Consider the following 107,258-nt stretch of genomic DNA (forward strand, 5'->3'; position numbering starts at 1 on the left):
AAAGCGCATCGAACCACTCCACGTTGTAGGTGGCCAGGCGCATGGCTCAGGCCCTGCGCTCGCTGATCTCTTCCCAGGCGCGGTTGATGTCCTGCATCCGCCGCTCGGCGAGCCGGATCGCCTCCTCGGGCACGCCACGTGCGACCATCCGGTCCGGATGCGTCTCGCGCACGAGCGCGCGCCAGGCCGCGCGCGCCTCCTCGCGCGAGGCGTCGGGCGCGAGACCCAGAACGGCGTAGGGGTCGCGCATGCCGTCCTCGGGCACGAAGCGCGCGCGCAGCGCCGCGAACTGCGGCCCGGAGAGCCCGAAGATCTGCGCCACACGCCGCAGGAACCGGTCCTCGCCCGGGTGATAGGCCCCGTCGGCCAGCGCGATGTGAAAGAGCCCCTCCATCAGGTCGCACAGCGTGGCGATCTCGTCGCCGAACATGTTGCGGATGCGCTGCGCGTAGTGTTCGTAGCCCGCCACGTCCTGCCGGGCGAGATTGAACACGCGCGCCGCCTCGCGCTCATCCTCCCGGGCGATCTGGAACACCTCCCGGAACGCGGCGACCTCGTCGCGCGTGCCCTGACCGTCGGCCTTGGCCATCTTCGCGCCGAGCGCGATCACGGCGATGGTGAACCCCACGCTGCGATCCGGCGGCGTCTTCAGCCGGTCGAAGACGTCGGCGAGGCTCTCCCCCTGACGGAGCGCCTTCAGCGCGTCGGAGATGCGGTTCCAGATGGACATGAGCGATCCTAACGCGGGCGCGCGACGGTGTCAGGCGGATCCGTGAAGGCGTTTCCGCATCAGCACGAGATCGTGCCAGCGCCCGAACTTCCAGCCCACTTCGGGCAGCACCGCGACATGCTCGAAGCCGAGCGCGGCGTGGAAGGCCACGCCGTCGGGGTTGGCCCCGCTGATCCCGGCCCAGAGGCTGCACATGCCGGCCGCCCGCGCATGGGTTTCCAGCGCGGTCATGAGCGCGCGGCCCGCGCCGCGGCCCCGCGCCATGGGCGCGAGCATGATCGAGTGCTCCATCGTGCGGGCGTAGCCCGGCCCGTTGCGAAACTGGAAATAGGTTGCGAAACCGAGCAGCGCGCCCGCTTCCTCGGCCACGACGAAGGCGCCGCCACGCGCCGCGATATCGGCGGCGATCCGGGCCTCCGTCTTCTCCTCGGTGGTGAAGGTTATGGCCGTGTCGCGGATCACCGCGTTCCAGATCGCCGCGACGGGCGCGGCATCCCCGACCCTTGCCGCACGCACGATCATGCCAGCTGCCGCACCCCGCGCGGCGTGTCGATCCGCGCCCGAAGCCCGGGCCGCCCTTCCCGGAACGCGATGCGCGGGTCGTCGAGATGGGGCGCGAGCCGCGCGGCGAGCGCCTCGGCCTCCGGGTGGCACAGATGGAGCGCGCGAAGCCCGCACCCGCTTTCGGCGAGGCGATCCGCCGCGCGCGGCCCCTGCCATTCAATGAGCGCCGGGAAGAGGCCATCCCATGCCGCAAGCCCGTTCTCCGGCACGGCCATGCGCCAGCGCAGGTCGCCGCGGGCCAGGTCCACCGCCTGCCCCGCCTCGGGCAGCGCGGCCAGCGCCGCGTCGAGGTCCGCGACCCGGCAGATCCACGCCTGAAGCCGGGCCGGGCCATGGAACCCGTCCAGGCCGAACCAGCGGGGGCGGGCCGGCGGCGGCGCCTCGGGGTCCCCGGCGATCGCCTCGAGGTATTCCGCGGGCCCGAGCGACAGCAGACGGTTCCACGTCGCGAAGCTCGCGTGCCGCCCGCCGCCCGAAAGCGGCGCGCCAAGCGCCGCTTCCACATGCGCCGCGGCCGCGCCGAGCGTCTCGCCCGCCACCGCGAGATGGTCGAATTCGAGCGTCACCATCATGTCCCCCATGGCCCCGGCCCGCCGGCACCCGCGCGGGCGCGGATGCCCCGCCGCTTCGGCGCGTCAGGCCGCCTCGCCGTTGCGCGCCTTGCGGATCAGGTCCAGGATGTCCTTCGCCGCATCGGGGATGTTGGTGCCCGGCCCGAAGATGGCCTTCACGCCCGACGTCCTGAGGAACTCGTAGTCCTGCTGCGGGATCACCCCGCCGCAGATCACCAGCACATCGCCCGCGCCCTTCTCGCGCAGCGCGTCCACGAGTTGCGGCGCGAGCGTCCGGTGGCCCGCCGCCTGGGACGACACGCCCACGACATGCACGTCGTTGTCGATCGCGTCCTGGGCGGCCTCCTCGGGGGTCTGGAACAGCGGCCCCACATCCACGTCGAAGCCGATGTCGGCGAAGGCCGTGGCGATCACCTTCGCGCCCCGGTCATGTCCGTCCTGCCCCATCTTGACCACGAGCATGCGCGGGCGGCGGCCCTCCTCGTCGGCGAAATCCTCGACCGCCTTCTGGATCGCCGCGAAGCCCTCGTCGCCCTCGTAGGCCTTTCCGTAGACGCCCGCCAGCGTCTTCACCTCGGCCCGGTGGCGGCCGAACACCTTCTCCATCGCCATGCTGATCTCTCCCACGGTGGCCCGGGCGCGCGCGGCCTCCACCGCCGCGCCGAGCAGGTTGCCGCCCTCGCCGGCCGCGCGCTCGACCTCGGCCAGCGCCGCGTCGCAGGCAGCCTGGTCGCGCGCGGCGCGCACCGTCTCCAGCCGCGCGATCTGGCTTTCGCGCACCTTCGCGTTGTCGATGGCGAGGATGTCCAGATCCTCCTCGTGCGGCAGCCGGTACTTGTTGACCCCGACCACGACCTGCTCGCCCCGGTCGATCATCGCCTGCCGGGTGGCCGCGGTCTCCTCGATGCGCAGCTTGGGCATGCCGGAGATCACCGCCTCCGTCATGCCGCCCATGTCGTCGATCTCCGCGATGATCGCGCGGGCCTTCTCGGCGAGATCGTGGGTCAGCTTCTCGACGTAATAGGAACCCGCCAGCGGATCGACGACATTGGTGACGCCCGTCTCCTCCTGCAGGATGAGCTGCGTGTTCCGCGCGATCCGGGCCGAGAACTCGGTGGGCAGGGCCATCGCCTCGTCGAGCGCGTTGGTGTGCAGCGACTGCGTCCCGCCGAGGACGGCCGAAAGCGCCTCGTAGGCGGTGCGCACGACGTTGTTGTAGGGGTCCTGCTCGGCCAGGCTCACGCCCGAGGTCTGGCAGTGGGTGCGCAGCATCTTGGAGCGCGGGTCCTGCGCGCCCAGCTCCTCCATGATCCCGTGCCAGAGCAGCCGCGCGGCGCGCAGCTTGGCGATCTCCATGAAGAAGTTCGTCCCGATCGCAAAGAAGAACGACAGCCGCGGCGCGAAGCGGTCGATGTCCATCCCGCGCGCCATCGCCGCCTTCACGTATTCCTTGCCGTCGGCGAGCGTGAAGGCCAGCTCCTGCACGAGGTTCGCGCCGGCCTCCTGCATGTGGTAGCCGGAAATCGAGATCGAGTTGAAGCGCGGCATCTCGTTCATCGTGTACTCGATGATGTCGGCCACGATGCGCATGGAGGGCTCGGGCGGATACACGTAGGTGTTCCGCACCATGAACTCCTTCAGGATGTCGTTCTGGATCGTGCCCGAGAGCACGGAGCGGTCGTGACCCTGTTCCTCGCCGGTGACGATGAAGTTGGCCAGCGTCGGGATCACCGCGCCGTTCATCGTCATCGAGACCGACACCTTGTCGAGAGGGATACCGTCGAAGAGGATCTTCATGTCCTCCACGCTGTCGATCGCCACACCCGCCTTGCCGACATCGCCGACCACGCGCGGGTGATCGCTGTCATAGCCGCGATGGGTGGCGAGGTCGAAGGCGACCGAGACGCCCTGCTGCCCCGCGGCCAGCGCCTTGCGGTAGAAGGCGTTCGAGTCCTCCGCGGTGGAGAAGCCCGCGTATTGCCGGATCGTCCAGGGGCGGCCGGCATACATCGTGGCCCGGGGGCCGCGCACGAAGGGCTCGAAGCCGGGCATCGCGCCCAGATGGTCCAGCCCCTCGAGATCCTGCTCGGTGTAGACCGGCTCGACCGCGATGCCCTCGAGCGTGTCCCAGGTCAGATCCGAAAGCGGCCGGCCCTTCAGCTCCTTCTCGGCGAGCGCGCGCCAGGCGTCCTTCTTGCTGGTCATGTCGTGGTCCTCATCTTTCGCGGCGCGCCGGAGCGCCCGGTTCTTTCGGGGAAAAAATCGCCCGTGCGTCACTAGGGGGTTTCGCAATTTCTCGAGCGCCGACTATATCTCCGGCGACAGGAGTGACCATGACCCGAATAGCCGCCATCATCCTCGCCGCGCTCGCGGCGCATCCCGTGACAGCGCAGCAGGCCGACGCCGCGCAGTCCGAAACCGCCGTAGAAACGGCGGAAGCCTCGATCATCCGCGACGGCACCGACCTGACGCTCGAGGAATTTCTCTGGGTGGCCCGCCCCGTCGTCGTGTTCGCCGACAGCCCGAACGATCCGCGCTTCGTCCAGCAGATGGAGGAGATCCGCGCCCGAGAGGAGGCGCTGGCATACCGCGACGTCGTGGTGCTTACCGATACCGATCCGTCCGCGCGCTCGGCGCTGCGCCGGGAACTGCGCCCGCGCGGCTTCATGCTGGCGATCATCGGCAAGGACGGCACGCTGATCACGCGCAAGCCGTTGCCGTGGGATGTGCGCGAGATCACCGCCTCCATCGACAAGCTGCCGCTCCGCCAGCAGGAAGTCCGCGAGCAGGGCGCGGCCGGCGGGACGCGTCGGGGCTGCGCGGCGGGCTCACTCGACCTCCATGATCACGTCGTCCACGGCGAGGCTGTCGCCCGCCGCGGCGTTGATCTTCGCGACCACCGCCTTGCGCTCGGCGCGCAGGATGTTCTCCATCTTCATGGCCTCGACGGTGCAGAGCGCCTGGCCTTCCTGGACCTCCTGCCCCACCTCCACGTCGACCTTCATGATCAGTCCAGGCATGGGACAGAGCAGCATGCGGGAGGTGTCGGGCGGCGCCTTCTCGGGCATGCGCCGCGCAAGCTCGGCCTGCCGCGGGGTGCGCACATGCACCTTGAGGTCGGCGCCGCGGAGCCGAAGCCGGTAGCCGCCCGAGATCTTGGCCACCTTCATCACCAGGGGCGCGCCGTCCACCGTCATCTCGGCAAGCGGGTCGCCCGGCGTCCAGCCGCCCGAGACGCGATGCGCCTGCCCGTCGGTGAAGCTGACCGTCGCGCCCTCCCGGTCGGCCTCCACGCGCGCGGCGTAATCCGCGCCCTGCAGCGTCACCACCCAGTCGGCGCCCACCTTGCGCTCGTGGTTGTCCATCCGTCCCGAGATGCGGGTGCGCCGGATCTCTGCCACGCGGTACATCGCGGCGGCGGCCGCGGCGACGCGGCGCAGCTGGTCCTCGGGCAAGTGCACGCCGGCGAAGCCGTCGGGCCATTCCTCGGCGATGAAGGCCGTCGTCATCTCGCCCGCCACGAATTTCGGATGATCCATCACCGCCGAGAGGAAGGGCAGATTGTGGCCGATCCCCTCGACCTCGAAGGCGTCGAGCGCGTTGCGCATCCCCTCGATCGCCTCGAGGCGCCTGTGCCCCCAGGTGCAGAGCTTGGCGATCATCGGGTCGTAGAACATCGAGATCTCGCCGCCCTCGAACACGCCGGTGTCGTTGCGCACCACGGCGCCTTCCACGGCAAGCTCGGCGGGCGGGCGGTAGCGGGTCAGCCGCCCGATCGAAGGCAGGAAGTTGCGGTAGGGATCTTCCGCGTAAAGCCGGCTTTCGATGGCCCAGCCATTGAGCCTGACATCCGACTGCGCGATCTTCAGCGGCTCTCCGGCCGCGACGCGGATCATCTGCTCCACGAGGTCGATCCCGGTGATGAGCTCGGTGACCGGGTGCTCCACCTGCAGGCGCGTGTTCATCTCGAGGAAGTAGAAGTTCTTCTGCCCGTCCACGATGAACTCGACCGTGCCGGCGGAGGTGTAGCCCACCGCCTGGGCAAGCGCGACCGCCTGCTCGCCCATCTTCCGGCGCGTCTCCTCGTCGAGGAAGGGCGAGGGCGCCTCCTCGATCACCTTCTGGTTGCGGCGCTGGATCGAGCACTCGCGCTCGCCCAGGTAGATGCAGTTGCCGTGCTGGTCGGCGAGAACCTGGATCTCGATGTGGCGCGGCTGGGTGACGAACTTCTCGATGAAGATCCGGTCGTCGCCGAATGAGCTGGCCGCCTCGTTCCTGGAGGACTGGAAGCCCTCGCGTGCCTCCTCGTCCGTCCAGGCGATGCGCATGCCCTTGCCGCCGCCGCCGGCGCTGGCCTTGATCATCACCGGGTAGCCGATGTCGGAAGAGATACGCACCGCCTCCTCGGCATCCTCGATGAGGCCCATGTATCCCGGCACCGTGTTCACGTCGGCCTCCTGGGCGATCTTCTTCGAGGTGATCTTGTCGCCCATCGCCTCGATCGCGCCCTTGGGCGGGCCGATGAACGCCACGCCCGCCTGCGCCAGCGCGTCGGCGAATTTCGGGTTCTCGGACAGGAAGCCGTAGCCCGGATGCACCGCCTCGGCGCCGGTCGCGCGGATCGCCTCCATGATCCTGTCGATCACGATGTAGGACTGGTTGGCCGGCGGCGGGCCGATATGCACGGCCTCGTCGGCCATTTCCACGTGCAGCGCGTTCTTGTCCGCGTCCGAATAGACCGCGACCGTCGCGATGCCCATCTCGCGGGCCGTCTTGATGACCCGGCAGGCGATCTCACCCCGGTTCGCGATCAGGATCTTCTTGAACATGCGCTATCCCTTCCGGTCTTTCATGGCCGGCGCCCGGGCGCCGGTATCGCTGAACGCAAAAAGGACCACCGGGGCGGCGGCGGCCCCGCTGGTCCCGGTATCGATTGGACGGGTCGCGGCGTGGCCGCGCCCGGTGTCAGCAGCGCTCTGGGAAGCGCTGGCAATAGGCGACGGAGCCGGCCGCACCGATCGCGGCGCCGGTGAGCGCCTCGCCGAAGAGCACTTCGCCGGCGACGGCGCCGCCCGCGGCGCCAGTGACGCCCTGTTCGAGCGGGGTGTCGCCGCACGCGGCCACGAGGGCGACGCCTGCAAGGGCCATGGCCCGGAACGCATTTCGCATGTGTTCGCTTCCTTATCGTTGACTGCTACGCGCGCCATTGATGCCCCAACGGCACGCCCGCGTGCAAGACTTTGCCGGCGCGCCGCGCCGCGCTCGGCAGCTTCCCGCGCGTCGGGAAAAAATCCGGGCGGCCGCTCCGGGGGGAGAGCGGTCCGCCCGTCAGGGGAAGGGTAGCCCGGGCCCGCGGCCGCGTTCCGCGACGCAAGCGTTTCCCGTGCAGATTGCATAGATCCGCCGAACGCCGCGCACCGCAAGCGCGATGTTCCGGTGCGGCAACATTCGGCCGCAACCCGCCGAGATCGGGACCGGATGCGCGGGATCATGCCCATGGGTTGTCCTCGAACGCCTCGGGGAAGGCGCGTCGCGCCGCCGTCTCATCAAGCACGAGCCGCGCGTCGTAATCGGCCGGATCGAAAGGATCGTCGGCGGGAAGCACTTCTCGGCCGAAAAGCCAGCTGAGACGACCGGCATCGAGGTTGCCGCGCGGAAAGGGCGTGTCGCCGAAATGATGCCACAGCGCGGCGACGAAGGCCGTGTCGGCGCGGCGGTCGGCCGGCCTGCGGTCCGCGTGGCGTTCGCGGCGGATGATCGCGGTGGCGCCCTTCGGGTTCGCCCGCCGGATGGTGAACTGGTAATCGGTGCCGGGCAGCCGGCCGGGAAAGCCCCGGTGCTTCAGCATGGCCGCCCCCGCGTCGGGGCGGCCATGCCGCGTGCGAGCGTGGCGTCAGGTGCCGGCGCCCGTCTGCTGGTTGTTCTGGTTCTGATTTTCGTTCTGGTTCCGGTTCTGGTTCTGGCCGGGCGCGGTACCGGGGGTTTCGGGCGTCTCCGGTGTCCGGGTTCCGTTACCGTTACCCGGCTGGCCGGGCGTGCGCTGGCCCACGGGGATGCAGACGATCTGACCGCTCGCGGTGCTCGAAACGGCGTATCCGTCCGGGCAGCTCGCGCCGCCGAACTTGTCGAATGTCGGTTGAACGTAGACGGGCTGGGGCGCGGCTTGCTGCTGCTGCTGTCCGCAGGCGGCGAGGCCGGCACAGAGCGCGGCGGTAACGATGAGGGACCTGATATGAGCCATTTGACATCCTCCGGAATGGCGATGAGCGAAGTACCGCACGGCTTCGCTTGCGCACAGAAAGGATGCTCAGCCCGCCGTGGCGGTGAAGGCGGGACGGACCCATGGGCCCGTCCCGAAGCCGGCTTACTTGTACTTGCCGGTGCTGGTCGGTTCCTGCGTGATCGGCTCGGGCTCGACCACGATGAACTCTTCCTGCTGCTGCTGCTGGCCGCAGGCCGCGATGACGGCGGTGAAGCCGAAAAGTGCGCACAGCTTGACGATCTTGGCCATTTGTTACTCCTGTTTACGTTTATAGCGCGCCGACGCACCAACTTGTCCGCCGAACACGCCGGAGAGGCACGGGTCACCTCCGGGCAACCTTGGTGCAAATTACGGCAATCCATGAAGGAATCATATGCCGCATGCGCGATGCGCCGGGGTTGTGGCCCGAATGTCGCATCCGCGTCCGAAAAGCCGCGAAAAACCACCAGATCTTGAGGGCACATCAAAAAGCCTCCCAGATGCAGCGATCTTCGGCGACCGTGTAGGACTCGAAGAATTGCGCCACGCTGGCATCCCGCGCGCCGAATTCCACGAGCTTTTCCGACAGGCTGACGACCACCCTGGGACGCTCCGGCCCGGCGTCGCGCAGATCCGGCACGGCGACCGACTCGCACAGATGCGCCATGTCGGCCATGCGGGTTTCGAAGTCGAGCGTCGCGGCCTTCGGGGCCAGGAAACGGTATCGCAGGACCGGCCCCTCGGCCATCATCTCCTCGATGATCTCGATCCGCGTGACCGGCTGGCCCGAGGGCACCGGCACGGTGCCCTCCGCGGCCGCGACGCCCGCCGCCGCGATCATCAAGAGCGCCGGGCGCATCACCGGGCCGGCCCATACGCGGTCCATCGCGCCCGGCGCACCGGGCAGGCGAGCAGCTCGGCAAGCCGCGCCTCGACGCTGGCACGGGGAAGCGGGCCATCCACCCGGCCGCCCGCGACGACCCGAAGCCCCTGCCCCTCCGGCGCGATCTCGACGCTCGGCGCGAAGCCGCGCAGCCGGCGCAGGGCCCGCCAGACGTCCTGGCGCACCGCGCGCGCCAGGCGCGGGGCCGAGACGCGGGGCATCCGGCAGCTGGCCGCTACATCCCAGCGCACGGGCAGGCGCCGCGCCAGCACGAAGCGATCGCCCTCGAAGGCGCCGTGCCAGCCCGCGCGGCTCATCGGGCGCCCCCCGGCACGGCCGGGCGCCGCAGGCCATCGCGGGCGGGGGTCTTCGAAGCGGCAAGACGCATCGGAACGCTCAAAGCGGAATGTTGTCGTGCTTCTTCCAGGGCGTTTCCACCTTCTTGTTGCGCAGGCTCGCGAAGGCGCGGGCGACGCGCATCCGGGTGGAGCGGGGCTGGATCACCTCGTCGATGAAGCCGCGCTCGGCCGCCACGAAGGGGTTGGCGAAGCGGTCCTCGTAATCCTGGGTGCGCCGGGCGATCTTGTCGGGGTCGCCGAGTTCGGAGCGGTAGAGGATCTCCACCGCGCCCTTGGCGCCCATCACCGCGACCTCGGAGGTGGGCCAGGCGTAGTTGAAATCGCCGCGCAGGTGCTTCGACGCCATGACGACGTAGGCACCGCCATAGGCCTTGCGGGTGATCACGGTGACCTTGGGCACCGTCGCCTGCCCATAGGCGAAGAGAAGCTTCGCGCCATGCTTGATGATGCCGTCGTATTCCTGCTTGGTTCCCGGCAGGAAGCCCGGCACGTCCACGAAGGTCAGAAGCGGGATCTCGAAGGCGTCGCAGAAGCGCACGAAGCGCGCGGCCTTGCGCGCCGAGTCGATGTCGAGGCAGCCGGCCAGCACCATCGGCTGGTTCGCCACCACGCCGACCGTCCGCCCCTCCAGCCGGATGAAACCCGTGATGATGTTCTTCGCGAAATCCTCCTGGATCTCATAGAAATCCGCCTCGTCCGCGACCTTCAGGATCAGCTCCTTCATGTCGTAGGGCGTGTTGGCGTTTTCCGGCACCAGCGTGTCGAGCGAGGGCTCCACGCGCTTGGGATCGTCGAAGAAGGGCCTGACGGGCGTCCCGGCGCGGTTGTTGAGCGGCAGGAAATCCACGAGCCGCCGAACCTCCGCCAGCGCCTCCACGTCGTTCTCGAAGGCGCCGTCGGCGACCGAGGATTTCCGCGTGTGGGTGGTCGCGCCGCCCAGTTCCTCCGCCGTGACATGCTCGTTCGTCACCGTCTTGACCACGTCGGGGCCGGTCACGAACATGTAGGAGGAATCCTTCACCATGAAGATGAAGTCGGTCATGGCCGGCGAATAGACCGCCCCGCCCGCGCAGGGGCCCATGATGACGCTGATCTGCGGGATGACGCCCGAGGCGAGGATGTTGCGGTCGAAGACGTCGCCGTATCCCGCGAGGCTGTCCACGCCCTCCTGGATGCGTGCGCCGCCCGAATCCTTGATGCCGATGACGGGCGCGCCGTTCTGGATCGCCATGTCCATGATCTTCACGATCTTCATGGCATGGGTCGCGGACAGCGAGCCGCCCAGCACGGTGAAGTCCTGCGCGAAGACATAGACCTGGCGGCCGTTGACCGTGCCCCAGCCCGTGACGACGCCGTCGCCGTAGGGCTTGGAATCCTCCATTCCGAAATCCGTGCAGCGATGCGTGACGAACATGTCGAACTCTTCGAAGCTGCCCTCGTCGAGCAGCAGTTCGATACGCTCGCGGGCCGTCAGCTTGCCCTTGGCATGCTGGTTGTCGATCCGCGCCTGGCCTCCACCGAGACGCGCCTCGCCGCGGCGGGTCTCGAGTTCCTGCAGGATGTCCTTCATCACGCCTCCCCTTCGTGCCGGTTCGGCAGACCTTAACGATGGGCCGCCCGGCGAAAAAGGAAAAACGGGCAAATTTGCAAAGCCACGCAAAGGGCTGTGCGCAAACATGCAAATCGGCAAAGAGCGCGACCCCCGGCAGTCGGGCGATGGACATTCATGCGGCGCGGGCCTAACCGGTATGGCATGCCCGCCCTTCCCGAGGTCCGGTTCCTGTCCCGGACGACGCCACCACACCTCTTCACGCTCATCACGCTGACCGGCATGTCCGCGATGGCGATGAACGTGTTTCTGCCCAGCCTGCCCTCCATGGCCGAGCATTTCCGCACCTCCTCCGCGGTGATCGGGCTTTCGGTCGGCCTCTACCTCGCGGTCAGCGCGGTGATCCAGGTGCTGGTGGGGCCGATCGCGGACAATCTGGGCCGGCGCCCGGTGGTGCTCGCGGGCCTCGCCATCTTCTGCGTCGCCACGCTGGGCTGCATCTGGGCGCCCAACGCGACCGTCTTCCTGGTCTTCCGGATGATCCAGGCCAGCGCCGCCGTCGGCATGGTTCTCGGCCGCGCCGTGGTGCGCGACATGGTCCCGGCAGAGCGCGCCGGCTCCATGATCGCCTTCGTGACCATGGGCATGGCGGTGGTGCCGATGATCAGCCCCGCGATCGGCGGCTTCCTCGACGCGGCCTTCGGCTGGCAGGCGAATTTCTGGCTGCTCTTCTGGATGGGCGCGGCCGTGCTGGCGCTGGTCTGGCTCGACCTCGGCGAGACCGGCCAGCGCGGCGAGATCAGCCTCGCCGCGCAGTTCCGCCAATACCCCGAGCTTCTGCGAGCGCCGCGCTTCTGGGGCTACAGCGTCGCCTCGGCGCTCGGTTCGGGCGCCTTTTTCGCCTATCTCGGCGGCGGTCCCTTCGTGGGCACCGAGGTCTACGGCCTCAGCCCGCAGGAACTCGGCCTCTACTTCGGCGCCCCGGCGGTGGGCTACTTCCTGGGCAATTTCCTGTCGGGCGTGGCCTCGGTGCGCTTCGGGATCAACGCCATGGTGCTCTGGGGCACGGCCTGCGTCACGCTGGGATGCGCGGCCTCGCTGGCGGTCGTGCTCGCCGGGGCGTCCTCGGCGGCCAGCTTCTTCGGCTTCATGTTCTTCGTGGGTCTCGGCAACGGGATGTCGATCCCCAACGCCACGGCGGGAATGCTGTCGGTGCGCCCGCATCTCGCGGGCTCGGCCAGCGGCCTGGGCGGCGCGATCATGATCGGCGGCGGCGCGGCGCTTTCCGCGCTGGCTGGCCTCGCCCTCGGCCCCGGCTCCAGCGCGGCGCCGCTTCTGGTCATCATGGGCGGCTCGGCGGCGCTCGGCGTCGCCGCAATCCTCTACGTCATCCGCCGCGAGCGACAGCTCGGGATCTGATCGGGGTTGGCAGGACGGCTTTGCAAAGCTATCGCTGGGAAACGCGAAGCTGCAAATCCTCCCGCGCCGCCACGAGTCGCCGCCCATGCCGCCCAGAAAGCTTTTCGCAGGCGCGAAACTGCGCGAGATCCGCACCCGGATGGATCTCACCCAGAAAGCGTTCGCCGCGAAACTCGGCGTGTCGCTGCCCTATCTCAACCAGATGGAGAACAACAATCGCCCGCTTTCCACCACGGTGGTGCTGGCGCTGGCCGAGGAATTCGGCTTCGACGTAACCGAACTCGGCTCGGGCGAAGCCGAGCGGCTGGTCTCGGACATGCGCGAGGCGCTGGCCGATCCGGTCTTCGCCGATCCGCCGCCGGTGGCCGATCTCCGCCTCGCGGCGTCGAACGCACCCGCCCTCGCCCGCACCTTCCTCGGGCTTCACCGCGCCTATCGCGAGGTGCATGAGCGCCTCGCCTCCCTCGACGAGGCGCTGGGGCGCGAGGATGCGCGCGTCCGGCCCTCGCCCTGGGAGGAAGTGCGCGACTTCTTCCACTATTGCGACAACTACATCGACGCGGTGGACCGCGCCGCCGAGCGGTTCGCGGGCGGCGACGCGATGGCCGGACCCGCGCGCGCCGAGGCGCGGCTGGCGGAGGCCGGCGTGACCGTCACGCGCGAGGACACCGACGGGTTGCGGCAGTACGATGCCGCAACGAAGCGGCTGGTGCTGTCGTCGCGCGCCGCGCCCGAGACGCAGACGTTCCAGATGCTTCTTCAGCTGGCGCTGCTCACGCAGAGCCCCTTGCTGGAGGCGACACTCGATCTTGCGCGCTTCCGCACGGGCGAGGCCCGCGACATCGCCAAGATCGGGCTCGCCAACTACTTCGCCGGCGCCGCGATGATGCCCTATGGCGCCTTCCTCGCGACCGCCCAGCGGACGCGCCACGATCTCGAGCTCCTCGCGCATCGCTTCGGCGCCTCGATCGAGCAGGTGGCGCACCGCCTCGCCACGCTTCAGCGTCCCGGCGCGAAGGGAATCCCGTTCTTCTTCGTGCGCGTCGATCAGGCCGGCACGATCACCAAGCGCCATTCGGCCACCCGACTTCAGTTCGCGCGCTTCGGCGGCGCCTGCCCGCTCTGGAACGTGCACCGCGCCTTCGAGACGCCGGGGCGTTTCCTGCGCCAGCTCGCCGAGACGCCGGACGGCGTGCGCTACATCTCGCTCGCGCGCGACGTCTCGAAGCCGGGCGGGCGCTTCGGCGCGCCGACGCGCCGCTTCGCCATCGCGCTGGGTTGCGAGGTGGCGCATGCGGGCGCGCTCGTCTACGCCGACGATCTCGACGTGGAGAACGCCCGTGCCTTCGAGCCCATCGGCATCTCCTGCCGGATCTGCGAGCGCACGGAGTGCCACCAGCGCGCGGTTCCCCCGCTCGAGCGGCGGCTGCGCGTGGACCCCGACCGGCGCGGCGTCCTGCCCTATCACGTGGAGTGAGACGTCAGCGGTCGGGCAAGGCGGCATCGGCCGGAGCGCCATATTGCCGCCAGAAACGCCTGCCATTGTGGCGGCATGAACAGTCAGGCCGAAATTCCGGGCGCGGGCGATCCGAGCCCGCTGCGCCAATGGGGCGCCTGGGCCGTGCTGGCCGGCGTGGCGGGCCTCGTGCTCGTCTTCGTCCAGATCGTTGGCCCCACCCTCGAGCCCACGCCATCGGTGGGCGCGCAGATCGGCGAGATCGCGGGAGAGATCAGGCGATCCGCCTGGCGCTCCTTTTTCGGCCTGTCCGCGCCCGAGCCGGAGCCATCTGCCGTCACGGCATGGGCCGCACTCGCCATCGCGGCACCGCTTCTGGGTATCGCAGCACTCGTCCTGGCCGCGATTTCGGCCATCGCGCGCGAGAATCGGCGCTATGCGGCCTACGGCGCCAGCCTCGGCGCCGCCGCGATCACCTTCCAGTTCATCTGGCTGGTGGCGCTTCTGATCGCCTGCGTCGTGCTGCTCGTCGCGATCATCGAGAACATGGGCGACATCTTCGGCATCTGAGCGGTCGCGGGTCAGCGCCGCCATCGCAGGTCCTCCCCGCGACGACGCGCCGGCAGGCAGGCGTCAGGCCTCGGTTCCGGCCTTCAGGTAGGCGTAGATCTCGTCCTTGAGCCCCGCGCGCTCCTTGCGCAGCTGCATCTCGGCCAGTTCTTCCACCGGTTCCACATTGGTCTCGGCGCGGTGCACCTGCCGGTTGAGGTCGTGATAGCGGTCGGCAAGCTTGGCGAAATGCGCGTCCGACTGCTTGAGCGCGCTGATCTTCTCTGCGAATTCCGGAAATTCTTCGTGCAGCTCGTGCGGCGTATGGGACATCTCTTGCGTCTCCTCCTTGTCCTTGGGCTGGCGGCCAGCCTAGGCACGGGGACCTCGTCCAGCCTTGACCTCGATCAAGCGCGCAGGAGCTATCGCATGGCCCGTCGCCAGCCCGCGGCGCGCGCCTCCTGCTCCGAGCAGAACCAGCGCTCTCCACGGCGCTCGCTGATGCGGGTGGCCGCGTAGTCGCGCTGACCGGGGACGTGGTAGATCCGCTCGCCGTCGCCGGCGATGTTGCCCTTGATGCGGCAGCGTGCGGAGCCCGCCTCGGGTCGGGGCGGAGTGGCGCGCCTGTGGGCTTCCGGCGGCACGAAGCGGCTGGCGTGGAGGCCCCGCCCCGCGCGCGCCGCCTCGCGCTCTGCGGGGACGTAGTCGCGCGAGTAGCGCCGGTAGGCGACCGCCACGCCCTCGGCGACGAGCATCGCCCCGATATCCCGGCCGCCCATGTCGCAGCGCGCCACGATCCGGCCATACCGGTCCTGGTCGCGCTCTGCGCAGACGGCGCGCCGGCCCTCGAGGCGCGCGCGCGCCTCGCGCGACGCCCAGGCGCCGTACGCCCACTCTCGCCCGTCGGCGCGGCGGCAGGTCTGGTCGTGCTCGGGGGCGTCGATCCCGTGCAGCCGCACCGTCGCCCCGTCCACGCGGAGCGTGTCCGCGTCGATCACCTGAACGATGCCCGCGGGCCCGGCCGAGGCCCGGAAGCCCGGGACCGCGCCGGCAAGAGCGACGAGGGCCAGAACAAGAATGGAACGAATTCTTAACATTCCGTTAATCTCGCGGGACAAGCCCGCGGGATCAAGCGGTTGTCGCGACCATGCTTAACGCTGCGCGGTGCGCCAGCCGGGATGGATCCATGGGGCGCGGTTGTCGCGCGGCAGCGGATCGCGCCCGAGCACATGATCGGCCATCTTCTCGCCCACGAGAATCGACGGAGCGTTGGTGTTGCCGTTCGTGATCCGCGGAAAGACCGAGCTGTCAGCCACCCGAAGCGCGTCCACCCCGATCACCCGTCCCTCGGGATCGACCACCGCGCCGGGATCGTCGCGGCGCCCCATCCGTGCCGTGCCGCAAGGGTGATAGGCGCTTTCGACATGCTCGCGGATGAACCCGTCGAGCGCGTCGTCGCTCTGCGCCGCCGCGCCCGGCTGGATCTCGTGGCGGACGAAGGGCGCGAAGGCGGGCTGGGCGAAGATTTCGCGGGTCAGGCGGATGCAGGTGCGGAAATCCGCCCAGTCCTGCGGTTCGCTCATGTAGTTGAAGAGGATGCGCGGCGGCGTCTCGGGGTCGGCGCCCTGCAGCGTGACCGACCCGCGCGCGGCCGAGCGCATCGGCCCGACATGGGCCTGAAAGCCGTGCCCCTCGGCCGCCGCCTGACCATCGTAGCGCACTGCGATGGGCAGGAAGTGGTACTGGATGTCGGGGTATTCCACCCCCGCGCGCGAGCGGATGAAGGCCGCGCTCTCGAACTGGTTCGAGGCGCCCGGGCCCCTGCGCGTGAAAAGCCAGCGCGCGCCCACCCACGCCTTGCCCGGCAGGTTCCAGTAGGAATAAAGGCTCACCGGCCGGCTGGCCGCCATCTGGATATAGAGTTCCAGATGGTCCTGAAGGTTGGCGCCCACCCCGGGCCGGTCCGCGACCACCCCGATCCCGTGCTCGGCGAGATGCGCCGCCGGACCGATCCCGGAAAGCATCAGCAATTTCGGCGTGTTGATCGAAGAGGCGGCGAGGATCACCTCGCGGCGGGCGCGGATCACGTCCACGCGGCCGCCGCGTGACACCTCCACGCCGGTGGCGCGGCCCTCCTCGATGACCACGCGGCGGGCGAAGGCGCGCACCAGATCGCAGCCGTCGCGCCGCAGGGCGGGCTTCAGGTAGGCGTTGGCCGCCGACCAGCGCTGCCCGCGCCAGATCGTGGCCTCCATCGCGCCGAAGCCTTCCTGCTTCTCGCCGTTGTAATCCTGGGTGGTCTCGTAGCCCGCCTGCCGGCCGGCCTCGACGAAGGCGCGGGTGAGCGGGTTGTCGCGCCGCCCGCGGCTGACGTGCAGCGGGCCGTCCGTCCCGCGCCAGTCCGGATCGCCGCCATGGCCGCCGTCGTGCCAGGTTTCCATCCGGCGGAAATAGGGAAGAACATCGGCATAGGACCAGCCCTGCGCGCCGGTCTCGGCCCAGTGGTCGTAATCGCGCGCATGGCCGCGGACATAGACCATGCCGTTGATCGAGGAGGACCCCCCGACCACCTTGCCCCGCGGGCAGGCGAGGCGTCGCCCGCCCAGATGCGGCTCGGGTTCGGTCCGGTAGCCCCAGTCATAGCGCGCCATGTTCATCGGAAAGCTGAGCGCGCCCGGCATCTGGATCAGAGGCCCGGCATCCGTGCCGCCATGCTCGATCACGAGCACCGAGGCGCCCGCCTCCGCCAGCCGCCACGCCATGGCACAGCCGGCGCTGCCCGCCCCCACGATGACGAAATCCGCTTCCATTATCTCCACCTCGATCGCGTGTCCCGGCCCCGCGCGGCGGCGCGGGTGGGCGGGCGGGGCGGCGCCGCGCGGGGCCGCCCGTTCAGTAGGGCGCCTCCACGTCGCCCATCCGCACGAAGACCGACTTCAGCTGCGAGTAGTGCTCGATCGCGGCACGCGAGTTCTCGCGCCCGACCCCCGACGCCTTCGTGCCGCCGAAGGGCACTTCGACCGGCGCGTCGTTGTAGGAGTTTATGTAGCACGACCCGGCCCGCAGCCGTCCGATCACCCGGTGCGCGCGGGCGAGATCGCGGGTGAACACGCCCGCCGAGAGGCCGTATTCCGTCGCGTTGGCGCGGCGGATCGCCTCCTCCTCCCCATCGAAATCGAGCACGCTCAGCACCGGCCCGAAGATCTCTTCCCGGGCGATGGTCATGTCGTCGGTGACGTCGGCGAAGACCGTGGGCTCGATCCAGAAGCCCGGGCGGTTGGGCCGGCCGCCGCCATGGACGAGCCGCGCGCCCTCCTCCTGCCCCTTGGCGATGTAGCCCTGCACGATCTCGCGCTGCCGCGCGCTCACCATCGGGCCGAAATTCGTGGCCTCGTCGAGCGGGTCGCCCATCGCGATCCCCTCCAGCCGCTCGGTGAGCCGGTCGAGGAAGCGCTCCTTGATGCCGCGCTCCACGAAGACCCGCGTGCCGTTCGAGCAGACCTGCCCCGTCGAGTAGAAATTGCCGAGGATCGCACCGCCCACCGCGTTCTCGAGATCGGCGTCCGAGAAGACCAGAAGCGGCGACTTGCCGCCGAGCTCCATGGTGACGTGGCGTATCCCCACCGCCGCCGCCTGGTAGACCTTGCGCCCCGTGGGCACCGAGCCGGTGAGCGAGACCTTGGCCACGCGCGGATCGGTGACGAGCGCGTGCCCCACCTCGCCCGCCCCCTGCACGACGTTGAAGACGCCTTCGGGCAGGCCGGCCTCCAGAAGGATCTCGGCGACCTTCAGGGCGCAAAGCGGCGTCGTCTCGGAGGGCTTGAACACCATCGCGTTGCCGCAGGCGAGCGCCGGCGCGGCCTTCCAGCAGGCGATCTGCGTGGGGTAGTTCCAGGCCCCGATCCCGACGCAGAGCCCGAGCGGCTCGCGCACGGTGTAGGCCCAGTCCTGACCGAGCGGGATGTGCTCGCCCGTGAGCGCGCCGGCGAGCCCGCCGAAATATTCCAGCGCGTCGGCGCCCGAGGTCGCGTCGGCCACCAGCGTCTCCTGCAACGGTTTTCCGGTGTCGAGCGTCTCGAGCTCGGAGAGTTCGCGGTTGCGCTCGCGCATGATGTCGGCGGCGCGGCGCAGCACGCGGCCCCGCTCCACGCCGGGGCGCGCCGCCCAGTCCTCCTGCGCGGCGCGGGCGGAGGCGAGCGCGGCCTCCACCACGTCCGGCGTCGCGGCGTGCACGCGCGCGATCTCCTCGCCGGTGGCGGGGTAGATCACCGGGATCGGGTCGCCCGCGGCGTCCTCCACCGGGCGCCCGGCGATGAAATGGCTGGCTTTCGGGCGGGGATCGACGGTCATCGTGTCGCCTCCTTTTCGCGTCGGGCGCCGCGCGCTGCGGCCTCGAGATGTGGGGACAGGCAGTCGAGCACGAGCCCGGCGGCGGCCTGGGCGTCGGGCGCGCCGTGCCCGAGACCTTCGCGCAGATAGACCCCGTCCACCAGCGCGGCAGCGGTCTCGGCCAGCCGCTCCGCATCGTCGCCCGCAAGCGGGCGGAGCGCGTGGCGCAGGTTCGCGCGCAGTCGCGCCTGGTAGACCGTCAGGAGCCGGCGCGCGTCGGCGTTGCGCTGGGCGAGCACGTAGAAGTTCAGCCAGGCAGAGATCACCTCGGCGCGGAAGTTCTCTCCCGCGAAGCTCGCGCGCACGATCGCCTCCAGCCGGGCGTGCGGGCCGTCGGCCATCGCCAGGGCGCCGCGCACGCACGCGCCATAGAGCGCGAGGACATGGCGCATCGCCGCGAGGAAGATCTGTTCCTTGCCGCCGAAATAGTGATGCGCGAGCGCGCTCGACATGCCGGCGCGGCGCGCGATCTGCGCCACGGTCACGTCAAGCGTTCCGGCCTGCCCGATCTCGTCGATCGTGGCCTCCACAAGCGCGGCACGGCGGATCGGCTCCATTCCCGTCTTCGGCATCCCATGTCCCGCGTTGACTCGAGGCCGGGCTCGCCCGACTGTTGCATCCGAAGGCTAGATGGTTTTTTATTGATGCGTCAATCAAGAAAAACCGAACCGACAAGGGAGACCCGACATGACCTTCAGGACCACCCTCTCCACCCTCGCGCTCTCGGCCGCCGCGCTGCCGGCGCTCGCGGAGTGCGAAACGGTCACGTTCTCGGACGTGGGCTGGACCGACATCACCGCGACCACCGCCGCCACCACCGCGGTCCTCGACGCGCTGGGCTACGACACCGAGACCAAGGTGCTGTCCGTTCCGGTGACCTACGTCTCGCTTTCCAACGGGGATGTGGACGTTTTTCTGGGCAACTGGATGCCCACGATGGAAAACGATATCGCACCCTACCGCGAGGACGGCACCGTGGACACGGTGCGCGCCAACCTCGAGGGCGCGAAATACACGCTGGCCACCAACGCGCACGGCGCTGAACTCGGCATCACGAGTTTCGCCGACATAGCCGCCCATGCCGATGCGCTCGACGAGAGCATCTACGGCATCGAGCCGGGCAATGACGGCAACCGCCTGATCCTCGACATGATCGAAAGCGACGCCTTCGGCCTCTCGGGCTTCGACGTGGTCGAAAGCTCCGAGCAGGGCATGCTCGCGCAGGTGGCCCGCGCCACGCGGTCGGGCGATCCGATCGTGTTTCTCGGTTGGGAGCCGCACCCGATGAACGCGAATTTCGACCTCACCTACCTTACGGGCGGCGACGACTGGTTCGGCCCCGATCTCGGCGGCGCCACCGTCTACACCAATGTCAGGGCGGGTTTCGTGGAGGAGTGCCCCAACCTGGGCGCGTTCCTGCAAAATCTCGAATTCTCGCTCGCCATGGAGAACGAGATCATGGGCGCGATCCTGGACGATGGCGCCGACCCGCGCGAGGCCGCCGTGGCGTGGATGCAACGGAACCCCGAGACCGTCATGGGCTGGCTCGAGGGCGTCACCGCCCGTGACGGCTCGGACGCGGCCGCCGCGGTCTCCCAGGAGCTCGGCCTGCACTGAACGCGGCGCGGCGCGGCGCCGCGAGGCGCCGCGCCCCCGGCCCAAGGGGAGAGGTCGGCAGGGGCGGCGGTGCGATCCGTATCGGGCCGCGCGCACACGCGCCCCGGCCGCCAGAACAGGCCCGACAGGACAGGGAAACACGGCATATGGAGTGGCTCACCGAGCGCAAGATCCCGGTCGGCGATGTCGCCGGGACCATGTTCGACTGGCTTCAGGTCAATGGCGCATGGTTCTTCGACGGGCTCGCCGGCGCCATGGAGGCGCTCATCGACGCGATCCTCTGGGTGCTGGAGACGCCGCACCCCCTGATCGTCGTGGCCGCCTTCACCGCGCTGACCTTCGCGTTGCAGCGCACATGGAAGGCGCCGCTCTTCACCTTCCTCGGCTTCCTCTTCATCCTCAACCAGGGCTACTGGGAGGAAACGCTGGAAAGCATCACGCTCGTCGCCTCGGCCTGCGTGGTCTGCATGGGGGTGGGCGTTCCCGTCGGCATCGCGGCCGCGCATCGCCCGGGCTTCTACGCGTGGCTCCGGCCGGTGCTCGATTTGATGCAGACGCTGCCCCCCTTCGTCTACCTCATCCCGGCAATCGTCTTCTTCGGCATCGGGATGGTTCCCGGCCTCATCGCCACGGTGATCTTCGTGCTGCCCGCGCCGATCCGGCTGACCCATCTCGGTATCTCGTCCACACCCACGGCGCTTCTGGAGGCCGCGCGCGCCTTCGGCGCGACCGACGGGCAGACGCTCTGGAAGGTGGAACTGCCCTACGCGCTGCCGCAGATCATGACCGGGCTCAACCAGACCATCATGCTCTCGCTCTCCATGGTGGTTATCGCGGCGCTGGTGGGCGCGGACGGGCTCGGCGTGCCGGTGGTGCGCGCGCTCAACCAGGTCAACACCTCGCTCGGCTTCGAGTCGGGCTTCGTCATCGTGGTCGTGGCCATCATCCTCGACCGCATGCTCCGGGTGGAACGCAAATGACCGCCGCGGTCGAGTTCGACAATGTGTCCATCGTGTTCGGCGAGGCGCCCGGGCGCGCCCTGCCGCTGATGGACGAGGGCCGGACCCGCGCCGAGGTGCAGGCGGCCACGGGACAGGTGCTCGGCGTGCACGACTGCACGCTCGAGGTCGAAACCGGCGAGATCGTCGTGCTGATGGGGCTGTCGGGCTCGGGCAAGTCCACGCTGTTGCGGGCGGTCAACGGGCTCAACCCCGTGGCGCGCGGCCAAGTGCGGGTGAACGACGGCGAGCACATGGTGGACGTGACCCACGCCGACGCGGCGACGCTGCGCCGGATGCGCCAGCGCCACGTCGCGATGGTGTTCCAGCAGTTCGGCCTCCTGCCCTGGCGGACGGTGGCCGAGAACGTGGGGCTCGGGCTCGAGCTTGCGGGGGTTTCCAGGGCGGAACGGCGCGAGCGGGTCGCCGCGCAACTCGAGCTCGTCGGCCTTTCGGACTGGGCCGACCGCAAGGTGGGCGAGCTTTCGGGCGGCATGCAGCAGCGCGTGGGCCTCGCCCGCGCCTTCGCGACGGATGCGCCGATCCTGCTGATGGACGAACCCTTCTCCGCGCTCGACCCGCTCATCCGCACGCGGCTTCAGGACGAGCTTCTGGAGTTGCAGGAGCGCCTGCGCCGCACCATCGTCTTCGTCTCCCACGATCTCGACGAGGCGTTCAAGATCGGCAATCGCATCGCCATCATGGAGGGCGGGCGGATCGTCCAGTGCGGCACGCCGCAGCAGATCTTCACCGATCCCGCCACCGACTACGTGGCCGAGTTCGTGGCCCACATGAACCCGCTCGGCGTTCTGACCGCCCGCGACGTGATGGAACCGGCGACCGGCCACATGCCGGAGATCACCGTCTCCCCTGGCGCCACAATCCACGAGGTCATGGAGGCCGCGCAAGGCCACGAGACGCCGGTCGGGGTCATGGAGGATGGCCGTCTCGTCGGGCGGATCACCCGGAACGGCATCCTCTCCCGCCTGATCGACCCGCGCGGCGCCTGAGCCGCGCCGCGCTCAGAGCTTGGTGGCCGGCGCCGGCGGCGTGATGGAGCGGCGTTTCAGCACCGCCTCGCGCCAGGAGATGAAGACCACCGAGCCCACGATCACGAGCCCGCCCAGGATCACGAAGGGATCGACCGGTTCGCCGAAGACGACCGCGCCCAGCGTCACCGCCCAGACGAGCTGAAGGAAGGTGACCGGCTGGGTCACGGTGATCGGGGCCGCGCGGAAGGCCAGCGTCATGGTGAAGTGCCCCGCCGTGGCGAAGAAGGCCACGCCCAGAAGCACCGCGAGGTCATGCATGCTGGGCGGCACCCAGACGGCGAGCGCCACCGGGGCGAGCCCCGACGTCACCCAGAAGGACAGCATCGCCACCACCACCGCCGGGCTCGCCGCGTCCGACAGCGCCTTGGCAAGAAGGTAGGACCCGCCGAAGATCACCGCCGTGCCCAGCATGGCGAGGTGGCCCGGATCGAGGTCGCGAAAGCCCGGCCGCAGGATCAGCAGCGCGCCCATCAGCGCGACGACCACCGCCGCCACCCGCCGGACCGCCAGCCTTTCGCCAAGGAAAATCGCCGCGCCCAGCGTGACGTAGACCGGCGAGAGGTAGTTCATCGCCGTGACCTCGGCGATGGGAATGCGCGTCATCGCGTAGAACCACAGGATCACGCCCAGCGCATGGAGAAGCCCCCGCGCGGCGAAAAGCCCGCGCTCGCGCCGCGTCGGCCGCGCGCGCAGGAGCGGGCGCAGCATCGGCAGCACGAAAACGAGGCCCAGCAGATAGCGCAGGAAGGCCGACTGCGCCGCGGGGATGCCGTCGCCCAGGTATTTCACGAGCGCGATGACCGCCACGAAGCAGAGGCCTGTCAGAAGCATCCAGAGGACACCCGCGACGGGGCGCGGTTCAGGAAGGGGTGCGGGCGTTGCCATGCCGCGCAAGGGACCGCAAAGCGCGGGCGGGGGCAAGGCCCCGCTGCCCGCGCCCCGAGGCCGATCAGGAGGCGAGTTGCTCCATCACCTCGTCGGAGGCATCGAAGTTGGTGGTGACGCGTTGCACGTCGTCGTCGTCCTCGAGGGCGTCGACGAGCTTCATCAGCTTCTGCATCCCCTCGAGGTCGAGTTCCGTGGTGGTGGCGGGTTTCCAGACAAGGCGCGTGGTCTCCGACTCGCCAAGGTTCTCCTCGAGCGCCGAGGCGACGTCGTTGAGGTCGGTGTCCACGCACCAGATCACGTGCCCGTCACCCGAGCTTTCCACGTCCTCGGCGCCCGCCTCGATCGCGGCTTCCAGCACCGCTTCGGCGTCGCCCACGGAGGCCGGGTAGACGATCTCGCCCTTGCGCTCGAACATGAACCCGACCGAGCCCGTCTCGCCCAGGTTGCCGCCGTGCTTGCCGAAGGTCGCCCGCACGTTCGAGGCGGTGCGGTTGCGGTTGTCGGTCATCGCCTCGACGATCACCGCCACGCCGCCCGGGCCGTAGCCCTCGTAGCGGATCTCCTCGTAGGCGTCGCCCTCGCCGCCCGCGGCCTTCTTGATCGCGCGCTCGATGTTGTCCTTGGGCATGGAACTCGCCTTCGCGTCCTTGATCGCGAGGCGCAGCCGCGGGTTCTTGTCGGGATCGGGGTCGCCCATCTTGGCGGCGACGGTGATCTCCTTGGAGAGCTTGGAGAAGAGCTTGGAGCGTGCCGCATCCTGGCGCCCCTTGCGGTGCTGGATGTTGGCCCATTTGGAATGGCCGGCCATGAAGGGACCTCTGATCTGTGTCTCGTCTGACAACTGCCCGCGTCTATAGGCAATGCGCCGGGCCGGAGCAATCCCGCCGCTCGGCGCACGCGAAAGCGGCGCGGCACCTTCCGCCCCGGCGTGGCGGTGGCTATGGTCGCGGCCATGACGTTCGAGCAGACCATCCTCTTCGCGCTCTTCGGCGCGGTGTTCGCACTGCTGGTCTGGGGGCGCTGGCGCTACGACATCGTGGCCTTCTCGGCGCTGCTGGCGGGCGTCGCGCTGGGTGTCGTTCCCGAGGACGCGGCGTTCGCGGGCTTCGGCCACCCGGCGGTGGTGATCGTCGCGCTGGTCCTCATCGTCTCGGCGGGGCTCGTCCGGTCGGGCGCGGTGCATCTTCTGACCCGGACCGTGACCGACAGCGCACGCGGCGTTCAGGGGCATATCGCCGTGATGGGCGGGATCGGCGCCGCGCTCTCGGGTTTCATCAACAACGTGGCGGCGCTGGCGCTCCTGATGCCGGTGGACGTGACGACCGCGCGCAAGGCGGGCCGGCCGCCCGGCCGGACCCTGATGCCGCTGTCCTTCGCCACGATCCTCGGCGGCATGGTCACGCTGATCGGAACCCCGCCCAACATCATCATCGCGGGCATCCGCGAAGAGAGCCTCGGCGCGCCTTTCGGCATGTTCGACTTCGCGCCCGTGGGCGTGGCGACCGCGGTGGCGGGCCTGGCCTTCGTGGCCCTGGTGGGCTGGCGCCTGATCCCGGCGCGCGGCGACGTCGCCGAGCATGTCGAGAAGGTCACCGAATACGTCGCCGAACTGACCGTGCCCGACGACAGCGAGGTGATCGGCAAGCGCGTGCGGGAACTCTACGCCACGGCGGAGGAGACCGATGTCGCGATCATCGGCCTGATCCGGGACGACAAGCGGCGCTACGGCACCTCGGCCAACACGAAACTGCAAGCGGGCGACGCGCTGGTGCTGGAGGCCACGCCCGCCGCGCTCGAGGAGTTCCGCAGCGCGCTCTCGCTCGGCTTCGCGGACAAGGGGCACGAAGACAAGCTCAAGGCGGAGGGATCGGGCCTGACCCTGATCGAGGTCGTGGTGCCCGAAGGCGCACGGATCGCGGGAAAGACCGTGCACTCCGTCGGGCTTCTCTGGCGCCAGCACACGGTTCTCATGGGCATCTCGCGGCAGGGCCGGCGCATCACCGAACAGATGCGGCGCACCAAGGTGCGGCCGGGCGACATCCTGCTTCTGCTCGCGCCGAAGGAAAGCGCGACGACCGTCGTGGAGTGGCTTGGAGTGCTGCCCCTGGCCGACCGCGGCCTCACGGTGACGCAGAACACCAAGACCTGGGCGGCCATCGGGCTCTTCGCCGCGGCGGTGGCGGCGGCGAGCGTGGGGCTCGTCTACCTGCCCATCGGCCTCGGCATCGTCGTGGTCGGATACGTTCTGCTCGGCATCCTCCCCGCGCGCGAGCTTTACGACCACGTGGAATGGCCGGTGCTGGTGCTTCTGGGCAGCATGATCGCCCTTGGCGGCGCGCTCGACGCGGCGGGCGGCACGCGGCTCATCGCGGAAAACCTCACGAGCCTCACCGCGGGCTGGCCGGTCTGGGCCGTTCTGGCCGCGCTCATGGTGGTGACGATGACGCTCTCGGACGTGCTGAACAACACCGCGACGGCGGTCGTGGCCGCGCCCGTGGCGATCGAGATGGCCCGCGCGCTCGGCGTGTCGCCCGATGCGTTCCTGATGGCGGTGGCGGTGGGCGCGTCCTGCGCCTTCCTCACCCCCATCGGGCACAAGAACAACACGCTGATCCTGGGCCCGGGCGGCTATCGCTTCGGCGACTACTGGCAGATGGGCCTGCCGCTCGAGGTGATCGTGGTGGCCGTCGCGGTGCCGGTCATCCTGCTGGTCTGGGTCTGAGCGGGATTGCCGGGGCGTGCCCCGCACCCTAGGCTCCCGGCCGAACGGACATCGCCCACACCACATGGCCCGGCGCGGGGCACGGGCGAGGCCGCGCTGCCGGCGGCCCTACCCGTCGCCGCGCGGCCGCGTGGGCGTTTCTGCCCGAAGACACATCGAAACGAAGGACGTCGTCCCATGGCCCAGATCTTGCTCACTCCCGCGACGCGCCCTCACGGGCCCGACGGCGCCGCATGACCTCGAGCGACTACGCCAAGGGGCTGGCGATCACGCTTGCGGGCGTGATCGTCATATCGCCCGACACCCTCCTCATCCGGCTGATCGACGCCGGGGCCTGGACGCAGACCTTCTGGCGCGGCACGCTGTCGGGCGCGCTGATCCTCGGCGTCTACCTCGCCCTGACCGGCGCGCGCGGACTGCGCAGCCTCCTGCGCGCCGGCCCCACCGGGCTGGGGATCGCGGTGGCCTACGGCATCGGCAACATCGCCTTCGTCTATTCCGCGACGAACACGCTCGTCGCCAACACGCTCTTCATCCTGTCCACCTCGCCCGTCTTCGCGGCCCTCATCGCCCGCTTCGTGCTGGGCGAGACGGTGGGCCGGCGCACCTGGATCACCATCGCCGCGACACTGGCCGGCATCGCCGTGATCGCGGCGGGCAGCGCGAAGGGCGGCGGCGCGACCGGGTCGCTTGCCGGCGACGCGGCGGCGCTCGTCGCGGCGGTCTGCCTCGCGGTCGTCTTCTCTCTCGCACGCGCCACGCGGAGTTCGGGCAGCGCGGTGCCGTTCACCGGGCTCGGCGCGCTCGCCGCGGGGCTTTTCGCGGGGCTCGTGGCGCCGGGCGTGGCCGTCCCCGCGCCCGACCGGATCTGGATGGCGGCCATGGGCCTTTTCGTGGTGCCGGTGGCTTTCGCCTGCCTCGCCACGGGCCCGCGCTACCTGCCCGCGGCGGATGTGAGCCTGATCATGCTGCTCGAGGCCATTCTCGGGCCCCTGCTCGTCTGGGCGGTCGTCGACGAGGCGCCTGGACCCTGGACACTCGCGGGCGGGGCGATGGTTCTCGGCGCGCTCGCCATCAGCAACTGGATCGGGCTGCGCCGGTCACGCCGGCTCAGAGCGGCCAGATCAGCGGGATGAGCGCCGAGGCGAGCATCCCCATGGTCAGGTTGAGCGGGATGCCCACCTTCAGGAAATCGGTGAAGCGATAGCCGCCCGGGCCGTAGACCATGGTGTTGGTCTGGTAGCCGATGGGCGTTGCGAAGCTGGCCGAGGCCGCGACCATCCCCGCCACGACGAGCGGGCGCGGGTCCACGCCCATCGCCTCGGCCAGGCCGATGGCGATCGGGGTCACCACCACCGCAACCGCGTTGTTGGAGACGAGCTCGGTCAGCACCGATGTCAGCAGGTAGACCGCCCAGACCACCAGCGGCGCGGGCAGGCCGTGAAGCCAGGGCGCCGCGGTCTCCACGATCAGCGCGACGGCGCCGGACGACTCCAGCGCCGCGCCGACCGCCAGCATCGAGAAGATCAGCGCCAGAAGCCGCCCGTCAACGAAGGAGAACGCCTCGTCCGCGTCGATGCAGCGCGTCAGCAGCACGAGCGCGACCGCCACGATCGCCAGCATGAGGATCGGCGCAAGACCGAACGCGGCAAGCGCCACGATACCGATCAGCGCCGCCACCGCGAGCGGCGCATGTCCGCGCCGGAAGGCGCGCGCCGAGGGGTGCGAGACATCGACGAGCCCCATGTCCTGCGCCAGCCGGTTGATGTCCTCGGGCGCCCCTTCCAGAAGAAGCGTGTCGCCCACCCGCACCACCAGGTCGTCGATCTTGCGGCCGATGTTCTGGTTCCTGCGGTGCACGGCGAGCGGGTAGACCCCGTAGCGCCGGCGCAGGCGCAGGTCGCCCAGCCGCCGACCGACCATGCGGGCGCCCGGGGTGATCAGCACCTCCACCGTCGTCGTCTCCTTGGCCGAGATCTGGTCGACGCGCCTGAGCGACTTGTTGTTCTGAAGGCTCAGAAGCTCGGTCATCTGGGTGCGCAGCACCACCCGGTCGCCGACCTGAAGCGTGACGCCCTCGAGATCGCGGCGCAGCGACTCGTCGCCCCGGATCACGTCGACGAGCCGCACGCCCTCGCGCTTGAAGAGCTGCACGCCGAGCACCTCGCGGCCGATCAGGTTCGATTCGGGCGGGATCACCGCCTCGGTGAAGAACTTCATCCGCGATCTGTCCGACAGCAGGTCGGCCAGGCTGCCGCGCTCGGGCAGCAGGCGCACTCCGAAGAGGCGAAGATAGATCATTCCCCACGTCACCAGCGCAAGGCCCAGCGGCGTGACCTCGAAGATGGTGAAGGGCGCAAGCCCCTGCGAGCGCGCGACCCCGTCCACCAGAAGGTTCGTCGAGGTGCCGATCAGCGTGAGCGTGCCGCCGAGGATGGCCGCGTAGGAGAGCGGGATCAGTAGCTTCGAGACCGGCAGCCCCATCGACCGGGCGAGTTGGACGAAGACCGGGATCATCACGACGACCACGGGCGTGTTCGACACCACCGCCGAGGCGGCGATCACGAAGGCCAGCAGCAGCGCGAGCGCGAGGCGCGGGCGGGTGGTGGCCTGCGCGGCGGCGAGCGACGTGAAGGCGTCGAGCGCGCCGGTGCGCACGAGGGCCCCCATGACGATGAACATCGCCGCGATGGTCCAGGGCGCGGGGTTCGAAAGAACGGCGAGCCCCGCGTCGTAGGGCAGGATGCCCGTGACGAGCAGGAAAGCCGCGCCGCCCAGCGCCACCACTTCGGTCGGGTAGACCTCGCGCACGAACAGCACGAACATCACGCCCACCGTGGCAAGCGCCACCGCCGCTTCGACGGACGGGCTGAGGTGCAGAAATTCGATCAATGACGGTCCCCGGCCGGCCTCAGGCGCGGCGGCCAGTCTGCTCCACCGGCAGCACCGGGGCAAGAGCCGCGCCGCGGGAGCGCGGCTGCACCAGAAAGAGGCCCACCATCATCAGCGCGAGCGCGCCCCAGACCCATCCCGAATAGCTTTCGCCCAGAATGAGCTTGGCCCAGATGATGCCCCAGAGCGTGACGAGATAGCTGACCTGCGCCGCGAAGACGGCCCCGGCGCGGCCCACCATCCACACATAGCCCGCGTAGACCCCGGCATGCACGACCGCGATCCCCGCCACGGCCAGGTCCCGCAGCTCCCAGGGCGGGCGCGGATCGATCCACTGGCCCGACCCGACGGCGAGCGGCAAGGCCAGCGCGCAGCCGATCACCGACGCGCCGAACAGCGTCTGGATGGCGTCCAGCCCCTCGGTGCCCCACCGGGCGACGTAATTGCCCTCGAGCGCGTAGAAGAAGGGCGCGACCAGCGCCACCGGCACCCAGAGGATCATCGCCGGATCGGGCAGGCTCGTCTCGGGCGCGACGAGAAGGACGACGCCGAGAAGCCCGGCGGAAAGCCCGGCGAGGCGCAGCCAGGACACGCGGTCGATCCCAAGCGCGAGGGCGACGGGAAAGGCGAACATCGGCACCAGCGAGATCAGGATCGAGATCACCCCCGCCGGCAGGTGCCCCGCGGCCTGGTAGCTCGCCGAGTTGGGCAGGATCGTCCCGATCAGCGCGACGAGCGCGTAAAGCCTCAGGTGGCGCGGCCCGAGCGGCAGCCGCCGCCCCCGCGCGAGGCAGAGCGCGCCCAGCGCCACGGCACCGATCGCGAGCTGCCAGAAGATCATCCCGAAATGCCGGTAGCCGCCCGTCACCGCGATCTTGGCCAGCGGCTGCGTCAGCCCCCACCCTGCCCCGAGAACGACCAGCGCGAGGACGAGGCCCACCCGCTCGGACATGGTCACGGGTGCGCCTCCGCGAGCCGCCCGCCGAGGCGCACCGCCGCGACGCGGGTGGCCGCGCCGGTCCGGTCGTTGGTCTCGACATAGGTGCCGCAGAGCGTGGCCTCCCCCTCGGCCGGCACGAACCGGCCCTTGCCCATGCCGGTGACGAAACGGCGCAGGGGCTCGGCGCGGTCCATGCCGATCACCGAGTTGTAGTCGCCGCACATGCCCGCGTCGGACTGGAAGGCGGTTCCGCCGGGCAGGATCTGGGCGTCGGCCGTGGGGACATGCGTGTGGCTTCCGACCACGAGGCTCGCGCGACCGTCGCAGAAATGGCCCATGCCCATCTTTTCCGACGTGGCCTCGCAATGGATATCCACGATCGCCGCCTGCACCATGCCGCCGCGCGGATGGGCGCGCAGCGTCGCGTCCACGGCCGAGAACGGGTCGTCGAAGGCGCGGTTCATGAACACCCGCCCGAGCGCCTGCGCGACGAGCACCTTCCGCCCGCCCCGCGCGGCGAAGACGCCCTGCCCGCGCCCCGGCGCGGTCTTGGCGTAGTTCAGCGGGCGGATGATGCGCGGCTCGGTCTCGATGAACCGAAGCATGTCCTTCTGGTCGAAGGCATGGTCGCCCAACGTGACCACGTCCGCCCCGGCATCGAGGAAGAGCTTCGCATGCGCGCCCGTGAGGCCCATGCCGTGGCTCGCGTTCTCGCCGTTCACCACGACGAAATCCAGCCGCCAGTCCTCGCGCAGCTTCGGCAGCCGCGCGGTCACCGCCTCCCGGCCGGCGCGGCCGACGACGTCTCCCAGGTAAAGCATCTTCATGCGTGTTGGGCCTAGGGCGGCATGGGCCGCTCGGCAAGGGCGAAACGCGGGTTTCAGACCTCGATGAGGCCCGCCTCGGTCACCACGAGGTCGAGCGGCTGGTCGGTCTCCTCCAGCGGCAGCGCCTCTGCCTCCTGCGCGGCGAAGGCGAAGCCCACCGCCAGCGTCGGCCGCGCCGCACGCAGGCGCGCGAGCGTCCGGTCGTAGAAACCGCCCCCGTAGCCCAGCCGCCCGCCCTTCCGGTCGAATGCCACCAGCGGCACGATCACGATACGGGGCTCGATCAGCTCCTCGTCCTGCGGCACCTCGGCGCCGAAGGGGCCCGGCACGAGCACGCAGCCCGGTCGCCAGCGCGAGAACACCAGCGGCCTCCCGGGGCCGCGGATCACCGGGACGCCGACCGGGCCATGGGCCGCGGCCTCGGCCATGGCGGGGCGCGGGTCTATCTCGGTCCGGATGGGCAGGTAGCCCGAGACGGCAACGCCCCGGTGACCGGCGAGAAAGGCCGAGAGATGCGCCGCCGCGTCCGGGCCCTGCGCCTCGAAGGCCGCCTTGCGGCGCGCGAAGGCCGCCGCGCGCGCGGCCCTCTTTTCTTCCTCGAGCGCGCTCACAGCAGCACCACGGTCGCCAGGCCGAGGAAGGCGAAGAAGCCGACGACATCGGTCACCGTGGTCACGAATGGCCCCGACGCGAGCGCCGGGTCGATGCCGAGCCGGTCCAGCAGGATCGGGATCGCGATCCCCGCCAGCGCGGCCGAGAGTTGCGTGAGCAGCATCGCCAGCGCGATCACGGCCGCGAGCATCGGCACCCCGAACCAGGCCGCCGCCACCCCCGCCATGAGCAGCCCGAAGAGCGCGCCGTTGAGCGCGCCCACCGACAGCTCGCGCCAGGCCACGCGCAAGGCGTTCTGCGAGGTCAGGTCGCGGGTGGCGATGGAGCGCACCGCCACCGTCATGGTCTGCGTGCCCGCATTGCCGCCCATCGAGGCCACGATGGGCATCAGCACGGCGAGCGCGACCATCTGCTCGATGGTATCGGCGAAAAGGTCGATCACCACGGAGGCGAAGATCGCCGTCAGAAGGTTCACGAAAAGCCAGGTGGCGCGGCCGCGCGCCGCCTCGAGCACCGTGTCGGCGAGGCTCGCCTCCTCGGTCACGCCGGCGAGGCGGAGGATGTCCTCCTCGTGCTCCTCGTCGAGGACCGCCATCGCGTCGTCGATGGTGATCACGCCGACGAGCCGTTCGTTCTCGTCCACCACCGGGGCCGAGATGAGGTGATACTGGTTGAAGGCGTAGGCCACGTCGCCCTCGTCCTGGGTGGCCGGGATCACGCGGAACGAGTCTTCCACGAGATCGCGCAGCGGCACGTTCCGGCGCGAGGACATGATCTTGCCCAGAGTGACGTTTCCGACGGGATGCAGCTTCGGATCCACGAGGATGACGTGGTAGAACTGCTCCGGCAGGTCTTCGCGCTCGCGCATGTGGTCGATCGACTGCCCCACCGTCCAGTGCTCGGGCGCCATCACGACCTCGCGCTGCATGAGACGCCCGGCCGACTGCTCGGGATAGGTGAGCGACTGCTGCACCGCCGCGCGCTCGGAGGCGGACAGCGCGCCCAGAAGCGCCTGCTGCTGGTCGGCCTCCATATCCTCCAGCAGGTCCACGACGTCGTCGCTGTCGAGGTCGCGCACGGCGTCGGCCAGCACCTCGGGACGCAGCAGCGCGATCACGTCCTCGCGGATGCTCTCCTCGAGTTCGCTGAGGATCTCGCCGTCGATCGCCGACCCGGCGAGCGCCACGAGGCGCCGGCGGTCGAACGGGTTGATCTGTTCGATCAGGTCCGCGATGTCGGCGGCGTGCAGCGGCTCCAGCAGGTCGGCGAGTTCGCCCGCGTCGTCGCGGTCGACGGCCTCGAGGACCGCTGCCACCTTGCGCCGGTCGAGAGCGTATGCGTCTTCGTCCTCGAGGTCCGCTTCGGGCTCGATCTGGTCCGTGTCGTCGTTCATGCCGCGCCCCTCCTGCCGATGGGCGGATATCTATGCGAAGCCGGTCGCAAGCGACAGGGGCCGGGCACCGATCAGGGCACCCGCGCGAGGATGTGCAGCGCGGCGGCGTGCACGTCGGCGTTGGCGGCGGCGAGCACGCGGCCGCCGCCATGCGCGGGGCCCCCGCGCCAGTCCGTGACGCATCCCCCGGCCGCCTCGATCACCGCGATGGGCGCGGCGATGTCGTAGGGTGCGAGCCCGGCCTCGATCACGAGGTCGACATGCCCCGCGGCCAGAAGCGCGTAGGCGTAGCAATCGAGGCCATAACGCACCAGCCGCACCTGCGCCGCCACGTCCGCAAAGCCCGCGCGCTCGTCCGCGCTGCCGATCTCGGGGAAGGTCGTCAGGAGGATCGCCTCGTCCAGGCTGCGGGTGGCGCGCGTGGCGAGGGTCCGGGCGCCGGCGGGGCCGGTCATGCGCGCCGCGCCGAACCCGCCCGCGAAACGCTCCCCGGTGTAGGGCTGGTCGATCACGCCGTAGACCGGCCCGCCCGCGTCGCAGAGCGCGATCAGCACCCCCCATGTCGGCGCGCCCACGATGAAGGCGCGCGTGCCGTCGATGGGATCGAGCATCCAGGTCAGGCCGCTCTCGCCCGCAACCTCGCCGAACTCCTCGCCGAGGATGGCGTCGCGGGGCCGGGCGCGGGCCAGATGCGCGCGCATCGCCGTCTCGGCGGCGCGGTCGGCCTCGGTGACCGGATCGTAGCCCCGGGCCGCCTTGTTGTCGGCGCCAAGCGCGGGATTTCGGAAATGGGGCAGCACGGCACGCCGGGCCGTCTCCGCGAGCGCGTCGGCGGGCGCGACGATCGCGGCCTGCTCGTCCTGCGGGAGGGGGGGGCGGCTGAGCCGGTCCGACGGCACCGCGGCTCAGACCACGTCGCCGAGAACGCGCGCCAACTCGAAGAGGCGCCGGCGCTGGTTCGCGGGGATGGCGTAGTAGGATCGCACGAGATCCAGCGCCTCCTTGTCGTCGAGCAGGCTGGCGGGCACGCCGCGCGACCGCGAGGCCGTTCCCCCGGACGTGTCGGCGCTGCCGTCAATCCCCTCGAAGAAAACGCTGACCGGCACGTCGAGCGCATCGGCGATGTCCCAGAGCCGGGACGCGCTGACGCGGTTCGCGCCGGTTTCGTATTTCTGGATCTGCTGGAACTTTATGCCGACGGCCTGCGCCAGTTGCTGCTGCGTCATGCCGATCAGCAAACGCCGCTGGCGGATCCGTCGGCCAACATGAACGTCAACGGGATGAACCATGAAAACCTCCGACAGGAAGGACCACTCGTCACAGTCTCGTCTGACCACCTCGCGGACCCGGCGCCTCGCTCGCACACGCGGGTCGTTCGAGGTGGATCACGGCCGGGACCGCGGATAGCGACGCGATATAGCAAATCCCGATTCTTGGAGGAGTCGTTTTTTTCTTGACGTTGGGTAAACCACAAGACGGCTTGCGAAGCGGCGGCAGGATCGAAAGGACGGGACACATGAGCGCAGACGACACCGAAATGCGCGCCTTCCGCGTCGAGGCGCAGGGCGCGACGCCCCGGCTCGTCCGGATCGCCCGGCCCCGGCCGGGTCCGGGCGAAGTGCTGGTGCGCATCTCGGCCTGCGGACTGAATTTCGCCGATCTGCTGATGCTGCGCGGCACCTACCAGGACATGCCCGACGCCCCCTTCACGCCGGGGATGGAGGTCGCGGGCCGCGTCGAGGCGCTCGGGCCCGGAACGCGCGGGCCCGCCCCCGGCACCCGCGTGGCCGTCTTCGGCGGCCATGGCGGGCTTGCCGAGTTGGGTTGCTTTCCGGCCGAGCGGGCGGTTCCCCTGCCCGGCTCGATGGACGACGTGACCGCGGCGGGCTTTCTCGTGGCCTACGGCACCAGCCACCTCGCGCTCGCGCGGCGCGCGCGGCTCGAACCGGGTGAAAGGCTGCTGGTGCTGGGCGCGGCCGGCGGCGTGGGGCTTACGGCGGTGGAGATCGGGGCGCTGATGGGCGCCGAGGTCGTCGCCTGCGCCCGCGGCGCCGACCGGCTGGAGATCGCGCGCCGCGCCGGCGCGGCGCATCTGTTGGACAGCGAGGCGGGCGAGCTGCGCGAGCGCGTGCACGCCCTGGGCGGCGCGGATGTCGTCTACGACCCGGTGGGCGGGCCGCTTTTCGCGGCGGCGCTGCGCGCCGCGCGGCCCGAGGCGCGGATCCTCTCGATCGGCTTCGCGAGCGGCGATATGCCCGAGATCCGCGCCAACCATCTGCTGGTCAAGAACCTGTCGGTGATGGGCTTCTACTGGGGCGGCTACTTCCGTTTCCGCCCCGAGGCGGTCACCGCGAGCCTCGCGGAACTCCTGCGCTGGCATGGCGAGGGACGGCTCGCCCCGCATGTCGGCCATGTCCTGCCGCTCTGCGAGGCGGGCGAGGCGCTGGAGCTTCTGCGCACGCGTCGCGCCACGGGCAAGGTCGTGGTGCGCATCGGCGACGCGCCGGGCTAGAGCCCGCCATACCCCTGCCGCAGGAGCGCGCAAAGCGCGTCGGCCACCTCGGGGGTCGCGGTCGGGTTCCGGTAAAGGTTGATCTTCTGCACGCCGAGATCGGGCAGCGTGCCCGGGGGCAGGCATTCCAGGTGCCCGGGCTCGGTGCCCTCGAGCATGGTCGTCACCGCGAGATCGGCACTCACCGTGGCCTCGATCGTGCGGTCGGAATCCGACTCCACCGCCATCTCCCAGGGGATGCCGGCCGCGTCGAGCCGCGCGATGTCGCCACGACGGAACGTGCAGTGGCGGCAATAGCCCAGCCGCAGCGGCCTCGACCGCGCCGCGCTGCCGCCCGGCGCGCCGACCCAGCGCAACGGAACCTCGCGCAGCGTCTCGGCGCCCGCGTCGGCCCGCGCCTCGGTCGTCAGGATCAAATCGCACGCGCCGCGCGCGAGCATGTCCTTCAGCATATCGGTGTAAAGCGACAGAAGCTGCACCTTCACGCGCGGGAAATCGGTGGCGAACCGGCGCAGCACCTGCGGGATCACCGGGTTCACGATGTCGAGCGGCACGCCGAGCACGATCTCGCCCTCGAACGCCTTGTGGGTCAGGCGGCTGAACGCCTCGTCATTGGTTTCCACCATGCGCCGCGCGTAGCCCAGAAGCTGCTCGCCCGCACCGGTCAGCGCGACCCCCCGGCCCGACCGTTCGAGGACGGCAAGGCCCAGAACCTCCTCGAGGCGCTTGAGCTGCATGGAGACGGCCGATTGCGTCAGGTTCAAAAGTCCCGCCGCCCGTGTCACGCCGCCGGTTTCGGCCACCGCGACGAAGGAGCGCAGAACGCCGATGTCCAGGTTCCGCATCAATCACCCCTGTTGATCTGATTATTCAAAAACATTCGTTTCCAATATTCTTTGGGCGCCCCTACATCAACCCTTGAAATCACACCGATCCCTTTGATCACGAAACAAGGATGACACTCATGCACTCCGAAACCACGCTGGGGCGTGCGCGTCCCGCCCCGCGCATCCGCCTGGCCCGGCTTGGCGACATGTTCGCACTCGCCCGTCAGCGCCGCGCGCTGGCCAAGCTCGACGCGAGCCGGCTGAGGGACATCGGCCTCACCCGCGACGAGGCGCTGGCGGAGGCCTGCCGCCCGATCTGGGACGTGCCGGCGTATTGGCGGCGCTGAAACGGGGCACGGCGTCGCATATCGCGCGATCCGGCACCGGAAAACCTTGAAAACTGCCCCTGTCCTACCGATATTCACCCTCAGGACCGCTGCCCGCGTGCATGCGGTTGCGTCTCAGCAGGGATCTTGGACGGAGGCTTGACGGAAAATGGCTGAATACAACACGATGCGGACTGCGACCGGTGTCCGCAGCACGGAAATCGACGCGGGGCTGCGCGCCCACATGAACAAGGTCTACGGCACCATGTCCGTGGGCATGCTCATCACCGCGCTGGCCGCCTGGGCGATTTCGGGTCTCGCGACGACGACCGAGCCGACGGGCGTCATGCTCCGCGAGGGCGAGTACCTGACCGGTCTCGGGCAGGCGATCTACATGTCGCCGCTGCGCTGGGTCATCATGCTCGCGCCGCTGGCATTCATCTTCTTCGGCTGGGGCTCGCTCCTGCGCCGCGCGCCCGCGGCGGCGGTACAGCTGGCCTTCTTCGGCTTCGCCGCACTGATCGGGCTGTCGCTCAGCTCGATCTTCCTGGTGTTCACGTCCTACTCGATCACGCAGACCTTCCTCGTGACCGCGATCGCCTTCGCGGGCCTCTCGCTCTGGGGCTACACCACGAAGCGGGACCTGTCGGGCTGGGGATCGTTCCTGGTGATGGGCGTGATCGGCCTGATCGTGGCCATGGTCATCAACATCTTCCTGCAGTCGCCCGCGATGATGTTCGCGATCTCGGCGCTCGGCGTGCTGATCTTCGCCGGCCTGACGGCGTTCCACACGCAGGAGATCAAGAGCACCTACGTCGCGCACGCCGCGCATGGCGATCAGGACTGGCTGGACAAGGCGGCCTATGACGGGGCGCTCGCGCTCTACATCAGCTTCCTGAACATGTTCCAGTTCCTGCTCATGTTCATGGGCCAGCAGGAATAAGCCCGATCGTTTAACGGAAACGCGCGAGGGGCCGGTCATCAGACCGGCCCCTTTTTCGTGCCGCGAGCGCGGCGGGACCGCCGTCACACCGCCATGTGGAAGATCCGCCCGACGCCCGCCGTGACCGCCATCGCCAGCCCACCCCAGAGCAGCACGCGGATCACCGCCCGTCCCACCGGCGCACCGCCCGCCAGGGCGCCCGCGGCGCCGAGAAGCGCCAGCGCGACAAGCGTCACCGCGGCCACCATGCCCAGCGCGGCACCGCCCTGAGGCGCGAGGACCGCGGCCCCAAGCGGCAGGCCGGCCCCGATCGCGAAGGCCGCCGCCGACGCCACGGCCGCACGCAATGGTTCGGGCGGCGCCGAATAGCTCAGGCCCAGTTCCTCGCGCGCATGGGCGTCGAGCGCGTCGTGATCGGTCATCTGCCGCGCGCCCTCCACCGCGAGATCCTCCGCCACGCCGCGCGCCTCGAGCCCGCCGGCAAGCTCTTCCAGCTCGTAGTCGGGATCCTGCGCCAGCGCGCGGCGTTCACGCTCGAGATCGGCGGCCTCCGAGTCCGACTGCGCGGCGACCGACACGTATTCGCCCGCCGCCATCGAGAACGCCCCCGCCGTAAGCCCCGCGAGGCCTGTCAACAGAACCGCGGGACGGTCCATGCCGGCCGCGAGCACGCCCACGAGAAGGCTCGCGGTCGAGACGATGCCGGCATTCGCGCCCAGCACCGCCGCGCGCAACCAGCCGGTCCGGGTGACGTAGTGACCTTCCTTCGGCATCGTTGTCTTTACTGCAACTCAATCGCGACGGGGCGGATACGAAAAGGGCCACGCGCGCGGCGTGGCCCCTGGTCTCTTCGGTGGTCGGCTCAGATCATTTGATCTTGCCTTCCTTGTATTCGACATGCTTGCGCGCCACCGGATCGAATTTCCGGATGGTGAACTTCTCGGTCATGGTGCGGGCGTTCTTCTTCGTGACGTAGAAATGCCCGGTCCCCGCCGTGGAGTTCAGGCGGATCTTGATGGTCGTCGGCTTCGCCATGGTCCTACTCCTGCAACGGAGGGCGAGCCCCCGTGGAATTCCTGAAGCCCGCCTTTTACCGGCGCGGCCTGTCGTGTCAACCGGAATCCCGGCGCCTGACGACAGCCGGGACATCGGGCCGGAAAACTTGCGCGGAGGGCCTGTAAGCCGGATTTTGTCCAGGGGCGCGAGCGCCCCCTGGATGGCCATTCATCTGGACGCGCGGTTGCCCGCGCGCCTCGAGCTGCCAACCCGGACCTCTGGGCCGAAGCGCGCCCTGCGGGGGATCGCCCCGCGCGAGGTCCCTATTCGGCATTGCTCCCGGTGGGGCTTGCCATGCGGCCGCCGTTGCCGGAGGCCCGGTGGGCTCTTACCCCACCGTTTCACCCTCACCCGCGTCGGACGCGGGCAGTCTGTTCTCTGTGGCGCTATCCGTCGGGTTGCCCCGCCCGGGCGTTACCCGGCACCGTCGCTTCCTGGAGTCCGGACTTTCCTCGACCCCGAGGGGCCGCGGCCATCCGGCCCTCCGCGCCACGCGGAAATAGGCACGCGCGCGCGCCCGGTCAATCCCCACCCAGGCAGGGCCAGCCCGCGGCGAGCCCCGCCATCATCGCGCGGTCGGCCGCGCAGACGGGTCCGCGCCCCGACGGCCGGAACCGCAGACGAAAGGCATCGCGGACAAGCGTTTCCGCGTCCTCGGTCGTGCCGGCCCAGCGGTAGCCCGCGCGCCGGGCGTCGGCCAGGAAATCGCCGGGCGCGGCCGGCGCCGGCCAGACGGCGAGCCCCCCGCACGCAAGCCGCCGCCAGTCGAATCTCGGGCCCGGGTCGATCTTCCGCCCCAGCGCGATGTCGGAGTGGCCCAGCACGCGCTCGGGCGGGATCGCCCAGCGTGCCATCACCCCTGCGAGAAGATGCTCCAGCGCCGCCATCTGGGCCGCGGCGAAGGGATGATCGCCCCGGTTGGCAAGCTCGATCCCGATGGAGCGCGAGTTCACGTCATCCACGTCGCCCCAGGCCCCCGCGCCCGCATGCCATGCCCGCGCCTCCTCGGCCACGAGTTGCCAGACCGTGCCGTCCGCCCCGAGAAGATAATGCGCCGAAACCTCCGGCCCCGGCTCGCAAAGCCGCTCGAGCGCGGCCGCGGCACCCTCCATCGCCGTGTAGTGCAGGATCACCATGTCGGGCCGCGCGCCATCGCGGCGCGGCCCGAAATTGGGCGACGGATGCCAGCGCGGCGCGCTCAGTCGCGCACGGCCGCCCGGAACGGCGCGGGAGTCCATGCGCAGGCATAGCCGTCACCGTCGGGATCGAGCCCGCGCGGATCGCGCTCGGGCCCGCCCCGGGCGAGGAAGTCCGCCTGCGCCCTGTCGGAAGAGGCGTACTCGGCGCAGTTGCGCCGGAACCGGGCCTCGGCATTGATCCCGGCCCTGCTCCAGACGCGCGTGCCCACGGGATGGGTGGTTTGCAGCGCGAAGGCCACGACATTGGGCTCACGCGCGCCCGGTCTTTCCGGCAGCGCCTCGGGCTGGATGACCTGATACTGGGCCTGCGCACGGGCAAGCCGCTCCGCGTCGCTCTCGATGCCGCGGCGTTCCGAGACGGCCTCGAAGTCGTTCTCGTCCGATAGCCCCGGATTGTTCACGACGACCGGCGGCGGGTTCGACGGAGACGCCTGCATCGGATCCTCGCGCGCGCTGCGCGGCGGTGCCGCGGCGGCCTCCCCGGATGCGCCGGGCTCGGCCAGCGCGGCCCTTGCGGCGTCGAGCGGGCTTTCGGCGGCGGCCGGCGGACGCACCGTGACGGGCGCCTCCAGCGCCGCGTCGCGCGCCGCACGCCGCGCCTCGTAGACATCGTAATCGTCGAAACCCGGTCCGCTGTCGGGCACCGCCGGGGAACACGCCGCAAGGGCCGAAAGCCCCAGCGCGACTGCAAACGCACGCACCATCATCAGCCCTGCCTCATCTCGCCGGCGCCGACGCTACCACCATTTCGACGGCTTCGCCACAAACCCCGCGGCCCGCTCCAGCGCGAAGGCCGCGTTCAGAAGCTCGCCTTCCTCCCAGGGCCGCCCGATCAGCTGGAGCCCGAGCGGCAACCCCTTGGAATCGAGGCCCGCGGGCACCGAGATGCCCGGAAGCCCGGCCAGGTTCACCGTGACCGTGAAGACGTCGTTGAGATACATCTGCACCGGATCCGCCTCGGCCATCTCGCCGATGCCGAAGGCGGCAGACGGGGTGGCCGGCGTCAGGATCGCGTCCACGCCCGCGTCGAAGACCTGCTCGAAGTCGCGCTTGATGAGCGTGCGCACCTTGCGCGCGCGGTTGTAATAGGCGTCGTAGAAGCCCGCCGAAAGGACATAGGTGCCCACCATCACCCGGCGCTTCACCTCGGCGCCGAAGCCCTCGGCGCGGGTCTTCTCGTACATGTCGACGATGCCGTCGCCCTGCGCGAGCCTGGCGCGGTAGCCGTAGCGCACACCGTCATAGCGCGCGAGGTTCGACGACGCCTCGGCGGGGGCGATGACGTAGTAGGCGGGCAGCGCGTATTTCGTGTGCGGCAGCGTGATGTCGCGCACCTCCGCGCCCGCGTCGCGCAGCATCTCCGCGCCGCGGGCCCAGAGCGCCTCGATTTCCTCCGGCATCCCCTCCATGCGGTATTCACGCGGGATGCCGATCACCTTGCCCTTCACGTCGCCCGTGAGCATCGCCTCGAAATCGGGCACCGCGCGCTCGGCCGAGGTGGAATCCTTCGGATCGTGCCCCGCCATGGCCTGCAGCATGATCGCCGCGTCGCGCACCGTCTTGGTCATCGGCCCGGCTTGGTCGAGCGAGGAGGCGAAGGCCACGATCCCCCAGCGCGAGCAGCGCCCGTAGGTGGGCTTGAGGCCCACGATCCCGGTGAACGCCGCAGGCTGGCGGATCGAGCCGCCGGTATCGGTGCCGGTGGCCGCGAGGCAGAGATCGGCCGCCACCGCCGCCGCGGACCCGCCCGAAGAGCCGCCAGGGGTGAGCTCGCGCTCGTCCACCTTCCAGGGGTTCACCGCGGGCCCGTAGACCGAGGTCTCGTTGGCGCTGCCCATGGCGAACTCGTCCATGTTGAGCTTGCCCAGCATCACTGCGCCGGCCTCGCGCAGCCGCGCCGTCACGGTGCTCTCGTATTCCGGGCGGAATCCGTCGAGGATCCGGCTCGCCGCCTGGCTGGCCACGCCCTCGGTGCAGAAGAGATCCTTGATGCCGACGGGCACGCCGCACATCGCTGGCGCCTCGCCGGCGGCAAGCCGCGCATCCGCGGCGCGCGCCCGCTCGAGCGCGATCTCCGGCGTCATGTGCGCCACCGCGCCCAGCGCGCCCGCCCCCTCCATCGCCGAAAGACACGCCTCGGCGAGCGCGACGCTCGTGACCTCGCCCGCCCGCAGCTTGTCGCGGGCCTCCGCTATCGTCAGCGCGTTGAGATCCGTCATCATTCCACCACCTTGGGCACGGCGAAGAACCCTTCGCGCGCGTCGGGCGCGTTGGCGAGGACCTTCTCGGACATGCCGCCGTCGGTCACCGCGTCCTCGCGACGCCTCAGCCGCATGGGCGTGACGCTCACCATTGGCTCCACGCCCTCCACATCGACCTCGCCCAGCTCCTCGATGAAGCGCAGGATCCGGTTGAACTCGTCCGCGAGGGCCGGCAGATCCTCCTCCTCGACGCGGATGCGGGCCAGATGCGCCACATGGGCGGCGGTGCGGGTGTCGATGGACATCGTCGGCGCTCCCTTTCGGACTGGCCCGCCGTTTAGCGCGGGCCCCGGTGGCCCGCAAGCATGTGCCGGCGATAGACCTCGATCATCCACCCCAGCATGACCGCGTTCAGGACATGCCACATGAAATGCGTGCCCACGGGCACCGCCGGGCAGAGCGCCATGTCGGCCGTGCGGAAGCCGAGCGACAGCACCAGCACCCCCGCGCCGAGCGTCAGCCCGCGCGCCGTCTCCGGCGCGCGGCGCCGTAGCGCCCAGCCATAGGCCAGGATCAGCACTGGCACCGGCGCGTAGCCCGCCGAGGAGCCGAGCCCCGGAACCATCTGGAAGAGCGGCACGGTGGCGGCGGCATAGGGAAAGAAGGCCGCCACCCCGAGACCCGACCAGAGCCGCGACAGCCCCCAGTAATGCCGATTCGCCGCGTAGATGTAGATCAGGATGAAGAGCAGGATGGGAACGACGTCGGCAAGCGCCGACCAGGCCTGCGCGTGAGTGTGGAAAAGATAGCTCCCGACCCCGATCGCCGCGAGCACCCAGACCAGCGCCATGGCGAGCGGCAGGCCCGCCCCGCGCACGCGCCGCCACATCACGAAGGCCGCGACCAGGAAGGCCGCGTTGGTGACCGCGTTCACCGGCTCGGCCCAGTAGCCCGCGTCGAGCCGCTCGCAGTAGGCGTCGATCTGCCGTGTCCAGTCCATGCCCGTCCCTCCGCCGCCGTCACCGTGGCAAGCTAAGCGCGGCGCCCCCCGCGTCCAACCGCGCACACCCCCTTCTTCTTGGAAGAAATACTCCGGGGGGGAGGCCGCGCCCCCGGGGCGCGGGCGGGGGCAGCGCCCCCAAGGCCCGCAAGGCCGCGCGCGCCACGCGCGTGCTCCGCCCTGACACGCGGCGCTTTCCCTCGCCGCCCGCGATGCTAGGCTCGCTAAACACATTCAACGCGCGGAGGAGACCGATGAAACTCACCTGGCTCGGCCATTCAGGCTTTCGCATCGAGATCGGCGACCAGATCCTGCTCGTCGATCCGTGGCTGTCCGGCAACCCGATGTTCCCCGAGGACCGGCGCGACGAGGCGATCGCCGGCGCGACGCATGTCCTCGTCACTCATGGGCATTTCGACCACGTCAACGACGCGCCCGGCGTGGCCCGGGAACTCGGCATCCCGCTGGTGACGATCTTCGATCTCGCGAGCTGGCTGGAGAAACGCGACAAGATCGAGACCGTGGGCTTCAACAAGGGCGGGACCGTGATGCTGGGCGACGTCGCGGTCACGATGGTGCAGGCCACGCATTCCTCCTCGCTCGCCGACGACGAGGGCCGGCCGGTCTACACCGGCACCGAGGCGGGCTTCATGATCTCGCATGGCGGGCGCACGATCTACGTCTCGGGCGACACCGACGTGATGGCCGACATGAAGGTCTTCCAGGATCTGCACGCGCCCGAGATCGGCATTCTCTGCGCCGGCGGGCACTTCACCATGGACATGGCGCGCGCGGCCTATGCGGCGAGAACCTTCTTCGATTTCAAGACGGTCATCCCCTGCCACTACAAGACGTTTCCGATCCTCGAACAATCGGCCCAGGCGCTCGTGGATGCTCTGCCCGGCGTCGACGTCATCGAGCCCGAGGTGCTCGCGCCGATCGAGTTGTGATCCTTTGGCGCGCTGCCGCGACGGCCGCGCTGCTGGCGGCCTGTTCCGCCGCCGCAGGGTCGGACGCGCGCGGCTGCCCGCCGCTCGCGCTGGCGGTGGCACGAACCGAGCCTCCGCCCTCGCAATACGCGGCCTTCTGCGGGCACCACCCGGACGCCTGTCGCCTCGGCGGCGCGGCACGGCTCGAGTGGACGCCCGAGACCCGTGCCGCGCTGGCGCGGGTCAATCGTGAGGTCAACGCGCAGGTCCGCCTTCTCGCAGATCAGGAGTGCCTCGGCCTCGAGGATCTCTGGGACTTCCCCCGGGAAGGCGTGGGCGACTGCGAGGATTTCGCGCTCGAGAAGCGCCGCCGCCTCGTGGCCCTGGGATTGCCCGGCGCGTCGCTCACCATGGCGATCGTCCACCACAGGGAACGGTTCTTCGCGCATGCCGTGCTGCTTGCGGAAACGACACACGGCACCTGGGTGCTCGACAACCTTGCGCCGCAGCTGACCTGCTGGAACGCATCGCCCTATCGCTACGAACGGCGCGAGCGGCCAGACGGGCTGTGGGACCGCTTCACCCGGCATCAGACCGCCGTCAGATGAACGCGGCCCGCTCCCTTTCGGGTTCGCCGGCCACGGCAAGCGCCTCCTCGATGGTGAAGGTCTTCGCGAAGAGCGCCCGGCTGACCAGCGCGCCGTGAACGTCGGGGACGTATTTCAGCCGCGACAGGTCGTCGAGCGTGTGCACCATGCCCGAGCCGATCACCGGGGCACGCGCGAGCCCGGCGAGTTCGGTGACAAGCGAGAGCGGCTCCTCCACGTCGCCCGCATCGGCGCCGATGTCGGTGACGAGGATCGCGGCCAGCGGATCCTCGTCAAACTGGGCGATGAAGTCCTGCGGCCGGAAGCTGCTCGGCTGGCGCCACCCGTCCGAGGTCACGAAGCCCTCGAACACGTCGACGGCGAGCACCACCGCATCGGGATGGTATTTCGCCGCCTGCTTCACCAGGTCGGGCCGGGCGACGGCGAGGGTGCCCACCACGACACGGCCCGCGCCACGATCCATCCACTGCGACACGGCTTCGACGGAGCGGATGCCGCCGCCCACCTGCACCGGGATCCGGGCGGCACGAATGATCCGCTCGATCAGTTCGGCGTTGTCGCCCACGCCCGCCACGGCGTCGAAATCCGTGACATGGATCCACTCTGCCCCGGCGGCGGCGAAGGCGCGCGCCTTCTCGACCGGGTCGACGTGCCAGACATGCGGCTCGTCGAGGCGGCCGCGGCGCAGGCTCACGCAGCGGCCATTCTGCAACTCGATGGCGGGATAAAGCCTCATGGACGATTCTCCGAAAGCGGCGATGCTCCGGGACGATGCCAGACACGGGCGCCCGGCGCAGGGACGAATGCGGCGCGGGACGGGCGGAAAGCGAAGCCGCGCCTACCCCGGGGCGCCGAAACGCCCGCCGGTTTCGGCGAGGCGGGCCAGAAGCGGCGGGATCTCCGGGCGACGTCCGTCCGCTTCGGCCAGCGCGGCGAAGCGCGCGACGATGCGCGCTGGCCCCACGCTGTCCGCGAAGTGCAAAAGCCCGCCGCGGGCGGCCGGAAAGCCGAGCCCGTGCACGCTCACCAGATCGAGATCGGCGGCGCGCCGGGCCGCGCCGCTCTCCAGCAGCCGTGCGGCCTTTGCGATCTGGGCGAGCAGGATGCGTTCGCGCATCTCCGCGGCGCACCAGTCTCGGGTGGCGATTCCGGCGAAATACGCCTCTTCGCGGATGAGGTCCTCGATCAGCGGATCGACGACCGCGCCGCCGCCGCCCGGGTAACGATACCAGCCCACGCCCGCCGCCTTGCCGAGCCGCCCTTCGGCCACCATGCGGGGCTGGATCGGCTGCTGGGCCGCGCCGTCGCGCGCCCGTGCCGCCTGCGTGCGGGCGAGGCCCGAAAGATCCTGTGCCTCCAGCGGGCCGGTGGCGAAACCGAACGCCACCATCGCCTCGTCGAGTTCCCACGGCAGCGCGCCCCGGATCAGCATCTCGTCGGCCGCGGCAAGCGTGGCGAGCATCAGCGCCTCGCCGAGCGGCGCGCCACCGGCGGGCACCGGGATTCGCCCGAGCCGCGCGGCGAGCGCGTAGGCCGCGGCGAGCGCCTCGGGCGCGGAGCCCGGCGCCGGGCCGATCTCGGCCAGCCGCGTGGCGTGCGCCGGCGGCTCGAACTCCAGCCCCACGACGCGGCCCGGATCGGGCAGGCCGGCCGCCCGCGCCGCGAGCTCCGGCCCGAAGGCGGCGATGGCGACGATCGCGCCCGGCGGCAGCTCCGCGGCGAAGGGCGACACTCCGCCCTCGATCTCGCCCGGATCGAGCAGCATCCCGGCATCCGAAAGCGCGGCCGGATCGGAGGAGACACGCCACGCCGCACCGTCCGCGTCCGCGCCGAGGTGCCCCAGCAATCGCCGGGCCATGTCGAAGGCGCGCGTCGCGTCGTCCCGGTCGGGGTCGAAGAGCACCGCGGCCCGTCCCGCCGACACGAGCGCGCCGACGAGCGATACCGCGGCCGGGCCGCTTCCGGCCACCGCGACCCGCGACAGCGCGGGCTCGCCCCCTGCGGCGATGGCGGGCTCGGCCCCCGCCGCGGCCTCGGCCCGCGCGAGATGCGCCTTCGCGGCGTCGCGCGCCGCGGCGTCCGGCCTCTCGCCGCCGATGCGGTCGCTTGCACCGGTCACGGGGGTCAGTGGAGAAAGCCGCGGTCGCGGATCACGGCCAGAAGTTCATCGAGCGCGCGCTCGCGCGTCTTGCCGGAGGTGTCCACCACCGCCTCGGCGCGGCGATAGAGCGGCTCGCGCGCGGTAAGCAGCGTGCGCAGCTGCGCCATCGCCTCCGGGTTGCCGGCCATCGGGCGTTCGTCCCCCTGCGCGCGCACCCGCGCCATGTGCTCTTCCGGCCCGGCCTTGAGCCAGATCGTGTGAAATCTCGACAGGAGCGTGCGGTATGTTTCCGGCTCGGCGACGATCCCCCCGGCCACGGCGAGGATCATCGCGTCATGGGTCGCGACGATCCGTTCCAGCGCCTGCGCCTCGAGCTGGCGATAACCCTCCTGTCCGTACAGCGCCATGACCTCGTCCACCGGCATCCCCGAGGCGGATTCGATCTCGCGGTTGAGCTCCACGAAGGGCAGGTCGAGCGCCGCGCCGGCCAGTTCGCCGAGCGTGGACTTGCCCGCCCCGCGCAGACCGACAAGGCCGATCCGTCGCGCGCGCGCGACGCCCGCCGCCTCGGGCGCGAGCACTTCCAGCACGCGGGCGCGGGTCGCGCCGTCGGCCTGCCGGAAAAGGTCGGCCACCCGCAGCGCGTCGGAGGTCCACGGATCCTCCTCGCCGATCAGCCACTCGATGCGATGATCGAGCGCGGCGGCCACCCGGCTCAGGAGCCCGATGGAGATGTTGCCCGCGCCGGATTCGAGCTGCGCGAGATAGCGCGGCGACACGCCAGAGATGTCCGAAAGCACCCGGCGCGGTATACCCTTGCGCTCGCGCGCGCGGCGCACACGCTCGCCTACCCGCGCGATGAGCGCCTCGGGACCATCGCCATCGACAGCCTCGGCCCCGGTGGCCTCGCCCCGGAAATTGGTGATCTCGCCCATCCGACCGCGCACCCTTCCCGGCCTCGCAACATGAACAATAGTGCAAGAAACTTGTCCGGATCGCGCGGCTTTTCAAGCCGCGTCACCAAGAAGCGCCGCACTATGTTGCCTCATCGGGCCGCAGATGCGCCTCTACCACGGTGCGGATGTCCTCGGGCGGCGGGGTCTTGGCGAAGCGATCGGCCACGACGAAGACGCAGGTGAAGCGCCCCTCGAAGCAAAGCTCCCCGTCCTGGCTGGCATCAACGCGGAAGTCGATGGAGCTGGTCCCGAGCCGCGCCGGCCATGTCCGGCAGACGAGGCGGTGGCGCGGCGTGACCGGAGACCGGAAATCGATCGCCATGCGCACGAAGGGCGTGCCGAGATTGCGGTCGAGGTTGAGCTGATACCAGCCCGCCCCGCCGAGATGGCGCTCCCACCAGGCGTCGATGGCGTCTAGCGCGAAGGCCGGCAGCCGGGCGGTATAGGCGATCCCGGCCGGGTCGCAGTCGCCCCAGCGCACGGCGATCTCGTGCTCGAAGACCCCGGCGCCGGCCGCGCGGTCCTTCATCAGTAGGTTTCCACGTGGTAGCGCCCGTCCTCGCGCATCGCGTCGCGGACCTCCGGCCAGGCGAGCCCCGCCTCGGCCGCGACCTCGGTAAGCGCCTCTTCGACGCCCGCCTCCATCGCCTTCAGCCCGCAGATGTAGATGTGGCCCCGGGGATCCTTCAGAAGGCGGGCCACGGCCGCGGCCTCTTCGCGGAGCTTGTCCTGCACGTACTGCTTTGGCCGATCGCCGTCGCGCGAGAAGGCGTAATGCTTGGCCATGAAACTTTCGGGCACCTTCTTGAGCGGGCCGAAATAGGGCAGCTCCTCGGGTCGGCGGGCGCCGAAGACCAGGGTCAGCGTGCCCTCGCGCGAGGGCATCTCGCGCTGGCGGCGCATGGTGAAGGCGCGGAAGGGCGCCGATCCGGTGCCGGTGCAGATCATCATCAGATGCGCCTCGGGGTCGGATGGCAGCAGGAAGGTCGCGCCGAAGGGGCCCGTGACCCGCACCTTGTCGCCAGGCTTCAGATCGCACAGGTGGTTCGAGCAGATGCCCTTCTCCTCGCGCTTCACGGTGAGCGAGACGTTGTTGTAGCCGGGGCGCTCGCCGTCGCGCGGGCTCGAGACGGAATAGAGCCGCGGCAGGTGCGGCTTGCCCGCGGCGTCCGTGCCGGGCGGGATGATCCCGACGGACTGCCCCTCGAGCACCGGCATCGGCTGGCCGCCGAAATCGAGCACGATGTGGCGCACGTCGCTGTCGCTCGTCTCGGCGGTCAGGCGGTAGTTGCCCTGCACGGTGGCCTCGGCCGGCTTGCCCAGATTGTAGAGGTTCACGCTGGGCTTGGCCGCCGTGGCGGGCGCCCTGGGCTTGCCGCCCGTGCCGGCATGAGCCTCGGCCAGCAGCGCGGCCATCGCCTCGTCGAGCGCCTCGACGCTCGCGCCCTCGCCCTCGGGCACGGAGATGTCGGCCTGCTCGGGCAGCTCCATCCACTCGTACTGTTCCTCGAGGGAATAGGGCTCGTTCACCACCCGCCACTCGTCGATGGAGCCGGTGGGACAGACCGGGATGCAGTCCATGCAGAAATTGCACTTGTCCGCATCCACCACGACATTGTCGTCGTTGTGCTCGATCGCGCCGATCGGGCAGGTCATCTCGCAGGTGTAGCAGCGGATGCAGATCTCGGGGTCGATCAGGTGCTGCTTGAAGGGTTTGTTCATCGCTCGTCGCTCCAGAATGGGGCGTTTGTCCAGTCATGCTCGAAGCAGTTTTGCTGCTCCAGCTCTATGCCGTCGCGATCCAGCCCAAGCCTGCGATAGAAGTCGGCATCCTCCGAAGGAACACCGGTTTCCTTGTTCACAACTAGGACAGGCAGCAGCGGCAACTTTTCCTGGCGAAGGCGTTCGCCCATTTCGGTAAGGATCTGACCGCAGCCTTGGTTTGCGCGCCCAAACCCTTTTGCAAATTCGCCATAAGTTACAACGCGACGCTCGGATGCCGCTCGCGCGAGAAAAGCCGCCTCGCGCCTATTGAACCTAGGCGACCGCAACTCCTATCGGGCCTGTCGCTGGCCCAGCACGATGTCGGGCACGGTCATCGCCTCGATCATCGCGGCGCAGAGCCCACGACAGTTATGGCAGCCGACGCAGGGGCCCTGCACCGCCGAAAGCGTCTTCGAAAGGGCCGCCGTGCGGGGCGCCGCGCCTGCCTTGCGTTCGATTTCCATGGTCTCTCTCCCTGTTGACGCGGGCCGGGGGTGCCCCCGGCCCGGAGAGGCCCGTCAGGCCATGTGCAGCTTCACATACTCGAAGTCGCCGGGCTTGTTGTCGATGCCCACTTTCGGCGGCGCGATCCAGCCGGCGTATTGCCCGGGCTCGTAGACCGGCGTCATCAGCGACTGGATGAAGTCGCCGTCGGCATGGGTCGGCAGCCAGTCATTGACCTTGGCGTCATACTCCGCGCCCGAAACGAACTTGCCCTCGGGGTCGATCAGCTGATTGGCGAAGACACCGATCTTTCGGTTGAAGCCTTCGTGCGGCAGCTTGAGCTCGAACTGCACGCCGGCCTTCTCGATGATCTTGTTCCAGCGCTTGATGCCGCCGGCCGCGTCGCGGGTGTAATCGTCGCGCAGGCGCATGTTGATCGCGGTGAGCGCGGGCGCCGCGATGCGCCTGATCTCGCCGTCCTCGATGGTCGTGACCTCGTAGGTGGCATCCTGCAGCCTGTGATCGTCGTCGATGCGGCTTTCCATGTAGCGGCCCTTGATGCCCGCGTTGAAGGCGTTGGCCGCGTTCGTCGACACCTCCTGCCCGAAAAGGTCGAGGCTGAGCGTGTAGTGCAGGTTCAGCTTCTTCTGGATCGTCGGCAGGTCGATGACGCCCAGGCTGCGGATCTTGTCGATGTCGTAGGGATCCTCGATCCCGTTCTCCTTCATCACCTGGCAGGTGCGCTCGATCGTGCGGCCCACGCCGGTCTCGCCCACGAACATGTGGTGCGCTTCCTCGGTCAGCATGAAGCGGCAGGTGCGGCTGAGCGGATCGAAGCCCGATTGCGCAAGGCTTTCGAGCTGCATCTTGCCGTCACGGTCGGTGAAGTAGGTGAACATGAAGAACGACAGCCAGTCGGGCGTCTCCTCGTTGAAGGCGCCCAGCATCCGCGGCGCCTCTTCCGAGCCCGAGGACCGGATCAGCAGGTCGTCGGCCTCCTCGCGGCCGTCGCGTCCGAAATACTTGTGCAGCAGGTAGACCATCGCCCAGAGATGCCGGCCCTCCTCCACGTTCACCTGGAAGAGGTTGCGCATGTCGTAGAGCGAGGGCGCGGTCAGCGCGAGGCTGCGCTGCTGCTCGACGCTCGCGGGCTCGGTGTCGCCCTGGATAATGATGAGGCGCTTGAGCATGTTGCGGTATTCACCCGGGACTTCCTGCCAGGCGGGATCGCCAGCGTGCTCGCCGCAGGGAATGGTGCGGCCCTCGACCTCCGGCGCAAGCAGCACGCCCCAGCGGTATTCCGGCATCTTGACGTAGTCGAACTTGGCCCAGCCCTTGGGGTCCACGCTGACGGCGGTGCGCAGATAGACCAGCGATTTCTGGAAGTTTTCCGGGATCAGGTCGTTCCACCAGTTGATGTAGCCGGGGTGCCATTTCTCGAGCGCCTTGAGCACCCGCTTGTCCGAGCTGAGCCCGACATTGTTCGGGATCTGCGTGTCGTAGCTTACGTTTATGAGATCCAGCATGGGGTCCGTCCTCCCAGGTGTCCGGGCGCGCGGTATGGCCCGCCCTTGTTCCGTTTCCCGCGTGTGCTCACACGCGCTCCATGTCGTATTCGCCGCGGTGCCCTGTGCCGTATCGCTTCAGCGCGCCGGCCTCTCCCACCGCGTTGGGGCGCTGGAAGATCCAGTTCTGCCAGGCGGTGAGCCGGCCGAAGATCCGCGTTTCCATCGTCTCGGGGCCCGCGAAGCGCAGATTGGCCTCCATCCCCGTCATCGCGTCGGGGCTGAAGCTCGCGCGCTCCTCCATGAAGATGCGCACCTCGTCCTCCCAGTCGATGTCGTCGAGGATGTAGGTGACGAGGCCCAGATCATCGGCCTCTTCCGCCTCGAGCGCCTCGCCTGCATGTCCGCGGGCGGCCTCCACCGCCTCGGGCGCGCCCCAGAAGCGCGTCTCGAGCCGGCTGAGACCGTTCGCCATCGGGTAGCGGCCGAAATTGGACGCGCCCAGCGTCACCGTCGCGAGCGGGCGGTTGTCGCCCTCGAACTCGCCTTCCATCATGTAGGAGCGATCAACGGCCCAGAGGATCTCCGCCAGCGGTCCGGCGAAGCAGGAACCGTGCTCGACCAGCGCGACCAGCGAGCGCGAGGTGACGTCGAGCCGCTTCAGCACCCGCTTCCAGTAGTGAAGGATCTCTGCGGCGAGCCAGTCCTCGTCCTCGTGGGCGAGCAGAAGCGCCTCGTGCGCGGTCACCTTCTCCGGGTCGCCCTGGGTGCGGAGCACCAGAAGGCCCAGTTCGGGCTCGTTGAGGCGCAGATGCAGGATGGCGTCGTCGAGTTCCCGGGCGGCGCGCAGCATCCAGCCCCGGGCGCCTTCCGCGTGCAGGTCGGCCATCGCGCCGGGCGCGTCCTCCTCGGGGCCCTTGACCGTGACGGTCGCGCGGCGCAGGGCGCGGTCCACCTCCACCTCGACGGTGGAGTAGCTGACGGACCCGTCCTCGCCGAGGCGGCGGTCCAGCGGGGTGAGCGCGATGCCCGTCGCCCCCTCTCTCGGATGCCGCGCGGCGATCTCGTGGGCGCGCTCTCGCACGGCCTCGTCGAACTTCGAGTTCGGCACCACCTCGTCCACGAGGCGCCACTCGACGGCGCGCTTGCCCTTCACCCCCTCCTCGATGGAGCAGAAGACGTCGGCAAGGTCGCGGCGGACCTTGCGCTTGTCGGTCACGCGCGTCAGCCCGCCCGTCCCTGGCAGCACCGCCAGAAGCGGCACCTCGGGCAGCGCCACGTTCGACGTCGAATCGTCGGTCAGCATGATGTGGTTGCAGGCGAGCGCAAGCTCGTAGCCGCCCCCCGCGCAGGAGCCGCGCACCGCCGCGATCCAGGTCTGCCCGGAGTCCGCCTCGGCCGCCTCGTAGCTGTTGCGGGTCTCGTTGGTGAACTTGCAGAAGTTCACCTTGTGCGTGTGCGAGGCGCCGCCCAGCATCCGGATATTGGCCCCCGCGCAGAACACGGCCGGATTGCCCGACCGCATCACGACGGCGCGCACCTCGGGATGCTCGAAGCGCATGCGCTGGACGACGTCGTTGAGCTCGATATCCACGCCGAGGTCGTAGGAGTTGAGCTTCAGCTTGTACCCCTCGAACAGCCCGCCATCCTCGTCCACGTCCATCGAGACATAGGCAACCGGGCCGTCATACTCGACCCGCCAGTGGCGGTATTTCGAAGGGTCGGTCTGGAAGTCGATCAGCTTGGTCACGCTCGGTCTCCTCGAGGTTGGAATGCAACATACTGCGCGTCTGCCACTTGGTAAACAGCTTTATGCGTTATAATGCGTATAAAAGAGTCATTTTGAATCAGCATTTTACCATTCTACTGATTTTTCGGACTCCTATAAGTGCACTATATTGCATATTCGTGATCGAATCGTCCGCCGCCGAGCAGGGTCGCCCGCGCCGCGGCGAGATCGAGCCCCATCACCCGCGACCGGCCCGAGAGCGCGCACTCGTCGAGAAGCCCCGCCACCAGCGCCTCGAGCCGCCGCGCCGCGTTCTCCCGGCCCATCCGCCGCTTCAGACGCGCGTTCGCGCACTGGATCACGGCGCGCACCAGGTGCCGCTCGGGCGCGTTGGGCGGCGCAGCCATCCAGACCGGCTCCAGCACCTCGTGGGCCTCCCAGTAATAGCCCTCCTCCAGCCAGCGCAGACCCGTCCGCCAGGCCTCGGTCGCGGCCAGGGCCTCGGGCGCGAGGCCCGGTATCACGCTGTCGCGGATCGCGTCGAACGCGCCCTCGGGGTGCCGCGGCGTCTCGCCTGGCACATAGGCGTGCGCGGGCCGCATGGCCTCAGGCCGTCTCGACCTCGGCGGCCTCGATCCGCGCAAGCCGCGCGCAGAACTCGGCCACCGCGTCGAGCGTGGCCTCGGGCCGCTCGAGATGCGGGGCGTGGCGGCACTCGTCCAGGATCACCGTGTCCACCGGCGAATAGGCCCGCTCCTCGAGTTCGCGGATCTGGGCGAGGGTGCCATAGGGATCCTCGCGCCCCTGGATCGCGAGGGCAGGAATGCGCAGGTAATCGATGCACTCGGCCACGTTCCACGCGCGGAAGCCGGGATCGAGCCAGGCGTCGTTCCAGCCGCGGAACGCGACCTCGGGATCGCGGTGATACTTGGCCATGCGCGCCCGCAGATCGCCCGTCTCGAACGCCTCCCTCGCGCGCGCGATCTCACGCAGGCCGGGCTCCTCGGTGAAGAAATGCGGCGCCATCAGGACAAGGCCCCGGACGCGGAAATCCTCGACCCCGCCCGCGTATTCCGCCGCGATGGTGGCCCCGTCGGAGTGGCCCAGCAGCACGCCCTCGCGAAAGCCGATGGCGTCCAGACCCTGCGGGAGCACGTCCTGCGCCTCGCGCGTCATGTAGTCGAGCGGGCGGGGCAGATCCGCCGGGTCCGACTGGCCGTAGCCCGCCCGCGACCAGGCCATCACCCCCCCAGCCGGTCCGCGCGGCCAGCGCCTCGGGAACGTCGCGCCAGAGCGCGAGGCAGCCCAGGCCCTCATGCAGCATCGCGATGGTGGGCGCCTCGCCGGGGGGCGGCCCCCAGCAGGCGTATTCCAGCCGCTTGCCGCCCGCCTCCAGCGTCGCGGGCCCGCGCGTCCAATCCGCCATCACGCCACCTCCCTCAGCTTGAAGCGCTGGATCTTGCCGGTCGCGGTCTTGGGCAGGTCCTCCACCACCTCGATCCAGCGAGGGTATTTCCATTTCCCGATGCGCGCCTTGACGAACTCCCTGAGCTCTTCGGCGAGCGCGGCGCCGTCCTGCCCGGCCTTCGGCACGATGAAGGCCCGGGGCTTTTCCAGCCCGTTCTCGTCACGCCCCGCCACCACCGCGGCCTCCAGCACGCCCGGATGCGCGACGAGCGCCTGTTCCACCTCGAAAGGCGAGACCCAGATGCCCGATACCTTGAACATGTCGTCGGTGCGCCCGCAGTAGACGTAGCGCCCCTCCGACGTGACCTCGTACTTGTCGCCGGTGCGCGTCCACTCGCCCTCGAAGGTGGTGCGCGACTTGCGGCGCTTGTTCCAGTAGCCCTCGGCGGCGGAGTGCCCGGAGACCAGAAGCTCCCCGATCTCGCCGGTTGCGGTGATCTCCCGCCCGTCCTCGTCCACGAGCCTGAGCTCGTATCCCGGCACGGCCCGCCCGGAGGTGCCGTAGACGACGTCGCCGGGGCGGTTCGACAGGAAGATGTGCAGCATCTCCGTGGAGCCCACGCCGTCGAGGATGTCCACCCCGAAGAGCGCGCGCCAGCGCTTGCCGATCTCCTCGGGCAGCGCCTCGCCGGCGGAGATGCAGCGCCGGAGCGGCACCTCGGGCGCGCCTCCCTGCCCCTCGAGATGCGCGACCGTGGCGGCGTAGAGCGTGGGCACGCCGCAGAAGACGGTGGGCTTTTCCTCGGAGAGGATGCGCACCGCCACCTCCGGCGTCGGGCGGCCGTTGAAAAGCACCGTGGTCGCGCCCACCGACATCGGGAAGGTCATCGCGTTGCCCAGCCCGTAGGCGAAGAAGAACTTGGCCACCGAATAGACCGTGTCGGCCTCCTCTATCCCGAGGACCTCGGCGCCGTAGGTATCCGCGGTGTAGCGCAGGCTATGATGCACATGGCGCACGCCCTTGGGCTGGCCCGTGGAGCCCGAGGAATAGAGCCAGAAGGCGACCTCGTCCGCGTCGGCCTCCACCGCGGGCACCGGCGCGGCATCGCCGAGGAAGCTGTCCCAGGACTCGCTCCGGGCCGGGCCGGTCTCCACCCCGGCGGGCGCATCACCCAGCACGACCAGATGGCGCAGGTAGGGATTGCCGGAGAGCGCGGGCGACACCGTCTCCAGAAGCTCGGCCGAGACGAAGAGCACCGAGGCGCGGCAATCGCGCAGGATCACGTTGTAGACATCCGGCGCAAGCAGCGTGTTGAGCGGGATCGGGATCACGCCCGCCTTGAGGCATCCCCAGAAGATCTGCGGAAACTCGATCTGGTCGAGGACCAGCATGGCGGCCCGCTCCTCGCGGCGGTGTCCGGCGCGCGAGAGCGCCGCCGCGACCCGCCCCGACGCCTCGGCGAGATCGCCATAGCTGAGCTTGCGCCCCGCGCCGAAGGCCTCGCGGAAGGCGGTCTTCGCGCCGCGGCCCTCCGTCACGTGCCGGTCCACGAACCAGCTTGCGGCGTTCTCGTTTGCGCTCATGCCTCGGCCCTCCCCTGCCGATGCGGCGCCCGGATGACGGGCGCGTCAGTTTCCGGTGAATTCGATCGCGCCCTCGGGCAGGAGGTAAAGCACGTGCGCGTCGCCTCCCCGGACGGTCGGATGGTGGTCGGTGCCCGGTTCGTAGACGTACCAGCCCTCGGTCCAGCCATCGAAGGCGGGCGCGCCGTCGATGGCCATCACCGCACCAATCTCTCCGTTGGGGTGCACGTGGTGGGGGCCCTTCACGTCCTTCATGCGCACCACGTCCACCGAGAAGCCGCCCGCCTCGGCGCCGGGGCGGATCGCGCGGCCGAACTTGATGCCACCGGCCTCGCGCCCCATCAGCCACCCTTCGGCCTCGCCCTCGGCGCAAAGCGTCTTGAGCCGGGCGAAGGTCTCGCCGCCGGCGGGATAGGTTTCGTTGAGATATGCGGCGAGCGCATCATCCAGAGGGCGACCCTCGATGTCGCGGGCGACCCGGCCCACCACCTCGGCGAAATCCGCAGCTGACATGGCTCTCCTCCCTGTCTGACGCAGAATCGAAATATGCTTTATAGTGCATTAATACGTCCGACGCGCAAGCCTTGCACAACTGTTTTGCATTTTTTTGCACACTCCACGCCGGCGAGCGGCTTCCGGCGCCCGCCGGCTGGAGCGTCACGAGGGGGGGGGGGAGCCAGACCCCGGCTTCGCGCCGGCACGAAAAAGGGCCGCGCCCCCGGAAGGAACGCGGCCCGCAAGGTCGGTGCTCCGGCGGCTTATTCCGCCGCCTGGATCTCGCCGGACTCGATCTGCTCGCGCTCGATCGACTCGAAGAGCGCCTTGAAGTTGCCCTCGCCGAAACCGTCATCGCCCTTCCTTTGAATGAACTCGAAGAAGATCGGGCCGATCACGGTCCTAGAGAAGATCTGCAGCAGGATCCTCGTCTCGCCCCCGTCCACGACGCCTTCGCCGTCGATCAGGATGCCGTGCGTCTTCATCCGGTCCACGGGCTCCTCGTGGCCCTGCACGCGGTCGTGGCTGAGGTCATAGTAGGTGTCCGGCGGCGCCGGCATGAAGCGGATGCCGCGCTCGGCGATGACGTCGGTCGAGCCGTAGATGTCCTCCGTGCCCACGGCGATGTGCTGGATGCCCTCGCCGTTGTACTTCTTCAGGTAGGAGACGATCTGCCCGGTCTCGCCCCGGTCCTCGTTGATCGGAATGCGGATCTTGCCGTCGGGCGAGGTCAGCGCGCGACTGTAGAGGCCGGTGAACTTGCCCTCGATGTCGAAGAAGCGGATCTCGCGGAAGTTGAAGAGCTTGCCGTAGAACTCGAACCACTTGTCCATGTTGCCGCGGTAGACGTTGTGGGTCAGGTGGTCGAGGTAGTAGAAGCCCACGCCCCGCGGCTTCGACGGGGCGAGCCATTCGAATTCCGCGTTGTAGGGCGAGGTCTCGTAGTAATCCTCGATGAAGTAGATGAGCGAGCCCCCGATGCCCTTGATCGCCGGCACGTCCATCGTCTTGTCGCGGCCCTCGTAGGGCTCGGCGCCCATCTTCACCGCGTGCTCGAAGGCGTGCTGCGCGTCCACCACCCGCCAGCCCATCGCGGGGGCGCAGGGGCCGTGCTCCTCGACGAAGCGCGACGCGAAGCTGCCGGGCTCGGCGTTGACGATGTAGGTGATGTCGCCCTGCTGCCAGAGCTCGATGTTCTTCGTCTTGTGCCGGCCGACGCGCGCGTAGCCCATTTTCGCGAAGAGGTCGCGAAGCGCCTGCGGGTCGGGATGCGCGAATTCCACGAACTCGAACCCGTCGGTGCCGGCAGGGTTCGCCTCGGTGATCTGCGCCTTGGGCGCGTCGTGCGGGAAAGGTCCCATCTGCGTCTCCTCCTCGGTCGATCCAGTCGCGTTTCACCGCACAGTATCGCACCACGAACGCCGCTTCTGCGCATTCTGCCAATGCTCACACCTTCATTTCGCGCGAAACCCGCATTATGCTGCCTTGAAATGCAGGGGTCACGCATATGCTGGACCGAACCGATCTACGCCTTCTCGACGCGCTTCAGTCCGACGCGCACCTGACCGCGCAGGAGCTCGGCGAACGGCTTAACCTCTCGCCCAGCCAAGCCGGCCGCCGGCGCCAGAAACTGGAGGCGGAAGGCTACATTCGGGGCTACGCGGCTCGTCTCGACGCCGAACGGCTGGGACTGATCGTGCAGGCCTTCGTGCAGGTGGAACTCGCCCGCCACGGCCCCGAGCAGTCGGCGGGCTTCGCGCGCCTCGTCTCCACCCGGTCCGAAATCGTGAGCGCATGGACACTGACCGGCGAAGCGGACTACCTTCTTCGGGTATACTGCCCCGATCTTCACGCGCTGAACCGACTCATCCACGACGTGCTTCTCGCCCACCCCGCCGTGGCACGGGTGCGCAGCCAGATCGTCATGGACCAGCTGAAGCGCGACGCGCCGCTACCGACCTGAGAACCGCAACGGGACCCGCACCCGCATGGAACACTTCCTGCTCCAGGCCTCGATCTACCTTGCCGCGGCGGTCATCGCGGTACCCATCGCGTCTCGGCTCGGTTTCGGCTCCGTGCTGGGCTACCTCGCCGCGGGCATCGTGATCGGGCCCGCGCTGGGTCTCGTCGGGGCGGATACCGAGGAGCTTCAGCATTTCGCCGAATTCGGCGTGGTGATGATGCTCTTTCTCATCGGGCTCGAGCTCGAGCCGAGGGCGCTGTGGAACATGCGCCACAAGCTTCTGGGGCTCGGCGGGCTGCAGATCGCCATCACCATGGCGCTGGTCGCGGGCGGCGCGATGGCCGCGGGCCTTGCATGGAACGTGGCGGTCGCGCTCGGCATGATCTTCGCGCTCTCCTCCACCGCGATCGTGCTCCAGACGCTGTCGGAGAAGGGCCTGATCCAGACGGCGGGCGGGCGCTCGGCCTTCTCGGTCCTGCTCACGCAGGACATCGCGGTGATCCCGATGCTGGCGCTGCTGCCGCTTCTCGCGCTGCAGGGCGCCGCAGGCGGGGCGGAGCACGCCTCGGTCGAGCACGGCGAGGCCCTCGGACACGCAGGCGGCATGTCTCTCGTCGCCGACCTGCCCGGATGGGCATCGACGCTGGTCACGCTGGGCGCCGTCGGCGCGATCATCCTCACGGGCGTCTACGCGACGCGGCCGGTCTTCCGCTTCATCCACGCCGCACGACTGCGCGAGATGTACACCGCGCTGGCGCTTCTCATCGTGGTCGGGATCGCCTCGCTCATGACGCTCGTGGGGCTGTCGCCTGCGCTGGGCACGTTCCTTGCCGGCGTGGTGCTCGCCAACTCGGAATTCCGCCACGAGCTCGAGTCGGACATCGAGCCCTTCAAGGGCCTGCTGCTGGGGCTCTTCTTCATCACCGTCGGGGCCGGGATCAACTTCGAGGTCCTCTTCGGTGCGCCTGCGCTCATACTGGGGCTCACGCTGGGCCTGATCGTGTTGAAGGGCGCGGTGCTTTACGGCCTCGGCCTCGCCTTTCGCCTCAAGGGCCGCGAGCAGTGGCTTTTCACGCTGAGCCTCGCCCAGGCGGGGGAATTCGGCTTCGTGCTGACCTCTTTCTCGGTGCAGACGGGTGTGCTGGAGCGGACGCTCTCGCAACAGGTGCTGCTGGTGATCGCGTTGTCGATGCTGGCCACGCCGCTTCTGTTTCTCCTCCATGACTGGCTGGCGAAACGCCATGCCGAGGGGCGCGAGCCGGTCGAACCCGACGAGATCCACGAGAGCGGGCCGGTCATCATCGCCGGGATCGGGCGGTTCGGGCAGATCGTGAACCGGCTGGTGCAGTCCACCGGCTACAACACCGTCGTGCTCGATCACGACATGAAGACGATCCAGCTCATGCGGCGCTTCGGCTTCAAGGGGTTCTTCGGCGATCCGACCCGGCCCGAGCTTCTGCATGCCGCGGGGCTGAAGAACGCCAAGGTGCTGGTCGCGGCGCTCGACGATCCGGAGGCATCCACGCGCCTTGTCGCCTATGCCCGGCGCGAGCGGCCGGACCTGCATATCATCGCCCGTGCGCGCGACCGCACCCACGTCTTCCACCTCTACCGCGCCGGGGCCAACGACATCGTGCGCGAGATGTTCGACGGCTCGCTGCGGGCCGGGCGCTACGTGCTAGAGAACATTGGGCTGACCGAATTCGAGGCCGCCGAAGCCGAGAAGACCTTCTACCGGCACGACCGCGAGGCGGTGCGGGAACTCGCCAAGGTCTGGGATCCGGATATCCCGCCGTCGGAGAACGAGGCCTACATCGCCCGCGCGCGCGAGCTTGAGCGCGACCTCGAAACCCAGCTCACGGAACTGCTCGAACCCAAGCAGGACGTGGCCTGACCGGCCCGCGCCTTCTGTCGCCGCGGCACGAAAAAGGGCCGCGGTCTTCCGCGGCCCTCGACGTGCACTGCAAGGCCTGCTCAGGCCGCGCGCGAAAGCAGCACCTCGTCCACCTGGCGCGCGGCGGCCACCTCGTCGCCGCCCGCAACGGCGGCCACTTCGCGGGTCAGGCGTTCCAGCGCCGCCTCGTAGAGCTGGCGCTCGGAATAGCTTTGTTCACGCTGATCGTCGGCGCGGTGAAGGTCCCGCACGACCTCGGCGATGGCGATAAGGTCGCCCGAATTGATCTTCTGCTCGTATTCCTGTGCGCGGCGCGACCACATGGCCCGCTTCACCCGCGCCTTGCCTTTCAGCGTGGACATTGCCTTGGACACGACATCCGGCGTCGACAGCGACCGCATCCCGATCTCGGTGGCCTTGTTCGTCGGCACACGCAGGGTCATCTTGTCCTTCTCGAACGAGATCACGAAAAGCTCGAGCTTTAGGCCGGCGATTTCCTGTTCCTCGATCGAAAGGATCTGCCCGACTCCATGCGCGGGATACACGACGTAATCGTTGGGACGGAATTCGATTTTCTTGGTCTTGCTCATGCGGTCCTTCCTCGCGCGCCGCCCGGGCAACGAGCGACAAAAAACGGTCGGAAATATGGGTATATTCCCGAGCCCGAAGCGTCATATGCGCTGCCGTGACCTACTGAAAACCCTTGCGGGGCGCAGGCCGGGCAACTCAATGTGACAGAAATATAGCACCTTTGGGCGCAGAATTCCAGCGCGTGCATGTGCAGCATCGAATAAGCAGCGCCACGTCAAATGCTTAACGTGGAAACTTCGTGTCCCATAGGCGGCCGCCACGCGACTGCAGGGGCGAATCGGCCGGTCAGCCGCCCTCGCCGGCGGCTTCCGTGAAATACTTGTCGAGCTTGCCCTCCTCGCCGTCGCGCGCGTCGGCTTCGGGCAGCGGGTCCTTCTTGGTGATGATCACTGGCCAGAGGTCGGAATACTTGCGATTGAACTCGACCCATTTGTCCATGTCCGGCTCGGTGTCGGGGCGGATCGCATCGGCGGGGCACTCGGGTTCGCAGACGCCGCAGTCGATGCACTCGTCGGGGTGGATCACCAGCATCGTCTCGCCCTCGTAGAAACAGTCCACCGGGCAGACTTCCACGCAGTCGGTGTACTTGCAGGCGATGCAGTTGTCGGTGACGACATAGGTCATGGGGCGGTTCCGGCTTTGTCTCTTCCGGCTTCCAGCTAATCCAGCCGGGGGGGACATTCAAGCGCCGGGGCCGCGCGTCCGGTCGAAGGCGCGGCGTGCCCGCTTGGTGGGGCGCCCGCCCGGCTCTGGACGCGGGGCGGCGGCGGCCCCTGGCGCGTCCTCGGCGTCAGGCCCGACCGGGTCGAGATCGTCGTAATGCGTCTGCGCCTCGGCGGCGGGCCCGCGCCGCTCGGGCAGGGCCGCGACGCGCACCACGCGGATGCGCCGGCCCTGCGCAAAGGTCAGCACGTCGCCCGCGCCCACGCCGGTGGCGGGCTTGGTCACCCGGGCGCCGTTCACCCGGCAATGCCCGGCGGAAATCTCCCGCGCCGACAGGCTGCGCGTCTTGAAAAAACGCGCCTGCCAGAGCCACTTGTCGAGGCGCTGGGTCGGCCGCGGCCCGTTCACGCCGTCAGTCCCGTGTCTTGAGGCCCATGAGCGCGGCCGCGAACGGGTTGTCCGGATCGATCCGGTCCGACTTGCGGGGCCCGGAGCTGAAGGTTTTCTCGCCCTCCTCGCGGCGCGGCTTGCCCTTCGCCTTGGGCTTGCCCTTGCCCTTCGGCTTGCCGCGGCCCTCGGCGCCCGCGCCACGGCCGCGCTGATTGCCCGCCCGCGCGCCCCGTCCGATCCAGGTGAAAGTGTAGAAGACCTCGGTCTCGGCGCCTTCGGGCGTTGAGGCGTCGGGCGCTGCCGCATCGTCGGGCGGAGCCGTGTCGACGGTATCGGGCACGGCCTCGCCGGTGGCCCCGGGCACCTTCTCTTCGCTGGTCGCGGCGGCCGGCGCATCCGGGGCGGGCGCCGCGTCGTGCCCTGTCGCCGGTGGCGTCTCTGCCTCGGTCCCCTCGGGGGTCCCGGCCTCGCGCGCAGACGCAGCCTCGGTCCCGGCGGCGTCCGGCGCGCCCGCCGGCGCCGCGGCCGGTTTCGCCTTGGGCCGTTCGCCGCGCTCGGCACGGTAGCCGAGCCCCTGCATCAGGTCCGCGAACTGCTCGAGCGTCATGCCGGTGATGGACAGCATCTCGGGCTTGGCCTCGAAGCCCGCGCGGCCATCTTCGGCGCGCAGGAGATCTGCGAGGCGCTCCAGCATGTCGAGTCGGATCGCCCGCTCGCCCGCGTTGCGATAGCCCGCCATGGCATCATAGCCGCGCGGCGCGCTTCGGTCCACGGGCACGGTGACAAGGCCCGGCGGCGGTGCCTCGGGAAAGGTGTCGAGACCCTGCGCGAGGCTCCACAGCATCAGGCGAAGCCGCGTGGGCGCGGGCTTCAGCAGCGCCGGCATGAACACGGTGAACTGGCCGAACCGCACGCCGTGCTTGCGCAGCGCGCCGCGGGCAGCCTGGTCGAGGTCCTTGACCTCGGCGGCGACCTGCCCGCGCGGCAGGATGCCGAGCCCTTCGACAAGGCGGAACGCGAAGCCGCGGGCGAGGCCCGTCAACGCCTCGTCGCGGCTCATGGCGAGGAGCGGCTCGAAGAGCGTGGCGATCTTGCGATCGACGAAATGCTGCAGGCGGCGCTCGACCTTCTGGACGACTTCCGCACCCGCCTCCTCGTCGACGAAAGCCTTGACCCGGGGCTTGAGCGGCTCATCGCCCGCGACCAGCTTGCCCACCGCCTGGTCGCCCCACATCAGGCCGCCCTGCTCGGTGTAGTCGATCTCGGTGTCGGGCGCGTTGTAGAACCGGTCGGCGCGCAGGTGGAAATGCGGCGCAAGCGCCTGCAGACCCGCGGATTTCAGCGTCTTGGCCTCCTGTCCGGCCGCCGCCTGGTCCTGACGGAACCGGAACCCCTCCAGCCGACCGACGAACTCGCCTTCGACGGTCACCTCGCCCTTCTCGTTCACCTCGGCCAACAGGGCCTCCTTCTGCTTGAGCCGGCGCATCAGCACCGAGGTGCGCCGATCCACGAAACGCTGCGTCAGCCGCGCGTGCAGCGCATCCGACAGGCGGTCTTCTACCGCGCGGGTGGCCTCGCGCCAATGGGTTTCGTCCGCCACCCAGCCGGCGCGTTGCGCCACATACGTCCAGGTCCTGATGAAGGCCAGCCGACGCGAGAGCGTGTCGATGTCGCCTTCGGTCCGGTCGATGCGCGCCACGTGGCGAGCGAGCCATTCGTCCGGAACGCGCCCGCGCTCGTGCAGGTGGCCGTAGATCGCCTCGAGAAGGCTCGCGTGCTCGGCGTGGCTGATGCCGCGGAAATCGGGAATCCGGCAGACATCCCACAGAAGCCGCACCGACGGCCCGTCCGAGGCGCGGGCGCGCACCTCCGCCTGCGCGGAGAGCGCGCGGAGCGCGCGAAGATCGTCCGCCTCCCGCGCGCGGGCCAGGATCTCGCTCTCCGGCGGGGCCTCGAGCGACGCGATGAGCGCCTCGACGGATCCGAAGGACAGCGCCGCGTTGCGCCATTGCAGCCGGCGCAACGGGGTGAAGCGGTGCTCGGTTATGGCAAGCGCGACCTCGTCGGGCAGCGGCGGCGCCTCCCCGGTGACGCCGAATGTGCCGTTGGCCATGCCGCGCCCGGCGCGGCCGGCGATCTGCGCCAATTCGTTGGGCGCCAGAGGCCGCACCCGCCGCCCGTCGAATTTCGACACCCCGGAGAAGGCCACATGGTCGATGTCGAGGTTGAGCCCCATGCCGATGGCGTCGGTGGCGACGAGGTAATCCACGTCGCCGTTCTGATAGAGTTCCACCTGCGCGTTCCGCGTCCGGGGGCTGAGCGCGCCCATCACCACCGCGGCGCCGCCCTTCTGGCGGCGGATCAGCTCTGCGATGGCGTAGACGTTCTCGACCGAGAAGCCCACGATGGCGCTGCGCGGCTTCATCCGGCTGATCTTGCGCGAGCCGGTGTAGGTGAGTTCGCTCATGCGTTCGCGGCGCACGAACTCCACCCCCGGCACCAGCGCGGCGATGGGCGCGCGCATCGTGTCCGAGCCCAGAAAGATCGTCTCGTGCTGGCCGCGCATCCGCAGCAGTCGGTCGGTGAAGACGTGCCCGCGCTCGGGATCGGCGCAAAGCTGGATCTCGTCCACGGCGACGAAATCGGCGCCCATGCCCTCGGGCATCGCCTCGACGGTGCAGACCCAGTACTGCGTGCGCGGGGGCACGATCCGCTCTTCGCCGGTCACCAGCGCCACCACGGACGGGCCGCGCACGGCGACGATCCGGTCATAGACCTCTCGTGCCAGAAGCCGGAGCGGCAGCCCGATCACCCCCGTCCGGTAGCCCAGCATCCGCTCGATCGCGTAGTGGGTCTTGCCCGTGTTGGTGGGGCCCAGAACCGCGAGGGTCCTGCCTTGCCGTGTCATTCGCTACTCCCCGCGGCCGGGCGCGGCGGCTAGAGTTCCGCGCCGAGAACCTCGCGCTCGAGCCGTTCCATCGCCGGCCCCACTTGGGGATGATGCGGGTGAATGGCAAGCACTTCCTCGTAGGCGCGCCAGGCCAGGCGCGGCTCCTCGAGCTGTTCCATGATGACGCCGAGGCCGTAGAGCGCGCCGAAGTGGTCCGGGTTGAGCGCGAGCGCGCGGCGCAGATCGCCAAGGGCGAGGCCGTATTCCTGCTGCCGGAAGAACGCCATCGCGCGCACGGCCCATCCTTCCGCGAAATCGGGCGCGTGATCCGTCAGCGCGGTCAGATGCTCGACCGCGACCACGTAATCCTCGTTCTCGAGCGCGTCGCGGCCGCGGCGCAGGAGAAGATCCATCGCTGCCGAGCCCGACTTCGACCAGAGGTTGCGGATCTCGCCGGCGACCTGTTCGGCCTGCTGCGGAGAGGCAGAGCGGAGTTCGCCAAGCATCTCGTCCGCCGCGCCGTCCTCGGACCACGCCGGCGGCGCGAAGGAGAGGGCTGCGGCGAATGCCGCGACGAGATGTTTGATCGGGAAGGCGCTTGTGACCATAAATCCTAGAATAGCTGTTACCCGCGCCGAATCCAGAGGCGCGTGGCGTTTCGAAGGAGCGATGTGATGAGCGACATGATCAACGAGGCCGTGAACGCCCTGAACCAGAAGCTTTCGGGCGGATTTGACGGGATTGCAAAATTCGTCATCGAGGGCGAGGGCGCGATCATGCTCGACGCCGGGGGGGTGCGTGCGGCCGACGAGGAGGCCGACGTGACGCTCACCGCCTCGGCCGACACGTTCCAGCAGATCCTGCAAGGCGAGATGGACCCGACCTCGGCCTTCATGTCGGGCAAGCTGAGCGTGGACGGCGACATGGGCATGGCGATGAAGCTCGGCTCCGCGCTGGGCTGATGGAAGATGCGCCCTTCTTCGACGACCTGGTGAACGGCTGGCCCGCGGCGCGGGCCGTCTGGGTGCACGCCGAGGACGGGGCGCGGCTTCGAATGGGACTTTGGCAACCCGACGATGCCGCGCGCGGCACGGTGCTCGTGTTTCCCGGCCGCACCGAGTACATCGAGAAATACGCGCATGTGGCCGCGCGGCTTCTGGACCGCGGCCTCGCCGTCCTGGCGGTCGACTGGCGCGGCCAGGGCCTTTCGGAGCGGCTTCTGGGAGAGCCGCTTACCGGCCATGTCGGGCGTTTCTCGGACTACCAGCGCGACGTGGCCGCGATGCTGGCCGTCGCGCGTGCCGAGGCCCTTCCGGCGCCCATCTTCCTGCTGGCGCATTCCATGGGCGGCTGCATCGGCCTGCGCGCGCTGATGGACGGGCTAGACGTGGCGGGCGCGGCCTTCACCGGGCCGATGTGGGGGATCCGGATCTCTGCGCTGATGCGGCCCGCCGCCTGGGCGATCAGCTGGAGCGGCGCGCGCCTCGGCCTCGGCCATGTCGTGGCGCCGGGAACCGGCCCGCAATCCTACATCGCGACGGCCCCCTTCGAGGGCAACACGCTCACCACCGATGCCGGGATGTGGGCGACGATGCAGTCCCACCTGCACGCGCGGCCCGAGCTGCAACTGGGTGGACCCAGCCTTCACTGGCTGCACGAGGCGCTGGCGGAGTGCCGCGCGCTCGCCCGCCGGCCCGCGCCGGACCTGCCCGCCATCGCCTGGCTCGGCAGCCGGGAGCGGATCGTCGACCAGGCGCGCGTCCATGACCGGATGCGGGGCTGGCCCTCGGGCCGGCTCGAACTGCTCGAGAGCGCGGAGCACGAGGTGCTGATGGAGCGCGCCGAGATCCGCGACCGCATCCTTCGGGCGACGGCGTCCTTCTTCCTCGAACAGGCGGGCGAACCTGCCTAAGCTGGCCACGCGGCAAGCCGGCCCTATACTGGCGCGCATGACACGGCCCCCGGTTCTCGATTTCACCGACCGCGGCATTCGCTGCCCGGCGGGCGACTTTCACATAGACCCTTGGCGGCCGGTGGATCGCGCCGTCATCACCCACGCCCACGCGGACCACGCGCGGCCGGGGCACCGCCGCTACCTCTGCACGGACGGCACCGCGCCGGTCCTGCGCCACCGGCTCGGCGACGTGGCGCTCGAAACGATGCGCTATGGCGAGGAACGACGGATCGGCGATGCGGTCGTCTCCTTCCACCCGGCCGGCCACGTGCCGGGCTCGGCCCAGCTCCGGGTGGAGGTCGCCGGCGAGGTCTGGGTCGGCTCGGGGGACTACAAGATTGCGGCGGACGGGCTGTCGGAGCCGTTCGAGCCGCTCCGCGCCCATGCCTTCGTGTCCGAGTGCACCTTCGGGCTGCCGGTCTTCCGCTGGGCGCCGCAGGACGAGGTCGCCGGCGCGCTGAACCGCTGGTGGGCGGGCGCGGCGCGCGACGGGCGCACCGCCATGCTCGGCGCCTACGCGCTGGGCAAGGCGCAGCGGCTGCTGTCGATGCTCGACACCGGCATCGGCCCGATCCTCACTCACGGCGCGGTCGAGGGCGTCACGGACGTGCTGCGACAAGCCGGCCTGCCCCTGCCCGAGACGCGGCAGGTGACGCCGGAGCTCGACCCGAAGGATTTCCCGGGGGCGCTCGTCCTCGCGCCGCCCGCCGCGCTTGGCAGCACCTGGGCCCGACGTTTCGGCCCGGCGTCCACCGCCGTGGCCAGCGGATGGATGGGCCTGCGCGGCGTGCGGCGGCGCCGGGGCGTCGACCGCGGCTTCGTGCTCTCGGATCACGCGGACTGGGAGGGGCTGCTGTGGGCAATCCGGGGGACGGGTGCCGAAAAGATATTCGTGACGCACGGTTACACCGAAATATTCTCACGCTGGCTGAGCGCGGAGGGATTCGATGCCCGCATCGTGCCCACGCAGTTCAACGGCGAGGCCGAAGACGAGGCCGAGGTGGCGCCATGATCCGTGTCCGGTCAACGACTTGCGGCTTGATCCTCGCATACCGGGGCCCCGGCCGCCGCCCGCCTGTGGACATGGCTGTGGAAAACCGGAGGTCTGTCGCGTTTCCGGGCCGTTCGGCTTTCAACCTCCGGCACGTGCAGGTCTCGTGAAGGACTTCGCCCGCCTCATCGCCCGGGTCGACGAGACCACGCGCACATCGGCCAAGGTGGACGCGCTGTCGGACTATTTCGCGACCGCGCCAGACGCGGACCGGCTCTGGACCGTGGCGCTTTTCTCGGGCCGGCGGCCGCGGCGCGCGATCACGACGACACAGCTGCGCGAATGGGCGGCGGAGCGCGCGGGCCTGCCGCTCTGGATCGTCGAGGAAAGCTACGGGATCGTGGGCGATCTGGCCGAGACCATCGCGCTCATCCTGCCGCCGCCCGCGCACCCGCGCGACCGCGGGCTGGCCGAGTGGATCGCAACGCTCAGGGCGCTTGCCGACCGGCCGCTTCCGGACCGGCGCGCCGCGATTCTCGACGCCTGGGACGCGCTGGAGCCCGCGGAACGCTTCCTCTTCAACAAGCTTCTGACCGGGGGCTGGCGCATCGGGGTGAGCCAGAAGCTGATGACGCGCGCGCTTGCCCGCGCGCTCGGCCGGGACGAGGCCGAGATGGCGCATCGGCTGATGGGCGCCTGGGATCCCGCGACCACGAGCTGGCAGGAGCTCGTGCACTCCGAGGCGGGCGCGGCGGATCTTTCGCGTCCCTACCCGTTCTACCTCGCCCACCAGCTCGACGCGGGGCCGGAAACGCTGGGCGATCCGTCCGGCTGGCGGACGGAGTGGAAATGGGACGGGATCCGCGGCCAGCTTATCCTGCGCGACGGCCAGCATTTCGTCTGGTCCCGCGGCGAGGAGCTGATGACGGATCGCTTTCCCGAACTCGCCCGCGCGCGCGACTTCCTGCCGCCCGGCACGGTGATCGACGGCGAGCTGCTGGCCTGGCGCGACGGGCCGCTGTCCTTCAACGCGCTGCAAAAGCGACTCGGGCGCAAGACCGTGCCGAAGAAGCTTCTGTCCGAGGCGCCGGTCGCGCTCGCGGCCTACGACCTGCTGGAAGAGGGTGGCGAGGACATTCGTGCCCGTCCCTTCGACGAGCGGCGCGCGCGGCTCGAACGCCTGCTCGCCGATCTTCCGCCGGAGGCGCCGCTGGTTCTTCCGCCGCTTCTGGACTTCGACGACTGGGCCGCGCTCGCGGATGCACGCGCGCAGGCGCGGGCGCGGGCCGCCGAGGGGGTGATGCTGAAGCGCGGCGAAAGCCCCTACCTCGCGGGCCGCAAGCGCGGCGACTGGTGGAAATGGAAGCTCGACCCGCTGACCGTGGACGCGGTGATGATCTACGCGCAGGCCGGGCACGGGCGGCGCGCCAATCTCTTCACCGATTTCACCTTCGCGGTCTGGTCGGGCAACGCCCTTGTCCCCTTCACCAAGGCCTACTCCGGCCTGACCGACGCGGAATTCGCCGAGATCACGCGCTGGGTGCGGCGCAACACGCTGGAGCGCTACGGCCCCGTGCGGCAGGTGCGCCCCGAGCAGGTGTTCGAGATCGCCTTCGAGGGCATCCACGAAAGCCCCCGCCACAAGTCGGGCCTCGCGCTGCGCTTCCCGCGCATGGCGCGCTGGCGCCGCGACAAGCCCACCGCCGAGGCCAACACGCTCGACGATCTAAAAAAGATGCTCGCCGCTTACGGACAGACGGACGCGCAGGGCTGATTTTCCCGGCGCGCGCGGATAGACTGGGCGGCACATCGGCCGAGGCCGGAAAACACGGGGTTTACCCATGCAGGATTCGCTCTGGATCGCGATCGTAACCGCCGCGATCGTCTTCGGGCTCATGATCATCATACCCATCGCCTCGTTTCTGCTGAAGGCGGCGGTCGTGGCGCTGATCGCGGGCGCGGCGGTCTACGTACTGATGCGTCTGTTCGGCCGGCCCTGAGCGCGCCGCCTTCCCTTGGGGCACCCGCGGCACCTCGGCGCGCGGCCTTGATCCGCCCCGCCGCGCCAGCCTATCTCTCGCAGGCATCCAATTTCGCAGGAGATCCCCATGCGCCACGCCCCCCGCCCCGTCTTCGACGCCAGCGCCGGTTCCGCTTCCGGCCCCGAGGGCCTTGGCGATCTGCCGGAATGGGACCTCACGGACCTTTATGCCGCGCCCGACGCGGCCGAGATCGCACGCGACCTCGACTGGCTGGAGGCCGAGGGCCGCACCTTCGCGGCGGATTATGAGGGCCGGCTCGGCGAACTCGACGCGGCGGGCTTTCTGGACTGCGTGCGCCGCAACGAGCGGATCGAGACGGTGGCGGGACGCATCATGTCCTATGCGGGGCTGCGCTACTACCAGCAGACCACCGACGCGGGACGGGCGAAGTTCCTCTCCGACATGCAGGAGAAGATCACCAACTTCACCACGCCGCTGGTCTTCTTCACGCTCGAGCTCAACCGGCTGGAGGACGACCACCTCGAGCGGCTGCTCGGCGAGAACGCGGAGCTTGCCCGCTATCGCCCCGTGTTCGAGCGCATCCGCGCGATGAAGCCCTACCAGCTTTCGGACGAGCTGGAGAAGTTCCTGCACGACCTGGGCGTCGTGGGCGACGCGTGGGAGCGCCTTTTCGACGAGACGATGGCGGGGCTCAGCTTCGAGGTGGAGGGTGAGGCGCTCGGGCTCGAATCGACGCTCACCCTGCTCACGGATCACGATCGGTCGACGCGCGAGGCCGCGGCGCGGGCGCTCGCCGAAGTGTTCTCCGAGAACATCCGCACCTTCGCCCGCGTGCACAACACGCAGACCAAGGAGAAGGAGGTGATGGACCGCTGGCGCGGCATGCCCACGCCGCAGACCGCGCGCCACCTGGCCAACGACGTCGAACCCGAGGTGGTCGAGGCGCTGCGCGACGCGGTCGTGGCCGCCTATCCGCGCCTCAGCCACCGCTACTACGAGCTCAAGCGCCGCTGGCTCGGCCTCGACACGCTGGAAGTCTGGGACCGCAACGCCCCGCTTCCGATGGAGGAGACGCGCACCATCGGCTGGGACGAGGCGCGCGAGACGGTGCGCGCGGCCTACGCGGAATTCGACCCGCGGATGGCCGAGCTCGCCGAGCCGTTCTTCACCAGCGGCTGGATCGACGCGGGCGTGAAGCCCGGCAAGGCGCCGGGCGCCTTCGCGCACCCGACGGTGACCGAGGTGCACCCCTACGTGATGCTGAACTACCTCGGCAAGCCGCGCGACGTGATGACGCTCGCCCACGAGCTCGGCCACGGCGTGCACCAGCGCCTCGCCGCCGGGCAGGGCGAACTCCTGTCGCGCACCCCGCTCACGCTGGCGGAGACGGCGTCGGTCTTCGGCGAGATGCTGACCTTCCGGCGGCTTCTGGAGAACGCGAAGACGCAGAACGAGCGCAAGGTGCTGCTGGCCGGCAAGGTCGAGGACATGATCAACACGGTCGTGCGCCAGATCGCCTTCTACGATTTCGAGTGCAAGCTGCACGACGCCCGGCGTGGCGGCGAGCTCACCCCGGACGACATCAACGCGATCTGGATGAGCGTGCAGGGCGAGAGCCTCGGCCCCGCCTTCACCTTCATGGAGGGCTACGAGACCTTCTGGGCCTACATCCCGCATTTCGTGCACTCGCCCTTCTACGTCTACGCCTATGCCTTCGGCGACGGGCTGGTGAACGCGCTTTACGCCGCCTACGAGGAGGGCGATCCCGACTTCCAGGAGAAGTACTTCGAGATGCTGAAGGCGGGCGGGTCGATGCACCACAAGGAGCTTCTGGCGCCTTTCGGGCTCGACGCCTCCGACCCGGCCTTCTGGGACAAGGGACTTTCCATGATCGCCGGGCTCATCGACGAGCTCGAGGCGATGGAGGGCTAGGATATCTGACGCGCGCCGCGCCGGACGGGCGCGCCGCGCGGATCAGAGCCCTGCGTGCGTGCCGTCGCAAAGCGGCCCGCGCGCCGTCTGCTTGCAACCGCAGAAAAAGACGCGGCCGTCGCTCTCGGCGGTGTATTTCACGGGCTCGATGTCGGTGCCCTTGTGGCTTCCGTCGCAAAACGGCTGACGCGACGAGCGCCCGCAGGCGCACCAGAAATAGCTTTTGCCAGCCGATACCTCGGCCGGGAACGGGGCTTTCTGCGGGATGTCGGGGGCGTCGGACATCGGATCCTCCTCTGTCTGCACGGGCCACGAACGTGGCGCCGCGCGCGGCGCGGTCAAGGCAGCGCCGTCCGCGGTCGTCCCGTTCCCCGCCGGTCAGTCAAGCTCCGTCCAGGGCCAGGGCTTGACCTCGGAGGCGCCGGTCTGGAAGCGCGCGGCCTTCGCGATCCATATCCCGAGATCGGTGCCGAACTCCGCCAGCCGCGCGTTGGGATCGCCCCTGTTCACCAGCATCAGCACGGCCTGGATCACCGTGGCCACGGTCAGCACGGTCTGCGCCAGACTCAGCATGATCCAGATGAGCACCACGTGCAGCAGCCGCAGCGGCATGGACTCCCTGGGCGCGTGGGGCTGCGCGCCATGCAGGCGCCCGTTCAGCTTCTCTTCATCGTTGCGCGGCATGGGTCCCTCCGGAATGGCAGATCAAGCATACCGCGCCGGCCCGGTTCGGGCCAAGCCCGGCGACGCTTGACTTGGGGATGACGCAGCTATCTTTCCGATCAGCCACGGGAGGCCCGCATGAAACAGCTGCTCGCCATTATCCTCGCCGTCTTCGCCAACGCTGCCGCGGCCGAGGACTTCGTCTTCGACAGCATCGACGGCGGCCAGATCCGGCTTTCGGACTATGCCGGCAAGCCGGTGCTCGTCGTCAACACGGCCTCGATGTGCGGCTTCACCCCGCAATACGAGGGCTTGCAGGCGCTTTACGACCGCTACCGCGACGCCGGCCTCGTGGTGCTTGCCGTGCCGTCGAACGACTTCAACCAGGAACTCGCCTCCGACGACGAGGTGAAGGAGTTCTGCGAGATCACGTTCGGCATCGACATGCCGATGACGACCATCACGCCCGTGCGGGGCAGCGGGGCACACCCGTTCTACGCCTGGCTGAAGGAGACCGCGACGTTCGAGCCGTCGTGGAACTTCAACAAGGTGCTTCTGGATGGTGAGGGCCGCGTGGTGGAAACGTTCGGCGCCACCGCCCGGCCGATGTCGGGCCGGATCACCGAGCCGGTGGAGGCCCTGCTGGCGGGCAGTTGAGCCGCGCGCTCAGCGCAGGACGAACGGCGCGCTCAGCCACTCTGACAGAGCCTCGGTGGTATCCTCCGGCACCTCGAGAGGCGGCAAGTGCCCGGCCCCGTCGATGATCCGCAAGGTGGCGCCGGGGATGAGCTCCGCCAGGAAGACGTGGCGCTTCACCGGCATGAGCGTGTCCTCGGCCCCGCAAAGCAGCAGCGTGGGCACCTCGCACCGACGCAGTGTCGCCTGCTGGTCGCGCCGGCGCTGAAGCGCCCGGATCTGTCGCGTGAACGCCTCGACGCCCAGCCCGCGCGCCATCTCTGCGAGCGTCGCCATCACCTCGAAACGGCCGGGCCCCGGTGCCAGGTGATCCGGCCGGATCACCTCGGCCACCGCGGCGTCGAGCGCCCCGCTGCGCGCCCGGACGATGAGGGGATCGCGCTCCCCGGCTTGCGCGGGCGTCTCGGCCAGCGGCTCGGTGTCCATGAGCGCCAGCCGCGCCACCCGGTCGGGCGCGCGGCGCAGGATCTCCATGGCGACCATGCCGCCCAGGCCCAGACCGCCCAGCGCGAACCGTTGCGGCAGTTGCGGCAGGAGGTGCGAGGCGATCTCTTCCACCCGCTCCCCGCCCGCGAGCGGGGCCACCGTCACAGGGCGATCGCGGCCGAGCGCGGTGATCTGCGGCAGGAAGAGGCGCGCGTCGCACATGAACTCCGGCAGAAGGACGAGCGGTTCAGCCATGCACCGCCTGCCCGTTCGTGACGTCCTGCGCCGTCTGCCCGTTCATCCCGCTCCCCCGCCTGTCTGCGGCCGTTTCGATAGCAGCCCCCGGACGGAGGGGCCATAGGCCCGCGCTCACCCCTCCGGCAAGGCGCGGATCCATGCCGTGATCGCCGTCGCGGCGGCGTCCGTCAGTCCGGGCGACAGGATATCGCCCGCGAGGACATGGGCGGCGGGATCGTCCGTGGAGCCGGGGGACACCGGGTGCAGTCTTACCGCGCCGCCCCAGCGCGCGGCCACCGCGCGCGTGGCGTCCGCGCGCACGACCTGGTCGTCATCCGAGAACCAGAAAAGCGCGGGCACCCCGATGCCGCCCGGATCGAGCCTGCGCACATGCGCGACGAGCGCGGCCATGGGCAGGAGCGCCTCCACCGGATAGCTCTGCGTCCAGTAGCGCGCATGCGCCTCGTTGCGCGGCTCGAACCCCCGCGTCGGTCCGAGAATCCACGACAACCAGATCCGGGCGGCGGGCCAGGTGAGCAGACCCGCGAAGCGCCCGTGAAGGGCGTAGTTGGGCGACACCAAGACGACGCCGGCCACGCCCTCGGCCAGTTCGGGCCGGCCGAGGGCCAGCGTGACGAGCGTGGCGCCCGTCGAGGTGGCGATCACGACCACGCGGTCACCGGCGGCGCGCGCCGCCGCGAGGCCTTCGGCAAGGTCCGACATCCAGCCCGCGACGCTGGCTTCGGCCATGGCCGCCCCGCCCCGGCCGTGGCCCTGAAGCCGCGTGAAGACGAGGTTCGCGCCAAGCGCCCCGGCCACGCGGTCGGGCACCGGGCGGATTTCCTCGGACGTCGCCGAAAACCCGTGAACGTAGAGGATCGCCAGATCCGTGCGCGCGCCCGGCGCGCCCGCCCAGAGCACGCGCTTTTCCGTGCCGGGCACGATATCGTCGAAGCGCGCCTCCGCATCGGCGAAATGCCGGTCGAGATCGCCCAGCGCCTCGGGCGCCACGGGCGCGGCAACGGCCACCGGCTCGCGCGGGCCCAGAAACCAGAACGCCGCAGCCGCCGTCGCGACGAGAAGAAGCGCCCAGGCCACCGCCCTAGCCACGCCGGCGCGCGGCGCGGGCGCGCACCTCCTCCACGCTGTCGGTGATCAGCTCGAGGCAATCCGGCTCCGAGAACCGGTGATCCGCCCCCTCGACAAGGGTCAGCCGCATGTCCGGACCGGTGGCGTGGTCGAGAAGCGCGAGCGCCACCGCGCGGTCGACGTCCGCATCCGCGGTGCCCTGAAGGAAGCGCGCGGGAAAGGGCAGATGCAGCGCGGCGCGCAGCACCAGATGCGCGCGCCCGTCCTCGATAAGCCGCTTCGTGATCGGATAGGGCTCGCCGTAGTCGGAGGGCAGGTGCACCACGCCGTCGCGTTCGAGATCGGCGCGCTGCTCGGCGTCGAAGCCCGCCCACATCGCGTCCTCCGTGAAGTCGGGCGCGGCGGCGACGGTGACGAGGCCGGCCACCCGCTCGGGGTTGGCCCGCGCGGTCAGCAGCGCGATCCAGCCGCCCATCGAGGAGCCCACGAGCACCTGCGGCCCCTCGGTCAGCGCATCCAGCACCGCCTCCGCGTCCTCGGCCCAGTCGCCGATGCACCCGTCGGTGAAGGCACCCGAGCTTTGCCCGTGGCCGGAGTAGTCGAAGCGCAGGAAGGCGCGGCCCGCGTTTCGCGCCCAGTCCTCGAGGTGCAGCGCCTTGGTGCCTTCCATGTCGGACATGAAACCGCCGAGGAACACCACGCCCGGCCCCTCGCCCGGGGTCCGATGATAGGCGATGCGGCGCCGCTGCGGCGTGTCGAGATAGCTGGGCTCTGTCATGGATCCTCCGATCGGTGGCGCGCGAAGAGTGCCCGCGATCGGGCCGGGTGAAAAGCCCCGGCGGGTGTCGGCACGACACCGTCATCCTTGACTTCCCGGGCCCGTCCCGCCATGTCGCCCGCGAACCCTGACCCGCAACCGGGCGCTTCGTAGGCGCCGAACCGACGAGGAGAGCGGACATGGCCCGCGACCAGTCCACCGTTCCCCTGACCTTCCCCGATGGCTCCGTCCGCGACTTTCCCGCCGGGATCACCCCCGGCGAGATCGCCGAGGGAATTTCCAAATCGCTCGCGAAGAAAGCGATCAGCGCCGACGTGAACGGCGCCCACTGGGACCTGCAATGGCCGATCGAGGCGGATGCCGCGATCGCCATCAACACCATGGCCGACGACGCGCCCGCGCTCGAACTCATCCGGCACGACCTCGCCCACATCATGGCGCGCGCGGTGCAGGAGATCTGGCCCGAGGTGCGCGTCACCATCGGCCCCGTCATCGAGAACGGCTGGTATTACGACTTCGACCGCGCGGAGCCCTTCACCCCGGACGATCTCGGCGCGATCGAGAAGAAGATGCGCGAGATCATCGACCGCCGCGACCCGGTGACCACCGAGGTCTGGGAGCGCGACCGCGCCATCCGCTACTACGAGGCGAACAACGAGCCCTACAAGGTGGAGCTCGTCGAGGCGATCCCGGAAGGACAGCCCATCCGGATGTACTGGCACGGCCACTGGCAGGATCTCTGCCGCGGCCCGCACCTCGCCCACACCGGGCAGGTCCCCGCCGACGCCTTCAAGCTGATGAAGGTGGCCGGCGCCTACTGGCGCGGCGACAGCTCGCGCCCGATGCTCCAGCGCATCTACGGCGTGGCCTTCAAGGACCGCAAGGCGCTCAAGGATTACCTGACCTTCCTCGAGGAGGCGGAGAAACGCGACCATCGCCGCCTCGGCCGCGAGATGAAGCTCTTCCACTTCCAGGAAGAGGCGCCCGGCATGGTGTTCTGGCACCCCGACGGCTGGACGATCTACCGCGAGCTTCAGGACTACATGCGCCGGCGGCTCGACGCCGCGGGCTACCGCGCGATCAACACGCCCCAGGTTGTGGACCGCAAGCTCTGGGAGGCGTCGGGCCACTGGGACAAGTACCGCGAGAACATGTACATCACGGAGATCGACGAGGAGCACGCCAACGAGAAGCGGGTGAACGCGCTCAAGCCGATGAACTGCCCCTGCCACGTGCAGGTCTTCAACCAGGGCATCAAGAGCTACCGCGACCTGCCGCTCCGGCTGGCCGAGTTCGGCTCCTGCCACCGCTACGAGGCGCATGGCGCGCTGCACGGGCTGATGCGCGTGCGGGGCTTCACCCAGGACGACGCGCACATCTTCTGCACCGAGGACCAGATCGAGCAGGAATGCGCGGGCTTCATCGAGCTCTTGTCCAAGGTCTACAAGGACACGGGCTTCGGCAGCTTCGACATCAAGCTTTCCACCCGTCCCGATGTGCGCGTGGGGTCCGACGCGGTCTGGGACAAGGCCGAGGCGGCGCTCGAGAAGGCGATCCTCTCGGTCAGGAACGACTACGAGATCGACCCGGGCGAAGGCGCGTTCTACGGCCCGAAGCTCGACTTCAAGCTGACCGACGCGATCGGGCGCGAGTGGCAGTGCGGCACCTTCCAGGCCGACTTCAACCTGCCCGAGCGGCTGGACGCGAGCTATATCGGCGCGGACGGCGAGAAGCACCGCCCCGTCATGCTGCACCGCGCGATCCTGGGCAGCTTCGAGCGATTCATCGGGATCCTGATCGAGAACTACTCCGGCAGGCTGCCCATGTGGCTTGCGCCGCGTCAGGTCGTCGTGGCCTCGATCACGACCGACGCCAACGATTATGTCGCGGAGGTTGTCGCGGCGCTGCGCGCGGCCGGGCTTCGTGCGGAGGCCGACACACGCAACGAGAAGATCAACTACAAGGTGCGCGAGCATTCGCTCGCCAAGGTGCCGGTGATCCTCGCCTGCGGCCACCGCGAGGTCGAGGAGCGCACGGTGACCATCCGGCGCCTCGGCGAGAAGGCGACCAGCACCGAGCCGATGGACGCCTTCGTGAACGCGCTGGCCGACGAGGCGCGCGCGCCCGACCGTTTGTAACATTCGGGGGCGGCGCGCCCGGGCGGCGCCCGCCCCGACGCCGGCGATCGCGGCGTTGCCCCATGCAGGTCGCGAGCCGGTCTCACGGCCCCGTCACTCGCGATGACGGCGCCGTGAAGCACGCGGCCGTGACTGGCGTGTCATGTCGTCGCAGCGGTATGACTCCCCCAGCCGCGGCTCCGCGGCAGCACGGACCAAACTGGAGGGAGATCCACAAATGTCCATCACGCTGAAATCCGCCGCAGTCGCCGGCGCTGTCGCCGCCGCCCTGTCGTCCTATGCCGGCACGGCACACGCCCAGGCGCAGGAGAAGTGCTACGGCGTCTCGCTCGCCGGCGAGAACGACTGCGCGGCCGGCCCCGGCACGACCTGTGCGGGCACGTCCACCGTCGATTACCAGGGCAACGCCTGGACCCTCGTGGACGAGGGCACCTGCGAATCGATGGAGCTTCCGGGGGACCGGATGGGATCGCTCGAACCGCTGGAGCGTGACCTGCCGCAGCAGGGCTGACACGCGGCGGAGCTTTCGGGGCGGGCCGAACGCCCGCCCCTTCCCCCACCGCCTGACCCGACGCAAGGGAGACCGCCCGCCATGTTCGACGCATCAGGCCAGGACATATCGCTTCCCGCGCGTGTCGGCGTGGGCTTCAAGGCGAAGCATTTCGCCGGCCTCACGGCGGAGCCGGGGCCCGTCGGCTGGATCGAGATCCACGCCGAGAACTACATGGGCGCGGGCGGACGCCCCCGCGCGCAGCTCGCCGCGCTCGCCGAGCGCTTTCCCGTTTCGGTGCATGGCGTCGGTCTGTCGATCGGGGGGCAGGCGCCGCTCGACCGCGATCACCTCGCGCGGCTCAAAACCCTTTGCGACCGGATCGCGCCCGCGAGCTTTTCCGAGCACCTTGCCTGGTCCACCCATGACGGCGCGTTCCTGAACGATCTTCTGCCCCTGCCCTACACGCGCGCCACCCTCGCGCGCGTCGCCCGCCACATCGACGAGGTGCAGGAGGCGCTCGGGCGGCGGATGCTGCTGGAAAACCCGTCGAGCTACCTCGCCTTCGCCGAAAGCGAGATGAGCGAGACCGAGTTCCTTTCCGAGATCGCCCGGCGCACCGGCTGCGGCCTGCTGCTCGACGTCAACAACGTCTTCGTGTCGGCCACCAATCTCGGCCATTCGCCGCAGGATTACGTGGACGCCTTCCCGGTCGCGCATGTGGGCGAGATCCATCTCGGCGGCCACGACGAGGACGCCGACGACGCCGGCGCGCCGCTTCTCATCGACAGCCACGGGCGCGAGGTGGCCGACCCGGTCTGGGCGCTGCTCGACCGGGTTCTGGATCGGGCGGGCCCGCGCCCGCTGCTCGTCGAATGGGACACCGACGTGCCGGACTGGCCGGTGCTCCGCGCCGAGGCCGGCCGCGCCGCCGCCGCGCTGGAGCGCGTGGCCGCATGAACCGCGAGACCGAGTTCCGCGCCGCGCTGCTCGATCCCGTGCGTCCGGCGCCCCCGGGGCTGACCGACGGGACGGGCCGGCCGGCGGCACGACGCTTCGACGTCTACCGCAACAACGTCACCGCGAGCCTGCTCGAGGCGCTCGAGGTCGGGTTTCCGCTGCTCGCGAAGCTCACCGGGGCCGCGGCGTTCCGCAACATGGCGCTGGCGTTCCTGCGCGCGCACCCGCCCGAGGATCCGCGCCTCGCGCTCTACGGGGCCGCGCTGCCGGGGTTTCTGGAACGCTTCGCGCCGCTCGCCCGCCACGGCTACCTGCCCGACGCGGCGCGGCTGGACCTGGCGCTCCGCCACGCCTATCACGCCGCCGACGCAGAGCCGATCGCGCCCGACGCGCTCGCCGCGCTGCCGCCCGACAGGCTGATGCACACCCGGCTTTCGCTCGCGCCCGCCGTGTGCATTCTGCGCTCGCGCTGGCCGCTCCACGCGATCTGGGCCTTCAACATGGTCGAGGGCGCGCCGAAACCGGCGCCCGGCGCGCAGGACGTGCTGGTGGCGCGCCCGGGCTTCGATCCCGCGCCGCATCTGCTGCCGCCGGGCGGCGCGGCCTTCGTGGCCGCGCTCGCCGACGGTGCGCCCTTCGGCGAGGCCCATGCCGCCGCCGAGGCCGCCGCGCCCGGCTTCGACCTCGCCGCGACGCTCGGCCTCCTTCTCGGGGCCGGCGCGATCACCGGCCTCACGCCACCCGAGGAATGACGATGAACGCCCTTCTTTCCCTCTACGACCGCGCCACCGACCCGCTGGACCGCGAGACGGTGATCCTGCCCACCCTCGCGCGCTTCCTCTTCGCCGCGGTGCTGCTGGTCTATTTCTGGCATGCGGCCGGAACGAAGACGGGCGACGGCCTTTTCGGTCTCTTGCAGCCCTCGATGGGTGCCTACGCGCAGATCTTCCCCCGGCAGATGGAGGCCGCGGGCTTCGATACCTCGCAGCTGGGGCTCTGGCACTGGCTGGTCGTCGTGTCGGGCACGCTGGCGGAGTTCGTCCTGCCCGCGCTTGTGGTTCTGGGCCTCGCCACGCGGCTCGCGGCGCTTGCCATGATCGGGTTCATCGCGGTGCAAAGCCTGACCGACCTCTACGGCCATGGCGGGATCGAGCATGCCGAGACGCTGGGGGCGTGGTTCGACCGGTTCCCGGACGGGGCGATCCTGGATCAGCGCGCGCTCTGGGTGTTCCTGCTGCTCACCCTCGTTCTGAAGGGCGCGGGGCCGCTTTCGCTGGACCGCCTGCTGGCGACCCGCCTCAGAAATGCGCCTTAGGCTCGTCGGGCTTGCCCGCGGCGAGCGCGAGTAGCCCGCCGAGCCCCGCGAAGGCGATGGGAAACATCGTCGCCACGTTGAACCCGAAGGCGTGATACATGCCGCCCGCGGACAGGATCAACAGGAGGCCGCCCCAGAGCGCCCGGGCGCGCGCCATCGCCCCGCCCGCGATCGCGAGGAGCGGCGAGAGGATCGAGGTCGCCTGGATCAGCCTCTTGTTGTCGAGCGGGCCGAAGATTTCGTCGACCTCGGCGAACCGGTTCGAGAGCTCGACGTAGCCGTACCCGAAAAAACCCACGACCATGCCGATCACCCCGGCGATGATCCCGAGCGTCAGTGCCGCGTTGCGCATGGCGTCCTCCTTGACCTCTTCTTCGCGAAATGGGCCCGCGCGCGGCACTATCCGACAAGCGCCGCGCGCACCTCGTCCGACCAGCCGAGATAGAGCGTTCCGCCGTCGTCGATAAGCGGGCGCTTCATGACCGCCGGCTGGCGCGCGATGAGCGTTTCGGGCGCGAGCGCGCGGTCCTCCTCCGACAGCGCCCGCCAGGTGGTGGAGCGCCGGTTCACCAGATCCGGCCCGAATTGCGCGGCCGCGCGCCGGAGCACCGGTTCGGGCAGCCCTTCGGCCCGGATATCCACGAGCCGCGCCTCCGGCAGGGATTTCAGCGCCTTTCGGCAGGTGTCGCAGGTCTTCAGCCCGTAGATCAGCATGCGCATCGCTCCGTCGATCGCCCCCGATGTCCTACATTGCGCGCGGCCCGGGATCACCACCGTTTTGCTTGCATTTTACATTTCGCATGCAATCCTTCCCTTGCGGCAACGGCCATTCAGATTTCCGGCTCGACCTTCCGATTCCGGACCTGACGTCCGGACCGCGCTTCGCCTCCGCGGCGGGGCTGACGACGGAAGACGGAAAGGAGACACGGAAAATGCCGACAGGCACCGTGAAATGGTTCAACACGACCAAGGGTTACGGCTTCATCGCGCCCGAGGACGGCGGCAAGGACGTCTTCGTGCACATCTCGGCCGTGGAGCGTTCCGGAATGACCGGGCTCGCCGACAACCAGAAAGTGTCCTACGAACTCATGGAAGGCCGGGACGGCCGCACCATGGCGAGCGACCTGAAGGCGCTCTGAAAGCGCCTCACGCCGCCTGCATCCGCTCCGCCTCGCTGCGCGCGAGGCGGATGAGGTCCGCCATGTAGGGCTTCTCCGCGTCCTCGGCCCGGGTCGCCGCGTAGAGGCTGCGAGTGATCCCGTTCGCGGTCAGCGGACGGGTCACGTAATCGGAGCTGTATTTCACCTCGCGCACGACCCAGTCGGGCAGCACCGACACGCCGCGGTTCGACGCGACGAGCAACAGGATCACCGCGGTCAGTTCCACCTGCCGAATCGCCGCGGGCTCCACCCGCGCGCGGCTCAGAAGCTGGCTGAAGACGTCGAGGCGCGACCGCTCCACCGGGTAAGTGATGAGCGTTTCGCCCCTGAAATCCTCGGCCTCGACGAAAGGTTTCGCGGCCAGCGGATGCGCGGACGCCGCCACGAACACCGGGGAATAGTCGAAGAGCGGCGTGAACGTCACGCCCGGCAATTCCTCGGGGTCCGAGGACACCACGAGGTCCACGTCCTCCTTGGCGAGCGCCGGCAGCGCGTCGAAGGCGAGGCCCGGGCGGATGTCCACGTCCACGTCGGGCCAGAGCTTCCGGAAGCCCTCGAGGACCGGGAAGAGCCACTCGAAACAGGCGTGGCACTCGATCGCGATGTGCAGCCGACCCGAGCGGCCGGCGCGCAGCCCCGCGAACTCCGCCTGCGCCGCCTCGATCTCGGGCAGCACGCGCTCGGCGAGCCGCAGAAGCCTCTGGCCCGCCGCGGACAGGCGCATGGGCTTCGAACGCCTTACGAAAAGCTCCACCCCCGTCTGCTCCTCGAGCCCCTTGATCTGGTGGCTGAGCGCCGACTGCGTGATGTTGAGCGCATCCGCCGCGCGGGCCAGCCCGCCATTGTCGTGAATGGCCTTGATCGACCGCAGGTGCCGCAATTCCAGGTGCATCTTCATGTTCGACTCATCTTGGTCTTGAGATTTATGAGTTTGTTTCCCGTCCGCCCGCGTGCGACAAGGCGCGGAACGATTGGAGGGTCAGGCATGTCCGCACCGCGCGTCTCTTTCGAGTTCTTTCCGCCCAAGTCGCTGGAAGCGTCCTTCCGGCTCTGGGACACCGTGCAGGTGCTCGCGCCGCTCTCGCCCCGCTTCGTCTCCGTCACCTATGGCGCGGGCGGCACGACGCGGGAGCTCACCCGCGACGCGGTGGGAACGCTCCACAAGCATTCCGGCCTCGACGTGGCGGCGCATCTGACCTGCGTGAACGCCTCGAAGGCGGAGACACTCGCGATCGCCGAGGGCTTCGCCGAGGCGGGCGTGACCCAGATCGTGGCGCTGCGCGGCGATCCGCCCAAGGGTGCGGGCGGTTTCACGCCCCATCCCGAGGGCTTCGCAAGCTCGGTGGAACTGGTCGAGGCCCTCGCCGCCACGGGGCGCTTCAAGATCCGCGTCGGCGCCTATCCGGACCCGCATCCCGAGGCCGGGCACGACGGGGCCGACATCGACTGGCTCAAGCGCAAGATCGACGCCGGCGCGGCAGAGGCGATCACCCAGTTCTTCTTCGAGCCGGAAACCTTCTTCCGGTTCCGCGACCGCTGCGAGAAGGCGGGACTCGACGCGCCGATCACGCCCGGCATCATGCCGATCGAGAACTGGGACGGCGTGAAACGCTTCGCCAAGGGCTGCGGCGCGGTCATTCCCGACTGGCTCGACCGCGCCTTCGAGAAGGCGCGCCGCGACGGGCGCGAGGATCTGCTGGCCACGGCGGTGTGCAGCGAGCTCTGCAGCAAGCTCATCGACGGCGGCGTGGAGACGCTGCACTTCTACACGCTGAACCGGCCCGAACTCACCCGCGACGTCTGCTTCGCGCTGGGGCTCAAGCCCGATCTCCAGCTCGAGAACGTCGCCTGAGACTAGGGCGGGGCAAGGCGCCTCAATCGCCTTGCGGCGCTGCGTCCCACGGGCGCGGCGACACCGCGCGGGGAGCGCGCCGGAAGGGCCTTCGAAGGCCCTTCCGGCACGCCGCCCCTGACGTCGCTTTCACGGAATTGGGACTCGTGCGCCGCGCTCGCCTCGCCTAAGACGACGCCATGTTCGACGCCCGCCTCCGCCCGCTGATCGACCCGCCGCTCGACGCCCTCGGGCGTGTCGTCGCGCGCCGGGGCATCACGGCCGATGCGGTGACGCTCGCGGGCCTTGCCCTCGGCCTCGCTGCCGCCGGCGCGATCGCTCTGGGATACCTGCTTCCGGGCCTTTTCCTCCTGCTTGCCAGCCGTCTCGCCGACGGCCTCGACGGCGCCGTGGCCCGCGCCACACGGTCCTCGGACTTCGGCGGCTACCTCGACATCACGAGCGATTTCCTCTTCTACGGCGCGGTGCCCCTGGGGTTCGTCTGGCTCGATCCCGCCGCCAACGGCGCCGCGGGCGCCTTCCTGCTTCTCAGCTTCTACGTCAACGGGGCGAGCTTTCTGGGCTTCGCGATCCTCGCCGAGAAGCGGAAGATGCGCACCGACGCGCGCGGCGTGAAGTCCCTCTACTTCACGGGCGGGCTGCTCGAGGGGGCCGAGACCATCGCCTTCTTCGTGCTGCTCTGCCTTCTGCCGCAGCATTTCGCGCCCATGGCCTGGGCCTTCGGCGTGCTCTGCTTCGTCACCGCCGCCTCGCGCCTTCTGCTGGCGCGGAAGGTCTTTCCGAAACCCCCCGACGGGGATCCCGCATGCCACGACTGCTCGCCGCGCTTCTCGCCGCCCTGCCCGCCTCTGCCCTCGCCGACCCGGACCCGGCGGACTGGGACGCCGTGCTCGAGGAGGCGCGCGGCCAGACCGTCTACTGGAACGCCTGGGGCGGCTCGACCACCACCAACGATTTCATCGCCTGGGTCGGCCAGCGCGTGGCCGGGGAGCACGGTGTCTCGCTCGAGCACGTGAAACTGTCGGACACCGCCGACGCGGTGAGCCGCGTGCTCGCCGAGAAGACCGCGGGCCGCGACGCGGGCGGCGCCGTCGATCTCATCTGGATCAACGGCGAGAACTTCGCCGCCATGAAGGAGAACGGCCTTCTCTTCGGCCCGTTCGCCGAGGACCTCCCGAACTGGCGCCATGTCGATGTGGAGGGCAAGCCGGTCAGGGTGGACTTCACGGTGCCCACCGACGGCTACGAAAGCCCCTGGGCCACGGCGCAGGTGGTCTTCATGTACGACACCGCGGACATCCCCGGGCCGCTGCCCTCGATGCAGGCGATCCTCGACTGGGCCGAGGCCAACCCGGGGCGCTTCACCTATCCCCAGCCGCCCGACTTCCTAGGCTCCACCTTCCTCAAGCAGGCGCTTTACGGGGTGGTGGAGGACCCGGACGTGCTTCGGGCGCCGGCCGCGCAAGCGGACTACGAGGCCGTGACCGCGCCGCTATGGGCCTTCGTGGACGCGCTCACGCCGCATCTCTGGCGGCAGGGCCGGGCCTATCCGCAAAGCGGGCCGCGCCAGATCCAGCTGATGGCCGACGACGAGATCGACCTCGCGATCTCCTTCAGCCCCGGCGAGGCGTCGGCCGCCATCGCCGATTTCCAGCTGCCCGCCACGGTGCGCACCTTCGTGCCCGAGGGCGGCAGCATCGGCAACGCGAGCTTCGTGGCGATCCCCTACAACGCCTCGGCCAAGGCCGGGGCGATGGTCGTCGCCAACTTCCTCCTGTCGCCCGAGGCGCAGGCCCGCGCGCTCGACCCCGACGTGCTGGGCTACGGGACGGTGCTCGACCTCGACACGCTCTCGCCCGGGGACCGCGCCCGCTTCGACGCGATCGAGCTCGGTATCGCCACCTTGCCACCCGACGCGCTCGGCCCCGCCCTGCCCGAGCCGCACCCTTCCTGGATGGAACGCATCGAGCAGGACTGGATCGCGCGCTACGGCGTCACCGAATAGCGTGGAGGCCCGCGCCGCCACCGCCGGCGCGGCGCGCGCCGGGCAAGCGCCCCGGCGCGGCCGGGTGCTGCCCGTCGTCCCCGCCCTCACCGTCGCGCTTCTGCTTTTGCCCGTGGCCGCGGGCCTGGCCGGCACGCTTCTGCCCGCCTTCGGCATCCTGCCCGCGATCGGACGCGCCGCGCCCGGCCTCGATGCCTTCCGGTCGCTTCTCGACTGGCCCGGCCTTGCGGCGGCGTCGCGGCTCAGCCTCGTCACCGGCCTCGCGGCGACGGCGCTCTCGCTCGCCGTCACGGCGCTCATCCTCGCCTCGTGGTCGGGCACGCGCGTCTTCGGCGCGATCCGCAGGGCGCTCTCGCCGCTGCTTTCCGTCCCGCATGCCGCGGCGGCCTTCGGGCTTGCCTTCCTGATCACGCCCTCGGGCTGGGTCATGCGCGCGCTCTCGCCCTGGCCTTCCGGCTTCGAGCGGCCGCCGGACTGGCTGGTCGTGCAGGATCCCTGGGGCCTCGCCCTCGTCGCGGGGCTCGTGGCGAAGGAGGTGCCCTTTCTCCTGCTCATGTCCATCGCGGCGATGGGCCAGACCGACCAGGCCCGCGCGCTGACCACCGCGCGGGCGCTGGGCCACGGGCGCGAGGCGGGTTGGCTCGTGGCGGTGTTTCCCAGGCTCTACGCCCAGATCCGCCTGCCGGTCTACGTCGTGCTCGCCTACTCGATGACGGTGGTGGATGTCGCCGTGATCCTTGGACCGAACACGCCCTCCACCCTGGCGGTGCAGCTCGTGCGCTGGATGGCGGATCCGGACCTCGCGCTGCGCCTACAGGCGGCGGCGGCGGCGGCGCTGCAACTGGGCCTGGTGCTGGGCGCGCTGGCCCTGTGGCGCGCGCTGGAGGGGGCGGCGGCGGCGCTTGGACGGGCCTGGATCCGCACCGGCCGCCGGGGCCCCCGGGACCGCGCGCTTCGGGTCCTGTCCCTCGGGCTGGCGCTGGTCTCGTCCACCGCCGTACTGGCCGGGCTCGGGGTGCTCGCGCTCTGGTCGGTCGCCGCGCTCTGGCCCTTCCCGGAGGCGTTCCCCGACGCGCTCACCGGGCGAAGCTGGGCGCGCCACGGTCCCGAACTGGGCGCGGCGCTGCGCCAGACGGCGGTGATCGCGCTCATCGCAACGCTGGCCGCGCTCGCGCTTGCCATCGGCTGCCTCGAGGCCGAGTACCGCCATGGCCTGCGCCTGCGCGCGGGCGGGCTGTGGCTGCTTTACGCGCCGCTGCTGGTGCCGCAGGTGGCGTTCCTGCCCGGCGTTCAGGCCGCGATGCTGGCCGCGGGCCTCACCACCGGGATCTGGGCGGTGACGGCCGCGCATCTTCTCTTCGTCTTTCCGTATGTCTTTCTCGCGCTCGGCGACCCGTGGCGCGCATGGGACGCGCGCATGGGCACGGTGGCGCGCACGCTCGGGGCCGGGCCCGAGCGGGTGCTCTGGCGGGTGCGGATGCCGATGCTGCTCGCCCCGGCGCTGACCGCCGCCGCGGTGGGCTTCGCCGTTTCCGTGGGCCAGTACCTGCCCACCCTGCTCGTGGGCGGCGGGCGCGTGGCCACCGTGACGACGGAGGCTGTGGCGCTCGCCGCGGGGGGCGACCGGCGCGCCATCGGCGTCTACGCGCTGGCGCAAACGGCCGCCGCGCTCCTGCCCTTCGCGCTGGCGCTCGGCCTGCCGCGCCTCGTCCATCGCGATCGCCGGGGGATGCGGCCATGAGCGGGGGCCTCGTGCTCGAGGGGCTTCGCATCCTTCGGGGCGGCACGCCGCTTCTGTCGCTCGACCTCGCCGTGGCCCCGGGCGAGGTCGTCTCGGTCATGGGGGCCTCGGGCTCGGGGAAATCCACGCTACTGGCCGCCGTGATCGGCACGCTCGGCCCTCCCTTCACGATGAGCGGGCGGGTCCGCCTCGACGGCGAGGACGTGACCGCCCTGCCGCCCGAGCGGCGCGGCATCGGCATCCTCTTCCAGGACGACCTTCTGTTCCCGCATCTCTCGGTCGGCGACAACCTTGCCTTCGGCCTCGCGCGGAGCGTGCGCGGCCGGGCGGCACGGCGGGCGGCGGTGGAGGCCGCGCTCGCCGAGGTGGGGCTCGCCGGCTTCGCCGGGCGCGACCCGGCCACGCTGTCGGGCGGGCAGAAGCTGCGGGTGGCGCTGATGCGCACGCTCCTGGCAGAGCCGCGGGCGCTCCTTCTCGACGAACCGTTCTCGAGCCTCGACGCCGACCGCCGCGCGCAGGTCCGCAGCCTCGTCTTCGCCCGCGCGAAGGACCGGGGGCTGCCGGTGCTCATGGTCACCCACGACGGGGCCGACGCCGAGGCGGCGGGCGGGCCGGTGGTCAGGCTGGGCTGAGGCCCCTTGCATCGGCTGGGCGAAGCCGCGACCGTCCCGGCCGACTGCCACCGAAGGAGACCGGACATGCGCCGCTTCCCGCCCGACCGGATCGTCTGCCTGACCGAGGAGGCGGTCGAGACGCTCTACCTTCTGGGCGAGGAGGACCGGATCGCGGGGGTCACGGGCTATGCCGTGCGGCCGCCGCGCGTGCGCCGCGAGAAGCCCCGCGTGGGCGCCTTCACCTCGGCCGACATCCCGAAGATCGTGGCGCTGGAACCCGATCTCGTCCTGGCCTTCTCGGATCTTCAGGCGGAGATCGCGGCCGAACTGGCGCGCGCCGGCGTCGCCGTGCATCTCTTCAACCAGCGCGACGTGGCGGGGATCCTCGCCATGATCCGAACGGTGGGCGCGCTGGTGGCCCGGCGCGCGGCGGCCGAGGAGCTTGCCGCGGGATACGAGGCACGCCTCGCCCGCCTCGCCGCAGGCGTGCCGAACGGGCCGCGGCCACGGGTCTACATCGAGGAGTGGGACGAGCCGCTCATTTCCGGCATCGGATGGGTGTCCGAGCTCGTCGGCGTGGCCGGCGGCGAGGACGTGTTCGCCCCGCTCGCCGCCGCACCCGCCGCGCGCGACCGGATCGTCGTGCCCGAGCAGGTGATCGCCGCCGCCCCCGAGGTGATCGTGGCCTCCTGGTGCGGCAAGAAGGTGCGCCCCGAACGCATCGCCGCGCGGCCCGGCTGGGACGCGATCCCCGCGGTGCGGGCGGACCGCATCCACGAGATCAAGTCGCCGCTCATACTTCAGCCGGGTCCGGCGGCGCTGACGGACGGGCTGGATGCGCTGACGGCGCTTCTGGACGCGGCGCGCCGGTAGCCGCGCGGCCCGGCGGGACGACCTCGTAGCCCGGCGCCTCCGGCTCGTCGTCCACGAGTGCACGCGGAAAGCCCTCGGCCAGCACCTCGAGGCCGGTGGCCGCCTCGAGCCGCTCGATCACGCGGTCCGACTGCGCGGCCACGCCGAGCCGCGCCTGCGCGTCGGTGACGATGCGGATGATCTCGGGCGACAGCTCGAGCGGCACGCCATGCGCCTCGGCGATGCGCTGGAAGAGGCCGATGTCCTTCTGCACGAGATCGAGGGTGAAGTTCACGTCGCGCGACCCCGAGAGGATGAGCTGGCTTTCGGTCTCGTGCACGAAAGAACTGCCGGAGCTGATGCGGATCGCCTCGTAGGTCGTGGCCATGTCGAGCCCCGCGGCCTTCATCGTCACCAGCGCCTCGCAAAGGCTCAGAAGATTCGCGGTGGCGAGGTAGTTCGTCATCACCTTGAGCGTCGAGGCGGTGCCGATCGGCCCGGTGTGCAGCACCCGCCGTCCGAGGACGGCGAGGAGCGGCATGACGTGGTCCACGCTGTAGCGCTCGCCGCCCGCGAAGATCGAGATGTTGCCCGTGGCGGCGCGGTGACAGCCGCCCGAGACCGGGCATTCCACGGCCCGGCCGCCGCGCCGCGTCACGAGGGCCGCCAGGCGCCGCACCTCCGCGGCGTCAGTCGTCGACATCTCGATCCATGTCTTGCCGGGGCTCATGGCCGGCAGCATCGCCCGCACCACCGCGTCGGAGGCGGCGGGGCTCGGCAGGCAGGTGATGACCGTGTCGCAGCGTTCCGTCACGGTCGCGGGGTCGTGCCCCTCGTGCGCGCCGCGCGCGACGAAGGCGCCGACCCGCGCCGCGTCGAGATCGCTCACCGACAGATCCGCCCCGTTCCTCAGAAGGCTTCCGGCGAGATTGGCGCCAAGGCTCCCCAACCCGATGAAACCGATCTTCCCGTCCATTGCGCACCCGTCCTGCACTGCCTCGCCGACCATGAGCGTCGCGCGGCGCGCGGCGTCTGGCAAGCGGCATTCGCCCGCCTCTCAGCCGGTGAACTCGGCCACCAGCCAATCCCGGAAAAGGCATGCCTCGGGCCGTGTGCGGCCCGCCTCCGTCAGAACGGCGTAATGCGCCTCGTCATGGGCGATCTCGATCGGCCCGGGGCAGACGACCCGGCCGGCCTCCAGGTAGGGCTGCGCGAGATCCCGCGCGATGAGCGCGACGCCGAGCCCCGCCGCCACCATCTCCAGCGCGACGAGCGACGAATCCACGCCGAGCCCAGTCCCGGTCGAGCCCGGGTCGAGACCGAACCGCCGCGCGGCCAGATGCCAGAGGCTCTCGCAGCCGGCGACATGGATGGCGCGCGGCGCCACCGCCTTCAGAAGCGCCGCGGGCTCGCCGGGCGCGGGCGCGCCGCCCGGCGCGGCGACGAGGCACGAGACGGGCTCGGTCAGCCTGTGCGACCCGGGCGCGGCCCACCGCCCGTCGCCGTAGCGGATGTCGATGTCCACCCGGTCCTCGTCGGACGCCTCGGCCCAGATCGAGGTCGAAAGCCGCAGCGGGACGTCGGGGCGCGCCTCGCGGAAGCGTCCCAGCACCGGGGCGAGGCGGAGGGCGGCGAAGCTTGGCGGCGCGCGTACCACCACCATCTCGGCACGGCCCGGCCCGAAAAGCCCCGCCGTGGCGGTCGACAGCTCCTCGAAGGCGCGGCGCACCGAGGGCAGGTAGGCCTGCCCCATCTCGTTGAGCGCGACGCCCCGCGGCAGCCGCCGGAAAAGCGGAAACCCGAGCCGTGCCTCGAGCGCGCGGATCTGCTGGCTGACGGCGGCGGGCGTCAGGCCAAGCTCTTCGGCCGCGGCGGCGAAGCCGCCATGGCGCGCCGCTGCCTCGAAGCTGCGCAGCCAGGCAAGGGGCGGCAGGGATTTCATCGCGGATGACCAAAGCGCAATGGGGTCATACCCGCAAATTCCATTGTTTGTCTTTGGTCAGCAAGCCTGAAACCCTCCGTCTTGCATGGGTCGGAGACCGGGCACATGGAAGAGTTCGACTACGTCATCGTGGGCGCCGGCTCGGCCGGCTGCGTGCTTGCCGACCGGCTGAGCGCGTCGGGCCGGCACAGCGTCCTCCTGCTCGAGGCGGGGGGCGCGGGGCGCTCGCCCTGGGTCCGGGTACCGCTCGGCTACGGGCAGCTCTTCCACCACCCGCGCATGAACTGGCGCTTCCGCTCCGAGCCGGATGCGGGCTTGGGCGGGCGCGACCTCTACTGGCCGCGCGGGCGGCTTCTGGGCGGGTCGAGCGCGATCAACGCGATGGTCTACTGCCGCGGCTTGCCCGAGGATTACGAGGACTGGGCGGCCGCGGGCAACCCGGGCTGGGGCGCGGCGGAAACCGCCGCCGCCTTCGAGCGCGTGGAGCGGCGCGTCGGCGCGGACGGCCGCGCGACCGGCGACGGCGCGCTCTGGGTGACGGACTGCTCGAGCGAGCATCATCCCGTCTCGCGGCGCTATCTCGACGCCGCGCGGGAGGCCGGGCTTGCCGAGGGCGACACCGTGACCGGAGAGGGCGCGGGGCCCTACCACGTCACCACGCGGCACGGCCGTCGCTGCTCCTCCGCCGACGCCTTCCTCGCGCCCGCCCGGCGACGCCGGAACCTCGTCGTGCGCACGGGGGCAGAGGCGACGGGACTTGTCTTCGATGGCGCGCGGGCGGTCGCGGTGCGCTACCGCAAGGGCGGCGCGGACCGTGTCGCACGCTGCCGGGCCGAGATCCTTCTCGCCGCAGGCGCCGTGAAGTCGCCGCAGCTCCTGCAGCTTTCCGGGATCGGGCCCGGCGCGCTTCTGGCGGGGATGGGCGTCCCGGTGCGGGTCGACAATCCCGCCGTCGGCGGGGGGCTGCAGGATCACCTCGCGGTCAGCTACATCTTCCGCGCCACGGAGGCGACGCTCAACCAGGCGCTCGGCCGGCGCGCGGGACAGCTTGGCGCGGCGCTGCGCTATCTCCTGACGCGGCGCGGGCCGCTGTCGCTCAGCGTGAACCAGATGGGCGGGTTGCTGCGCGGCGCCCCCGGGGCGGCCCGGGCGGGCGTACAACTCTATTTCAACCCGCTCAGCTACACCACGGTCCTGACGGGCCGCCGGCCGCTTCTGAAACCCGACCCGTGGCCCGGCTTCTGCCTCGGCTTCAATCCGTGCCGGCCGACGAGTCGCGGGCGCAGCGACATCGCGTCGCCCGATCCCGCCCAGGCGCCGCGGATCCGGCCCAACTATCTTTCGACCAACGAGGACATCGCCCAGGTCGTGGAAGGCGCGCGGCTGGTGGAGCGGCTTCTCGGGACGCGGGCGCTGCGCGGGCTCGTCGCAGGCGCGGAAAGCTTCACGCCCGAGGGGGCGGGCGACGGCGCCATCGTCGAGGATTTCCGCGCGCGCGCCTCCACCGTCCTCCACCCTTGCGGAACCTGTCGCATGGCACCGCGGGAGGCGGGCGGCGTGGTCGCTCCGGCGCTGCGCGTCTGGGGCGTGGAGGGGCTGCGCGTGGTGGACGCCTCGGTCTTTCCGAACATCACATCGGCCAACACGAACGCCCCCGCCATCATGACCGCCACTCGCGCGGCCGACATGATCCTCGCCGGTTAGGCGCGGCCCGCGCCGCGCGGGCGCGGCATGGGCACATCCGGCGCGATGTCCCGAAAAGCGACGGTTCCCGGCCCGGGGGCCGGCGCCGGGCGCAGCGGGCCGGCGGATGACGGGTCGGCATAGCTCTTCCGCCCGCCGGCCGCGCCGGGCCGGTCCCGAAACGCGAAGGCGCGGCGCCCGGGGTTCCCCCGCGACGCCGCGCCCTGCAGTCCTCATGGCGGGCCGCCGGGGCGGCCCGCACTTGCCCGCGTCACGCCACCAGGTCGAACCGATCGGCGTTCATGACCTTCGTCCAGGCCGCCACGAAGTCGGTCACGAACTTCTGGTGGTTGTCGTCCTGGGCGTAGACCTCGGCATAGGCGCGAAGCATGGAGTTCGAGCCGAACACGAGGTCCACGCGCGTGGCCGTCCACTTGACCTCGTCGGTCTTGCGGTCGCGGATCTCGTAGAGGTTCTCGCCCGCGGGCTTCCACGCATAGGCCATGTCGGTCAGGTTCACGAAGAAGTCGTTGGTGAGCGCCCCTTCACGGTCGGTGAAGACACCGTGCTTCGTGCCCCCGTGATTGGTGCCGAGCACCCGCATCCCGCCCAGCAGACAGGTCATCTCGGGCGCGGTCAGCCCCATGAGTTGCGTCCGGTCGAGCATCAGCTCCTCGGGGCTCACCGCGTAATCCTTCATCAGCCAGTTGCGGTAGCCGTCGGCGACGGGCTCGAGCGGGGCGAAGCTGTCCGCGTCGGTCATCTCGTCGGTGGCGTCCCCGCGGCCCGGCGCGAAGGGCACCTCGACATCGATCCCCGCGGCCTTCGCGGCCTTCTCGATGCCCACGTTGCCGGCCAGCACGATCACGTCCGCGATGGACGCGCCCGTTTCGGCCGCGATGGGCTCGAGCACCGCCAGCACGCGCGCCAGGCGCTCGGGCTCGTTCCCGGCCCAGTCCTTCTGCGGCGCGAGACGGATGCGCGCGCCGTTGGCGCCACCGCGCATGTCCGAGCCGCGGAAGGTCCGCGCGCTGTCCCAGGCCGTGGCGACCATGTCGGCCACGGAAAGCCCGCTGTCGACGATCTTCTGCTTGACCGCCGCGACGTCATAGCCCATGGGGCCGGCCGGAACCGGATCCTGCCAGATCAGATCCTCCTGAGGCGCATCGGGGCCGATGTAGCGCTCCTTCGGGCCCATGTCGCGGTGCGTCAGCTTGAACCAGGCGCGGGCGAAGCTGTCCTTGAAATACTCCGGATCGGCCATGAACTTCTGGCAGATCGCGTTGTAGGTCGGATCCATTTTCATCGCCATGTCGGCATCGGTCATGATCGGCATGCGGCGCACCGAGGGGTCGCTCGCATCGACCGGCATGTCCTCTTCCTTGATGTCGACGGGCTGCCACTGCCACGCGCCTGCGGGGCTTTTCTTCAGTTCCCATTCGTGACCGAAGAGCATCTCGAAATAGCCCATGTCGAACTTGGTGGGCTCCGTCGTCCAGGCGCCCTCGATCCCCGAGGTGATCGCCTTGCTCGCAAGGCCCGCCTGCGCCGCGTTGGCCCAGCCCAGGCCCTGGCTCTCGGGGCCGCAGGCCTCCGGCTCGGGGCCGAGCGCGGCCGCATCGCCGTTGCCGTGGCACTTGCCCACGGTGTGACCGCCCGCCGTGAGCGCCGCGGTCTCGACGTCGTCCATCGCCATCCGCGCGAAGGTCTCGCGCACCTGCGCGGCCGTCTGGAGCGGGTCGGGCTGGCCGTTCACCCCCTCGGGGTTGACGTAGATCAGGCCCATCTGCACCGCGGCGAGCGGGTTCTCCATCGTGTCGGGCTTGCTCACATCCTCGTAGCGGGTGTCGGACGGGGCGAGCCACTCCCGCTCGGCGCCCCAGTAGACATCCTTCTCGGGGTGCCAGATGTCCTCGCGCCCGAAGGAGAAGCCGAAGGTCTCGAGCCCCATGGACTCATAGGCGACGTTGCCCGCCAGGATGATCAGGTCGGCCCAGCTGATCCGGTTGCCGTATTTCTTCTTGATCGGCCACAGAATGCGCCGCGCCTTGTCGAGGCTGGTGTTGTCCGGCCAAGAGTTGAGCGGCGCGAAGCGGATGTTGCCGGTTCCGGCCCCGCCCCGGCCGTCGGCCAGACGGTACGATCCGGCGGCATGCCAGGCCAGGCGGATCATCAGGCCGCCGTAATGCCCGTAGTCGGCCGGCCACCACTCCTGGCTGTCGGTCATCAGCGCGTGCAGGTCGGCCTTCAGCGCGTCGACGTCGAGTTTCTCGACCTCTTCGCGGTAGTTGAAGGTCTCCGCCATCGGGTCGGGCTTGCGGTCGTGCTGATGCAGGATGTCGAGGTTCAGCGCGTTCGGCCACCAGTCCATCACGGTGGTGCCGAGCGCGGTCATGCCACCATGCATCACCGGGCATTTGCCTGCGGGGATATCGTTTCCGTCCATGTCTTTCTCCGATCGTGACTGCGTTGCGTGTCCGGCGGCCGGGAGGTGCCTGCGTGTGGGCCCTGCGGTAAACGGCGCGGCGCTGTGGCGGGCCTTGCTTCTGTCCTGCTGCCACCGGCGCGCCGCGGTGACGAACCCCTCCCGCTTCCTGGAATCGTTCTAGCAAACCCGAGCGATTTGTGTAAGTTTCTTTTTCTGATATGGTTGATAAGTCGTACTTATGAGAAATCTGACCATCAAGCAGCTTCGCTATCTCGACGCGCTGGCGCAACACGGGCATTTCGGGCGGGCGGCCAATGCCTGCGCGATCTCGCAGCCCGCGCTCTCCATGCAGATCCGCGACCTCGAGGAAACGCTCGGCACGCCACTTTTCGAGCGGGGCGCGCGGCAGGTCCGCCTGACCGGCTTCGGAGAGGAGGTCTCTGCCCGCGCCCGCGAGATCCTGCGCTCGGTCGACGAGCTTTCCGATCTCGCCCGCGCCGCGCGGGACAGCCTGGCCGGCAGGCTCAGGATCGGGATCATCCCGACCGTGGCTCCCTATCTTCTGCCCGGCATCATGGCCGAACTGTCGCGCCGCTACGGCGAACTCGACATCCGGGTCCGCGAAACGCTCACCGCGCGACTGATCGAGGAGTTGTCGGAGGGCCGCCTCGACACCGCGATCGTCGCCCTGCCCGTCTCGGAACCTGCCTTGGCCGAAATCGACCTCTTCGCCGAAGAGTTCGTTCTGGTGCGGCCGGCCGGCGATGCGGACAAGCCCGTTCCAAGCGCCGAGCGGCTGCGCGAGATGCGTCTTCTCCTGCTCGAGGAGGGGCATTGCTTCCGCGACCAGGCCCTGTCCTTCTGCAACATGCACGCTGCGCGCCCGCGCGAGCTTCTGGACGGAAGTTCGCTCTCCACCCTGGTGCAGATGGTCGGCGCCGGCATCGGCGTCACCCTGATCCCCGAGATGGCGGTGCCCGTCGAGACACGCTCCGCCGCGGTCAGCGTGGCGCGCTTCGCCCCGCCCGGCCCGGCGCGACGGATCGGCATGATCTGGAGGAAATCGAGCCCGCTGGCCGACCAACTGCAACGGGTCGCCGAGGTTGTGCGCCACGCCGCAACCCGGCCCGCCGACAAGGGCGGCGCGAGCTAGATCGGGACGGACGCGCCGTTGGCGCGGATGAGTTCGAGCCGGCGCTTGCGCGTGTGGCTCGAGGCGCTCGGTCGAGCGTATGTGCTGTTCACGGCACACACGGATCCGGAAGCGTCCAAGACGCGGCACGGGCGATACCGAGCGCCGGATCGGCCGCCTTTACGATCGACGACGCTCGTTCGCCAGCAATCCCGAGGCGCGGACCGACAAGCCGAAGCGGGAGACGCCCATGACCGACCGCAATGACGACAACCTGCCCGCCCGGCTGGTCCCGCCGGAGCCGGGGGAGACGGGCCGGAGCCACTGGCGCGTGACCCCCTTGGGCATCGCCCTCGTGGAGGAGCTGGCCGGGCGCGGCTGCCACGTCTCGACCATCGCCCGCGCCCTCGGCATGAGCAAGGACGCCTTCAGCTCCTGCCGGGACCGCCAGCCCGAGGTTGCGCGCACGTTTTCGCCCACTGCCCGCGCAACGGGCGGCGGGAATGCGTTGCCCACCTGCCTGTAGGCGGCGGTCTTGCGGCCCGTGAAGTGCCTGTCATCCGGGAAGCCCTGAATGCGCGACACCATCGGCACGGTCAGGCGGGGCATCCCGACAAAGTCTGCCTCGGGCGCGTCCTCGGCAACGGTCTTGCCGTTGACCCCGAGGGTAACGCCGGGGTAACTGGGCAGCCTGCGCCGCAGCATCCGCTTATCCAATTAATTTTGTGGTGGTTTCTGGTGCTGCCGGAGAGATTTGAACTCTCGACCTCTCCCTTACCAAGGGAGTGCTCTACCCCTGAGCTACGGCAGCCCGACGCGCGGGTCATTAGACGCTATCGCCCGGTCGCGCAAGCGCATTCTGGACGCTGCGCCCGGGCTCCTGTAGAGGTTTTCCATGACGAAAGGCGCGAAGCGGCAAGGGGCCTCCGGTCCGCCGAACGAAGGGCGGGAAGAGCGGCTGAAGGCCGCCCTCAAGGCGAATATCGCCCGGCGGAAGGCGCAGGCCCGCGCCCGCGAAGACGCCGCGCGCGACGACGGCGACGATGCCGCGCGCAACGAGAACGACACCGCCGGAACGGGCGGGGGCACAGGCGGCGAGAGAGGGCAGTAGGCATGGATTCCATCATCGTCACGGGCAATGGCCCGCTTCACGGGCAGATCCCGATCGCGGGCGCGAAGAACGCCTGCCTCGCCCTCATGCCCGCGACGCTGCTGAGCGAGGAGCCGCTCACGCTCACGAACGCGCCGCGGCTTTCCGACATCCGCACGATGACGACGCTGCTGCAGTCGCTGGGGGCGGAGGTGTCCGCGCTCCAGGACGGGCAGGTCCTGGCGCTGTCGAGCCACGCGCTCACGGGGCACCGGGCCGAATACGACATCGTGCGCAAGATGCGCGCCTCGATCCTGGTGCTGGGGCCGCTGCTGGCGCGCGCGGGTCAGGCCGAGGTCTCGCTTCCGGGCGGCTGCGCGAGCGGTGCGCGGCCCGTCGATCTGCACCTGCGCGCGCGCGAAGCGCTCGGCGCGGAGATGGATCTGCGTGACGGCTACGTGCACGCCAGCGCGCCGGCCGGAGGGCTGAGGGGCGGCCCGGTCGAGTTTCCCTTCGTCTCGGTCGGCGCGACGGAGAACGTGCTGATGGCCGCGACGCTCGCCCGCGGCACGACGGTGATCCGCAACGCCGCGCGCGAGCCCGAGATCGTGGACCTCGCGCGGTGCCTTCGGACGATGGGGGCGGCGATCGAGGGCGAAGGCACCGACGAGATCACGGTCGAGGGCGTGGACCGGCTCCACGGCGCGACGCACCGGGTGGTGACCGACCGCATCGAGCTGGGCACCTACATGCTCGCGCCCGCGATCTGCGGCGGCGAGGTGGAGTGCCTCGGCGGGCGGATCGACCTCGTCGGCGCCTTCTGCGAAAAGCTCGACGCCGCCGGGATCGACGTGACCGAGACCGCGAACGGCCTCAAGGTGTCGCGCCGGAGCGACCGGGTGAAGGCGGTGGACGTGACGACCGAGCCGTTTCCGGGCTTCCCGACCGACCTGCAGGCGCAGATGATGGCGCTTCTGTGCACGGCGGACGGTGCCTCCGTTCTCGAGGAGCGGATCTTCGAGAACCGCTTCATGCATGCGCCCGAACTGATGCGGATGGGCGCGCGGATCGACGTGCAGGGCGGGACCGCGCGCGTCACCGGCGTCGACAGGCTCAAGGGCGCGCCGGTGATGGCCACGGATCTGCGCGCCAGCGTGTCCCTGATCCTCGCGGGCCTGGCCGCGGAGGGGGAAACGACCGTCAACCGCGTCTATCACCTCGATCGCGGATACGAGCGCGTGGAGGAAAAGCTCTCGGCTGTCGGTGCGAAGATCGAGAGGGTTCCGGCGCAATGACCCGCGACGCGCGCTTCGAGGAGGGACGGGAGACGCCGCTCAATCTGGGCGCGCTCGACGCCGAGGACGTTCCGGTGATCTCCGCGCTGCTGCAGGACGCGGTGTTCCCGGCCACGGAAATGCTGTGGGAGCCGCGGCGCCGGCGCTTCTCGCTTCTGGTGAACCGGTTCCGCTGGGAGGACCGCGCCGCGGCCGAGGCGCGCGGGCGGCCCTATGAGCGGACGCGATCGGTCCTTGCGGTCGAGAACGTGCTCGGGGTGGCGAGCCAGGGCATCGACCGGCGCGACGCGGACGTGGTGCTGTCGCTGCTCGCGCTCGAGTTCGAACCCGGGCCGGAAGGGGCCGGCGCGCTGACGCTCGTGCTTGCGGGCGACGGCGCCATCCGCCTCGAGGTCGAGGCGCTGGAACTCCGGCTTCGGGACGTGACGCGCCCCTACCGCGCGCCCTCGGGGAAGGCGCCGGAGCATGGCGACTGAGCCGCCCCGGCACGGCCCGTCATTCCTGGATCGACTGGATGTACATCGCGAGCGAGAGGACCCGGCCGCGCACCTCGATCTCGGCGGCGTATTCGCCGGCCTCCATCGCCTCGGCCTTGTAGCGCGAGCCCCAGACCGGCATCGGATAGCCATGTCCGCGCACACCCGTGCGGCCGTCGATCACCTGGATGACGTCGAGCATCGGGAAGGTCCCGTCATTGGCCGCCGAAAGCCCGGTAAGCGAAGGCACCTCGACGGTCATGAGATCGGCAAGCGGTCCATCGCCTTCGCCGGACGCGCCGTGGCACGAGGCGCAGGCCGCGACGTATTCCGCCTCCCCGACTTCTTCGGCCTGCGACATGGGCGCCACGAGGATCGCCAGCGCGGCCCCCAGGGCGGCGCCGAAGTTGCGGTTCGCTTTCATTTGACGTGCTCCTTCCTGTCCTGTCCGGGCCCGATGACCCGTCGGCCAAGTGTTCCCGGCGGCGCCGGGGCGCGCATTGACGGCCGTCAACGGCGCTTGTCCGGGGACCGGACTTGAGGGCCGGCGCGCACGCGGCTATGTCCGCCCCAACACGCAGGGAAGGCGACGCATGCCCCAGTTTCTCGATACCGCCGAGCACGACTTCGAGGCCGCCTTCGCGGCGCTGCTCGAGGCCAAGCGCGAGGACAGCGCCGATGTGGACGCGGCCGTGGCCGCGATCATCGCCGACGTGCGCGCGCGCGGCGACGCGGCGCTCGTGGAACTGACCGCGCGCTTCGACCGGCTGGAGCTCACCCCCGACCGCCTGGCCTTCACGCCCGAGGAGATCGAGGCCGAGTGCGCCCGCGTCACGCCCGAGGAGCGCGCGGCACTCGAACTCGCCGCCGAGCGGATCCGGGCCTATCACGCCCGCCAGATGCCCGAAGATGCCTCCTGGACCGATCCCGAGGGCGCGACGCTCGGCTGGCGCTGGCGGCCCGTGGCGGCGGCGGGTCTTTACGTGCCCGGCGGGCTTGCCTCCTACCCCTCGTCGGTGCTGATGAACGCGGTGCCCGCCAAGACCGCCGGTGTGGGCCGGCTGGCCATCACCGTGCCGACGCCCGACGGCAAGGCGAACCCCCTCGTTCTGATGGCCGCGCGGATCGCGGGGGTGGACGAGATCTACCGGGTGGGCGGCGCGCAGGCCATCGCGGCGCTGGCCTACGGCACCGAGACGATCCGCCCGGTGGACAAGATCACCGGGCCCGGCAACGCCTATGTCGCGGCGGCCAAGCGGCGCGTGTTCGGCCGCGTAGGGATCGACATGATCGCCGGGCCGTCCGAGATCCTGGTGATCGCGGACGGCGACAACGATCCCGACTGGATCGCGCTCGACCTGTTGAGCCAGGCCGAACACGACGAAAGCGCGCAGGCGCTTCTCGTGACCACCGACGCGGCGTTCGGACGGGCCGTGGCCGCGGCGGTGGACAGGCGGCTCGAGACGCTCGAGCGGCGCGCCATCGCCGGGGCGAGCTGGCGCGACTTCGGTGCGATCGTCACCGTGCGCGACCTCGCCGAGGCGGCCCGGCTCGCCGACCGCATCGCGCCCGAACACTTGGAGCTTTGCGTGGCCGACCCCGAGGCGCTGTCCGCGCGCATCACCAATGCGGGGGCGGTCTTTCTCGGGCAGTGGACCCCCGAAGCCATCGGCGATTACGTGGGCGGGCCCAACCATGTGCTGCCGACCGCCCGGTCGGCGCGGTTCTCTTCGGGTCTTTCCGTGCTCGATTTCCTCAAGCGCACCACCACGGCGCGCATGACGCCCGAGGCGCTTCGCGCGATCGGGCCCGCGGCCGAGCGCCTCGCCCGGGCCGAAAGCCTCGAGGCGCACGGGCTGTCCGTGGCCGCGCGCCTGGCGAAGCTGAACGAGTGACCGCATGGGCAGTGATGAAACGCATTGGAACGAGGTCTACGAGGGGCGCGACGAGGCGGAGGTGAGCTGGTTCGAGTCGGCGCCGGAGCGGCTCGCCGCACGCGTGGCGGCCCATGCCGCGCCGGGCGATCCGATCATCGACGTCGGCGCGGGCCGGTCGCGGCTGGTAGACCTGCTGATCGCGCGGGGGCTCGGACCCGTGACGCTGCTCGATCTTTCGAAAGCGGCCGTGGCGCAGGCGCGCGCGCGGCTCGGAGAGGACGTGCCCGGGGTGCGCTTCGTGACGGCCGACGTGACGGGCTGGAGTCCGGACCGCGGCGACTATGCCGTCTGGCATGACCGGGCCGCGTTCCACTTTCTCGTCGAGGCCGCCGATCGCGCGGCCTACATCGACACGATGCAGAAGGCGCTGCGGGACGGCGGCACAGCTATCCTGTCGACCTTCGCCGACGACGGGCCAGACAGATGTTCGGGACTGCCCGTGCAGCGCTATGCGCCCGAGGATCTGGCCGCCGAGCTCGATGCGCTGGCCCCGCGCCGCTTCCGGCTGCTCGCCACGGCGCGCCTCACCCACGTCACGCCGGCCGGCGCCGAGCAGAGGTCCCAGACGAGCGTGTTCCGCCACACCGCATGAGCGGGCGGATTGTGCACGGCGCACGGGCGGGCTAGTCAGGGCGCGAAAGCCGCTGTTCAACTGCATCATCCCATGTCCCGCATAAGCCATATCGAGATCGACGACAGCAACCTGCCCCCGCCCACGCCGGAGGTGGAACAGGAGCGGCGGGTGGCGATCTTCGACCTGCTCGAGGAAAACCGCTTCGCGTTGCCGGCGCGGGAGGAACGCGCCGTGCCCGAGGGCCCCTACCGGGTCAGGCTGGCGATCCGCGACAAGCGGCTCGTCTTCGACATCGACACCGAGGACGGGAGCGACGCGGCGGAATTCCACCTGTCGCTCAGCCCGTTCCGTCAGGTGGTGAAGGATTACTTCCAGATCTGCGAAAGCTATTTCGACGCGGTCAAGACGCTGCCGCCCGGCCAGATCGAGACCATAGACATGGCCCGGCGCGGCATCCACAACGAGGGCTCCCGCATCCTGCAGGAGCGGCTGGAGGGCAAGGCGGACGTCGACGAGGCGACGGCGCGGCGGCTCTTCACGCTGATCTGCGTGCTGCATTTCGGGGGCTGAACGGTGGCCCTGGACCTTCCGCAGTCGGTCCTCTTCTGCTGCGATCACAACGCCGTCCGCTCGCCCATGGCGGAAGGCATCATGAAGAAGTTCTACGGCTTCGAGACCTACGTGCAGTCCGCCGGCGTGCTGTCGGATCTCGACATCGACGGGTTCGCCATCGCCGTATGCGCTGAGATCGGGGTCGAACTCGCCCGCCACCGGGTGCGCAGCTTCGACGAGATGCAGCAATGGGGCGATGACCTGTCGGCCTTCGATCTCGTCATCGCGCTCTCGCCGGCAAGCCGCCACCGGGCGCTCGACCTCACACGGTTCTTCCATATCGACGTGGAATACTGGCCGATCATGGATCCGACCGGTCTGGGCGAGACGCGCGAGGCCAAGCTCGCCGCCTACCGCAAGACCCGCGACCAGATCGCGGCCAAGCTCATCGAGACATGGGGACAGCCACAGGAGGACGAATGACAACGGCAAGCGAAACCGTGAGGCGCTATTTCGACGCGTTCAACGCGGACGACGTGCAGGGCATGCTCGACTGCCTGGATACCGACGTGGAGCATCACGTGAACGAGGGGCGCGTGCGCGTCGGCAAGACCGCCTTCGGCGAGTTCTGCGCCCATATGGGCCATTGCTACAGGGAAACCCTGACCGACTTGGTGGTGTTCGAGGCCGAGGGCGGCGCGCGGGCGGCCGCGGAATACATGGTGAACGGCACCTACCTGGCCACGGACGAGGGGCTGCCGGAAGCCAGCGGGCAGACCTATCGCCTGCCGGCGGGATCGTTCTTCTCGCTCCGCGACGGGAAGATCACGCGCATCGTGACCTACTACAACCTCGCCGACTGGATCCGGCAGGTCTCGTGATGCGGGTCGAGACCCTGACGGGCGAGGCGCTGGAGCGGGCGCTCGACGACGTGGCGCGGCTGAGGATCGAGGTGTTTCGCGCCTTTCCCTATCTCTACGACGGGGATTTCGACTACGAGCGCCGCTATCTGGAGGTCTACCGGGAGAGCGAGCGCGCGGTTCTCGTGGGCGCCTTCGACGGCGATCGGCTGGTCGGCGCGGCGACGGGCACGCCGATGACCGACCACGCCGATGATTTCGCCGCCGCCTTCGAGGGCACCGGACTCGATCTGTCCAGCCTCTTCTACTGCGCCGAATCGGTGCTTCTTCCGGCCCATCGCGGGCAGGGCGTCGGGCATCGCTTCTTCGATCTGCGCGAGGCGCACGCGCGACGCCTCGGCTATGCGAAAGTCTGTTTCTGTGGCGTGCTGCGCCCCGCCGACCATCCGCTGCGCCCTGCCGATCACGCGCCCCTCGACCCGTTCTGGCGCAAACGCGGCTACGCGGCGCTTCCCGGCGTCGTGGCGCATTTCAGCTGGAAGGACACAGACCAGCCGGAAGAGACGGAAAAACCACTCCAGTTCTGGATGCGCGAGCTCTGAGGCAGCGAAAGACCGTTCGAACGGTCTTTCGCGCCGCCCCCGGGCGGCGCGGGCGCCCTGCTCTCTCGGGCCGCGCCCGACGGGTGGGCCGGGGGCCGGCCCGGGCCCGAACCCGCTTGCGGAAATCGCTTCGAAGCGATTTCCTGCCGCGGTACAGTCAAGGGAGATCGGACATGAAAGTCGCCACCGCCGCCTATCCGATGGACTGGCTGCAAAACTGGGCGCAGTACGAGGACAAGATCGTCGCCTGGGTCGCCGAGGCCGCGGGGCAAGGGGCCGAACTTCTGGTGTTTCCCGAATATGGCGCCATGGAACTCGCGACCCTTGCGGGCGAGGCGGCCGCCGGAGATCTGGAACGCTCGCTTCACGCCGTCTCCGAGCGCATGGAAGAGGCCGTCGCCCTGCACGCGGGGCTTGCCCGCGCCCATGGGGTGCACATCCTCGCGGCGTCCGCGCCGGTCTTCGATCCCGCGCTCGGCGCGCGGCCGGTGAACCGCGCCTGCCTCTTCGCGCCCTCGGGCGCGCAGGGCCATCAGGACAAGCAGATCATGACCCGCTTCGAACGCGAGGAGTGGGACGTGGTCCCGGGCGGCTCGCTCAAGCTTTTCGAAACGGCGCTGGGCCGCATCGGCATCCTGATCTGCTATGACGCGGAATATCCGCTGCTCGCGCGGGCCCTCGTCGAGGCCGGCGCGGAAATCCTGCTGGTCCCGTCCTGCACCGAGAGGCTGGCCGGCTACTGGCGCGTGCGCATCGGTGCCATGGCGCGCGCCCTCGAAGGGCAGTGCGTGAGCGTGATGTCCTCGACCGTGGGCGATGCGCGCTGGTCGCCGGCCGTGGACACCAACGCGGGCGCGGGCGGTGTTTTCGGCCCGCCGGACACCGGATTCCCCGCCACCGGCGTGCTTGCCGCCGGCGCGGTCGATGCGCCCGGCTGGACCTTCGCCGAGATCGACCGCGACCGGATCGCGCAGGTGCGCGCCGACGGGGTGGTGCTCAACGCCACTCACTGGGACGAGCAGGCCCCGCGCATCGGCGCGGTCACGACCTGCGCGCTGCGCTGAATGGTGTCTTGAAAATCCCTCCGAAAGCCCTCATTTACTAGCGCGTTCCGCGACAGGGCGGGACGAAGTTACAGGAGAGATCATGGCCAAGGAAGATACGCTCGAATTTCCCGGTGTCGTGAAGGAGCTCCTGCCGAACGCGACATTCAGGGTCGAGCTTGAAAACGGCCATGAGATCATCGCGCACACGGCAGGAAAGATGCGGAAGAACCGTATCCGCGTCCTCGCGGGCGACCGGGTCCAGGTCGAGATGACCCCCTACGATCTGACCAAGGGTCGGATCAACTATCGCTTCAAGTAAGCGGTTGCGGCTGATTCTGGGCTCCGCCAGCCCCCGTCGGCGTGAACTGCTTGCCCGGCTCGGCGTGACGCCCGACGACATACACCCCCCCGAGATCGACGAAACGCCCTTGCCCGGCGAGCTGCCGCGCGGCTACTGCGTCAGGATCGCCGCCCGCAAGGCGCAAGCGGTGCCCGCGGGCGAAACCGATCTGGTGCTGTGCGCCGATACGACCGTGGCCGTCGGCCGACGCATCCTCGGCAAGCCCGCCGACGAGGCCGAGGCGCGGGCCTTTCTCGAGCTTCTCTCGGGTCGGCGGCACAAGGTCGTGACCGCCGTGGCGGTCCGGCGCGGCGAACGCGTCTGGGAGCGCGCGGTGACGACGACGGTCAAGATGAAGCGACTGGGCGCGGCGGAAATCGCCGCCTATCTCGCCAGCGGCGACTGGCACGGCAAGGCGGGCGGCTACGGCATCCAGGGCATGGCCGAGGCGTTCATCCCCTGGATCCGGGGCTCCTACTCGGGCGTCGTGGGCCTGCCGCTCTCCGAGACGGCGGGGCTTCTGCAGGCGGCGGGATGGCCGCTATGGCGCACGCCGTGAAGGGGCGTATCGTGGCGCTCGGGGCGTGGCGGGGCCGCGAGGCGGCCGCGCTTCTGGTGGACGGGGTGCTCGAGGATCTCTTCGTCGACGGCGACACGCCCAGCCCGGGGACGATCTACCGCGCCCTGCCCGACCGGCCGCTCAAGGGGCTTGGCGGGATGTTCGTGCGCACGCCGGACGGCATGGCCTTCCTGCGCCAGGCGAAGGGCGTCGCGCCGGGCAAGCCGCTCATCGTCCAGGTCAGCGGCCATGCCGAGCCGGGCAAGGCGTTTCCAGTCACCACGCGCGTCATGCTCAAAAGCCGTTACGCCATCGCGACGCCCGATGTGCCCGGCGTGAATGTCAGCCGCCGCATTCGTGACGAAACACGCCGCGGCGCGCTGATCGGGCTTGCCGAAAGCACTTTCCTGCCGGACGCGGGCGAGGCCGGGGCGTCGCTCGGTCTCGTCCTGCGCTCGTCCTGCGCGGAGGCGGAGGACGACGCGATCGCCGCCGATATCCGCGCGGTCACGGATCTGGCGCGCAAGATCCTGGCCGATACCGGGCCTGCCCCCGAGACGCTCGTGGAGGGCGACGGACCCCACGCGCTTGCCTGGCGCGAATGGACCGAGCCGGCGCAGGTGGAGCGTGGGCCCGACAGCTTCGCCGAGACCGGCGTGCTCGACGCCATCGACGCGCTCGCGGCGCCGGACACCGCCCTTCCCGGCGGGGCGCGCATGACCGTGGAGGCGACGCGCGCGCTGGTCGCCGTCGATGTCGACACGGGCGCGGACGCGTCCGCCGCCGCCGGGCTCAAGGCGAACCTCGCCGCCGCGAAGGCGTTGCCGCGGGCGCTTCGGCTTCGGGGTCTCGGCGGGCAGATCGTCATCGACCCAGCGCCGATGCCGCGAAAGGATCGGCCGAAGCTCGACGCCGCGCTGCGCGCCGCATTCCGCCGCGACCCGGTCGACACCGCACTCGTGGGCTGGACCCCGCTCGGTCATGTCGAGCTTCAACGCCAACGCGCGCGGCCGCCCCTGGCTCGCCCGTGACCTGCCCGATCTGCAAGAAACCGACGGACCCCGCCGCCCGGCCCTTCTGCTCGAGGCGCTGCGCCGATATCGACCTCTACCGCTGGCTCTCCGGCCGGTATGCCCTGCCCGGATCGCCCGCCAGCGACGATGCGGACGACCCCGAAGAGGGCGGGATGAGCGGCGGTCAATAATCTGTCGTGAAGCCTCTGGACAGCCGGCGCGACAGCGCCTAGAACGCCGCCACCCCGCATCAACGCCATGCGCCCGTGCCCGGGTAGCTCAGGGGTAGAGCAGTGGATTGAAAATCCTCGTGTCGGTGGTTCGAGTCCGCCCCCGGGCACCACGCCCTTCGCCAACCCATTGATATCCCTCAGTTTACTGTGGAAGCTGCGCGGGCGTAGGACATGGCGAAGGACATTTCGGTAGCCTTTTCGTACATCAAGGATGGCATCTACTACTTCGAGCGACGGGTCCCGAAAGACCTCCGAAAGCACTACTCGTCCCCCAAGATCGCGTATTCACTGAGAACGCGTTCTGCTTCGATAGCAGCCTCAAGGGCGACAAGGGCTGCGCAGCAGCTTGACGAGTATTGGTATCACCTGCGGCTCAAGGACAGCGAGCTCCCAGGCAAGCACTTGCTCAGGATGCAGCAGAGCGCGATCAACACTCATGCGTGCGCTCCGCCCGCTCCCAGCGAACGCCCGAGCGTGTCCCTTTCAGAAGCTGTGGCTATCTATCTGAGGCTCAAGGGGCAGAACCGACCAGACACCTTTCGCCGTGCGGCTGAGCGGGCATGTGGGTATGTCATTGACGTCTGTGGAGACAAAGACCTGATCGCTTACTCCAAAGCAGATGCAACGCGCTTCCGGGACGCGCTGGTTGCTCGGAAGCTGACTGGTAGCAGCATCACCAGGATCTTTGGGACAGTCAGATCTGTTTTCAACTTCGCTGCGAGTGAGGTTGGCATGAGCATCACCAACCCGTTCGCTGGGGTCTACTACGACCGCCGGTCTGGTGTACAAGAACGAGCTCCCTTGCCGCTGGAGGCAGTGAGGACCGTGCAGCGAGAGTGTATGAAGATCGATGACGACCTTCGCTGGCTCGTTGGGCTCGTCTCGGACACCGGTCTACGTCTTGCGGAAGCAGTGGGCCTTCTTCGCGAGGACATCATTCTCGCTGTGGACATTCCGCATGTAGTAGTCAG

Annotated in this window: 117 protein-coding genes, 2 tRNA genes, 1 other RNA gene and 3 pseudogenes (2 of these 123 cut by a window edge); 54 read left to right on the plus strand and 69 right to left on the minus strand. The window is 69.9% G+C overall.

Features of this window, described 5'->3' with window-relative positions:
- The 5 genes in view from AB6A65_RS08060 to scpA are tightly spaced (at most 54 nt apart) and all read right to left on the minus strand, a layout consistent with a single transcriptional unit that may run on beyond the window.
- Positions 1-43: the 5' end (the start) of an endonuclease/exonuclease/phosphatase family protein gene (locus AB6A65_RS08060; RefSeq protein WP_371037857.1), read on the minus strand. 992 nt of this gene lie to the left of the window's left edge; 43 of the gene's 1,035 nt are visible here — the first part of the coding sequence; it begins with the start codon at positions 41-43; its stop codon lies beyond the left edge, outside the window.
- 3 nt (positions 44-46) lie between these two features.
- Positions 47-730, minus strand: coding sequence for a TerB family tellurite resistance protein (locus tag AB6A65_RS08065; RefSeq protein WP_371037858.1), 684 nt, complete (start codon positions 728-730; stop codon positions 47-49).
- Between the two features lie 30 nt (positions 731-760).
- Positions 761-1,252 (minus strand): N-acetyltransferase family protein, encoded by a 492-nt coding sequence (locus tag AB6A65_RS08070; RefSeq protein WP_371037859.1) that lies wholly within the window; start codon positions 1,250-1,252, stop codon positions 761-763.
- On the minus strand, positions 1,249-1,875 hold the full coding sequence (locus AB6A65_RS08075) for a VOC family protein (protein WP_371037860.1): 627 nt from the start codon (positions 1,873-1,875) through the stop codon (positions 1,249-1,251). The genes AB6A65_RS08070 and AB6A65_RS08075 overlap by 4 nt, the downstream gene beginning before the upstream one ends.
- Positions 1,876-1,929: 54 nt before the next feature.
- Positions 1,930-4,071, minus strand: coding sequence for a methylmalonyl-CoA mutase (gene scpA, locus AB6A65_RS08080; protein WP_371037861.1), 2,142 nt, complete (start codon positions 4,069-4,071; stop codon positions 1,930-1,932).
- Between the two features lie 128 nt (positions 4,072-4,199).
- Here scpA and AB6A65_RS08085 point away from each other — a divergent pair.
- Positions 4,200-4,583: pseudogene (locus tag AB6A65_RS08085) on the plus strand (DUF4174 domain-containing protein); the annotation flags it as partial.
- Between the two features lie 111 nt (positions 4,584-4,694).
- On the opposite strand, the gene AB6A65_RS08090 reads toward AB6A65_RS08085, so the two are convergent.
- The 8 genes from AB6A65_RS08090 to AB6A65_RS08125 all read right to left on the minus strand — a co-directional run bounded on the left by AB6A65_RS08090 (position 4,695) and on the right by AB6A65_RS08125 (position 10,919).
- Positions 4,695-6,695, minus strand: a complete 2,001-nt coding sequence (locus AB6A65_RS08090; RefSeq protein ID WP_371037862.1) for an acetyl-CoA carboxylase biotin carboxylase subunit — start codon at positions 6,693-6,695, stop codon at positions 4,695-4,697.
- Between the two features lie 136 nt (positions 6,696-6,831).
- Positions 6,832-7,035 carry a hypothetical protein gene (locus AB6A65_RS08095; RefSeq protein ID WP_371037863.1) on the minus strand — a complete coding sequence of 68 codons (204 nt, stop codon included), beginning with the start codon at positions 7,033-7,035 and terminating at the stop codon, positions 6,832-6,834.
- Between the two features lie 319 nt (positions 7,036-7,354).
- Positions 7,355-7,714: a hypothetical protein gene (locus AB6A65_RS08100; protein WP_371037864.1), complete on the minus strand. Its 360-nt coding sequence runs from the start codon at positions 7,712-7,714 to the stop codon at positions 7,355-7,357.
- Between the two features lie 45 nt (positions 7,715-7,759).
- Entirely contained in the window at positions 7,760-8,107 is a 348-nt protein-coding gene (locus AB6A65_RS08105) for a hypothetical protein (protein ID WP_371037865.1), read from the minus strand.
- Between the two features lie 123 nt (positions 8,108-8,230).
- Positions 8,231-8,377 (minus strand): hypothetical protein, encoded by a 147-nt coding sequence (locus AB6A65_RS08110; protein ID WP_371037866.1) that lies wholly within the window; start codon positions 8,375-8,377, stop codon positions 8,231-8,233.
- Positions 8,378-8,591: 214 nt separating this feature from the next.
- Positions 8,592-8,993 carry a DUF6497 family protein gene (locus AB6A65_RS08115; RefSeq protein ID WP_371037867.1) on the minus strand — a complete coding sequence of 134 codons (402 nt, stop codon included), beginning with the start codon at positions 8,991-8,993 and terminating at the stop codon, positions 8,592-8,594.
- Positions 8,966-9,307, minus strand: a complete 342-nt coding sequence (locus tag AB6A65_RS08120; RefSeq protein WP_371037868.1) for a hypothetical protein — start codon at positions 9,305-9,307, stop codon at positions 8,966-8,968. Before AB6A65_RS08120 ends, AB6A65_RS08115 begins: the two co-directional genes overlap by 28 nt.
- Positions 9,308-9,386: 79 nt before the next feature.
- Positions 9,387-10,919: an acyl-CoA carboxylase subunit beta gene (locus AB6A65_RS08125; RefSeq protein WP_371037869.1), complete on the minus strand. Its 1,533-nt coding sequence runs from the start codon at positions 10,917-10,919 to the stop codon at positions 9,387-9,389.
- Between the two features lie 183 nt (positions 10,920-11,102).
- On the opposite strand from AB6A65_RS08125, the gene AB6A65_RS08130 reads away from it, so the two are divergent.
- The 3 genes from AB6A65_RS08130 (at position 11,103) to AB6A65_RS08140 (ending at position 14,343) form a co-directional block, all read left to right on the plus strand.
- Positions 11,103-12,317, plus strand: a complete 1,215-nt coding sequence (locus AB6A65_RS08130) for a multidrug effflux MFS transporter (protein ID WP_371037870.1) — start codon at positions 11,103-11,105, stop codon at positions 12,315-12,317.
- A gap of 85 nt (positions 12,318-12,402) precedes the next feature.
- On the plus strand, positions 12,403-13,794 hold the full coding sequence (locus AB6A65_RS08135; RefSeq protein WP_371037871.1) for a short-chain fatty acyl-CoA regulator family protein: 1,392 nt from the start codon (positions 12,403-12,405) through the stop codon (positions 13,792-13,794).
- A 75-nt stretch (positions 13,795-13,869) separates the two neighbouring features.
- On the plus strand, positions 13,870-14,343 hold the full coding sequence (locus AB6A65_RS08140; RefSeq protein WP_371037872.1) for a hypothetical protein: 474 nt from the start codon (positions 13,870-13,872) through the stop codon (positions 14,341-14,343).
- Between the two features lie 63 nt (positions 14,344-14,406).
- Here AB6A65_RS08140 and AB6A65_RS08145 read toward each other — a convergent pair whose 3' ends face one another.
- The 5 genes from AB6A65_RS08145 to betI form a co-directional block, all read right to left on the minus strand.
- Positions 14,407-14,655, minus strand: coding sequence for a YdcH family protein (locus tag AB6A65_RS08145; protein WP_371037873.1), 249 nt, complete (start codon positions 14,653-14,655; stop codon positions 14,407-14,409).
- Positions 14,656-14,744: 89 nt separating this feature from the next.
- On the minus strand, positions 14,745-15,419 hold the full coding sequence (locus tag AB6A65_RS08150; RefSeq protein WP_371037874.1) for a thermonuclease family protein: 675 nt from the start codon (positions 15,417-15,419) through the stop codon (positions 14,745-14,747).
- 54 nt (positions 15,420-15,473) lie between these two features.
- Positions 15,474-17,132 carry a choline dehydrogenase gene (gene betA, locus AB6A65_RS08155; protein ID WP_371037875.1) on the minus strand — a complete coding sequence of 553 codons (1,659 nt, stop codon included), beginning with the start codon at positions 17,130-17,132 and terminating at the stop codon, positions 15,474-15,476.
- An 82-nt stretch (positions 17,133-17,214) separates the two neighbouring features.
- A complete protein-coding gene (betB, locus tag AB6A65_RS08160) occupies positions 17,215-18,672 on the minus strand; it encodes a betaine-aldehyde dehydrogenase (RefSeq protein WP_371037876.1) in 1,458 nt (485 codons plus the stop codon).
- Complete coding sequence (gene betI, locus AB6A65_RS08165; RefSeq protein ID WP_371037877.1) at positions 18,669-19,283, minus strand: transcriptional regulator BetI; 615 nt, start codon at positions 19,281-19,283, stop codon at positions 18,669-18,671. The genes betB and betI overlap by 4 nt, the downstream gene beginning before the upstream one ends.
- Before the next feature lie 115 nt (positions 19,284-19,398).
- On the opposite strand from betI, the gene choX reads away from it, so the two are divergent.
- From choX to choV, 3 genes are all read left to right on the plus strand, one after another.
- Positions 19,399-20,328, plus strand: coding sequence for a choline ABC transporter substrate-binding protein (gene choX / locus AB6A65_RS08170; RefSeq protein WP_371037878.1), 930 nt, complete (start codon positions 19,399-19,401; stop codon positions 20,326-20,328).
- Positions 20,329-20,474: 146 nt separating this feature from the next.
- The gene (gene choW, locus AB6A65_RS08175; protein ID WP_371037879.1) at positions 20,475-21,308 is read left to right on the plus strand and encodes a choline ABC transporter permease subunit; all 834 of its coding nucleotides are present in this window, start codon (positions 20,475-20,477) and stop codon (positions 21,306-21,308) included.
- Positions 21,305-22,336 (plus strand): choline ABC transporter ATP-binding protein, encoded by a 1,032-nt coding sequence (gene choV, locus AB6A65_RS08180; protein ID WP_371037880.1) that lies wholly within the window; start codon positions 21,305-21,307, stop codon positions 22,334-22,336. Before choW ends, choV begins: the two co-directional genes overlap by 4 nt.
- A gap of 12 nt (positions 22,337-22,348) precedes the next feature.
- On the opposite strand, the gene AB6A65_RS08185 is transcribed toward choV, so the two are convergent.
- Together AB6A65_RS08185 and AB6A65_RS08190 are read right to left on the minus strand one after the other, a co-directional pair.
- A complete protein-coding gene (locus AB6A65_RS08185; protein ID WP_371037881.1) occupies positions 22,349-23,263 on the minus strand; it encodes a DMT family transporter in 915 nt (304 codons plus the stop codon).
- Between the two features lie 64 nt (positions 23,264-23,327).
- Positions 23,328-24,074: a YebC/PmpR family DNA-binding transcriptional regulator gene (locus tag AB6A65_RS08190; protein ID WP_371037882.1), complete on the minus strand. Its 747-nt coding sequence runs from the start codon at positions 24,072-24,074 to the stop codon at positions 23,328-23,330.
- Between the two features lie 144 nt (positions 24,075-24,218).
- Between AB6A65_RS08190 and AB6A65_RS08195 the strand changes: the two genes are divergently transcribed.
- Both AB6A65_RS08195 and AB6A65_RS08200 read left to right on the plus strand, forming a co-directional pair.
- Positions 24,219-25,988 carry an SLC13 family permease gene (locus AB6A65_RS08195; RefSeq protein ID WP_371037883.1) on the plus strand — a complete coding sequence of 590 codons (1,770 nt, stop codon included), beginning with the start codon at positions 24,219-24,221 and terminating at the stop codon, positions 25,986-25,988.
- Between the two features lie 233 nt (positions 25,989-26,221).
- Complete coding sequence (locus AB6A65_RS08200) at positions 26,222-27,124, plus strand: DMT family transporter (RefSeq protein WP_371037884.1); 903 nt, start codon at positions 26,222-26,224, stop codon at positions 27,122-27,124.
- On the opposite strand, the gene AB6A65_RS08205 is transcribed toward AB6A65_RS08200, so the two are convergent.
- From AB6A65_RS08205 to AB6A65_RS08235, 7 genes are all read right to left on the minus strand, one after another.
- Complete coding sequence (locus AB6A65_RS08205) at positions 27,099-28,814, minus strand: SLC13 family permease (protein ID WP_371037978.1); 1,716 nt, start codon at positions 28,812-28,814, stop codon at positions 27,099-27,101. The two genes, AB6A65_RS08200 and AB6A65_RS08205, sit on opposite strands and share 26 nt — an antisense overlap.
- A gap of 85 nt (positions 28,815-28,899) precedes the next feature.
- Positions 28,900-29,832: a DMT family transporter gene (locus AB6A65_RS08210; protein WP_371037979.1), complete on the minus strand. Its 933-nt coding sequence runs from the start codon at positions 29,830-29,832 to the stop codon at positions 28,900-28,902.
- A gap of 2 nt (positions 29,833-29,834) precedes the next feature.
- Entirely contained in the window at positions 29,835-30,647 is an 813-nt protein-coding gene (locus tag AB6A65_RS08215; protein WP_371037885.1) for a YmdB family metallophosphoesterase, read from the minus strand.
- Between the two features lie 53 nt (positions 30,648-30,700).
- On the minus strand, positions 30,701-31,258 hold the full coding sequence (locus AB6A65_RS08220; RefSeq protein ID WP_371037886.1) for a 5-formyltetrahydrofolate cyclo-ligase: 558 nt from the start codon (positions 31,256-31,258) through the stop codon (positions 30,701-30,703).
- Positions 31,255-32,652, minus strand: coding sequence for a magnesium transporter (mgtE, locus tag AB6A65_RS08225; protein WP_371037887.1), 1,398 nt, complete (start codon positions 32,650-32,652; stop codon positions 31,255-31,257). The genes AB6A65_RS08220 and mgtE overlap by 4 nt, the downstream gene beginning before the upstream one ends.
- Positions 32,653-32,723: 71 nt before the next feature.
- Complete coding sequence (gene hisN, locus AB6A65_RS08230; protein WP_371037888.1) at positions 32,724-33,551, minus strand: histidinol-phosphatase; 828 nt, start codon at positions 33,549-33,551, stop codon at positions 32,724-32,726.
- Positions 33,552-33,557: 6 nt separating this feature from the next.
- Positions 33,558-33,941 carry a helix-turn-helix domain-containing protein gene (locus AB6A65_RS08235; RefSeq protein WP_371037889.1) on the minus strand — a complete coding sequence of 128 codons (384 nt, stop codon included), beginning with the start codon at positions 33,939-33,941 and terminating at the stop codon, positions 33,558-33,560.
- A gap of 248 nt (positions 33,942-34,189) precedes the next feature.
- Here AB6A65_RS08235 and AB6A65_RS08240 point away from each other — a divergent pair, with 248 nt between their 5' ends.
- Positions 34,190-35,164, plus strand: a complete 975-nt coding sequence (locus tag AB6A65_RS08240; RefSeq protein WP_371037980.1) for an NADPH:quinone oxidoreductase family protein — start codon at positions 34,190-34,192, stop codon at positions 35,162-35,164.
- Here AB6A65_RS08240 and AB6A65_RS08245 read toward each other — a convergent pair.
- Positions 35,161-36,012, minus strand: a complete 852-nt coding sequence (locus AB6A65_RS08245; RefSeq protein ID WP_371037890.1) for a LysR family transcriptional regulator — start codon at positions 36,010-36,012, stop codon at positions 35,161-35,163. The two genes, AB6A65_RS08240 and AB6A65_RS08245, sit on opposite strands and share 4 nt — an antisense overlap.
- Positions 36,013-36,128: 116 nt before the next feature.
- Here AB6A65_RS08245 and AB6A65_RS08250 point away from each other — a divergent pair, with 116 nt between their 5' ends.
- Entirely contained in the window at positions 36,129-36,338 is a 210-nt protein-coding gene (locus tag AB6A65_RS08250; protein ID WP_371037891.1) for a DUF1127 domain-containing protein, read from the plus strand.
- A gap of 148 nt (positions 36,339-36,486) precedes the next feature.
- Positions 36,487-37,260 (plus strand): Bax inhibitor-1 family protein, encoded by a 774-nt coding sequence (locus tag AB6A65_RS08255; RefSeq protein WP_371037892.1) that lies wholly within the window; start codon positions 36,487-36,489, stop codon positions 37,258-37,260.
- Positions 37,261-37,343: 83 nt separating this feature from the next.
- Here AB6A65_RS08255 and AB6A65_RS08260 read toward each other — a convergent pair whose 3' ends face one another.
- From AB6A65_RS08260 to AB6A65_RS08295, 8 genes are all read right to left on the minus strand, one after another.
- Complete coding sequence (locus tag AB6A65_RS08260) at positions 37,344-38,033, minus strand: VIT1/CCC1 transporter family protein (protein WP_371037893.1); 690 nt, start codon at positions 38,031-38,033, stop codon at positions 37,344-37,346.
- Between the two features lie 94 nt (positions 38,034-38,127).
- Complete coding sequence (gene rpmG, locus AB6A65_RS08265) at positions 38,128-38,295, minus strand: 50S ribosomal protein L33 (RefSeq protein WP_371037894.1); 168 nt, start codon at positions 38,293-38,295, stop codon at positions 38,128-38,130.
- 127 nt (positions 38,296-38,422) lie between these two features.
- An RNA gene (gene rnpB, locus AB6A65_RS08270) (RNase P RNA component class A) lies at positions 38,423-38,804 on the minus strand.
- Between the two features lie 33 nt (positions 38,805-38,837).
- Positions 38,838-39,554, minus strand: coding sequence for an N-acetylmuramoyl-L-alanine amidase (locus AB6A65_RS08275; RefSeq protein WP_371037895.1), 717 nt, complete (start codon positions 39,552-39,554; stop codon positions 38,838-38,840).
- Positions 39,515-40,222, minus strand: coding sequence for a hypothetical protein (locus AB6A65_RS08280; protein WP_371037896.1), 708 nt, complete (start codon positions 40,220-40,222; stop codon positions 39,515-39,517). Before AB6A65_RS08280 ends, AB6A65_RS08275 begins: the two co-directional genes overlap by 40 nt.
- A gap of 30 nt (positions 40,223-40,252) precedes the next feature.
- The gene (gatA, locus tag AB6A65_RS08285) at positions 40,253-41,734 is read right to left on the minus strand and encodes an Asp-tRNA(Asn)/Glu-tRNA(Gln) amidotransferase subunit GatA (RefSeq protein WP_371037897.1); all 1,482 of its coding nucleotides are present in this window, start codon (positions 41,732-41,734) and stop codon (positions 40,253-40,255) included.
- Positions 41,734-42,021 (minus strand): Asp-tRNA(Asn)/Glu-tRNA(Gln) amidotransferase subunit GatC, encoded by a 288-nt coding sequence (gatC, locus tag AB6A65_RS08290; RefSeq protein WP_371037898.1) that lies wholly within the window; start codon positions 42,019-42,021, stop codon positions 41,734-41,736. Before gatC ends, gatA begins: the two co-directional genes overlap by 1 nt.
- 32 nt (positions 42,022-42,053) lie before the next feature.
- Entirely contained in the window at positions 42,054-42,716 is a 663-nt protein-coding gene (locus tag AB6A65_RS08295; protein WP_371037899.1) for a ceramidase domain-containing protein, read from the minus strand.
- Positions 42,717-42,970: 254 nt separating this feature from the next.
- Here AB6A65_RS08295 and AB6A65_RS08300 point away from each other — a divergent pair, with 254 nt between their 5' ends.
- Both AB6A65_RS08300 and AB6A65_RS08305 read left to right on the plus strand, forming a co-directional pair.
- The gene (locus AB6A65_RS08300) at positions 42,971-43,666 is read left to right on the plus strand and encodes a metal-dependent hydrolase (protein ID WP_371037900.1); all 696 of its coding nucleotides are present in this window, start codon (positions 42,971-42,973) and stop codon (positions 43,664-43,666) included.
- On the plus strand, positions 43,663-44,253 hold the full coding sequence (locus AB6A65_RS08305) for a transglutaminase-like cysteine peptidase (RefSeq protein ID WP_371037901.1): 591 nt from the start codon (positions 43,663-43,665) through the stop codon (positions 44,251-44,253). Before AB6A65_RS08300 ends, AB6A65_RS08305 begins: the two co-directional genes overlap by 4 nt.
- Here AB6A65_RS08305 and AB6A65_RS08310 read toward each other — a convergent pair.
- From AB6A65_RS08310 to hppD, 14 genes are all read right to left on the minus strand, one after another.
- Entirely contained in the window at positions 44,246-44,989 is a 744-nt protein-coding gene (locus AB6A65_RS08310) for a HisA/HisF-related TIM barrel protein (RefSeq protein WP_371037902.1), read from the minus strand. The genes AB6A65_RS08305 and AB6A65_RS08310 overlap by 8 nt on opposite strands.
- A gap of 102 nt (positions 44,990-45,091) precedes the next feature.
- Positions 45,092-46,372: a 3-hydroxyacyl-CoA dehydrogenase family protein gene (locus AB6A65_RS08315; RefSeq protein ID WP_371037903.1), complete on the minus strand. Its 1,281-nt coding sequence runs from the start codon at positions 46,370-46,372 to the stop codon at positions 45,092-45,094.
- 5 nt (positions 46,373-46,377) lie between these two features.
- The gene (locus tag AB6A65_RS08320) at positions 46,378-47,289 is read right to left on the minus strand and encodes a helix-turn-helix transcriptional regulator (protein ID WP_371037904.1); all 912 of its coding nucleotides are present in this window, start codon (positions 47,287-47,289) and stop codon (positions 46,378-46,380) included.
- A 100-nt stretch (positions 47,290-47,389) separates the two neighbouring features.
- Positions 47,390-47,839 carry an acyl-CoA thioesterase gene (locus tag AB6A65_RS08325; protein ID WP_371037905.1) on the minus strand — a complete coding sequence of 150 codons (450 nt, stop codon included), beginning with the start codon at positions 47,837-47,839 and terminating at the stop codon, positions 47,390-47,392.
- Complete coding sequence (boxA, locus tag AB6A65_RS08330) at positions 47,839-49,032, minus strand: benzoyl-CoA 2,3-epoxidase subunit BoxA (protein ID WP_371037906.1); 1,194 nt, start codon at positions 49,030-49,032, stop codon at positions 47,839-47,841. The genes AB6A65_RS08325 and boxA overlap by 1 nt, the downstream gene beginning before the upstream one ends.
- Positions 49,029-49,223, minus strand: coding sequence for a hypothetical protein (locus AB6A65_RS08335; protein WP_371037907.1), 195 nt, complete (start codon positions 49,221-49,223; stop codon positions 49,029-49,031). Before AB6A65_RS08335 ends, boxA begins: the two co-directional genes overlap by 4 nt.
- Positions 49,224-49,364: 141 nt before the next feature.
- The gene (locus tag AB6A65_RS08340) at positions 49,365-49,538 is read right to left on the minus strand and encodes a hypothetical protein (protein WP_371037908.1); all 174 of its coding nucleotides are present in this window, start codon (positions 49,536-49,538) and stop codon (positions 49,365-49,367) included.
- Positions 49,539-49,592: 54 nt separating this feature from the next.
- On the minus strand, positions 49,593-51,044 hold the full coding sequence (boxB, locus tag AB6A65_RS08345; protein WP_371037909.1) for a benzoyl-CoA 2,3-epoxidase subunit BoxB: 1,452 nt from the start codon (positions 51,042-51,044) through the stop codon (positions 49,593-49,595).
- Positions 51,045-51,111: 67 nt separating this feature from the next.
- Positions 51,112-52,773: a 2,3-epoxybenzoyl-CoA dihydrolase gene (gene boxC, locus AB6A65_RS08350; protein ID WP_371037910.1), complete on the minus strand. Its 1,662-nt coding sequence runs from the start codon at positions 52,771-52,773 to the stop codon at positions 51,112-51,114.
- Positions 52,774-52,916: 143 nt separating this feature from the next.
- Positions 52,917-53,354 (minus strand): DUF309 domain-containing protein, encoded by a 438-nt coding sequence (locus tag AB6A65_RS08355; RefSeq protein ID WP_371037911.1) that lies wholly within the window; start codon positions 53,352-53,354, stop codon positions 52,917-52,919.
- Positions 53,355-53,358: 4 nt separating this feature from the next.
- Complete coding sequence (locus tag AB6A65_RS08360) at positions 53,359-53,994, minus strand: alpha/beta fold hydrolase (protein ID WP_371037912.1); 636 nt, start codon at positions 53,992-53,994, stop codon at positions 53,359-53,361.
- Between the two features lie 183 nt (positions 53,995-54,177).
- A complete protein-coding gene (locus AB6A65_RS08365; protein ID WP_371037913.1) occupies positions 54,178-55,743 on the minus strand; it encodes a benzoate-CoA ligase family protein in 1,566 nt (521 codons plus the stop codon).
- A 45-nt stretch (positions 55,744-55,788) separates the two neighbouring features.
- Positions 55,789-56,256, minus strand: coding sequence for a DUF4863 family protein (locus AB6A65_RS08370; protein WP_371037914.1), 468 nt, complete (start codon positions 56,254-56,256; stop codon positions 55,789-55,791).
- A 245-nt stretch (positions 56,257-56,501) separates the two neighbouring features.
- On the minus strand, positions 56,502-57,599 hold the full coding sequence (gene hppD / locus AB6A65_RS08375) for a 4-hydroxyphenylpyruvate dioxygenase (RefSeq protein ID WP_371037915.1): 1,098 nt from the start codon (positions 57,597-57,599) through the stop codon (positions 56,502-56,504).
- Positions 57,600-57,745: 146 nt separating this feature from the next.
- On the opposite strand from hppD, the gene AB6A65_RS08380 reads away from it, so the two are divergent.
- Positions 57,746-58,201, plus strand: a complete 456-nt coding sequence (locus AB6A65_RS08380; protein WP_371037916.1) for an Lrp/AsnC family transcriptional regulator — start codon at positions 57,746-57,748, stop codon at positions 58,199-58,201.
- Between the two features lie 25 nt (positions 58,202-58,226).
- A complete protein-coding gene (locus AB6A65_RS08385; protein WP_371037917.1) occupies positions 58,227-60,095 on the plus strand; it encodes a monovalent cation:proton antiporter-2 (CPA2) family protein in 1,869 nt (622 codons plus the stop codon).
- A gap of 80 nt (positions 60,096-60,175) precedes the next feature.
- Here the strand turns inward: AB6A65_RS08385 and AB6A65_RS08390 are convergent, their stop codons facing one another.
- The 5 genes from AB6A65_RS08390 to AB6A65_RS08410 form a co-directional block, all read right to left on the minus strand.
- Positions 60,176-60,685 (minus strand): CarD family transcriptional regulator, encoded by a 510-nt coding sequence (locus tag AB6A65_RS08390; RefSeq protein ID WP_371037918.1) that lies wholly within the window; start codon positions 60,683-60,685, stop codon positions 60,176-60,178.
- 286 nt (positions 60,686-60,971) lie between these two features.
- Complete coding sequence (gene fdxA / locus AB6A65_RS08395; protein ID WP_371037919.1) at positions 60,972-61,310, minus strand: ferredoxin FdxA; 339 nt, start codon at positions 61,308-61,310, stop codon at positions 60,972-60,974.
- A 57-nt stretch (positions 61,311-61,367) separates the two neighbouring features.
- Positions 61,368-61,757, minus strand: coding sequence for an RNA-binding S4 domain-containing protein (locus tag AB6A65_RS08400; protein WP_371037920.1), 390 nt, complete (start codon positions 61,755-61,757; stop codon positions 61,368-61,370).
- 4 nt (positions 61,758-61,761) lie between these two features.
- Entirely contained in the window at positions 61,762-64,647 is a 2,886-nt protein-coding gene (locus AB6A65_RS08405; protein WP_371037921.1) for a helicase-related protein, read from the minus strand.
- Positions 64,648-64,676: 29 nt separating this feature from the next.
- A complete protein-coding gene (locus AB6A65_RS08410; protein WP_371037922.1) occupies positions 64,677-65,237 on the minus strand; it encodes a tetratricopeptide repeat protein in 561 nt (186 codons plus the stop codon).
- A gap of 66 nt (positions 65,238-65,303) precedes the next feature.
- Between AB6A65_RS08410 and AB6A65_RS08415 the strand changes: the two genes are divergently transcribed.
- From AB6A65_RS08415 to AB6A65_RS08440, 6 genes are all read left to right on the plus strand, one after another.
- Positions 65,304-65,591, plus strand: a complete 288-nt coding sequence (locus AB6A65_RS08415; RefSeq protein ID WP_371037923.1) for an SCP2 sterol-binding domain-containing protein — start codon at positions 65,304-65,306, stop codon at positions 65,589-65,591.
- Positions 65,591-66,541, plus strand: a complete 951-nt coding sequence (locus AB6A65_RS08420; RefSeq protein WP_371037924.1) for an alpha/beta fold hydrolase — start codon at positions 65,591-65,593, stop codon at positions 66,539-66,541. The genes AB6A65_RS08415 and AB6A65_RS08420 overlap by 1 nt, the downstream gene beginning before the upstream one ends.
- Positions 66,542-66,578: 37 nt before the next feature.
- The gene (locus AB6A65_RS08425) at positions 66,579-67,595 is read left to right on the plus strand and encodes a ligase-associated DNA damage response exonuclease (protein ID WP_371037925.1); all 1,017 of its coding nucleotides are present in this window, start codon (positions 66,579-66,581) and stop codon (positions 67,593-67,595) included.
- Between the two features lie 145 nt (positions 67,596-67,740).
- Entirely contained in the window at positions 67,741-69,348 is a 1,608-nt protein-coding gene (locus AB6A65_RS08430; protein ID WP_371037926.1) for an ATP-dependent DNA ligase, read from the plus strand.
- Positions 69,349-69,415: 67 nt separating this feature from the next.
- Positions 69,416-69,574, plus strand: coding sequence for a hypothetical protein (locus tag AB6A65_RS08435; RefSeq protein WP_371037927.1), 159 nt, complete (start codon positions 69,416-69,418; stop codon positions 69,572-69,574).
- A 108-nt stretch (positions 69,575-69,682) separates the two neighbouring features.
- Positions 69,683-71,509, plus strand: a complete 1,827-nt coding sequence (locus AB6A65_RS08440) for a M3 family oligoendopeptidase (RefSeq protein WP_371037928.1) — start codon at positions 69,683-69,685, stop codon at positions 71,507-71,509.
- A 42-nt stretch (positions 71,510-71,551) separates the two neighbouring features.
- Here the strand turns inward: AB6A65_RS08440 and AB6A65_RS08445 are convergent, their stop codons facing one another.
- Together AB6A65_RS08445 and AB6A65_RS08450 are read right to left on the minus strand one after the other, a co-directional pair.
- Positions 71,552-71,794: a CDGSH iron-sulfur domain-containing protein gene (locus tag AB6A65_RS08445; protein ID WP_371037929.1), complete on the minus strand. Its 243-nt coding sequence runs from the start codon at positions 71,792-71,794 to the stop codon at positions 71,552-71,554.
- A gap of 93 nt (positions 71,795-71,887) precedes the next feature.
- Entirely contained in the window at positions 71,888-72,193 is a 306-nt protein-coding gene (locus tag AB6A65_RS08450) for a DUF4389 domain-containing protein (RefSeq protein ID WP_371037930.1), read from the minus strand.
- A gap of 117 nt (positions 72,194-72,310) precedes the next feature.
- Here AB6A65_RS08450 and AB6A65_RS08455 point away from each other — a divergent pair, with 117 nt between their 5' ends.
- Entirely contained in the window at positions 72,311-72,829 is a 519-nt protein-coding gene (locus tag AB6A65_RS08455) for a glutathione peroxidase (RefSeq protein ID WP_371037931.1), read from the plus strand.
- Positions 72,830-72,838: 9 nt separating this feature from the next.
- Here the strand turns inward: AB6A65_RS08455 and AB6A65_RS08460 are convergent, their stop codons facing one another.
- From AB6A65_RS08460 to AB6A65_RS08470, 3 genes are all read right to left on the minus strand, one after another.
- The gene (locus tag AB6A65_RS08460; RefSeq protein WP_371037932.1) at positions 72,839-73,549 is read right to left on the minus strand and encodes an alpha/beta fold hydrolase; all 711 of its coding nucleotides are present in this window, start codon (positions 73,547-73,549) and stop codon (positions 72,839-72,841) included.
- 114 nt (positions 73,550-73,663) lie between these two features.
- Complete coding sequence (locus tag AB6A65_RS08465; RefSeq protein WP_371037933.1) at positions 73,664-74,641, minus strand: alpha/beta hydrolase; 978 nt, start codon at positions 74,639-74,641, stop codon at positions 73,664-73,666.
- A complete protein-coding gene (locus tag AB6A65_RS08470; protein WP_371037934.1) occupies positions 74,634-75,398 on the minus strand; it encodes an alpha/beta fold hydrolase in 765 nt (254 codons plus the stop codon). Before AB6A65_RS08470 ends, AB6A65_RS08465 begins: the two co-directional genes overlap by 8 nt.
- Positions 75,399-75,577: 179 nt before the next feature.
- On the opposite strand from AB6A65_RS08470, the gene thrS reads away from it, so the two are divergent.
- From thrS to AB6A65_RS08495, 5 genes are all read left to right on the plus strand, one after another.
- On the plus strand, positions 75,578-77,536 hold the full coding sequence (thrS, locus tag AB6A65_RS08475; protein ID WP_371037935.1) for a threonine--tRNA ligase: 1,959 nt from the start codon (positions 75,578-75,580) through the stop codon (positions 77,534-77,536).
- A 217-nt stretch (positions 77,537-77,753) separates the two neighbouring features.
- The gene (locus AB6A65_RS08480; protein WP_371037936.1) at positions 77,754-78,047 is read left to right on the plus strand and encodes a DUF2282 domain-containing protein; all 294 of its coding nucleotides are present in this window, start codon (positions 77,754-77,756) and stop codon (positions 78,045-78,047) included.
- A gap of 81 nt (positions 78,048-78,128) precedes the next feature.
- Positions 78,129-78,986, plus strand: a complete 858-nt coding sequence (locus tag AB6A65_RS08485) for a DUF692 family multinuclear iron-containing protein (RefSeq protein WP_371037937.1) — start codon at positions 78,129-78,131, stop codon at positions 78,984-78,986.
- Positions 78,983-79,738, plus strand: a complete 756-nt coding sequence (locus tag AB6A65_RS08490; RefSeq protein ID WP_371037938.1) for a putative DNA-binding domain-containing protein — start codon at positions 78,983-78,985, stop codon at positions 79,736-79,738. Before AB6A65_RS08485 ends, AB6A65_RS08490 begins: the two co-directional genes overlap by 4 nt.
- A gap of 2 nt (positions 79,739-79,740) precedes the next feature.
- Positions 79,741-80,301 (plus strand): DoxX family protein, encoded by a 561-nt coding sequence (locus tag AB6A65_RS08495; RefSeq protein ID WP_371037939.1) that lies wholly within the window; start codon positions 79,741-79,743, stop codon positions 80,299-80,301.
- Here AB6A65_RS08495 and AB6A65_RS08500 read toward each other — a convergent pair.
- The gene (locus AB6A65_RS08500; RefSeq protein WP_371037940.1) at positions 80,285-80,653 is read right to left on the minus strand and encodes a hypothetical protein; all 369 of its coding nucleotides are present in this window, start codon (positions 80,651-80,653) and stop codon (positions 80,285-80,287) included. The two genes, AB6A65_RS08495 and AB6A65_RS08500, sit on opposite strands and share 17 nt — an antisense overlap.
- 47 nt (positions 80,654-80,700) lie before the next feature.
- A complete protein-coding gene (locus tag AB6A65_RS08505; RefSeq protein ID WP_371037941.1) occupies positions 80,701-81,015 on the minus strand; it encodes an arsenate reductase family protein in 315 nt (104 codons plus the stop codon).
- A gap of 218 nt (positions 81,016-81,233) precedes the next feature.
- On the opposite strand from AB6A65_RS08505, the gene AB6A65_RS08510 reads away from it, so the two are divergent.
- Positions 81,234-81,440, plus strand: coding sequence for a cold-shock protein (locus tag AB6A65_RS08510; RefSeq protein ID WP_371037942.1), 207 nt, complete (start codon positions 81,234-81,236; stop codon positions 81,438-81,440).
- Between the two features lie 7 nt (positions 81,441-81,447).
- On the opposite strand, the gene AB6A65_RS08515 is transcribed toward AB6A65_RS08510, so the two are convergent.
- Positions 81,448-82,353: a LysR family transcriptional regulator gene (locus AB6A65_RS08515; protein WP_371037981.1), complete on the minus strand. Its 906-nt coding sequence runs from the start codon at positions 82,351-82,353 to the stop codon at positions 81,448-81,450.
- 93 nt (positions 82,354-82,446) lie between these two features.
- Here AB6A65_RS08515 and metF point away from each other — a divergent pair, with 93 nt between their 5' ends.
- From metF to AB6A65_RS08545, 6 genes and pseudogenes are all read left to right on the plus strand, one after another.
- On the plus strand, positions 82,447-83,313 hold the full coding sequence (gene metF, locus AB6A65_RS08520; RefSeq protein WP_371037943.1) for a methylenetetrahydrofolate reductase [NAD(P)H]: 867 nt from the start codon (positions 82,447-82,449) through the stop codon (positions 83,311-83,313).
- A 179-nt stretch (positions 83,314-83,492) separates the two neighbouring features.
- Positions 83,493-84,092: pseudogene (locus tag AB6A65_RS08525) on the plus strand (CDP-alcohol phosphatidyltransferase family protein); the annotation flags it as partial.
- A 26-nt stretch (positions 84,093-84,118) separates the two neighbouring features.
- Positions 84,119-85,318, plus strand: a complete 1,200-nt coding sequence (locus tag AB6A65_RS08530; protein ID WP_371037944.1) for an ABC transporter substrate-binding protein — start codon at positions 84,119-84,121, stop codon at positions 85,316-85,318.
- Positions 85,319-85,382: 64 nt separating this feature from the next.
- Positions 85,383-87,059 carry an ABC transporter permease gene (locus tag AB6A65_RS08535; protein WP_371037945.1) on the plus strand — a complete coding sequence of 559 codons (1,677 nt, stop codon included), beginning with the start codon at positions 85,383-85,385 and terminating at the stop codon, positions 87,057-87,059.
- Complete coding sequence (locus AB6A65_RS08540) at positions 87,056-87,691, plus strand: ATP-binding cassette domain-containing protein (protein ID WP_371037946.1); 636 nt, start codon at positions 87,056-87,058, stop codon at positions 87,689-87,691. Before AB6A65_RS08535 ends, AB6A65_RS08540 begins: the two co-directional genes overlap by 4 nt.
- 66 nt (positions 87,692-87,757) lie before the next feature.
- Positions 87,758-88,546, plus strand: coding sequence for a cobalamin-binding protein (locus AB6A65_RS08545; protein WP_371037947.1), 789 nt, complete (start codon positions 87,758-87,760; stop codon positions 88,544-88,546).
- Here the strand turns inward: AB6A65_RS08545 and AB6A65_RS08550 are convergent.
- Complete coding sequence (locus tag AB6A65_RS08550) at positions 88,467-89,501, minus strand: NAD(P)-dependent oxidoreductase (protein WP_371037948.1); 1,035 nt, start codon at positions 89,499-89,501, stop codon at positions 88,467-88,469. The two genes, AB6A65_RS08545 and AB6A65_RS08550, sit on opposite strands and share 80 nt — an antisense overlap.
- Positions 89,502-89,582: 81 nt before the next feature.
- Positions 89,583-90,467, minus strand: a complete 885-nt coding sequence (locus AB6A65_RS08555; protein WP_371037949.1) for a LysR substrate-binding domain-containing protein — start codon at positions 90,465-90,467, stop codon at positions 89,583-89,585.
- A 105-nt stretch (positions 90,468-90,572) separates the two neighbouring features.
- On the opposite strand from AB6A65_RS08555, the gene AB6A65_RS08560 reads away from it, so the two are divergent.
- The gene (locus tag AB6A65_RS08560) at positions 90,573-92,171 is read left to right on the plus strand and encodes a GMC family oxidoreductase (protein ID WP_371037950.1); all 1,599 of its coding nucleotides are present in this window, start codon (positions 90,573-90,575) and stop codon (positions 92,169-92,171) included.
- A gap of 250 nt (positions 92,172-92,421) precedes the next feature.
- Here the strand turns inward: AB6A65_RS08560 and katG are convergent, their stop codons facing one another.
- Positions 92,422-94,596, minus strand: a complete 2,175-nt coding sequence (gene katG, locus AB6A65_RS08565) for a catalase/peroxidase HPI (protein ID WP_371037951.1) — start codon at positions 94,594-94,596, stop codon at positions 92,422-92,424.
- 220 nt (positions 94,597-94,816) lie between these two features.
- Between katG and AB6A65_RS08570 the strand changes: the two genes are divergently transcribed.
- Positions 94,817-95,731 carry a LysR substrate-binding domain-containing protein gene (locus AB6A65_RS08570; protein ID WP_371037952.1) on the plus strand — a complete coding sequence of 305 codons (915 nt, stop codon included), beginning with the start codon at positions 94,817-94,819 and terminating at the stop codon, positions 95,729-95,731.
- A gap of 229 nt (positions 95,732-95,960) precedes the next feature.
- Complete coding sequence (locus AB6A65_RS08575) at positions 95,961-96,236, plus strand: hypothetical protein (protein WP_371037983.1); 276 nt, start codon at positions 95,961-95,963, stop codon at positions 96,234-96,236.
- On the opposite strand, the pseudogene AB6A65_RS08580 reads toward AB6A65_RS08575, so the two are convergent.
- Together AB6A65_RS08580 and AB6A65_RS08585 are read right to left on the minus strand one after the other, a co-directional pair.
- Positions 96,236-96,415: pseudogene (locus AB6A65_RS08580) on the minus strand (hypothetical protein); the annotation flags it as partial. The gene AB6A65_RS08575 and the pseudogene AB6A65_RS08580 overlap by 1 nt on opposite strands.
- Before the next feature lie 31 nt (positions 96,416-96,446).
- Positions 96,447-96,521 (minus strand) — tRNA-Thr (locus AB6A65_RS08585).
- Positions 96,522-96,605: 84 nt separating this feature from the next.
- Here AB6A65_RS08585 and AB6A65_RS08590 point away from each other — a divergent pair.
- Genes AB6A65_RS08590 through AB6A65_RS08600 form a run of 3 tightly spaced genes read left to right on the plus strand, consistent with a single transcriptional unit; the run spans position 96,606 to position 98,571 of the window.
- Positions 96,606-96,821 carry a hypothetical protein gene (locus AB6A65_RS08590; protein WP_371037953.1) on the plus strand — a complete coding sequence of 72 codons (216 nt, stop codon included), beginning with the start codon at positions 96,606-96,608 and terminating at the stop codon, positions 96,819-96,821.
- 2 nt (positions 96,822-96,823) lie between these two features.
- Entirely contained in the window at positions 96,824-98,095 is a 1,272-nt protein-coding gene (murA, locus tag AB6A65_RS08595; protein ID WP_371037954.1) for a UDP-N-acetylglucosamine 1-carboxyvinyltransferase, read from the plus strand.
- The gene (locus AB6A65_RS08600) at positions 98,092-98,571 is read left to right on the plus strand and encodes a DUF2948 family protein (RefSeq protein WP_371037955.1); all 480 of its coding nucleotides are present in this window, start codon (positions 98,092-98,094) and stop codon (positions 98,569-98,571) included. The genes murA and AB6A65_RS08600 overlap by 4 nt, the downstream gene beginning before the upstream one ends.
- A gap of 19 nt (positions 98,572-98,590) precedes the next feature.
- Here AB6A65_RS08600 and AB6A65_RS08605 read toward each other — a convergent pair whose 3' ends face one another.
- On the minus strand, positions 98,591-98,995 hold the full coding sequence (locus AB6A65_RS08605) for a cytochrome c (protein ID WP_371037956.1): 405 nt from the start codon (positions 98,993-98,995) through the stop codon (positions 98,591-98,593).
- Positions 98,996-99,164: 169 nt separating this feature from the next.
- Between AB6A65_RS08605 and hisD the strand changes: the two genes are divergently transcribed.
- From hisD to AB6A65_RS08670, 13 genes are all read left to right on the plus strand, one after another.
- The gene (hisD, locus tag AB6A65_RS08610; protein WP_371037957.1) at positions 99,165-100,466 is read left to right on the plus strand and encodes a histidinol dehydrogenase; all 1,302 of its coding nucleotides are present in this window, start codon (positions 99,165-99,167) and stop codon (positions 100,464-100,466) included.
- A gap of 4 nt (positions 100,467-100,470) precedes the next feature.
- On the plus strand, positions 100,471-101,100 hold the full coding sequence (locus AB6A65_RS08615) for a trans-aconitate 2-methyltransferase (RefSeq protein WP_371037958.1): 630 nt from the start codon (positions 100,471-100,473) through the stop codon (positions 101,098-101,100).
- 72 nt (positions 101,101-101,172) lie between these two features.
- Positions 101,173-101,652, plus strand: a complete 480-nt coding sequence (locus tag AB6A65_RS08620) for a UPF0262 family protein (RefSeq protein WP_371037959.1) — start codon at positions 101,173-101,175, stop codon at positions 101,650-101,652.
- A gap of 3 nt (positions 101,653-101,655) precedes the next feature.
- Positions 101,656-102,117, plus strand: coding sequence for a low molecular weight phosphatase family protein (locus AB6A65_RS08625; RefSeq protein WP_371037960.1), 462 nt, complete (start codon positions 101,656-101,658; stop codon positions 102,115-102,117).
- Positions 102,114-102,515, plus strand: coding sequence for a ketosteroid isomerase-related protein (locus AB6A65_RS08630; protein ID WP_371037961.1), 402 nt, complete (start codon positions 102,114-102,116; stop codon positions 102,513-102,515). The genes AB6A65_RS08625 and AB6A65_RS08630 overlap by 4 nt, the downstream gene beginning before the upstream one ends.
- A complete protein-coding gene (locus AB6A65_RS08635; RefSeq protein WP_371037962.1) occupies positions 102,515-103,096 on the plus strand; it encodes a GNAT family N-acetyltransferase in 582 nt (193 codons plus the stop codon). Before AB6A65_RS08630 ends, AB6A65_RS08635 begins: the two co-directional genes overlap by 1 nt.
- A 173-nt stretch (positions 103,097-103,269) precedes the next feature.
- On the plus strand, positions 103,270-104,160 hold the full coding sequence (locus tag AB6A65_RS08640) for a carbon-nitrogen hydrolase family protein (RefSeq protein WP_371037963.1): 891 nt from the start codon (positions 103,270-103,272) through the stop codon (positions 104,158-104,160).
- Between the two features lie 82 nt (positions 104,161-104,242).
- Entirely contained in the window at positions 104,243-104,461 is a 219-nt protein-coding gene (infA, locus tag AB6A65_RS08645) for a translation initiation factor IF-1 (protein WP_005620785.1), read from the plus strand.
- A 4-nt stretch (positions 104,462-104,465) separates the two neighbouring features.
- Positions 104,466-105,041: a nucleoside triphosphate pyrophosphatase gene (locus tag AB6A65_RS08650; protein WP_371037964.1), complete on the plus strand. Its 576-nt coding sequence runs from the start codon at positions 104,466-104,468 to the stop codon at positions 105,039-105,041.
- Positions 105,038-106,072 (plus strand): ribonuclease E/G, encoded by a 1,035-nt coding sequence (locus AB6A65_RS08655; protein ID WP_371037982.1) that lies wholly within the window; start codon positions 105,038-105,040, stop codon positions 106,070-106,072. Before AB6A65_RS08650 ends, AB6A65_RS08655 begins: the two co-directional genes overlap by 4 nt.
- Positions 106,069-106,245 (plus strand): DNA gyrase inhibitor YacG, encoded by a 177-nt coding sequence (locus tag AB6A65_RS08660; protein WP_371037965.1) that lies wholly within the window; start codon positions 106,069-106,071, stop codon positions 106,243-106,245. The genes AB6A65_RS08655 and AB6A65_RS08660 overlap by 4 nt, the downstream gene beginning before the upstream one ends.
- Before the next feature lie 77 nt (positions 106,246-106,322).
- Positions 106,323-106,397 (plus strand) — tRNA-Phe (locus AB6A65_RS08665).
- Positions 106,398-106,458: 61 nt separating this feature from the next.
- Positions 106,459-107,258 carry the 5' portion of a DUF6538 domain-containing protein gene (locus AB6A65_RS08670; protein ID WP_371037966.1) on the plus strand. The gene runs 403 nt beyond the window's last position, so 800 of the gene's 1,203 nt are visible here — the first part of the coding sequence; the start codon lies at positions 106,459-106,461; its stop codon lies off the right edge, out of view.

This window comes from Rhodosalinus sp. FB01, from assembly GCF_041365715.1.
Taxonomy (GTDB): Bacteria; Pseudomonadota; Alphaproteobacteria; order Rhodobacterales; family Rhodobacteraceae; genus Rhodosalinus.

What these genes read in the sequence shown, in the direction of transcription:
- AB6A65_RS08065 (WP_371037858.1), bottom strand. Translation starts at nt 730, where the DNA reads ATGTCCATCTGGAACCGCATCTCCGACGCGCTGAAGGCGCTCCGTCAG.
- AB6A65_RS08070 (WP_371037859.1), bottom strand. Translation starts at nt 1,252, where the DNA reads ATGATCGTGCGTGCGGCAAGGGTCGGGGATGCCGCGCCCGTCGCGGCG.
- AB6A65_RS08075 (WP_371037860.1), bottom strand. Translation starts at nt 1,875, where the DNA reads ATGGGGGACATGATGGTGACGCTCGAATTCGACCATCTCGCGGTGGCG.
- scpA (WP_371037861.1), bottom strand. Translation starts at nt 4,071, where the DNA reads ATGACCAGCAAGAAGGACGCCTGGCGCGCGCTCGCCGAGAAGGAGCTG.
- AB6A65_RS08090 (WP_371037862.1), bottom strand. Translation starts at nt 6,695, where the DNA reads ATGTTCAAGAAGATCCTGATCGCGAACCGGGGTGAGATCGCCTGCCGG.
- AB6A65_RS08095 (WP_371037863.1), bottom strand. Translation starts at nt 7,035, where the DNA reads ATGCGAAATGCGTTCCGGGCCATGGCCCTTGCAGGCGTCGCCCTCGTG.
- AB6A65_RS08100 (WP_371037864.1), bottom strand. Translation starts at nt 7,714, where the DNA reads ATGCTGAAGCACCGGGGCTTTCCCGGCCGGCTGCCCGGCACCGATTAC.
- AB6A65_RS08105 (WP_371037865.1), bottom strand. Translation starts at nt 8,107, where the DNA reads ATGGCTCATATCAGGTCCCTCATCGTTACCGCCGCGCTCTGTGCCGGC.
- AB6A65_RS08110 (WP_371037866.1), bottom strand. Translation starts at nt 8,377, where the DNA reads ATGGCCAAGATCGTCAAGCTGTGCGCACTTTTCGGCTTCACCGCCGTC.
- AB6A65_RS08115 (WP_371037867.1), bottom strand. Translation starts at nt 8,993, where the DNA reads ATGGACCGCGTATGGGCCGGCCCGGTGATGCGCCCGGCGCTCTTGATG.
- AB6A65_RS08120 (WP_371037868.1), bottom strand. Translation starts at nt 9,307, where the DNA reads ATGAGCCGCGCGGGCTGGCACGGCGCCTTCGAGGGCGATCGCTTCGTG.
- AB6A65_RS08125 (WP_371037869.1), bottom strand. Translation starts at nt 10,919, where the DNA reads ATGAAGGACATCCTGCAGGAACTCGAGACCCGCCGCGGCGAGGCGCGT.
- AB6A65_RS08130 (WP_371037870.1), top strand. Translation starts at nt 11,103, where the DNA reads ATGCCCGCCCTTCCCGAGGTCCGGTTCCTGTCCCGGACGACGCCACCA.
- AB6A65_RS08135 (WP_371037871.1), top strand. Translation starts at nt 12,403, where the DNA reads ATGCCGCCCAGAAAGCTTTTCGCAGGCGCGAAACTGCGCGAGATCCGC.
- AB6A65_RS08140 (WP_371037872.1), top strand. Translation starts at nt 13,870, where the DNA reads ATGAACAGTCAGGCCGAAATTCCGGGCGCGGGCGATCCGAGCCCGCTG.
- AB6A65_RS08145 (WP_371037873.1), bottom strand. Translation starts at nt 14,655, where the DNA reads ATGTCCCATACGCCGCACGAGCTGCACGAAGAATTTCCGGAATTCGCA.
- AB6A65_RS08150 (WP_371037874.1), bottom strand. Translation starts at nt 15,419, where the DNA reads ATGTTAAGAATTCGTTCCATTCTTGTTCTGGCCCTCGTCGCTCTTGCC.
- betA (WP_371037875.1), bottom strand. Translation starts at nt 17,132, where the DNA reads ATGGAAGCGGATTTCGTCATCGTGGGGGCGGGCAGCGCCGGCTGTGCC.
- betB (WP_371037876.1), bottom strand. Translation starts at nt 18,672, where the DNA reads ATGACCGTCGATCCCCGCCCGAAAGCCAGCCATTTCATCGCCGGGCGC.
- betI (WP_371037877.1), bottom strand. Translation starts at nt 19,283, where the DNA reads ATGCCGAAGACGGGAATGGAGCCGATCCGCCGTGCCGCGCTTGTGGAG.
- choX (WP_371037878.1), top strand. Translation starts at nt 19,399, where the DNA reads ATGACCTTCAGGACCACCCTCTCCACCCTCGCGCTCTCGGCCGCCGCG.
- choW (WP_371037879.1), top strand. Translation starts at nt 20,475, where the DNA reads ATGGAGTGGCTCACCGAGCGCAAGATCCCGGTCGGCGATGTCGCCGGG.
- choV (WP_371037880.1), top strand. Translation starts at nt 21,305, where the DNA reads ATGACCGCCGCGGTCGAGTTCGACAATGTGTCCATCGTGTTCGGCGAG.
- AB6A65_RS08185 (WP_371037881.1), bottom strand. Translation starts at nt 23,263, where the DNA reads ATGGCAACGCCCGCACCCCTTCCTGAACCGCGCCCCGTCGCGGGTGTC.
- AB6A65_RS08190 (WP_371037882.1), bottom strand. Translation starts at nt 24,074, where the DNA reads ATGGCCGGCCATTCCAAATGGGCCAACATCCAGCACCGCAAGGGGCGC.
- AB6A65_RS08195 (WP_371037883.1), top strand. Translation starts at nt 24,219, where the DNA reads ATGACGTTCGAGCAGACCATCCTCTTCGCGCTCTTCGGCGCGGTGTTC.
- AB6A65_RS08200 (WP_371037884.1), top strand. Translation starts at nt 26,222, where the DNA reads ATGACCTCGAGCGACTACGCCAAGGGGCTGGCGATCACGCTTGCGGGC.
- AB6A65_RS08205 (WP_371037978.1), bottom strand. Translation starts at nt 28,814, where the DNA reads ATGTTCGTGCTGTTCGTGCGCGAGGTCTACCCGACCGAAGTGGTGGCG.
- AB6A65_RS08210 (WP_371037979.1), bottom strand. Translation starts at nt 29,832, where the DNA reads ATGTCCGAGCGGGTGGGCCTCGTCCTCGCGCTGGTCGTTCTCGGGGCA.
- AB6A65_RS08215 (WP_371037885.1), bottom strand. Translation starts at nt 30,647, where the DNA reads ATGAAGATGCTTTACCTGGGAGACGTCGTCGGCCGCGCCGGCCGGGAG.
- mgtE (WP_371037887.1), bottom strand. Translation starts at nt 32,652, where the DNA reads ATGAACGACGACACGGACCAGATCGAGCCCGAAGCGGACCTCGAGGAC.
- AB6A65_RS08235 (WP_371037889.1), bottom strand. Translation starts at nt 33,941, where the DNA reads ATGGTTCATCCCGTTGACGTTCATGTTGGCCGACGGATCCGCCAGCGG.
- AB6A65_RS08240 (WP_371037980.1), top strand. Translation starts at nt 34,190, where the DNA reads ATGCGCGCCTTCCGCGTCGAGGCGCAGGGCGCGACGCCCCGGCTCGTC.
- AB6A65_RS08250 (WP_371037891.1), top strand. Translation starts at nt 36,129, where the DNA reads ATGCACTCCGAAACCACGCTGGGGCGTGCGCGTCCCGCCCCGCGCATC.
- AB6A65_RS08255 (WP_371037892.1), top strand. Translation starts at nt 36,487, where the DNA reads ATGGCTGAATACAACACGATGCGGACTGCGACCGGTGTCCGCAGCACG.
- AB6A65_RS08260 (WP_371037893.1), bottom strand. Translation starts at nt 38,033, where the DNA reads ATGCCGAAGGAAGGTCACTACGTCACCCGGACCGGCTGGTTGCGCGCG.
- rpmG (WP_371037894.1), bottom strand. Translation starts at nt 38,295, where the DNA reads ATGGCGAAGCCGACGACCATCAAGATCCGCCTGAACTCCACGGCGGGG.
- AB6A65_RS08275 (WP_371037895.1), bottom strand. Translation starts at nt 39,554, where the DNA reads ATGGACTCCCGCGCCGTTCCGGGCGGCCGTGCGCGACTGAGCGCGCCG.
- AB6A65_RS08280 (WP_371037896.1), bottom strand. Translation starts at nt 40,222, where the DNA reads ATGATGGTGCGTGCGTTTGCAGTCGCGCTGGGGCTTTCGGCCCTTGCG.
- gatA (WP_371037897.1), bottom strand. Translation starts at nt 41,734, where the DNA reads ATGACGGATCTCAACGCGCTGACGATAGCGGAGGCCCGCGACAAGCTG.
- gatC (WP_371037898.1), bottom strand. Translation starts at nt 42,021, where the DNA reads ATGTCCATCGACACCCGCACCGCCGCCCATGTGGCGCATCTGGCCCGC.
- AB6A65_RS08295 (WP_371037899.1), bottom strand. Translation starts at nt 42,716, where the DNA reads ATGGACTGGACACGGCAGATCGACGCCTACTGCGAGCGGCTCGACGCG.
- AB6A65_RS08300 (WP_371037900.1), top strand. Translation starts at nt 42,971, where the DNA reads ATGAAACTCACCTGGCTCGGCCATTCAGGCTTTCGCATCGAGATCGGC.
- AB6A65_RS08310 (WP_371037902.1), bottom strand. Translation starts at nt 44,989, where the DNA reads ATGAGGCTTTATCCCGCCATCGAGTTGCAGAATGGCCGCTGCGTGAGC.
- AB6A65_RS08320 (WP_371037904.1), bottom strand. Translation starts at nt 47,289, where the DNA reads ATGGGCGAGATCACCAATTTCCGGGGCGAGGCCACCGGGGCCGAGGCT.
- AB6A65_RS08325 (WP_371037905.1), bottom strand. Translation starts at nt 47,839, where the DNA reads ATGAAGGACCGCGCGGCCGGCGCCGGGGTCTTCGAGCACGAGATCGCC.
- boxA (WP_371037906.1), bottom strand. Translation starts at nt 49,032, where the DNA reads ATGAACAAACCCTTCAAGCAGCACCTGATCGACCCCGAGATCTGCATC.
- AB6A65_RS08335 (WP_371037907.1), bottom strand. Translation starts at nt 49,223, where the DNA reads ATGGGCGAACGCCTTCGCCAGGAAAAGTTGCCGCTGCTGCCTGTCCTA.
- AB6A65_RS08340 (WP_371037908.1), bottom strand. Translation starts at nt 49,538, where the DNA reads ATGGAAATCGAACGCAAGGCAGGCGCGGCGCCCCGCACGGCGGCCCTT.
- boxB (WP_371037909.1), bottom strand. Translation starts at nt 51,044, where the DNA reads ATGCTGGATCTCATAAACGTAAGCTACGACACGCAGATCCCGAACAAT.
- AB6A65_RS08355 (WP_371037911.1), bottom strand. Translation starts at nt 53,354, where the DNA reads ATGCGGCCCGCGCACGCCTATGTGCCAGGCGAGACGCCGCGGCACCCC.
- AB6A65_RS08360 (WP_371037912.1), bottom strand. Translation starts at nt 53,994, where the DNA reads ATGGCCTGGTCGCGGGCGGGCTACGGCCAGTCGGACCCGGCGGATCTG.
- AB6A65_RS08365 (WP_371037913.1), bottom strand. Translation starts at nt 55,743, where the DNA reads ATGAGCGCAAACGAGAACGCCGCAAGCTGGTTCGTGGACCGGCACGTG.
- AB6A65_RS08370 (WP_371037914.1), bottom strand. Translation starts at nt 56,256, where the DNA reads ATGTCAGCTGCGGATTTCGCCGAGGTGGTGGGCCGGGTCGCCCGCGAC.
- hppD (WP_371037915.1), bottom strand. Translation starts at nt 57,599, where the DNA reads ATGGGACCTTTCCCGCACGACGCGCCCAAGGCGCAGATCACCGAGGCG.
- AB6A65_RS08380 (WP_371037916.1), top strand. Translation starts at nt 57,746, where the DNA reads ATGCTGGACCGAACCGATCTACGCCTTCTCGACGCGCTTCAGTCCGAC.
- AB6A65_RS08385 (WP_371037917.1), top strand. Translation starts at nt 58,227, where the DNA reads ATGGAACACTTCCTGCTCCAGGCCTCGATCTACCTTGCCGCGGCGGTC.
- AB6A65_RS08390 (WP_371037918.1), bottom strand. Translation starts at nt 60,685, where the DNA reads ATGAGCAAGACCAAGAAAATCGAATTCCGTCCCAACGATTACGTCGTG.
- fdxA (WP_371037919.1), bottom strand. Translation starts at nt 61,310, where the DNA reads ATGACCTATGTCGTCACCGACAACTGCATCGCCTGCAAGTACACCGAC.
- AB6A65_RS08405 (WP_371037921.1), bottom strand. Translation starts at nt 64,647, where the DNA reads ATGACACGGCAAGGCAGGACCCTCGCGGTTCTGGGCCCCACCAACACG.
- AB6A65_RS08410 (WP_371037922.1), bottom strand. Translation starts at nt 65,237, where the DNA reads ATGGTCACAAGCGCCTTCCCGATCAAACATCTCGTCGCGGCATTCGCC.
- AB6A65_RS08415 (WP_371037923.1), top strand. Translation starts at nt 65,304, where the DNA reads ATGAGCGACATGATCAACGAGGCCGTGAACGCCCTGAACCAGAAGCTT.
- AB6A65_RS08420 (WP_371037924.1), top strand. Translation starts at nt 65,591, where the DNA reads ATGGAAGATGCGCCCTTCTTCGACGACCTGGTGAACGGCTGGCCCGCG.
- AB6A65_RS08425 (WP_371037925.1), top strand. Translation starts at nt 66,579, where the DNA reads ATGACACGGCCCCCGGTTCTCGATTTCACCGACCGCGGCATTCGCTGC.
- AB6A65_RS08435 (WP_371037927.1), top strand. Translation starts at nt 69,416, where the DNA reads ATGCAGGATTCGCTCTGGATCGCGATCGTAACCGCCGCGATCGTCTTC.
- AB6A65_RS08440 (WP_371037928.1), top strand. Translation starts at nt 69,683, where the DNA reads ATGCGCCACGCCCCCCGCCCCGTCTTCGACGCCAGCGCCGGTTCCGCT.
- AB6A65_RS08445 (WP_371037929.1), bottom strand. Translation starts at nt 71,794, where the DNA reads ATGTCCGACGCCCCCGACATCCCGCAGAAAGCCCCGTTCCCGGCCGAG.
- AB6A65_RS08450 (WP_371037930.1), bottom strand. Translation starts at nt 72,193, where the DNA reads ATGCCGCGCAACGATGAAGAGAAGCTGAACGGGCGCCTGCATGGCGCG.
- AB6A65_RS08455 (WP_371037931.1), top strand. Translation starts at nt 72,311, where the DNA reads ATGAAACAGCTGCTCGCCATTATCCTCGCCGTCTTCGCCAACGCTGCC.
- AB6A65_RS08460 (WP_371037932.1), bottom strand. Translation starts at nt 73,549, where the DNA reads ATGGCTGAACCGCTCGTCCTTCTGCCGGAGTTCATGTGCGACGCGCGC.
- AB6A65_RS08470 (WP_371037934.1), bottom strand. Translation starts at nt 75,398, where the DNA reads ATGACAGAGCCCAGCTATCTCGACACGCCGCAGCGGCGCCGCATCGCC.
- thrS (WP_371037935.1), top strand. Translation starts at nt 75,578, where the DNA reads ATGGCCCGCGACCAGTCCACCGTTCCCCTGACCTTCCCCGATGGCTCC.
- AB6A65_RS08480 (WP_371037936.1), top strand. Translation starts at nt 77,754, where the DNA reads ATGTCCATCACGCTGAAATCCGCCGCAGTCGCCGGCGCTGTCGCCGCC.
- AB6A65_RS08485 (WP_371037937.1), top strand. Translation starts at nt 78,129, where the DNA reads ATGTTCGACGCATCAGGCCAGGACATATCGCTTCCCGCGCGTGTCGGC.
- AB6A65_RS08490 (WP_371037938.1), top strand. Translation starts at nt 78,983, where the DNA reads ATGAACCGCGAGACCGAGTTCCGCGCCGCGCTGCTCGATCCCGTGCGT.
- AB6A65_RS08495 (WP_371037939.1), top strand. Translation starts at nt 79,741, where the DNA reads ATGAACGCCCTTCTTTCCCTCTACGACCGCGCCACCGACCCGCTGGAC.
- AB6A65_RS08500 (WP_371037940.1), bottom strand. Translation starts at nt 80,653, where the DNA reads ATGCGCAACGCGGCACTGACGCTCGGGATCATCGCCGGGGTGATCGGC.
- AB6A65_RS08505 (WP_371037941.1), bottom strand. Translation starts at nt 81,015, where the DNA reads ATGCTGATCTACGGGCTGAAGACCTGCGACACCTGCCGAAAGGCGCTG.
- AB6A65_RS08510 (WP_371037942.1), top strand. Translation starts at nt 81,234, where the DNA reads ATGCCGACAGGCACCGTGAAATGGTTCAACACGACCAAGGGTTACGGC.
- AB6A65_RS08515 (WP_371037981.1), bottom strand. Translation starts at nt 82,353, where the DNA reads ATGCACCTGGAATTGCGGCACCTGCGGTCGATCAAGGCCATTCACGAC.
- metF (WP_371037943.1), top strand. Translation starts at nt 82,447, where the DNA reads ATGTCCGCACCGCGCGTCTCTTTCGAGTTCTTTCCGCCCAAGTCGCTG.
- AB6A65_RS08530 (WP_371037944.1), top strand. Translation starts at nt 84,119, where the DNA reads ATGCCACGACTGCTCGCCGCGCTTCTCGCCGCCCTGCCCGCCTCTGCC.
- AB6A65_RS08540 (WP_371037946.1), top strand. Translation starts at nt 87,056, where the DNA reads ATGAGCGGGGGCCTCGTGCTCGAGGGGCTTCGCATCCTTCGGGGCGGC.
- AB6A65_RS08545 (WP_371037947.1), top strand. Translation starts at nt 87,758, where the DNA reads ATGCGCCGCTTCCCGCCCGACCGGATCGTCTGCCTGACCGAGGAGGCG.
- AB6A65_RS08550 (WP_371037948.1), bottom strand. Translation starts at nt 89,501, where the DNA reads ATGGACGGGAAGATCGGTTTCATCGGGTTGGGGAGCCTTGGCGCCAAT.
- AB6A65_RS08555 (WP_371037949.1), bottom strand. Translation starts at nt 90,467, where the DNA reads ATGAAATCCCTGCCGCCCCTTGCCTGGCTGCGCAGCTTCGAGGCAGCG.
- AB6A65_RS08560 (WP_371037950.1), top strand. Translation starts at nt 90,573, where the DNA reads ATGGAAGAGTTCGACTACGTCATCGTGGGCGCCGGCTCGGCCGGCTGC.
- katG (WP_371037951.1), bottom strand. Translation starts at nt 94,596, where the DNA reads ATGGACGGAAACGATATCCCCGCAGGCAAATGCCCGGTGATGCATGGT.
- AB6A65_RS08570 (WP_371037952.1), top strand. Translation starts at nt 94,817, where the DNA reads ATGAGAAATCTGACCATCAAGCAGCTTCGCTATCTCGACGCGCTGGCG.
- AB6A65_RS08575 (WP_371037983.1), top strand. Translation starts at nt 95,961, where the DNA reads ATGACCGACCGCAATGACGACAACCTGCCCGCCCGGCTGGTCCCGCCG.
- AB6A65_RS08590 (WP_371037953.1), top strand. Translation starts at nt 96,606, where the DNA reads ATGACGAAAGGCGCGAAGCGGCAAGGGGCCTCCGGTCCGCCGAACGAA.
- murA (WP_371037954.1), top strand. Translation starts at nt 96,824, where the DNA reads ATGGATTCCATCATCGTCACGGGCAATGGCCCGCTTCACGGGCAGATC.
- AB6A65_RS08600 (WP_371037955.1), top strand. Translation starts at nt 98,092, where the DNA reads ATGACCCGCGACGCGCGCTTCGAGGAGGGACGGGAGACGCCGCTCAAT.
- AB6A65_RS08605 (WP_371037956.1), bottom strand. Translation starts at nt 98,995, where the DNA reads ATGAAAGCGAACCGCAACTTCGGCGCCGCCCTGGGGGCCGCGCTGGCG.
- hisD (WP_371037957.1), top strand. Translation starts at nt 99,165, where the DNA reads ATGCCCCAGTTTCTCGATACCGCCGAGCACGACTTCGAGGCCGCCTTC.
- AB6A65_RS08615 (WP_371037958.1), top strand. Translation starts at nt 100,471, where the DNA reads ATGGGCAGTGATGAAACGCATTGGAACGAGGTCTACGAGGGGCGCGAC.
- AB6A65_RS08620 (WP_371037959.1), top strand. Translation starts at nt 101,173, where the DNA reads ATGTCCCGCATAAGCCATATCGAGATCGACGACAGCAACCTGCCCCCG.
- AB6A65_RS08630 (WP_371037961.1), top strand. Translation starts at nt 102,114, where the DNA reads ATGACAACGGCAAGCGAAACCGTGAGGCGCTATTTCGACGCGTTCAAC.
- AB6A65_RS08635 (WP_371037962.1), top strand. Translation starts at nt 102,515, where the DNA reads ATGCGGGTCGAGACCCTGACGGGCGAGGCGCTGGAGCGGGCGCTCGAC.
- AB6A65_RS08640 (WP_371037963.1), top strand. Translation starts at nt 103,270, where the DNA reads ATGAAAGTCGCCACCGCCGCCTATCCGATGGACTGGCTGCAAAACTGG.
- infA (WP_005620785.1), top strand. Translation starts at nt 104,243, where the DNA reads ATGGCCAAGGAAGATACGCTCGAATTTCCCGGTGTCGTGAAGGAGCTC.